The sequence below is a fragment of the Enterococcus alcedinis genome, assembly GCF_014635985.1.
GTDB classification, from domain to species: Bacteria; Bacillota; Bacilli; order Lactobacillales; family Enterococcaceae; genus Enterococcus_I; species Enterococcus_I alcedinis.
Genome location: NZ_BMDT01000012.1, coordinates 1 through 102,792, shown reverse-complemented (window position 1 = coordinate 102,792; position 102,792 = coordinate 1). Strand labels below are relative to the sequence as shown.

Here is a 102,792-nt window from a genome sequence, read left to right as displayed (position 1 = left end):
AAAAACTCCTCTCATAGTAGACTAGAATTTTTGTTTTTTCTAGTGTCTACTATGAGGGGAGCATATCAATAGCGGCATCGGTTTTCTTTTTTGATAAAGCGGTTGCAATTCCGACGCAAAAAATAATAGATAATGAACCAATGGCACCGTTATTCACAATACCAAAAAAGAAATCTCCAATGGTCCGAATCATTTCAGGCATAAAGTTCATTCGCATAATTGCCGCGATTGAAATGACTAAACCGGAGACAGCCATAAACATGACGGGTTGAATAATTGCTCTAGCGAATGTTCGCATAGACTGTTGAATTGCTTCTTTCATAAATAATACTCCCCCTAAAATAAAATAGTTTCTTTTAACATCCATAATATATCGGATAAAAACCGCTTACACAATGACTAGAATAGAGAGAGGATTGATTTTCAATAACTGAAAATATTTTCGTAAAGGACTCTATTTGAGAAAGTGAAAAAACACAAAGTAATAGCGCATTACTTTGTGTTTTATGCGACTGTTTTTTACTGATTTTCTAATTCTTTTTGTATCGCAGTGGCGCCACCTTCAATCACGGTAGCTTTATGACCGTGGCTGTTTAAAAAGGAAGCAGCAGTAGTGGCACTATTGCCTGATCCGCATAAGGTATAAATTTCTTTTTCAGGATCTAATTGTGCGTATGTACTCGCTAAATCATCTAAGGAAATTGTTTTGAGATTTTTCTCAGGTGCAGGTTTTGTTACATTGGCTTGATCACGCACGTCTAATAAAATATAGTCGTTTGTCGTTGCTAGAAAATCTGTTGCAGAAATGGTCTGTGTTTGGACTAGTTGGTCGACTGGAATCTCCGCCAATAATAAATAAGAAAGAGGTGCTGGAAATCCAAGCGCGAGTGCTTGTGCTTCTAAAGTATCTAATTGTTGTGTCTGTGCTTCATCTACAATGAACACCAAGCTGTTTTTCGATGAAATGAGTTTAGAAGCGACTTTTTCGAATTTTGCCAATGGAATATTAACAGCACCTTTTAGAGAACCTGTTTGATAGGCGTGTTGTAGACGAGTGTCGATGATTTGTTGATTTGTAATCGTGTTAAAAGCTATTTTTTGCAAAAGAATCACTCCTTTAGTTATATTAGTCTTAGTATACAATAGATTTTGGAAATGATAAAAAATGAATGCGCTTAATTGTTATTTTACGTTATACTAAAGAAAAAGGAGAGAATCCATCCATGAGAAAAATATTAATTACTGGTGGTACTGTTTTTGTGAGTCGCTCATTAGCGGAATACTTTGTGGGAAAAGGCGATGATGTTTATGTCCTGAATCGAAACAATCATCCGCAACCTGAAGGGGTTACGTTGATTGAAGCCGATCGTTATCAATTAGGAGAGGCGCTAAAAAAGACGGAATTCGATGCTGTGATTGATGTAAATGCCTATACGGCAGAAGAAATCCGATTGTTACTAGACGCGCTACCAGCAATCAACGATTATGTTTTTATTAGTACGAGTGCCGTTTACCCTGAGACGTTGCCACAACCATTTACAGAAACTCAAGTCGTCGGTCCAAATCGTTATTGGACGAGCTATGGAACGAATAAAATTGCCGCTGAACAAGTATTGTTCGAGCGTGTCCCACAAGCGTATATTTTACGTCCAGCTTACATTTATGGACCGTATAACAATGCCTATCGCGAGGCTTTTGTCTTTGATTGTGCCAAAGAAAAACGTCCTTTTTATTTGCCAGGTGATGGGTCGCAAGGATTGCAATTTATCCATATAGAAGATTTGTGTCGTTTAGTTGAAGGGCTGCTTTCGACGAAGCCAGAACAAAAAATTTATAATGTTGGAAATGAAGCAATGATTTCGATTAAAGACTGGGTGACTGCTGGTTACGAGGCCGTTGGAGAAGAGGTTTCGTTTGTTCAAGTCCCAGACACGCAAAATCAAAGTCAGTATTTTAGTTTTCCGAATTATCAATATGAACTGGATGTTGCACAGCAAACAGCCATTATAGGAAAGACCAAAGACATCAAAGAAGGGTTAACAGAGTCGTGGAAATGGTACCGAGAAAATGAAGCAGTAATTAATAAGCGAGACTACCTTGCTTACATTGAGCGTGAGTTAAGTAAAGAAATTAATTAAACGCTAGACTCATAGAAATAAAGGCGCATAGGGAATGAGTCGTCGGTATTTGTGTGCTCCTGAAGCATATTCTTATCGATGAATGTATATTGTCGGGCGACTACTTTTATTTTGAAGAGGGAATTCGGCTGTATAAAGATTGGCACTCTGATAGGTAAAAAACTAAAATAATTCCCCGACAAATACGGACCTTTTCTTATGGAGGAACGTGTTTCTCGGGGGATTTTGTTTTTTTAAGTGGGTTAGAAATTTTTTCGCTCAAGTTAGTGGAGTAGATGATCGAAGTTCCGTTCATTTGAAGCTTAAAAAATCTATAGAGAAAAAGACCACAAGTGATGACTATTTATTTTAATTTAAATGCGAACGACGATACTCACTTGGAGAAAAACCAGTTGTTTTTTTAAAAACAATAGAAAAATATTGGGCAGTATCAAAACCAGTCGCTGTTGCAATGTATTGCATTGACTCCGTTGTACTTACAAGTAATTCTTTCGACTTACTAATCCGTTTGAGAGAAATATATTCAGAAATACCCATGCCATTGGTCTGTTTAAATAGACGTGAAATATAGGCTTCATTGTAATGAACTACCCGTGAAATGGTTGTTAAGTTAAGGGCTTCAGCAAGATGATTACGAATATATTTTTTGATTTTTTTGACTAATTGTTCATTTCGATCAAGAGTGGTTGAATTTAAGATATCAAAAAGACGTCGAGAAAGATTGTCTAGATACTGAAAGATCTCTTTCCAAGAAGAAAAATCCTGCCTATCGTAGAGAGGATAGAGTGCAATCTTGGAAACTATTTTTTCTTGTAATTGGTGCAGCTCGATATATTGTATTAGCATCAGAGTGATTGAGCTGTGTATTTTAACAGCAGTAATGTTATGCATGTTACGAATTTGCATACATTCTAAACCTAAAGCGTTTAAAATATTGAAAAAATCTTGTTCAGATCCTTGGTTAAGGTAAAAAGAAAGTTCCTGTAGTTTTCGATCAAGGGATAATCGATCAATAGGTTCTTCATTCGTCGAAGAATGAAGAGGGTTTTTATTTAGTATCTTTGCAGTAGAGTAAATGATTGGTACAGCCGAAAGAGAGGACTCCACGTATTGTTGCATTAAATGAAAATGATTACAAATTTCATCCCACTGAGAGAATTCGGGATAAAGAACCGTAATGACACATCTTTTGTAATTGGAGAAAAAATAATCACCAAAATCATTTGCAGCAGACTGTAAAAATTCGAAATCAGTAGATGCATCGTTGAAGGGTTGGAAGAAGAGTAAGAAAGTCCCTTTTCCAAAATCCAACATAGAAAATTTAAATTTTCCATCAACAAGTTTCGTTATCATTTGAAGGTATTGTACGATATAAGTAGAATTTGTTGCATTTTTTTCATCGAACGTTTCGTATTTGATTTGTGTGTACATTAAATAGACGGGTTTTTGCAAATTTAGCTGGAAATCAGAACCAACAATACGTAATTCTCGTTCAATTTTATTAATTGACTGTCCAGCCATAATTCCTTGTAGTACATTTTGTTGCAGTAAATGTGAAAGAAGAAACGATTTCTTTTGTGCTTCTGATAAAAGAAGTAGTTGGGTTTGTTCTGCTTTTAATTCGTTTAAAGTATGTAATACTTCATTTAAAATTACTTCATCATCTTCTGTTTTCAGGAGATAGCGTGTACGTTCTAATTTGTTCGATTCATAAATATGATTGAAATTATCATAGGCGGTTAAAAAAATAATACGGCAGTTCGGTAACAATTGGGTTAGTTGCGGGGCAACTTCAAGTCCTGATATACCTGGCATTTTGATATCTAATAACACTAGATCAATAAGGGTGGTTTGGGCAATTTTAAGCGCCTCTGTACCCGAGTAACACTTATGAATTTCCAAATCAGTAATTTCTTGTTCTTCAATAATAGTTGATAAATAATTTACAATGTAATGCTCGTCATCTACAATTAACAAACGCATAAAGAGCCTCCTAGAAAAATTATTTTATTAAGTGAATTGAAATACGTAATCCTCCCATATTTGAACGCGAGAGGTTAAGTGAGTAATTGTAATTGGAAAAGATTGCTAGTCGCCTTTGGATATTTAAAAGCCCCGTCATCTCTATGTTGTCGGAGGTTTTTTTTGTTCGCTTTAACTTATCATTCAAATCTTGCAATAAATCGTCTGTTAAATCATCGCCATTGTCTTCTACAATAATTGTGAGTTTATTTGGTTCCGTACTAGAACAGAAAAAACGTACTTTTATCTGTCCATTTTCCATTTTATTGTCAAGACCATAATCGAAAGCGTTTTCAATCAAAGGTTGAAGGATTAATTTTGGTACATCTAGATACTTGAAGCTACTTGGTAGTTCTTCAAAGGTAATTTGAATACGTCCTGCAAAACGCAATCCTTGGATATAGGAGTATGTTTTAGCATGCTCATATTCTGTTTCTAAGGTTACGTTATCCATGCTGTTTCTGGTTAAATATCGAAAATATGCGCCTAGCGCACTAGTCATTTCTTGAGATTCTTCAGATAAGTCCATTTTTATCATACGCTGTAGCATAAAAAAACTATTGTATAAAAAATGAGGGTTAATTTGTGCCTGTAGTTGTTTGAGTTCTGCTTTTTGTAATAAGATTTGTTGTTGATAGTCTTGTTCAATCAAAAGGTTTAATTTGGATGTCATATTATTAAATGCCTGAAACAAATAAAAGAAATCAGCATTTTTACGATCATTAATAGAAACAGAAAAATTACCCTCTTCAAGTTCTTCAAACGCAGTTGTCAGCTGGTACAATGGTTTATGGATTAATCGATAGGCGCCTATGAAAAAGAGAATGCATGCCACAAAGACGAATAAGAAGAAAATAAGAACAATCGTTGGCCCAGTATTGATATTTTGTAATAGAGAGCTTGTTGGAATTAATCGCATGTACTTGGCTGAAAGGCTAGGTATTTTATAAGAGAATACGTAATAGTTGCTTCCGCCTAATTTGACTTTAAAAAGAGAATCAGTGCTACTCTTTTGAATCAGTTCATCTTTACGAGAAACAACGTCCGCTTCAATTGATTCTGGAAGGTTATCGATTCTAAATGCAGAGTCAGAAAATAAAAAATGACCTTCATTTTTATAAGCGCTATTTTTCTTCAAGTACTTTTTTAACTCGTAAGGAGAGATTGTTACCCCGACGGCATAGTCTTCTGAAACTTCAGGTGCGATGAAAAGATCTAATGATAAACTTTCTGAGATGGGATTCTCGTAATAATAACTCAGTTGTTTTCCTTGTGTCATTTGTTTAAATGTTCGTATAGAATTACTATCTAAATGGTTATAAGTACCAAAAGTATAGCCACGAGTATGAAAAGAAATCGCATGATTAAAAAAATAAATATGAGCAGAATCGATTAATGGTGTGGCGATTTGTAAACCGGTTAATTGCTCCTGGATCAAGTTGACTTGTGTCCGTTTATCGTAAGGTGAAAAATCATTATATGTATGTGAAAAATTTCTAAAGTTGGATTGATTAATTAAATTATACATATTGATATAAATGTTATCGAGCGACGTATTCAGTTGGGAAATATAATTTTCATTATTGGAATCAATTGAAGTAAGTACTTGATTTTTCAATTTTTGATTGCTTAGGTTAATTGAAATGATACCAACAATAGCTAAAGGAATAAAAATACTAATAAATAATAAGATAACTTTTGTTAATAACGAATTTTGTGGTTTCATGGTTTCTCCTAAAAAAATGAACTGTTTGTAGTCATAGTATACTCCATATTTGTGTAAGTCGAATGTATAAAATCTTTAGAAATTTATAAAATAATGAGGAAGCGCTCTCTTTAAGTATTGAAATTATAAAAAAACAAAAAAAAAATATAGATTTTTTGTTTAAAATCGATAAAAATACAGTTATTGAAAAGATTAGGAGGAAGTAAAATGAAGATGAAAAAAGTGTTAACGGTTGTATTAGCCTCAAGTATGGTTCTTCTAGCTACCGGTTGTATGAAAAAGAATGATAGTAAAAAACAAAACAAGAATCGTGAAACAGTAGAAGCAAAAACGGATATTTGGGCACCTTACGATGAAGAGGTCACTATTCGAACGGTAATGAGTGAGAACGCTGCCATTCGTTGGGAGGATGGCGATAACTACGATAACAACCCTTGGTACCGAGAATACAAAGAACGTTTTAACATCCAAGTGAAAAACGATTGGGTAAGTAACGATTATAAAACAAAGTTGAACTTATCGATTGCAGAAGGAAATCTACCTGATGTGTTTACTGTTAATGCCCAGCAATTAAAAGAGTTGCAAGCAGCCGATTTAATTTGGGATTTATCAGAAATTTGGGAAGAAAATGCATCGGATTTATTGAAGAGCTATATGGATAAAAATCAAGGTATTTTTGACACAGCAAAAGTAGATGAAAAATTGTATGCGGTTCCGCAATTGAACTTAGGGGCAGATGTTCCTGTTTTATGGGTTAAAAAAGATTGGAAAGCAGAATCAGGAATAGAAGAAATTAAAACTATTAATGATTTTGAGAAGATGGCCAAAGCAATTAAAGAAAAACATGGTGATTTTGCTATTACTGAGACATCAGATTTAATGGGAATGTTTTCGATGGCACCAGGTTGGGGTGCGTATCCAAAAATTTGGATTGAAAAAGAGGATGGTTCAATTGAATATGGATCTGTTCAACCAGAAATGAAACAGGTACTAGAGACATATGCTAGATGGTATAAAGAAGGATTATTGGATTCTGAATTTACAATTACAGATGGGGATAAGATGTTCCGAAAAGTCTTAAGTGAAGAAGCAGGAATCAGTCCTTTTAGTACTTGGTTTGTTTGGGGTGTAGGACCAGGAAGTATTGAACAATTTGGTGTAGAAGGTACATTTGATGCTTATCCAATGCCGACAGTGACAGGTGAAGATGCAAAAGCAGGAATTAAATTTGCCAACTATGGTTACAATGTTATTAGTAAAAGTTTCCCTAACCCAGAAGCTGCGATTCGCTTAATGAACTACTATGTTTACATGGTGAGTGGTGAAGGGGATGAAAGTCCAGAATTGGTCAAATCATTATTTAATATGAACACTGTCCCATACTCTTTCCGTGTTTTCAATCCAGATGCAGAGTATAACCGTTATAAACGTATTAGTGAGGCTTTGCCGGAAGGTTCGGCAGCAGATACGTCTACATGGGGGCAAGATGCTGAACAGTTTGCTAAAAGTATGATGGTTATTGAAGATAATAACCCTGATGGTGGTGGCGAGTACTTACAATATGGTAAGGAAAAATCATCAATGGAAGTGACAGCTGAAATGATGGACAAAGGCTTGTTATTAGAAGATAAATTGTGGGGACCACCGACAGAAACACTTGGAAAAGTTGGAAGTACGTTGGATGATATTTTAATTGAAGGTTTCACTAAGATTATTGTAGGTGAAAAACCAGTTGATTACTTTGATACGCTTGTTAAAGATTGGGAAAAAGCCAGTGGTGATAAAGTGACGCAAGAAGTCAACGAAATGTATGGAAAATAAATAGTTCGATATGACGGGAAGAAATTCCCGTTATATTTTTAAGGAGGAACAAGTAAGGTGAAAAAAAATATTAGTAAGCAGTGGCAGTTTCATGCAATGTTAGTACCTGGAATTATACTTGTGTTTATATTTAGTTACATCCCGTTGTATGGTCTTGTTATCGCATTTCAAGACTATAATCCAAGTTTAGGTTTCTCCTCGCCGTGGGTTGGATTAGAACATTTCCGATATATCTTTAATCAACCAGCGTTTATTCAAACTATCTGGAATACGTTATATATATCATTTTTTAAATTACTCGGGGGTGTAATTGTTCCAGTAATCGTAGCATTATTATTAAACGAATTAATTTCAGAAAAAATTAAACGCGTTTTTCAAACCCTTGTTTATATTCCAAATTTCTTGTCGTGGGTAATTATGGCGGGTGTTTTAATGGAAATTTTATCAAAAAATGGTGCGGTAAACCAACTTTTAGGAATGATAGGTATGGACCCAGTTAATTTCTTAGGTAGTTCAAAGATCTTTCCGTGGACGATGATTGTGACAGATATTTGGAAGGGATTTGGTTTTGGCACAGTGGTTTATCTAGCAGCCCTTTCTGGCATTGATCCTGGATTGTATGAATCTGCCGTAATGGATGGTGCAAAGCGATGGAAACAAACAGTCTATATTACTTTACCATTGTTAATGCCAACAATTATTTTAATGCTTGTCTTATCATTAGGCGGTGTATTAAGTGCTGGATTTGACCAAATATTCAACTTATATTCACCAGTAGTCTATGAAACAGGGGATATTATTGATACTTATGTTTATCGACTGGGTATCCAACAAGCACAGTACTCCGTAGGTACAGCAGTGGGACTTTTTAAATCAGCTATTTCCTGCATCTTAGTAGGGGTATCGTATATTCTTGCGGATAAAGTTGCTGGATATCGGGTGTTTTAAGAAAGGGAGAAAAAAATGAATTCATATCAAACAAAAGGACGGAAAGTCTTTAATGTATTTAATCTATTATTTTTACTTATTGTTGCTATGACCTGTGTTCTTCCGTTTGTTCATCTCTTAGCAGTTTCTTTTAGTAAAGGAACCGCCGTTGCAGCTGGCCAAGTGGCTTTTATCCCAGTCGGATTTAACTTGTCTTCCTACGAGTTTGCACTGACAGGAGGAAAGTTTTTACGTGCGATGCTTATTTCGTTTGAACGAGTAATTCTAGGCGTAGGAATTAATTTAGTCTTAATGATTATTACAGCCTATCCGTTATCAAAAACAAAAAAACAAGTTGCTGGAAGAAATTATTATATGACCTTTTTCTTAATTACGATGTTAATCGGTGGAGGGTTGATTCCTACGTATTTAGTGGTAACTTCTCTAGGATTAAAGGACACAATATGGGCATTGGTTCTTCCTGGTGCGTTGCCAATTACCAATATGATTGTATTACTGAATTTTATGAGAGGGTTACCAGAAGAAATTGAAGAAGCAGCAGCGATTGATGGTGCGAGCCCAATTCAAATTTTAGTACAAGTTTTATTGCCTATTCTGAAACCGGCATTAGCAACAGTTGGATTGTTTTGTATCGTTGCACAATGGAATGATTGGTTTTCAGGAATGATTTATATGAGTAGTCCAGAAAATTATCCGTTGCAAACGTATTTACAATCATTGCTACAAAACTTTGAGCAAATGATGAGCCAAGGTGCTGGTGGTGACATGAAAGATATTATGGCACAACTAAACGAACGAACGGGTCGTGCAGCGCAATTGTTCTTAGGTGCGATCCCTGTAATGGTTATTTATCCATTCTTACAAAAATATTTTACTAAAGGATTAGTCCTTGGAAGTGTGAAAGGGTAGAAAAATGAGGGAGAAATGGCGCTTACAAAATGATTGGTATTTTATAAGAGAAGATTGTGTTAATCAGATTGAAGAAATGGGACCAAATCAATTCCCCGATAATTGGGAAAAGGTTACTGTACCACATACTTTTCGTCTAGAACCATATGCCCATCGTGGAATCACAACAGCGCAAGGGGTAGCAACATATCTGAAGTACTTCACTTTAGAAAACGAATTAGCTAAAAAAAGTCTGTATTTGACATTTGAAGCTGTGATGGGTGTATCGGATGTTTGGTTAAATGGTGAATTATTATATACGAACTATGGTGGCTATTTGCCATTTGTTGTCAAATTAAATCAAGCAGCATATTTTGATGGCCGAGAAAATAGCTTGGTGGTCCGCGCGGATAATCGAGATGACGGACAAGTACCTCCCGGGAAACCTCAAGCCTTACTTGATTTCACTTATTTTGGGGGCATGTATCGAGACATATGGTTAGAAGCGGTCGATGATATTTTTATTACAGATCCAATTTTTGAACAAATGGAAAATCAAGGGGGAATCATTCTTGAATATCCAATGATAACCAAAGAAAAAGCGATTCTTTTAGTGAGAACTCAAGTGCGCTCAATGAAAAATCAAGCTTCAAATGTTTTTTTTGAATACGATGTCGTGGACAATCAAGGAAAGAGTGTTGTTCGTAAGCAAAAACAAAATTTAGTGGCGGCTGATAGTTTACAAGAAATTGTGGCAGAAATAACGATTATGGACCCTCAGCTATGGAATTTAGAACATCCAAACCTTTATAAAATAAAAGTTTCGCTTTCCGTAGATGGTGAGCGAATCGATTGTAAAGAAACACCATTTGGCATTCGGAAAATTGAGGTCGATCGAACAAAAGGTGTCTTAATTAATGGCGAAGTTCAACTATTTTTGTCTGGAATTAATCGTCATCAAGATTATCCTGTAATTGGAAACGCCGCATCAGCAGCGATGCAAAAAAGAGATGCGATTCTATTTAAAGAAGCAGGATTTCAAGTTGTCCGAGGGGCTCATTACCCTATGTCAGAAGCCTTCTTAGATGCTTGTGATGAACTAGGATTACTAGTATTTGAAGCAACACCTGGTTGGCAATGGTATCCAACAGATACTCCAGAACCGTTCTCTTCGCGGGTGAGAGAAAATATTCAACAAATGGTTCGTCGAGACCGTAATCATCCTTGCATTTTAGCATATGAAACAGTTTTAAATGAAACCTATCATGTTCCTCGTGGTTTTTCTAGAGATTCGGCATTAGTGGCGTTAGCAGAGCAAAAAGACGCAAAAGTATCGGCGGAAAGTTATGGCTATGATGCGAGAGCGGAGGCTAACGGTATTGATACAGATGCTGAATTTGTTTATGGATTTCAAGATCCATTAGAAAAAACAGAAAAAGCAGTGATGTTTCTTAGAGAGTATACAGACCATTATATTGAATACTATGGAGACTTTAATTCTCGCCGAGTAACTAGAGGAAACACGGATGGGTTTTATCCGCATGGTGAAGCACGTAATCTCATAAAAGCAAATCAAATGCTATTTAGAAACTTGCCAGAAGATTATAGTTTAGCACGTTGTTATAAAATAAGAGCAGAAAATCCGGCCTTTACTGGAGCAGCCATTTGGACAGGAATTGATAGTCGTGGGGCAGGTAGTTTGATGTCACCGTGTGGAATTTGGGATGGCTATCGCTTACCGAAAACATCTTATTGGGCATATGCTAGCCAGCAAGATAAAAACCTGATTCTCTATATTGCCAGCGATTGGACAGAAAAAGCACCAATCTTAGATAAAAGTGAAAAGCTGATTTGTATTGGCACAGACGAATTAAGAGAAATTTATATTTATAGTAATGTGGATAAAGTAACCCTAACGGTTGAAAAAAATGGCGAAGTTATTTGGGAAAAAACAGAGACACCTTACCAAAAAGAAGAGGCGAATTACTTGCCGCATCCACCCTTTTACTTTGCAGAAGTTCCTTATGAAAGTGGGAGTATTTTACGTGCTCGAGGAATGGATCAATCAGGAAAAATATTGATTGAAGAAACGAAAGAAACTGCTGGGGAGCCACATCATCTAAATATTTCAGTTGATACACTCGGAGTACCAGTACAGGCTGATGGAAACGACCTTGTCCTAGTACGAGCTGAAATTGTTGATGAAAAGGGTGTTCTTTGCACTAATGCTGAACAAAAGATATTTTTTACCGTTGAAGGTGATGCGACAATTGTAGGGGATGGTGATTTATTAGCCGCAACAAATCCGGCTTGGGCAGAAGCAGGAATAGCTTCAGTTTATGTTCAAGCGGGTTACTCAGTCGGTAAGTTTGAAATAAAGGCATCAGGAAAAGATTTAATTGATGGGAAAGGTGACATAATTTTTTCGCCAATGTTGAATACTTCTTTTAACGGAGTCGTTTCTTCACCTACCGAAAAGGAACAAAAAGGACAGTCGAATTTATGGAGCCATGTAATGACGGGCGATGCACAATATTTTCCTACTACAATTATTGAAGGAGAAGTTTATCCAGAAAGTATTTTACTTACGGATAAGACAAGTTGGAAACTAGAGGGTGAAACATATTTCTATACGGATGCTTACGTTAAAAGTGGGGATGAACAAGCAGAGTTACTCGTGTACTTAGATAATGTTTTAAGGTGGAGAGGTCATGTTGGTAGCTTAAAAATGGTTGTTGAAGGAGCGAAAGAAATTAGTATTGAACTTCAATCAACGATGCCAACAGAGATTCTCCTCTTGTCACCGTACTTATGGCAAGAAATGATCGATGAAGAAGCGACAGAACTGTCTCGTAATATTGCTTTTAATAAACCAACAAGCGCAACTGTGAATTCAGAACAATCCGGAGCTATTTGGACAGGTGGAGCTTGGTTCGGTAAAAATCCGAGAGAGGGTAACCAAGAGTGGCAAGTCGATTTAGAAGAGACTTATCAAATTCGCAATATAAAAATTCTTGTAGGTGGGCAGATGGGGTCTGATTGTACTTTTTATCAGTATGAAATTCATACATCAAAAAATGGTCGCGATTGGACAAAGCAAACTGAAAACCGTCGAACATCATGGTCGAATGGTGTACTGGACTTATTTACCGCACAGGAAGTTCGATATATTAAAGTCAAATTTGTCAGCGTTGACGGCAAGTTACTTGCTGGGATTCAAAAAATTGAAATTTACGAAAATTATGGTGTCGATAGCGTGAACGAATATGCATTATCTGGAATTCTGGTTCAAGAGAATCCTCTTGTTTTCGAACCAAATATTTTAGAGTATCGTTTACCTACGCAAGAAGTTTTAACTATAAAGGCATTAGCTTTTGATCCAGATGCAAAAATTGAAATATCTGGAAACATGTTAAGTCAAACCGAAGAACATAATATCTTGTATGCTCAACCGGTGTCGATTCACCGCGACGATTGTGGTGGCAATTTAGAAATCAATGTTTATGCTGCTTCGGGAACAGGGAAACGAACATATAAAATACAATTTTAATTAAAAGATTGGAGAAATCAATGCAAAATACAATTGAAATCAATGAAGAGATTTATTTAAATGGAGAGAAGTTACAAATCATATCTGGGAGTATTCACTATTATCGTGTAGTTCCGGAGTATTGGAGAGATCGTTTAGAAAAATTAAAAGCAATGGGATGTAACACGGTTGAAACTTATGTCGCATGGAATATCCATGAACCAAATGAAGGGGAATTCCATTTTAAAGAGGACGCTGACTTATGTCGTTTTATTGAAATTGCACAAGAATTAGGGCTATATGTGATTTTACGTCCTTCACCTTATATTTGTGCAGAGTGGGAGTTTGGTGGATTCCCAGCATGGTTACTAACAAAACATGGCATTCGTTTACGTTGCTATAATAAAGTTTACTTAGATTATGTTGCTCGTTACTACGATCAATTAATTCCGCTAGTTGCACCGTATCAAATTTCAAATGGTGGTCCAATTCTAATGTTCCAAATTGAAAACGAATATGGTTCTTACGGGAATGACAAAGAATACTTAAATGCATTAAAAGACTTGATGGTTGAACGAGGCGTGAATGTCCCATTCGTGACTTCAGATGGTCCAGGTAAACAGTACTTGGATGATGGAAAAGTAGAGGGAGCTTGGCAAACAGCGAACTTTGGTTCAAAAGGTGCAGAACGATTTGCTGAGGTGAAAAAAGTAATTGGCGAACAACCATTGATGTGTATGGAATTTTGGGTTGGGTGGTTTGACCATTGGGGCATGAAAGAACATAGTGTTGTTGATTATAAAGAACACGCAAAATCTTTAGAAGAAATGTTAGAACGGGGACACGTAAACTTTTATATGTTCCATGGCGGTACGAATTTTGGTTTTATGAATGGCTCGAACTATGACGATAAAGTAGGTGCAGATGTCACTTCTTATGATTACGATGCGCCGCTCACAGAAGATGGTCAAATTACTAAGAAGTACTTAGAATTCCAAAAAGTGATTTCTAAATTCCGTAAGATTCCTGAAGTCGAGTTTAGTACAGAGATTAAAAGAAAAGCTTATGGCAGCTTAAAATTAGTAGAAAAAGTTGGTTTATTTGAAACCTTGGATACATTGAGTACACCAGTGAGAGATGCAATGCCATTATCTATGGAAGAACTAGGTCAAAACTACGGGTATGTGCTATACCGAAGCACGATTACAAGAGGGAAAAAGATTGAATCTTGCAAAATTCGTGGTGGAATGGACCGTGCTATTTTATTTGCAGATGGTCAACAAGTTGATATCCGAGACGACGATGAAATGCACAAAACAACTGGTTTCGAATTTGAGAACGAAGAAGGAATGTTAGACATCTTGATGGAAAATAGAGGAAGAGTCAACTACGGGCCAGAAATTGAGCTACAGAAAAAAGGGATTACGCATGGTGTTCAAATTAATCGCACTTTCCATATGGGATGGGATATGTATCCATTACCATTAGATGATATCTCTAAAGTTGATTATTCAAGAGGATATCAAGAAGGCAATCCGGCATTTTATAAATTTAATTTACAAGTAGATGAAATTGGTGATACATTTATCGATGTCGAAGGATTTGGTAAAGGTGTTATTTTTGTGAATGGTAAAAATATTGGACGCTTCTGGGAAGTTGGACCTCAGAAACGCTTGTATATTCCCGGACCATTCTTAAATCAAGGGAACAATGAAATTATTGTATTTGAGACAGATGGAAAAGCAGTCGATACGATTTCATTTAAGGACGAGCCTGATTTAGGATAGATGGAGGAATATTTTATGAAACGCACAGTCAATCCGCTGCTAGCTTTAGATGAACTTATACCGGATGTTGAAGCAAGAATTTTTACAGGGAGTGACCACAAAGAAAGGTTGTTTTTATATGGTTCTCGTGATCTATACGACCAAGGGACGTGGTGCTCTCACCAGTATCGAGTCTATTCTGCCCCTTTAACAAATTTAGCAGATTGGACAGATCATGGCGTTTCATTTGCTTCTCGAAAGGGAGAAGGTTATTTTTGGGATGATGAAGAAGCAGATGGTGTTTCTTGGAATGATGCTATTCTTTATGCGCCGGATGTGATTGATAAAGATGGAAAATATTGGTTGGCTAGTTGTTTTAGTGGTGGGGGATTAGGGATGTCAGTCAGTGATGTCCCGGAAGGTCCCTTTTCACCAGCTGAGAGAATTGTTTATGATGATGGCCTAGAGTTAGGAAGCATTGATCCGACACTCTATGTAGAAGACGATAGATTCTACTTGATATGGGGACAACGGCAAACTTTTGGTGGAGAAGGACTTGTAGGAGTTGAATTATCTCAAAATCAAAATGGAATGTATTCGATTGCCAAACGAAGTAGTAAAAAATATTTATTTGGTGATAGAGACAACCCTGATCAAGGATTTGGATTTTATGAAGGGGCTTCGATTCGAAAAATTCAGAATCGTTATTATATTTTATACCCATCGGATAAAGGACAAGGAATTCATATGATGTCTTATGCTACAGCAAATCACCCGTTAGGACCTTATACTTATCAAGGGCATATCTTAGATAATGATGGCTGTGATTTGCAACCAGGGAATAATCATGGTTCTATTTGTGAAGTGAACGGCACATGGTATATTTTTTATCATAGGGGATTTGGTAATAGTAATATGCGTCGTAGGGTCTGTGTTGAAGCACTCCAGATGGATGAGGATGGCAAGATTCAGATAGCAACGATGACAAACCACGGATTTGAAGGTCCTCCTTCTCCCTATGAAAGAATTGAAGCATCTTACGTAACTCATGTAAGAATAAATGGTTATCCTGCGAGTTGTTTTATAGATAAAGTAGAAAGAGGTAAGGACCGAATCTATCCGCTTGTTCAAATTAAAGATGGGAATTGCGTAGAGTATAAAGACTTTCATTTTGGTGAAGCGGTAGGTGAAATGTCGATTCATATGGAACTCAAACCATTAAACGTAGGGAAAATAAAAGTCCGACTGGATGATCCAGAAGGACCAGAAATTGGTCTGCTACAAATTTCTCCTGGAATGGGTCAAGAGTGGATTGTCATGGAAGAAGAGATCTTAGATACTACTGGAATACATACAATTTATTTCGAATTTGAAAGTGAGCAAAATGAAGGTTTTTGTGAAATAGCAGCTTTTTGGTTCTTAAAAAAATAAAAAACTGAGATTCCCTCAATGTTAGAATGAAAAGCTAACGTTAGAGGCAGTCTCAGTTTTTTTATGGTTCAACGACTTCTGTGAGATAACGATCGAAAATTTTGTGTAAAAAAGTTGCCTGAATTCGGGCGATGACTGCAAAAAAGAATAAGAACCAAGCCATGGAAGTCATTTCAATCATTGGTGGAAAAGCCAAAGTAATTAAAATAAAAAATGCAGCCGATCCGAAAAGTGCACATGTCGTAAAAAAATGTTTGAGAGATAATAAAAAGGAATTAATGATAGTATTCTTAATGGTATTATCAAACTTAGCGAGCATTGGAAAAGCATAGAGTGTAATAGTCGTATATAAAAAGAGTGAGAGAAGTGTTGTTATACGAAAAAAAAGATAAAATGAATGATTGACTTCTATGATAAGATTCATAAAAAGTAATAAAAATGCAAGTAATGAAAAGCACCCCAGAATGGAACTTTGTTTAAAATTTGTACGCCATGCTTGAAAGTATTCTTTAACAATATAGGACGAACTACCTGCACTCTTTTTTAAAGAGACGGAATATAAAGCAGTAAGCGAGGGACCAATTGTAATAATTGGAAGTGAAGTTAATAGAAAAAGTAGATTCAAAATCATGATATCAGCTACTTTACCCATAAAATTAAAAAACTTATTATCTAAATTGAATATTTTTTTCATATCAAAACAGCAACCTTTCGTTTTTAATTTTTAGCATATGTAAATTATAACGAAATAAAAATAGGATAGAAAGAAAGCGAAGAAGATGGTAAAAAAACAAACAAAAAATGAAAATATTATAAATAGAAGTATGATAAAAATCAGCTTCTTCTGAAGTTACTCAGAAGAAAACTGACTTTTATCACGCTTACGATTACTTATCTAAATAAAAACCAATTCACTCGACAAATTTTATCTGGTCCATAATAGACTAGATAAATTGTTTGAGTACCAGTGATTGAAGTGTCCATTTCACCATGAATTTCTTGGAAAACTTCTCTATTTTCTGTACAAGGAAGCTTCAACGAGGCTAGGAGAGGACCATCCCAGTGATTTAGCCGAACTTCAAGTTTACCTCCAGTTGCGATTGAAGAAATCCGTGCGATAAAATTAAGAGCTCCATTAGCTAGATCGACTTGATTATATTGAACCCAATCACCGTTGTGAAGATTATCTAAGGATAAGTCAAAGGCGCTTCCCCATTTTGTTAACAGACTCGTTGGATGGGAATCGGCTGTCCACGTTGTTAGGGGATTGTGTAAATGTTGTGCTTTGACGTTTTGTTGTAGTTCATATTTTTGATTATCATAGTGTTCGGCTTCAATTTTGGTTCCGAATGGTTTAAGATTCTCTTTTAATGTACTAGTATTTATCTCGAAAGAATCGATATCAATGAATCCACCTAGCTGTTTGGTGGCGAAATGGAAGACTCCAAATCCCATTCCAACATAATTTCCATAATGCATTTCATAAGTATCGCCTAGTTGTGTGTAGTTTATACCATCAAAACTATATGAAAATTGACTGCGATATTCCATCTTAATAGTCGTCGCGCGAATCCACACTTCTGAAATATCCGATGGAAGAGACGCGGTAGCCATTTCTTTACCGTTGTCATTTATAATAATTTTTTTCTCCTCACCATTTTCAGAAGATTTTATACCAATATAATTATAGTCTTGTTGGTGAACCGCAATCCCTGCGATATCGCCGGGATTCATTTGTTGAATAACTAGTCGGACTGTTGCAGTACTTTGTGGACCGATGACTCGTTGTCGTAGTGTGTTTTGAGCACACGAAAAATCAGTCGTTACCGTAGTTGTATAGAGGCGTAAATATCCAGGGCGTTCCGCTAGGCTCCATTTACTATCGTCAGGAATATGATTCCATTGCCAACATAAGTCGAGTTCTTTTTCTGAAAAATCATCAAAGTACTGAATTGTTTTGGAGGAAGTAGCTGGAAAATTTGTCGTGATTGTAGGTTTTTGAAAGGTTGGAACGGCGAGGCAACCTTTTTTATTTCGAGCACCAATCATAGGCCACTCGAGATTATTTTCGTCCTTTTCCCAAAATACAGGTTGAAGTGTAGGTGTCCGACCCAATTTATGTCTATCTTGAAAAATCACGGACCACCATTCGCTTTCGCCGTTGGTTTGAGGGACGTCTACAATACCACCTTGGTGGATGCCATTTTCTCCAAAATTCATAAAACTAGAATGGATATCGCTTACCGAATATGGGCCATTGACTATGTCTTTTGTTTGAATGCAAATTTCTTTTTTAGTATCTGTTCCTGCCCAGGTAGGTGTGGTTAAAATATAATAGGTATCTTTGATTTTGTATGCATGAGCACCTTCATTATAATAACCTTCTTTATAATCATATAGCGGTTTATCGTAATGATTATTGTCATCAGGAGCAACGAAAGTATCATCGACAATGTATTCGCCAGTGAGCGAGTCAATGAGCTTGAGACGAGATAGGTAAAGTTGTCCTTGACCATGGACAACATAGGCGGTACCATCGTCATCAAAAAGTAAACCAGGGTCATAGAGACGTTGAGAAAGTCGATACAATTTCCAAGGGCCAACTGCATCGTCGGCGATACTTAAAATAGCATATTCTTCAGGAGTTCCATCTTGCATATTAACTAAATAATAAAATTTTTTCAAAATCGGATGGTATCGAAGACTCCCTGCCCAAGCCCCTTTATCATAAATATGCTCATTGAGTAAATCTAAGGAATGCCCTTCATTTGCCAGTAATAAAAGTTGATCATATGGTAAGGCATAGCTATGATATTTCCAATGAATGAGATCTTTTGAACTTAAAATGGGTGCCCCTGGGAATAAGTGCATGCTGGTAGAAATTAAATAATAGGTATCTTCTACGCGAATGACATCTGTGTCTGGATAGTCCGCCCAAAGGATATTATTGGTGTATGTTCCATCATTATTGTCGGCAATCCATACAGATGCCAATGTATCGGAAGAATGATTTTTTACGTGATTCATATTCTTGAATAACACTCCTTTTATTATCAATTTATTGTCTTGTTTTTAAGTATAGAGGATTAAAAATGAAGCGTAAACATAGCGAAAGAAGGAGGTATAGAAAATAGAAAAGAAAGGAAAAATTATAAATCTTAAGACGCAATAGCAAAGTAGCCGCAAAAAAGTAAAAGTGAATTGGGAGAACAAGTCGTTCTCGATTAAATATCAACATCTGCCCATAATGTTGTTAAAAAACGGAAACTAAAGAAAGCGCTTAAATGTTACGATAAATACGTGAAATAAATCAGGGAAAGGAGTAAGATTGAGACGAGAGTCAAATCGTTGAGAGAAGGAGTGCTTTTAAATGAACCAGACAATCTATGAACGTGTCGAAATGGATCACGATTTACCAATGAAAGTCTTGCATTTTTCAAGTGATCAACCTGAATTGTTAAATCAAGTAACAAAATTAGGTAGCGGTAATAACGCGATTTCACATGTCCCCATGCATTGGCATCGAAGCCTTGAAATTAGTTACTTAATCAAAGGTCAATTGACTTTACGGAAAAATAATCAAGATAAAAAATATCAAGATGAGACGTTTTTTGTGATTAATTCTGGGGAAGTACATGAGATGAGAGGTTCTTTAGAAGGACGTTTTGAGTTAATTTGTTTTATTATTTCTTATGATTTTGTGGCACAAATATTGCCGAACATTGATCAAATGTATTTTGATATGGGGAAGACAGAAAAGACGTATTCAGAAATTCGTCGGTTGTTTCGAACGATTTTAGCGTTAGCCAATCAGCCGACGCCATTTTCAAATTTACGAATTCAGTCAGAGTTATTAGAGCTCTTTTATTTACTCAGTACGCAGCATTTGTTGGAGGATGATCACTTCCAATTACCGAGTCATTCTTCCAAAAAGTTGAATCAAGAGATTTTGGATTATGTCCATCAAAATTATACAGAGAAAATGTCATTAGAAGAGATTGCCAATCAGTTTAGCTTTTCAAGAGAGCATTTTTCAAGAATGTTTAAAACGATTTTTGGGCAATCTTTTTTAAACTATTTAAATGAATATCGTTTGTATCAGGCCTTTCCAGAGATTATGTCGGGAGAACAAACGATTGAAATGATTAGTCAAAAACACGGATTTCCAAGCACGAAGGCGTTAATTAAACAATTTAAAAAAATCTATCAAGACACACCGGTTCAGTTTCGTAAAAAGCATGCAATAAAGGAAGCGTGAAAGCGAAGAAGAAATAACTGACTGTTCTTTATGTCCAATATTGCAATTAAAACATAAAGGGGAATGAGTATGACACTCAATCAGTACCGCGTTAAAAAATTGATGACCGACTTTGTTTTATTTAATATTTTTATTAATGGCCTGTTTTATTTGATTAACTTTAGAAATTTCACAGGGAAGTTAACGTTTGATGCGATTTCGAATGATTTATTTATTGGATTAGTGATTCTTGCTGTATTTTGTCCAGCTGCTGGTTTTTTTAATTTACCGAAAGCGCTGACAAAAGATCGCTTTAATCTTAGTCAACGAAAACCAAGTGTCTTGTCTAGTATTTTTCCTAAGAAAAATCTGTATCGTAGTTTGATTCTTAGTGTCTTAACTTTAATTGTTTCAGGTGTTTGTTTTATTCTCATCCCACAGTTACTTGGGATTGGTGCAATCAATCATTTTATTGGTTTTAGTATTAAAGTCGTAACAGCGATTATAATGTCCGCCATTGTCGGATACGTAGTTATTGAGTTAACGATGGATGATTATCAAATGAAAACAAAAAACGAAGGAGTGTCAGAAAATGGTTAATTTAAAAGCAAAACCTTTTAATCTTGAACAAGGAGCAATTGATTGGGTGGTGTCGACATTAGAACAAATGACGGTGGAAGAAAAAATCGGTCAGTTGTTTTGTACGATTGGGATGTCGGATGATCGTGGTGCATTGGATTATTTAACAAAAGACATTCAAGTTGGTGGGATTATGTATCGTCCGACAACTGGGGAAAATTTAATTGAGACCCATGCTTATCTACAAGAACAGTCGAAAATCCCTTTGTTAATTGCAGCCAATTTAGAATCTGGTGGACAAGGAGCTGCGATGGAAGGCACAAATTTTGGCATGCCAATGGGTGTTGCAGCAACGAACAATGCAGAGATGGGCTATCGTTTAGGAAAAGTCAGTTGTGCTCAAGGCGCCGCCGTTGGGATTAACTGGGCGTTTGCACCGATTGTTGATATTGATAGGAATTTCCGAAATCCAATTACGAATTTACGGACATTTGGTCGCAGTGTCGAAACGATTCTTACGATGAGTAAAGGGTATTTGAAGGCTGCAGATGAAGAAAACATGGCTGTGAGTATTAAACATTTTCCTGGAGATGGTGTGGATGAGCGTGATCAGCATTTACTAACGAGTATTAATGATTTACCTGCAGATGAATGGCGTGAAAGTTTTGGTCGAATTTATGGTGAATTAATTGAAGAGGGGGCTAAAACAGTGATGGTTGGACACATCGCCCAACCAAATATGGTAGAAGCAATCAATCCAAAAGCAACGAAAGAAGAGCGTTATACACCTGGAAGTCTGTCACCCGAATTATTGAATGGTGTGTTACGCGATGAGTTGAATTTTAATGGTTTGATTGTAACGGACGCAACGCTGATGGTTGGTTTTACGAGCTTCATGAGTCGTAAAGAGGCCGTTCCTCAAGCGATTGTCAGAGGGTGTGATATGTTTTTATTTAACCGCAGTCTTGCAGAGGATTATCAATACATGTTAGAAGGTTACCAAGAAGGTGTTTTAACCGAAGAACGCCTGAATGAAGCGGTGACACGTATTTTAGCAACCAAAGCATCACTAAACCTTCATGAAAAACAAGCCAAGGGCACATTGGTACCAGACAAATCCGAATTAGCAGCAGCGATGAATCATGCGACGTATATCGAGTGGGCGAAAGAGTGTGCAAATGAAGCGGTAACGCTGGTCAAAGATACGCAAGCACTTTTACCATTGGACCCTATTAAACATAAACGTTTGTATTTAAATGTGATTGAACGCAGTCTATCTAAAGAAAGTTCGTTTGCTAAAATGGTCAAAGAAGCTTTAGAAAAAGAAGGATTCGAAGTTCATTTACGCAATCGCTTAGGAAATATTGATGCCGCGAAATTAATGGCTGGCGACGTCAGTGAAGAAATGATGACATCGCTTGGAGATATGCAAAGTCCGATGCGTGACTTTACTGATCAATATGATGCTGCTTTAATTGTGGCGAATATGGGAACATCAAGTAACGAAGTCGTGGTACGTTTAGCCTTTGATGCGTTAGGTAATGATATTCCGTGGTTTGTTAAAGATATTCCAACGGCTTTTGTCAGCTTTGCCAACCCGTATCATTTATTAGACGTACCGATGATTGAAACAGTAGTCAATAGTTATACCGCATCGCCTTACACAATCGCTGCAACAATGGATCGTTTATTAGGCAGAGCGCCGTTTACGGGTGTCTCACCGGTTGATCCCTATTGTGGACGTGATGAGTTAAAGTAAGTAGCATAAGAAAGAAGGAGGCAATCAAATGAGCCGAAAATATGATCCTGAACTCGTAAAAAAAATTCAAGAAAAACAATACAAAGAAGTGAAACGTGGGGTTGAAATCATTGTCAAACCGATTCCCGATTCCGATATTAAAGGGGCAGTCGATCCCCGTTTGTATAAGGCCCTCAAAAAGATGGGGCTACTTATGAAGTTTATGCCAAAGAATTTAATGAAAATGGATGGTAGTCCGAAGTCTAATGAACGATTGCGTAAAATCTTCAACAGTGTCGATAGTACGCCAATTGTCACTGAAAAAGTTGAAGAGATGCATCAAACGGTAAAAGCAGAAGATGGCTATGAGATTCCGATTACCATTTTTAAAAGTGAAAAAACCTTATCAAATGCACCGATTTTATACTTTATTCACGGCGGTGGTTTCTTTGCTGGCCGTACCGAAGTTGTGTCGGAAGCGCTGAAATTATTTGTAACAACCACTGGAATGATTGCAGTCGGTGTTGATTATCGTTTGGCGCCAGAAAATCCTTATCCGTTAGGACACACAGACTGTTTTACCGTCTTAAAATGGATTGGCGAACAGGCAACGAAACTTGGTGGTGACGGAAAGAATATCTTTGTTGGTGGGGATAGTGCGGGCGGTAATTTAACACTTTACTGTAGCAATCGTGACATTGAAGAAGGAACACAGCTTGTTCGTGGACAAATCTTACTTTATCCGACCGTTAATATGGGAGGTATTAAAGATCAATACACGACATTTACGTTAGCTGATATTGATATGTACGAGAAACACGAAGCGTTAATCAAGCCAGGTATTGAAATGCTTAGTCAAGCGCAAGGCATGCTCGAAAAAATTTTAGGGAACAATGATGTGATGAATAAGTATTTGACCCCGTATGCCGATGTTAGTCCAAAGTCTCCAGTTACGATGATTAGTTCGGGGGAACATGACTATTTAACAATCGAAAGCTTGGCCTATGCGAAAAAGTTAAAAGATTTAGGCGTCGATGTAACCTTTACTTATTATTGTGGGTTGGGACATGCTTATATCGATCATATTGGGAATTATCCACAAGCCGAAGATTGTATCAATGATATTGCTGCTTTTATCAGAAAAAATAAAGTATAGGTGAAGTGAATGAAGAAGACCCAATCGCTTTTAACTGTCCTTTTTGTCTTATTGCTAGGAATGTTTACTTTCCAAGATTTAGCGATTTCTAATGTGTTATTTAACCCAGAAAGTACGTTTGGTTGGTTTTTTGAGTCATTTGGTGAACTTATTTTGGCTTATATGGGTGCTTTTAGCGCCTTTGCCTTACTTAAAATCAATTGGAAAAAAAGTTGGTGGAAAAAAATTGGTTTCGGTTTGCTAGCGGTATATAACGTATTGACCGGAGCCTTTTTAAGTAAAGTGCATTTGGATTTAACGATGATTATTTTTGTTCTTTTACTAGTCATTTATTTTGTTGTTTTTGGTTATTTAGCAACACGAATTCAAGAAAAAGATTATGAAGTTGTTCGGAAAATTGCGATTGTTGGTGTGATTTTATCACTGGCTCCGATTGTGATTGTGACGTTATTAAAAATGCTCTGGGGGCGTGAGCGTTACCGTGCGATGACGGACCCTGCGACACAATTTACGCCATGGTACGCCATTCAAAAATTCACGACAGACAATGAACGCATGTCTTTTCCATCCGGACATGCTGCCAATAGTGCCACAATGGTTTGGATAACCTTGTTACCATTATGGCTAAAAGGGCTTAAAAAATATGAGACCTTGATTGTCTGGTTTACCGGAGCTTGGATTGCTTGCGTGATGCTTAGTCGAGTGATTGTTGGCGCCCATTTTGCTTCGGATGTCTTGATGGGAGCGACGATCACCTTAATGTTATTTTATGTATTGAAAAACAAGTTTTTTGGAAAAGAAATCAACTGAAAAATAAAACCCTCGATTCACGCGATTATTCGCTGGAATCGAGGGTTTTTTTAGGTCGTTTGTCCTTGTAAGACACGGACCGGTAATTTATAAAGAGCTTCTAATTTTTTATCTGGATGGGTGATTCGCTGAAGGAGTAGATCCACGAGTAACTCGGCTAAATCATCAATCGGCTGAACCACAGTTGTTAAGTGTGAAAAGAAATTTTGGATAAAAGTCGTTCCGTCATAACCGATGAGTTTTAATTGTCCTGGAATCGAAATGCCTAATTCTTCGCACGTATTGATGACTAGTAAAGCTGTTAAATCATCGGTACAAAAAAGGGCGTCGAGGGATTCTTCAGTCAAAATGCGTTTGATCTTCATTTTTTTGAGTGCTAGTGAATTTTCAAAAGCTTCAAAGCGAAAAACGTGTTCTTGTAACTGATGTTCTTTCAAACAAGCTTTGTAACCAGAAAGACGCTCATTGGTTGGTGAGTTCGAAGCATTACTACCAGTAATAATCCCAATTTTTTGATTGCCACCGGCTACCAAATGTTCCGTTGCTTGATAACCACCTTCGAAATTATCGCCACCGACAATCGGGATACTATTTGCGAGTGCACGGTCAAAGGAAACAATCGGTAAGACGTAATCTTCGTATTCTTTAATCCCAAGATTATGTGCCCCAGCAATAATCCCATCGACTTTATTGGCTGCTAACATCTTTAAATAATTTCGCTCTTTTTCGCTATTATTAGCGCTGTTGCAAAGAATCGATTTATAACCACGCTCGAAAAATTTGGTTTCTAATTTTTCAACCAATTCACCGAAAAAAGGGTTCGCAACCGTTGGGAAAATGAGTCCAATTAATTGCGTGTTTTTACCTTGCAGGGAACGAGCCAAGGAATTCGGTTGATAATTTAATTCATTCATCGCAACGTGGACTTTATCGATTGTTTTTTGGCTAAGTGAACCATAGTTATTAATGACTCTTGAAACAGTTGTCGGTGATACACCGGCTCTTTTTGCGACATCGGTCAGTTTAATCGTCATGAGTGTAACTCCTTAAAGTTATAGTGCAGACCGTAAATTCCAAATGTTTCCTTCGTAATGGCCACCTTGACCTTCAAGAAAGAGATGGTGCGCATTTTCTGTCGGAAAGACACGTGAGGTTAGCACTTTTTCACCGTTATTTACAAAGATTTCACAGATTGATTGATCCGCAAAGATTTGTAGTTGTAACGACTGATTGGCGGTGAAATCGACGCTTCGTGTTTCGCCAAATGCTTGCGCAAAAGGCTCATCGGTTTGTGAACGATCTAAAATCATTTTACCATGTTTCGTATCAAAGTGGAGCGCTAAGTGGTGTTTGTTTGTTTGGTCGGCAAATAAATACAAGGTTCCTGTAGTTGCTTTTGGCAAATCGATTTCGAGTTCATATGTGTTCTTTTGATTTCCTTTGATACAAGTTAAATCGCTAAGTTCACCGTTAAAAGATTGAACGTTTTGACGTAGATTTTCGTATTCTTTCACTGGTTGTTGGTAAAGTCGGTTGTCTTTTAATGACAACTCACGAATGAGGCTCAAACTATGAGCCCAGCCTTCGCGATCTGTTGGGTATTCAATTTCAGGTAAACCGGCCCAACCAACACTTAAGATTCGACCATCCGGTGCGCAAAAGCCTTGTGTGGCATATAAATCAAACCCTTCATCTAAGTTTTGAATCGGGCTAGGGTTATGAATCGTTAACGTTTCTAAATCAAAGGATTCGCCAACGATGTAAGTATTCGGATAAATGTTTTGATAAGCTAAATCATTCTTATCCATCCCTTGAGGACAGAAAATCAGAACCGGTTTTTCATCAATGAACACAAGTGTCGGGCATTCAACCATGAAACCAAGTGACTGATCAGTAAATTGCAATTCACCAAGCAATTCCCAATCAGTTAAAGTATCGCTTTGATACACAAGGACGCGACCTTCTTCTTGATTAGTTTGAGCACCAATAATTAGTAAATAACGTTCGGCGTAACGAATGACTTGCGGATCACGAAAATGAGTCGTATAGCCAGCAGGCGGTGCCGGGATTAAGGGTTGATTGATTTTTTGAATTTGATTGTTTTTGTCCATCCAAGCGCCCATTTGGTAAGTTAAACGTTCCCAGTTTTCATCACGAACGTTTCCTGTATAAGCGAGTAACAATTGATCCTCAACAGCAATCGCCGTTCCTGAGTAAACGCCGTGACTATCCATGGGATGATCGGGTAAGAGGCCATACCCTTCATCTTGCCAATCAATTAAATTGGTTGACGAAAGGTGGTACCAAGATTTTAGTCCATGAACCGGACCGAAAGGATAGGCTTGGTAAAATAAATGCCAACGTCCGTTAAAAAAGGAAAAACCGTTCGGATCGTTTAAAAGTCCTGTTTTTGGTTGAATGTGATAAGCCATGCGCCATGTCGATTGTTGAACGCTTTGCGTTAGTTTTTCTAAATAATCAATTGACCAAGAATCATACGACTGATAGCGTAAGGCACGTGTCCATTCATTGATTGTCATAAATATGCTCCTTTGTAAGTGTCTTCTTTTGCAGTTAAAGATAACGTAAAATGTCATAAATGTCAAACGTATGACATTTTAAATAAGCGCTTAACGACTGATAAATACTTATGTAAAATTAATTATTAAAAATAAAATGATAAACGTTTGACAATTGAGAAAGAATGCTTATAATAGGAAATGAAAAAGCGATTTCATTTCGTTTAGAGAAAAGGAGAAATAACTATGGAACATAAAAAAGTAGCATTGGCGATTATTCAGGCATTAGGCGAAGATAATTTTGTTGCAATCGCACATTGTGCCACACGTTTGCGTCTCGTATTAAAAGATTCAAGCACAATCGATCAAGCCGCCCTCGACAGTCACGATGACATTAAAGGCACGTTTGAGACCAATGGACAATATCAAATTATCATTGGTCCCGGGGATGTAAATAAAGTTTGTGCCGAAATGGTTCAATTGACTGGGATTGAAGAAGCCACGACCGAAGAACTGAAAAACGTTGCAACCAAAGGGAAGAAACAAAATCCAATTATGGCGTTAGCGAAAGTTCTATCAGATATTTTTGTTCCACTGATTCCAGCGTTAGTCGCCGGTGGTTTATTGATGGCAATTAATAATGTGTTAACTTCTCCAGGTCTATTTGGTCCGTTATCAGTCGTGCAAATGTTTCCTGCAATTACGGACTTTGCTTCGATTATCAATTTACTGGCATCTGCTCCTTTTGCCTTTTTACCAATTTTAGTCGGATTCTCCGCAACGAAGCGTTTTGGGGGGAATGGTTATTTAGGTGCAGCCATGGCAATGACAATGGTTATGCCAGACCTCGTAAATGGTTATGGTGTGGCAAATGCGATTGCAGAAGGAACCATGCCTTATTGGAATATTTTTGGTTTAGAAGTCGCTCAAGCGGGTTACCAAGGTTCGGTGTTACCGGTTCTTGCCGTATCGTATATCTTGGCGAATTTGGAACAGTTTTTCCATCGACACATTCCGAAAGTATTGGATTTCACGTTTACACCAATGTTAGCCATTATTTTGACCGGGTTCTTGACCTTTACCTTGGTTGGACCTGTAATGCGTACTTTTTCAGATGGGTTAACCGATAGTTTAGTCTGGTTGTATCAAACAACGGGTGCCGTTGGTTTAGGCGTATTTGGAACATTTTACTCAACGATTGTGATTACCGGATTGCATCAGAGTTTCCCAGCAATTGAAACAACCTTACTAGCAGAGATTGCAAAAACAGGCGGTTCATTTATTTTCCCAGTCGCAGCGATGGCGAATATTGCACAAGGTGCAGCAACGTTTGCGGTTCTATTGATTACCAAAGATGAAAAACAAAAAAGTTTAGCTTCTTCAGCCGGAATTTCAGCGATGTTAGGGATTACCGAACCAGCCATTTTCGGAGTCAACTTGAAACTTAAATATCCGTTTATTTTTGGAATGGTTGGTGCGGGGATTTCAAGTATCTTTATTGGCTTATTCCACGTGTTAGCTGTTTCGATGGGACCTGCAGGTGTTATTGGATTTATTTCGATTTCAGCTGTTAAAGTACCAAGCTTCCTAATTTGTGCGGCGATTTCTTTTGCGGTTGCTTTTGGCTTAACGCTCGTTTATGGTAAAAAACAAATGACACTTTTATCTAAACCTGAGGTAGAACAAACAGTCGCAACAACAACAGAAGGCGCAGTTGAAGTCGGAACAGAAATCGTTGCATCACCGGTTTCAGGTCAATTCGTTGATTTGAAAACCGTCAATGATCCAGTATTTTCCAGTGAAATGATGGGGAAAGGTGTTGCCATTATCCCAGAAAGTAACGAAGTCTATGCGCCCGTTGATGGTACATTATCGGTTGTTCATGAAACGAAACACGCTTACGGTATCGTCACTGAACAAGGGGCGGAAATCTTAATTCACATCGGGATTGATACGGTTAATTTAGCGGGACAACATTTTACAACGGATAAACAAAGTGGCGATGTTGTTAAAAAAGGCGATTTACTAGGGACATTTGATGTCGCTGCAATCAAAGAATCCGGATATGATTCAACGGTGATGATGATTGTCACGAATACGAATCAATACTCCGAAGTGAATCCTGTGACAGAAGGTTCACTCGCAAATGGTGCAACAGTCATCAAAATGAAAAAATAGCTGAAAAAAGAGTTTTCAATTTTCATAGCTCCTTTATTGTTAATTATTTTCAGGCTTGTTATAATGAAGTGATATGAAAAGCATGTCTGATTTGATATAAAGCAGGCAATTAGAGGAGAAAACAATATGAGAAATATTAAATTAACGATTGAATACGATGGTCGACGTTACTTAGGTTGGCAACGATTAGGTGATTCAGATAAGACCATTCAAGGGAAAATTGAAGGCGTCTTAAAACAAATTACCGAAGAAGACATTGAGATTATCGGTTCAGGACGTACCGATTCTGGTGCCCATGCGCGTGGACAAGTTGCCAACTTCAAAACAGCAAGTACGATGCCATTAGATGAGATGCAGTTGTTATTAAATCGTTATTTACCACGTGATATTATTATTAAAGAGTTAGAAGAAGTCCACGAGCGTTTCCATGCACGCTACAATGCAGAAGGTAAAAAATATAGCTATTACGTTTGGAATGCAGTGATTCCATCAGCGTTTGAAGGGTATCATACTTATTACTATCCACAAGAGTTAGATATGGATAAACTACAGGCGGCTTGCGAGCGTTTAGTTGGGACGCATGATTATATCGGTTTTTCTTCATTGAAAAAATCAAAAAAATCAACCGTTCGTACAGTGAGTGAAATTGTTGTTGAAAGAAAAGGCAGTATCTTACACTTTGCATTTGTGGGTGAGGGCTTCTTATACAATATGGTCCGTATTATGATGGGAACCATTTTAGACGTTGCGGCTGGCAAAATTCCATTAGAAACCATCGATGAAGTCTTTGCGAATAAAGTTCGTGCGAATGCAGGAGCCACTGCACCGGCGTTAGGTTTATTCTTAGATGAAGTTTATTACCCAGCGGAACAAAAGTAATGACCGAGTTTTGGGAAAAGAGTTTTATTCAACATCAAGAAATGTGGGGCATGAACGCTTCACAATCAACGATACTTGCGAGTCAATTCTTTCAAAAACAAGGCTATAAAAGTGTCTTAGTTCCAGGCTGTGGCTACGGTCGCAATGCACAAGTTTTTGTCGAAGCAGGCTTTGATGTGACAGGAATTGAAATTTCACAAACAGCGATTGATTTAGCGAGGAAAGCCGGTTTTACTTGGCCGATTTATCATGGCAGTGTGGCGGAAATGCCGTTTGATTCAAAGCAGTATGAGGGTATTTTCAGTTATGCTTTACTGCATTTGTTGGATTCAAACGTGCGAGCGAAATTTATTGAATCCTGTTATCAGCAACTTGCTCCAGGTGGTACGATGATTTTTACGAGTATCTCAAAAGAGGCACCGATGTACGGTAAAGGAACCAAAATTTCTGAGAATGAATATGAGTCACCAAACGGTATTCGTTTGTTCTTTTATGATGAGGCAATGATTCAAGCGGAATTTAGCGATTATGGTTTGATCGAATCGCACAAAATAGAAGAACGTGATAGTGACAACCCGAATAAAGCAGCGATTTCGTTTTGGTGGATTCGTTGTCAAAAGCCAATCGAATAGGAGAAGTCCAATGGAGAAAAAGTTATTAGACGACATCGAAGTTTATCGGAAATTTGTTTTTTCGGAAAGTGCCATTTGTACGACGTATGAGACACTGATGCGTTTTGTTTCGAGGTTGCGTTCTGATTTACTGAAAAAAACCAATCAATATCGTGTCGGTTATCTTTCTCCAGGTTATATGGATTACACGTATTTTTCCTTTTACGATACGCATTTAAGAAGTAAACAGCTACGATTTGGCATTGTATTAAACCATCATCAATTGCAATTTGAACTTTGGGTGATGGCTCAAAATGCAGAGCAACAACAAATCTATTGGGAAAAATTAAAAGATTTAGAGTGGAATCAGGAAAAGGAAGCCATGCCTCGCTATACGGTTTTAGATACTGTGATCGAAGCGACGCCAGATTTTTCTGATTTAGACCAATTATCAGACACGATTTTAACCAAAGCGCTAGCAGAAGCAAAAAGAATCTATCCATTTTTAGGATAGGTTCTTTTTTTAGTTAAACTAGACAGATAAAAAGCAATATGTGAGAATAAAGAAAAAGGCGTTAGGAGTGGGGAAATGGGATTCATGGAAGCGATGCGAAAAATGGAAGATCAATCTTGTAATCAAAAAACGATCCATGTCTTGAATGGGCAAGCGATGTTACAAACGGTCAAAGAAAACCAGTTGCTTTTAGATGACACGGTGATTGCTTTCAATGAAGCGATGTGCACCCATCAAACAAATTTCCCGATTTTTACAGAAAATTTTAATCATTTACGAGCGAAAGGCCATGACGTGACGCTTGAATCGTATCATTCCGTCGTGCTTCAAGCGTTACAGCCGTTGTTTGATACAACATTTGATCAGATTGTGCTTTGGTTTGGTAAGGATGTTTTTTGCCAGATGAATGTGTTAACGTTATTGGCTTATTTCGAGCAAGCAGGCGTCAAGGCAGCCATTTATTTAGCGACATTTGATGAAATAATGGACGATGGCGTCACGTTGCAACAGATGCGATTAGGAACTTTTCGAGAGTTGTACGGCACCGTTTTAATTGAAAAAAGACAACCCAATCCCACAGGAAATGTCATTTTGGATCAAGCAATTGCGCTTTTCCTGGCTTTAGAACAATTAGATAATCCGATAGCTCTCTGGATTAAACAAAATCAGGAGTTAACAGACAATCAATTAGTCCAAGCATTGATTCAGCAATTTCCTGAATATGGTTACGGCGATGTGCAATACCAAGCATTGATTCAAAACACAAAAAATAACGCTAAGGACAAGTGACTTGTTCCTAGCGCTATTTTTTTTAGTATCTTTCGATTGTTTATTCTTATAAGATAAATGAATAATCGTTCGAATTGTTTTTTTGTGCTACGATAGGAATAAATAGAAACCGCTCTGTATCAACTGTCAACGAAACGTTGCGCGGTATATCTAAGGATTTATTTGAAAGCAACGAGTAGATGTTTTACTTTTAGATTAAGAGAATCTTAAATGGCTGTAGGAGGAATTTAAAGTGGAAATCAATATTGGTGAAAGATTAAAAGAAATACGGATTAAAAACAATCTGACTCAAGAAGGTTTAGGAGAACACTTATTTTTAACGAGGCAAACCATTTCTAAATGGGAAACCGGAAAAAGCGTTCCAGATTTAGAAAATTTGATTTTGTTAAGCAAGTTATATCAAGTAAGTTTAGATCAATTAGTTGGGTTAGAAAGTTTAGATTATTCCTCCGAAAAGATAAAAAAATCAAATCAAAGAAAGGAGAGAAATTTTATGTTAACCAAAGCTGCCAAAATATTCTGCTTAGCGGTTGCTTCCGTATTTTTTATTTTTTATGGGACAGCCGTGCATAAAGAGCATGCGCTACAAAACTCACCTTTGTATGAAGGCTCTATTAAAATATTTAGCGTTGAAAATGTTGAATATGAGATAGAGAATCCAAAAGAAGGTGAAAGAAGTGGGAAAATTGTTTCGATTACATTAAAAAGTGGTCAAAAAATAGATAGACCGAAATATGAAGACATTAAAAAAATGGATATCACGAAAGCTTACAGGTATTTAAATTCAAATTACAGTAGTGCGTCTTTACAAATAAAAGATTTTAATGATTAAAATTCAAGCATTGATTCAAAACACAAAAAATAACGCTAAGAACAAGTGACTTGTTCCTAGCGTTATTTTTTTACCATTCGCGAGCTTCGTAATCAAGGTCTCTAAATAGACGGTCTTTTTCTTTTTTGGATAAATAACGCCATTGACCGACGGGTAAATTCCCTAATTCGATGTTCATAATACGTAGGCGTTGTAGACGGTAAACTTCATAACCGAAGACTTCACACATCCGACGAATTTGACGGTTTAAGCCTTGGGTTAAAATAATTTTAAAATCATATTTTGATAGTTGTTCGATTTGACATGGTAATGTTGTTGTTCCTAAAATACGAACGCCTTCAGACATGCCTTTAATAAACTCAGGCGTAATCGGACGATCAACGGAAACGATGTATTCTTTTTCATGACGGCCTTCAGAACGTAAAATTTCATTCACGATATCACCATCATTGGTCATTAAAATCAAACCTTCTGAATCTTTATCTAACCGACCAACGTTAAAGACACGTGGTGTATGATTGACAAGATCCGCGATGTTTCCTTTGACCCCTTTTTCAGTCGTACTTGTGATACCAACCGGTTTATTGACAGCGATATAGACGTTATTACGGGCAACATACAGCTGATTGCCATCGACACGCACATCATCGCCTGGATTGACTTGACTACCAATTTTGGCTTTCTTACCATTAATCAGGACACGGCCTTCTTCAATTAACTTGTCGGCACCGCGTCGTGAAGCACGGCCAGCTTCACTGATAAATTTATTTAGACGCATTTGGACACTTCCTTTGTTAGAAAATTCTTCACTCTTAACTATACTGAAATTTACCCGTAAAGCAAGAAAGATTCCTGTTTTCTCATCTGCAATGCTATACTTAGCGTAATAAAAATAATGGAGGCACAACATGGATATTACCGTTGAATTAGTCAAGCGATTAATGACAGAACAATTCCCTGAGTGGCAAAAATTAGCGATTCGACCGGTTGAAAAAAGTGGGCACGACAATCGAACCTTTCATTTAGGAACAGACAAAACAGTACGCTTACCTAGTGGAAAAGCCTATGCCTCACAAATTGAAAAAGAATTGCGTTGGCTCCCAGAATTTCAAACACAGATTACGTGCACGATTCAGACACCTTTAGCAAAAGGGGTTCCCAATGATGCCTACCCATATTCTTGGTCTATCAATCAGTGGTTAGCAGGTGAAACGGTAACGAAAGAAAATGTGAAAGACACGTCCAAATTAGCGAAAGATTTAGCCCGATTTTTAACAGAATTACAGGCGATTGATGCAAGTAAAGGACCGGTAGCAGGTGCACACAACTTTTATCGTGGTGGTGATTTAAGTATCTACGCACAAGAAACAAAGGAAAAATTAATCGCTTATCAAGGATTATTTCCAGTTGAAAAATTAAAAATTATTTGGGATCAAGCAACGCAAAGTCAATGGCAAAAAACACCGGTTTGGGTGCATGGCGATGTAGCGGTCGGTAATCTTTTAGTGGCGGAAGAACGATTATCCGCTGTGATTGATTTTGGTGTGTTAGGCGTTGGTGACCCGGCCTGTGATTATGTGATGGCTTGGACTTACTTTGATACAGAGGATGCGCAGACGTTTAAAGAGGCCTTAAATTGCGATGATGCGACGTGGAAACGTGCAAAAGGTTGGGCCTTGTGGAAAGCGTTAATTTCCTATCATCCTGCTCAAGCAACTTCAGAAATGTCTCTTTGGGCAAAACGAACAATAGACGCACTATTAGCAGACCCAAATTAGGGAGGAAAAGCAGATGATTTATGTAGCATTGTTAAGAGGAATTAATGTCGGTGGCAATAATAAGATTAAAATGGCGGAATTAAAAATTGGGTTTGAATCGCTGGGCTTTCAAAATGTCACGACCTATCTTCATTCAGGAAATATTGTTTTTCAAGCAGAGGACGAAACAAAAAAAGGTTTAGCGTTAAAAATAGAAGCCATGATTCAATCGACATTTGATTTAATGATTCCTGTTTTGATTCGAGATAGCGATGATATCGAAGCTGTGATTGCAGCATTACCGTCCGATTGGAAAAACGATACGACGATGAAAAGTGATGTCTTGTTTTTGTGGGAAGAAGTCGAAGAAACTGACTTACTTGAACAATTAAAACCGAATCCGACAATTGATACGGTCTATTTGATTCCAGGAACCATTCTTTGGATGGTTGCGCGCGAAAATGTCAACAAGAGTCGATTGAAGCAACTCGTGAGTCACTCGATTTATAAAAAAACGACCGTTCGAAACGTCAATACGACACGGAAAATCGCGGACTTAATGAAGAATCTTATAGAATAAAGGAAGCGCTTTGATTCTTTGTGGTAAACTAGTCTTATCGATAAAGAAGAAAGTAGGTTATGTTATGTCTCTTGTTGAAGTCAATTTTGTCTCAAAAAAACTCTTTCGCGCGGTGACGTTCACGGCTATTATTCCAACGGAAGCGACCCAACCACTGAAAACCTTGTATTTATTACATGGTGCATTAGGCGATCACTACGATTATTTAACGGGTACACGAATTAAACGTTGGGCACTAGAGAAAAATTTAGCGGTCATCATGCCTTCTGGTGAAAATCAATTTTACGTCGATAAGCCCGAACAAGGTGAATATTACGGCGCTTTTGTTGCCGATGAGCTCGTTGAATTTACGCGTAAAATGTTCCCATTATCGGATAAAAAAGAAGATACGTTTATCGCAGGTTTATCCATGGGCGGATACGGTGCACTTGTTAATGGGTTAAAATACCATGAAACATTTAGCCGGATTGGTGCTTTTTCACCGGCAACGTTCTTAAAACAAGTCTGGTCAAAAGATCCTGAAACAGCAGGAAGTGGGACGTTTAATGCTGGATTTTATGATAACGTCTTTGGTGGGATTGAAACGATTAAAGGCAGTGACAAAGATTATTATTATTTAGTCGAACAGTTAATTAAAAATAAAAAAGTGATTCCTGAAATTTATTTACCGATTGGCACGGAGGATTTTTTAATCGAATCAGTTAGAGAATTCCATCAATTTTTACAAAAGAAAAAAATCGCAATCACTTATATTGAAGATAAAGGCGGGCACGAGTGGGATTTTTGGGATACGTATTTAAAACGTTTCTTAGAATGGCTACCACTTGAAGACGATGTTGCGACGTTACATAGTGGAAACGTCACAGGTGAATAAAAAACTCACTAAAACCTTAATGGCACAACTCCAAAAATTTGGTATAATGAACAACGAAGAATGGAAGGTGCAAGAATGAATAATAATGACCGCTTGAAACGTTTACGTTATGCGCTAGATATTAAAGATACAGATATTGTCAAAATTTTCAAATTTGGTGGCGTTGATATTACTAAAGAAGAATTCCGCGAAATGTTGATTAAAAAAAATGACGAAGAATATGAAGTAGAACTAACGAATGAACAGTTTGAACGCTTCTTAAATGGCTTAATCATTTCGCAACGAGGGGCACGTGAAGGCGATGAACCCGTATTCGAATTACACAACGGCAATGCCAACAATTTATTATTGAAAAAAGTGAAAATCGCCCTCAGCTTAACAAGTGACGATATTATCGAGTACTTAGATTTAGCCGGCGTACGTGTCTCAAAAGGTGAAATCAGCGCGATTTTACGTAAAGAAGGCCACCGTAACTATAAACCATGTGGCGATCGTTATGCCCGTAACTTTTTAAAAGGTTTAATGATTGAACATCGTGGCGAATAATCTTCTCCGCAAGAACCCAAAACTGTAGAAATACAGAGTTGGGTTCTTTTTTAGAGTGAAAAGCCAAAGTGTTCTTTATACGACAATTGTAGTATAATTTTGATATTCAACGAGAAGGAGTGAAGCAAAAATGATTAGAGTCGCAATTATTGGTTATGGAAATTTAGGTCGAGGTGTCGAATTTGCACTAAGACAAAATCCCGATATGGAATTAGTTGGGGTATTTACAAGAAGAGCTCCTGAAGCCGTTGAAACACAAGGTGCTACTGCTTATCACATGAATGATTTGTTAGCAAAAAAAGGTGAGATTGACGTCTGTATTTTGTGCGGTGGTTCCGCAACGGATTTACCTGTTCAAACACCGGAAATTACGCATCATTTCAATACAGTCGATAGTTTCGATACGCATGCGAAAATCCCAGAACATTTTGCAAAAGTCGATCAAATTGCCAAAGAAAACAATCGCGTTTCAGTGATTTCAACGGGTTGGGATCCAGGATTATTTAGCTTAAATCGCTTATATGCACAAAGTATTTTACCGCAAGGAGAGACGTATACCTTCTGGGGTAAAGGCGTTAGCCAAGGCCATTCCGATGCATTGAGACGGATTGACGGCATTGCCGATGCCACACAATATACGATTCCAAACACCGAGGTGATTGAACGCTTAAAAGCGGGAGAAGCACTGACCTTAACGACACGTGACAAGCATTTACGTGAATGTTTTATCGTTTTAGAAGCAGGTGCCGATGAAGCGCGTATTCGCGAAGAAATTGTGACGATGCCGAATTATTTTGCCGATTATGATACAACGGTGTATGTCATCTCACAAGAAGAATTAAATCAAAATCATAAAGCCGCACCACATGGTGGAACGGTTCTTCATACGGGGATTACGAATGAATCAACGAAACAAGTGATTGAATATAATTTACAATTAGAAAGCAATCCAGAATTTACCGCAAGTGTATTAGTCGCGTATGCTCGTGCAGCTGTTCGACTAGCCAATGAAAAACAATTTGGGGCACAGACGGTCTTTGATATTGCACCCAAATACTTATCACCAATTGATGTTGAGACATTAAGAAGAGAATTGCTATAACAGATACAAAATATTTTTTAATAGTCGTATCCAGATAACATAGACTGGGTACGATTATTTTTTTGTATGACGTCATTTTAATAAAAATGTTTGACAATAGATAGATAGTTATCTATATTCATAGATAGAAGATTGTCTATGAGGGGGAAATAGCGATGAATTACGAGGAACTGTCCGTAATGCTTAAAGCACTTGCGAATCCAAAACGGTTAAAAATTATTGATTTATTGTCATGTGGAAGCTTGTGCGCATGCGATCTTTTAGATCATTTTGATTTCACTCAACCGACACTTTCACATCATATGAAGTTATTAGAAAACGTCGGAGTTGTACGAGTGACGAAAGAAGGGATTTGGCACAGATACGAATTAACCGATCGTTTTGTTGAACAATTTTTGGACTCAATGGCGCAATTATTTTCTAAGGATGAAAATTGTATTTGTAGCGTGCCCCTTTGCAATTGTCAAAAGGAAGAAAAAGATGAAAAGTAACCCCGGACCTATGAGATCAGTCACGAACCTTTGTGGTTAGAAGCATATTTTTTATACACCCGAAGTCACACAAATAGCTACAATGAAAAGGCTGTGTAGTCCAAGGAGTACCGACCTTTTTATTAGGAGATAAAATGGTAAGGAGATATTAGAACATGACCTATGCACTAGAAATAACCGATTTAAAAAAAGTATATGCAACAGGTGTCGAAGCACTACGAGGCATCAATTTATCCGTTGAAAAAGGAGACTTTTATGCGTTGTTAGGCCCAAATGGTGCCGGAAAATCGACAACCATCGGAATCATCACGTCACTCATTAATAAAACATCTGGAAAAGTGAAAGTTTTTGACTATAATTTGGATACCGAACTAGAGCGGGCAAAACAACAAATTGGTTTAGTTCCTCAAGAGTTTAACTTTAATCCGTTTGAAACAGTGCAACAAATCGTTGTGAACCAAGCAGGCTATTACGGCGTTTCTCGCAAAGAAGCCATCAAACGCAGTGAAAAGTATTTAAAACAATCCAATTTATGGGACAAACGGAATGTTCGTGCAAGAATGCTTTCAGGTGGTATGAAACGTCGATTAATGATTGCCAGAGCACTAATGCATGAACCGAATCTATTGATTTTAGATGAACCAACTGCTGGAGTCGATATCGAGTTACGACGAGAAATGTGGACGTTTTTAAAAGAATTAAATGAGAACGGAACAACCATTATTTTAACAACCCATTATTTAGAAGAAGCAGAAATGCTATGCCGTAATATCGGCATTATTCAATCTGGTGAATTGATTGAAAATACGAGTATGAAATCTCTTTTAGCTAAATTACAACATGAAACCTTTATTTTTGATTTAGATGCCTATGAGAAACAACCAGAAATCGTAGGTTACAAAAGTTCGTTGGAAGATGAAGGGACACTTGTTGTAGAAGTTGAAAGAAATCAAGGAGTGAATGAGATTTTTAATCAACTAAGTAACCAAGGGATTAAAGTATTATCGATGCGTAATAAATCAAACCGTTTAGAGGAACTGTTTTTAAAAATTACCGAGGAAAAAGGGCCATTGGAGGAAAAAAATGTTTAGTCTTTATCTCACCGCATTAAAAAGTTTAGCCGTTAAAGAAACCAATCGTTATTTACGTATTTGGGTCCAAACGTTAGTACCACCTGTGATTACAACCTCTTTATATTTTGTCATTTTCGGGAAAATGATTGGAGGGCGAATTGGCGATATGGGTGGATTTTCTTATATGGAATTTATTGTACCCGGACTAATAATGATGTCGGCAATCACGAGTTCTTACGCCAATGTATCGTCTTCATTTTTCTCTCAAAAGTTTCAAAAAAATATTGAAGAGTTATTAGTAGCGCCAGTACCCACACATATTATTATTTGGGGATTTGTTATTGGTGGACTTGGTCGAAGCCTGCTTGTAGGCTCACTCGTTACGATGATTTCGTTGTTTTTTGTACCGCTCAATGTCCATTCTTGGTTGATTGTAGTCGTTACCTTATTGATGACCGCTATTTTATTTTCGTTAGCAGGACTAATAAATGGTGTTTTTGCGCAATCGTATGACGATGTATCGATTGTTCCAACGTTTGTTTTACAGCCTTTGACATATTTAGGTGGCGTGTTTTATGCTGTTTCGATGTTGCCACCATTTTGGCAGGCAGTTTCGAAATTTAATCCGATCGTTTATATGATTTCAGGATTCAGGTATGGCTTCTTAGGAACAAGCGATGTTTCAATCACTTTATCGATCATTCTATTGATTTTATTTATTATGACTCTTTATTCTATTTGTTATTACTTGATCGACACAGGTAAAGGGTTAAGATCTTAACTACGAGATATAAAAAAGGGATAGAAAGGCTGTATTGGCAGTCATTCTCTCCCTTTTCGTTTGGATTAAAAAAATAAAAATGAATCTGTGTGTTGACAAGAAAGCGCTAACGTGATATTCTCATCCCATGAAATAGAAACGTTTCCAAAATAAAATAATAAATGACATTATTCTTTTTTTTAGAACGAAATAGAAACGTTTCCAAAATGAATGGAGGGATTAAAGTGGAAGATGCAGCTATCAAAATAGGGCGATCTAAACCGCAGAGGGGAATAAAAAAGAAAGGAAAATTAAAGAAAAAATTGATGCGTGATAAATGGTTGTATGTATTGCTGTTACCAGGCCTTTTACTTACACTTGTTTTTAAATATTTTCCGATGTATGGAGCAATTATCGCTTTTAAAGATTACAATCCGATGCTGGGTATTTTAGAAAGTCCTTGGGTTGGATTGGCTCACTTTAAAGAATTTATCTTTTCACCAAATTTTGGGATGTTGCTTGAAAATACCTTGAAGATTAGTATCTTTGGTTTGTTGTTAGGTTTTTTCCCGCCGATTCTATTGGCCTTGTCTTTAAATCAAATTTTAAATGATAAGATCAAACAAAAACTGCAATTAATTCTTTATGCACCTAATTTTATTTCCGTAGTCGTGATTGTCGGAATGTTATTTTTATTCTTATCAGCTAACGGACCGGTGAATGCCATTGTTCAAAAAATAACTGGTAATCCCTTGATGTTTATGTCGAATCCGGATTATTTCCGTGCGATTTATATCTTATCTGGGATTTGGCAAGGAGTGGGTTGGTCTTCGATTCTTTATACCGCAACACTCGCGAGTGTAAGTACGGACTTATATGAAGCTGCAAATATTGATGGTGCGAATCTATTACAAAAAATTTGGCACATTGATTTACCGGCAATGCGTCCGATTATGGTCATTAGTTTTATTCTAGCTGCAGGAAATATTATGAACGTCGGATATGAAAAAGCCTTTTTAATGCAAACATCTATGAATATCCCGGCTTCTGAAATCATATCGACTTATGTCTATAAAGTGGGGTTACAGTCAGGAAATTACGCCTATTCTGCGGCCGTTGGACTATTTAATATGATTATTAATGTGGTCTTACTATTGATTGTTAATAATATTACCAAGCGTCTAAATGATGGACAAGGATTATAGAGGGGAGAATAAAAAATGAATCAATATACAAGTTTTGATCGTAAAGTTGTTTGGTTAAATTGGGTTTTAGTTGGTTTGTTAGTCATGATTACAGTGGTTCCTCTAGTCTACGTAGTGATTGCGTCTTTTATGGATCCAGCAACCTTGATTAGTCAGGGGATTAGTTTTAATCCAAAAGAATGGACAATTGAAGGGTATAAGCGTGTCTTTGCAGACGATTCGATTGTGAGAGGATTTATCAATTCCTTGTTTTATTCTTTTAGTTTTAGTGTCATAACGGTGTTTGTCACAATGATTACGGCCTATCCGCTATCAAAGCCAGATCTCTACGGGCGAGGGGTATTGATGACCTTTTTTGTGATTACCATGTTTGTCGGTGGAGGGCTTATTCCGACCTACTTATTAGTAAAAAATTTAGGGATGCTAGATACTGTATGGGCAATTATTATTCCTGGAGCCATTAATGTGTGGAATATTATTATGGCTCGAACCTATTTTAGCGGCTTGCCTAGAGAATTAAGTGAAGCAGCAACAATTGATGGTGCAAACGAATTGCAAATTTTATTTAAAGTCATTCTGCCATTATCCAAACCAATTATGTTTGTCCTATTTTTATATGCGTTTGTTGGCCAATGGAATTCTTACTTTGATGCGATGATCTATATCAAAGATGCGGACTTACAACCCTTACAATTGGTTTTAAGAAATATTTTAATTCAAAACCAACCGTCACAAGATATGGTTGGTGCCAATACCGCAATGGCTGAAATGAAGCAAATTGCCGAATTGATTAAATATTCAACGATAGTGATTTCCAGTTTACCATTAATCATTATGTATCCGTTCTTCCAGAAGTATTTTGATAAAGGCGTTTTGGTCGGTTCTGTTAAAGGATAAAAAAATAGATAGGAGCATTTAATATGAAAACGAGAAGTAAACTCTTACCAATTGTACTATGTAGTGTCTTTTTATTAGGAGCATGTGGCAGCAAGGGCGACAAGTCTGCCTCGAGTCCGGATTATGAACTTGAAGGGATTTCTTTTCCGTTGGAGGAAAAAGTCACACTTAAAATGATTTCCCAAAATGGGCCGCTTGCGCCTAAAGATCCGAATGAAAAATTGATTTTCCAACGATTAGAAGAGGAATTAAATGTCCATATTGATTGGACCAACTATAATGCAGATTTTGCAGAAAAGCGCAATTTGGATATTGCTAGTGGCGATTTACCAGACGCTATTTTTAACGCAGCTGCTGGGGATTACGACTTACTAAATTGGGCTGAAAGTGGCGTGATCATTCCTTTAGAAGAGTTAATTGATCAATATATGCCAAACTTACAAAAAGTGTTTGCTGAAAGGCCTGAATATCGCACATTGTCTACTGCACCAGATGGCCACATTTATTCACTTCCTTGGATTGAAGAGCTAGGTGCAGGAAAAGAATCGATTCACACGGTCAATGATATGGCATGGATTAATGTCGATTGGTTAGAGGCTCTGAATCTAGAGATGCCAACAACGACAGAGGAATTAATAACCGTTTTAGAAGCTTTTAAAACGCAAGACCCGAATGGCAATGGTGAAGCAGATGAAATTCCATTTTCATTTATTAATAATGGCGGAAATGAAGATTTAAAATTACTGTTTGGTGCCTTTGGAGAAGGCGATAACGATGATCATTTAGTCGTGGATGATGCAGGTAAGGTACAGTTCACAGCAGATAAGGAAGGATACAAAGAGGCAATTAAATATTTTAATCAGATGTATGATAAAGGGCTCATTGATATCGAAGCATTTGAGCAAGATTGGAACACTTATGTAGCCAAAGGAAAAGAACATCGTTATGGTGTGTACTTCACTTGGGATAAGGCGAATATTTCGGGGATGAATGAATCGTATGATGTCTTACCAGTTTTGGCTGGACCAGATGGACGTAAACACATCACTCGAACAAATGGTATGGGCTTTTCACGTGATCGATTTGTCATTACGAGCGCGAATAAGAACTTAGAACTAACCGCTCGTTGGATTGACAAAATGTATGAACCATTACAGTCGGTTCAAAATAACTGGGGAACATACGGTGATACAGAGCAAGCGAATATCTTTGAATTGAAAGACGGTTCGTTGCAACACTTAGATTTAGCAGGGGAAGCACCAGGAGAGTTACGTCAAAAAACCGAAGCATCTGGGCCGCTAGCAATCTTAGACAGCTACTATGGAACAGTTACGACAATGCCAGATGATGCAAAATGGCGTCTGGATTTGATGCATGAATACTATGTTCCTTACGTTAATAATGAAAATAACTACCCAAGGGTCTTTTTGGAAAAAGAGCAAACTGATCGTCTATCTAAAATTGAAACAGATATGTGGGATTACACCTATAGAAAGCGTGCGGAGTGGATAACGAACGGGAAAATTGATGCAGAATGGGACGAGTATTTAGCAGAACTGGACCGCGTCGGGTTAGAAGAATGGTTAGAAATTAAACAAGCAGGGTATGATACCTTTGTGAAAGGAGTAAAATAATTGTTAGTCAAAGAAGTGACACCATTAGAAAAAGCACAACAATTTATTAAAGAAAATAGAGACAATGTTCATCCGCGTTATCGACCGCATTATCATGCGACAACACCTATTGGTTGGATGAATGATCCGAATGGTTTTGTTTATTATGAGGGCGAATACCATTTGTTTTATCAATATTATCCTTATGACAGTCAATGGGGACCAATGCATTGGGGACATGTGAAATCAAAAGATTTAGTTCATTGGGAAGAACTACCTGTGGCACTGGCACCTGATCAATGGTACGACAAAGACGGCTGTTTTTCAGGGAGCGCGATTGAAAAGGATGGTAAGCTTTATTTAATGTATACCGGACATGTAACTGAAGGTGATCAAGTGATTCAAACACAATGTATCGCTGTCTCAAATGACGGTCTGACTTTTGAAAAGCATGTGAATAATCCCGTTATTGGTGAAAAATTGTTAGGTAGTGAAGGGTTAATTCAAGACTTCCGCGATCCGAAAATCATTCAACATGGAGACTTGTATTACTGCGTTGTTGCCACGAAAACAGCAGATAACCGTGGGAAAATCTTATTATTTTCATCGGAAGATTTATTGGAATGGTCATTTTTCTCGGTTTTATTAGAAGGAACGTCAGAACAAGGAGTCATGTGGGAATGCCCAGATTTCTTTCATTTGGATGGCAAAGATGTTTTAATCATGTCACCGATTCAAATCAAGAAAAAAGACCATGAGTACCATAATATTAGCTCGACAATGGCTTGTATTGGTGAAATGAATTGGGAGACGGGACAGTTGCATGTTGAAAATTTCCATGAGATGGATTTTGGTATGGATTACTATGCTCCTCAAAGCTTAATTGATGATAAAAATCGTCGGATTGTGATTGCTTGGATGCAAATGTGGGACCGTACGCTACCAACACATGATTTGGGTCATAAGTGGGCGGGCTCGATGACTTTGCCGCGTGAGCTAAGGGTCAGAAATAACCGACTCATTCAACGACCGGTGTCAGAGGTTTATAGTCAATTAGAGTATCAATACGGCTCAGAAAATATCCAAGTAACGGAACAACGGGTTGTTTTCCATCATTTGATTAAAGATAATACTTACATGCAAGTGGTGGCAGATTTATCTGAGGCACAACGCTTTACGATCCAATTAGCTAAGCAGGAGTCTGAACACCTGAGTTTAAACTATGAAACGGCCACATCGATGTTTACATTTAGCCGCAAAAACTTTGGCTATGAAATCAAAGGTGGGGAACAGGAAATCATTGATACGAGAAGTTTTCCTATCGAGTTGGTCAATCAGCAATTAATTTTAGAAATCTTTCGTGATACGAATTCGATTGAAGTTTTTGTAAATGATCAGGAAGTATTGAGTGCGACTTTTTACGAGAAGGAAAAAGGCACGGATTTAGTGTTTGTTTCAGAAGGGAAAACGCATATAGGTTCTTTCGAAGTAGCGAAAGTGAAAGCGTAAGTCCTTGGATACTACTAGTATTTTATCGAACCCTCAATTATACTGAACCTATCGATTAATTGAGAGGAGTCGCTAATGAAATGAATGCTACGATGAAAGATGTTGCAAAACGAGCGGGTGTTGGAGTGGGAACCGTTTCTCGTTTTTTAAATAATGGTTCTGTCAAAGACTCAACGCGTCAAAAATTGGAAGCGGCTATTAAAGAATTAAATTATCAGACCAACTATTATGCCAGAGGGCTAAAAACCAACCGGACTTATACGGTAGCGTTAATCATACCGACTGTTTGGAATCCTTATTTTTCAGAGTTTGCTTTTCATGTGGAGACAGCATTGGAACATCGAAAATACAAGATGTATTTGTGTAACTCAGATGGTGCCGTTGAAAAAGAAAAGGAATATTTACAAATGGTGACTCAAAATAAAGTCGATGGGATTATTGGTATTACTTACTCGGATATTGATGACTATATTTCGAGTAACCTACCTTTTGTAAGTATTGATCGTTACTTTACGGAAGATGTGATTTATGTAACGGCGGATAATATTAGCGGAGGACGTTTAGCTGCTCAAAAACTGCAAGAGTTGGGTTGTAAAAAAGTCGGCTATATTGGTGGCTATCAGGAAACACCGAACGAGACAAAGAGTCGGAGAAAATATTTCGAGATTGAATGCAATCAAATTGGATTAGATATCGCTGTATTAGATATGTTAGAACCATTGTCTGAACTAGAAGAGAAAATCGAAGCATTTTTAATTGAAAATCCAGGAATCGATGGTATTTTTACCGTCAATGACTCGATGGCAATCATTGTTTGTGATGTTTTAAAAAAAATGGGGAAATCCGTCCCAGACGAGGTACAAGTCATCGGATTTGATGGTCAAAAAATTTATCATGGCTCTCCTTATCTGGTTTCGACGATTGTACAACCATTGCAGTTAATGGCAGAATCAGCTGTAGAATTACTTTTAAAAGTTATCCAAGGAGAAAAAGTCGAAAATCGAACGGTATTACCTGTACATTTTGGCGAAGGACCGACAACTAAAAAAAGAATCAACTAATATTGCGATTCGTAGCAACTGGCGAGTCATTGACTAAGAGGGACGACCCAATAATGAACTTCAATGTTGACTTCTAAATTAAAGTTGCTATACTAATGGGACTTGAATAAAAAAGTTTTCTAGGGTTCCGTAGTTTCGACTAGCCTGGTCCGAGAGAAAACGCGCACTGCGTACACGGTAGGACAAAAGCCTAGGAGTAATGATCAATCGATCGTTACCTCTAGGTTTTTTTAATTTAGGAGGAGAAGTACATGTGGCAAGCATTACTCGTAACAATTTCAACAAGCGCATTCGATAGTTTAAATCCAATGGCTATCGGGCAACAATTTATTTTGCAAGGATTGGTCAAAAAACCACGAGATATTTGGTATTTTATTTTGACGACTGGGATTGTCAATTTTTTAGGTGGTGTGTTATTTTATTTTAGTTTATCGGATCTTTTTATTCGATTGTGGGAAAGTATTAAGAGCGGGTTAGCGCCTTATCTTTCATCGATCTTATTAGTATTAGGTGTTGCTGTGATCGGTTATTTGATTTGGTTCTTATGGCATAGTCGCTTTCAAAAATTAGAAGAAACCAAAGTAACCGTTAAAGGAAGTTTTTCACCAAAGGCGTTAGTGTTATTAGGTGTAGGTGCGACTATTTCAGAATTAGCAACAGCCTTGCCGTATTTTGCTTTTATTGGTTGGTTGATGAATCAAAGCTTTTCAGCTGTGTTAGTTATTGGTTTAATGGTGATTTATAATATCATTTATATGAGCCCGTTGATGTTAATGTATGTTGTTTATCGGACACAAGAAGCGAAATTTGATCGTTTCTATCACTGGATTCAATTGAAAATGTTCCAATGGAAAAAAGTATTGATCCCTGTTATTTTACTTTGTTTAGGAGTTTATTTATTCTGGCAAAGTTGGAATCAGTTTTAAATAATTACATGGCAAAGTCATTTTATTCGATATAATAGAATAAAGAGGTGGTAATTTAGATGAACATTGAAACGTATTGGCAGCAATTTTTAACAACAATGAACCTGCCAAAAGAAACGAAATATTTTGAAGCATTTTATTTTGGAAGTGACCAACAATCAGCAGAGCACTTGTTGCAGCTTGTCTTGGAAGGAAAGAAACGTGCGACAAGTTCAGCCGAAGAAGAATATTTTTTAACTAATGAGCCAGAACCCAAAGTTGGGGATTATTCAATTGTGACGGACTTTTCAGGGAATCCCAAATGTATCATTCAAACAACCGAAGTCCTTAAACTGAAATTTAATGACATGACCTATGATATTTTCCGACTAGAAGGCGAAGACTTGACGTTAGAAACGTGGCAAGAAAAGCACATTGAATTTTTTAATACCGTTGGGGCAATCGTCGGCTATCAGTACCACCCGGATATGATGCTTGTCTTTGAAAAATTTGAAATGGTATCGAGTGAGCGTTACTGCTAATCATTAGAAAGAGGGAAAGTAACATGAACGAGGGAGATACGAATTCATTTATTATTGGAAAAATGTCTCAAAAAGATGCACTTGAGATTGCAAATAACTGGAAATATCCTACACCGTATGACTTTTATGATATGACAGCCGATAGAGAAGATTACGAAGAAATCATTGACGCGAATCAAAGAGGCGATCATTATTTTACACTAACAAAAAATGGGAATTTAATTGGATTTTTTTGTATTTATCCTTATGAAGAAACCGAAGGCGAGTTTGAATATGGCGTAGGACTTCGACCGGACTTGACGGGTAAAGGATTAGGGACAGAATACAATCGAATCATGTTGGATTACGTAAAGAAAACATTTAAACCGAAAAAAATTTGGTTAGCTGTCGCAGATTTTAATCAAAGAGCGTTAGCCGTTTATGAACGTGTTGGATTTAATTTTGAGTCTCAGAAGAAACAAGCAACGAATGGATCGATTTATTCTTTTACTGTGATGAGTTTGTCTATTAGAAAATAAAATTAAAAATAAATGAGTGTTTATCGTTGACATTCATTTTATTCTCATGATAAGATGACCTCAATCTAAAAAAAGCGAAACGCAAGAGAAGTAATTTGAATGAGATTTTACAGCGAGCTGATGGTGGTGGGAATCAGTAAATCCTTTAGATGAAATGGACTTGCGTGCTGAAAAGCTGAATGGAGTAGGCTTTATCCGGGAACTCCCGTTACAGAGAAAGAGTATTGTTTGATACTTGATAGAGAAAATGAAATTTTTATTCATTATTTTGAGGTGGCACCGTGAATGTTATCGCCCTCAACCACGCTAATTTTTGGCGTGGTTGAGGGCTTTTTTGTTTTTAAAAATGAAATAATCAATCGAACCTAAGAAGAGTAGTTAATCGAATCATGTTTCCAGAGAGTTTACGGATGGTGGGACGTAGACACATTGTGATTAATGAATGGGCTTAGTAGATGAATCTTTGAACGAATAGTAGGAGATTTCCGGGAACTCCCGATATAGAGGAAGGCTGTTACTAGACAGCTGATAGAGAGTATTCAAGCGTTTGTTTGAATCAATTGAGGTGGTACCGCGAATTTTCGCCCTCAAATCATTGTCGGATATGGCAGTGATTTGAGGGCTTTTTTTATTACTTAAAAAGGGAGTGTCAATATGAGAAAAACAAAAACAATCAATGCCGATTGCATTACACCGGTATCGGCTTTTTTACGAATTAGAGGGGAAAATAAATGCTTATTAGAAAGTATTCCACGTGACAAAGAATCGAGCCGTTACTCGGTGATTGCCTATAATCCTGTTTTAGAATTACAGTTTCAATCGGGAATCTTTCATGTTTTGAATCATTTGACGAACGAGAAAAAAAGCTATCCAGTCACCGATCCACTAAAGGAAATTGAGCCATACGTTTTGACTGAAAATCAATTACTAGAAGAACTGCCTTTTCAAGGTGGGGCGATTGGCTATATTGGTTACGACGTGATTGCTTGTTACGAAAATATTGGTGAAATTCCGAGGGATGAGCTAGGCATTCCAGATATCGATTTGTTTGTTTTTGAAAGTTTTGTCATTTTTGATCACCAAAAAGAAGAAATGACGCTTGTCGCTGAAAATACGTATAGTCAACGCGATGAAGCCCAACTGGACAGTCAATTGGCTATGCTTGAAAGGGAGTTACAAACGCCAACGAAAGAAGAGCAAACGACCCTTGTGCCGGAAAAACTAAACTTTACCAGTCATTTTACGCAAGAAGCATTCGAAACGATTGTGAAAAAAGCAAAAGATTTGATTACCCAAGGCGACTTATTTCAAGTGGTTCCTTCCCAACGATTATCGGGGGAATTTAAACAGAACCCTTTTGATTATTATCGGAAATTACGATTATCCAATCCATCGGCGTACTTGTATTATTTAGATTTCAACGAAGAGACCAAAGTGATTGGTTCTTCTCCTGAGAGTTTGCTTCAAGTCAAAGGTGATAAAGTCATGACGAATCCGATTGCCGGCACACGTAAACGTGGAGCGACAAAGGCTGAAGATAATCAGTTAGCCGAAGAGTTATTAGCCGATGAAAAGGAACGGGCAGAGCATTTGATGTTAATTGATCTAGGACGTAACGATATTGGACGGATTGCTGAAGTGGGCAGTGTGACGGTGCCACTTTACATGGTGATTGAAAAATACCGCTACGTGATGCATATTGTGTCACTCGTTGAAGGGAAATTAAAGAAAGGCTTAACGGCAATGGATGCGCTAAAGGCGACATTACCAGCGGGGACGGTTAGTGGGGCTCCGAAAATTCGAGCGATGCAACGTATTTATGAATGGGAGCCGGTGAAACGTGGCGTCTATGCTGGAGCGGTTGGTTATTTTTCGCAAGACAATCAAGCCGATTTTGCCATTGGCATTCGAACGTTGGTATTAAAAAATCAACGTGCTTACGTACAAGCGGGTGCCGGAATTGTTTACGATTCCGATCCGACAGCCGAATATTTTGAGACATTACAAAAAGCCAAAGCGTTATTGGAGGTTGGAGAAAGATGATTTTACTTGTCGATAATTATGATTCATTTACGTATAACTTAGTGCAACAATTTGCCGATTTCCCAATCACTGTTTTACGAAATGACGATCCGAATTTATTAGCCGTTGCCAAAGAAGCAAAGGGAATTGTCTTGTCACCTGGTCCGGGATTGCCACATGAAGCAGGTTTACTAATTCGCGTAATTGAACAAACGTATCGCGAAAAACCAATTCTAGGTATTTGTTTAGGACACCAAGGATTGGGAGAAGTATTTGGTGGAAAAATCATTCGTGCACCGAAAATTGTTCATGGTAAGCAATCCGTTGTAAGTTATGAAAAAGCCGGCTTGTTTCAAATGATTGAAGGGGAGCTTGAGGTGATGCGTTACCATTCGTATATTGTCGAACGGGAAACGTTACCGGAGTGCTTAACGATTATGGCTGAATGTTCGGATGGGATTATGGCTGTACAACATAAGGAGTATCCTGTTTTTGGGTTACAATTTCATCCCGAATCGCTTGGAACACCACAGGGACAACGAATGATCGATGAATTTATTAAAATAGTGGAGGCGAGCTAAATGCAGCAATTATTGGATCAACTGTACAAAGGGCAACATTTATCATTTGAAGAAACGCAACAAATTGCCGAAGCGATTTTTAAGCAAGAATTTTCTGAAGGTCAGTTAGGTGCGCTACTCGTTGCCTTAAAATATAACGGCGTCAGCGTAGCAGAGCTTTCGGCTTTTGCGAAGGTTATGCAAAAAAATGCGCTGCGTTTAAGCAACACACCGAAAAATGCGATGGATAATTGTGGAACAGGAGGCGATCATTCGAATAGTTTCAACGTCTCGACTACCGCTGCATTTGTGCTAGCTGCAGGTGGAATTGTGATGGCGAAGCATGGCAATCGAAGTATCTCCAGTCGTTCAGGCAGCGCCGACACATTAGAGCAACTGGGGTTACGGCTTGAAACGAATGCGAATGAACTATCGGATTGGTTGAATGAGATTGGGATTGCATTTTTATTTGCGCCAGCCATGCATCCAAGCATGCGAGCAGTCATGAAGATTCGTCAAGAACTTGCGACACCAACGATTTTTAATTTATTAGGGCCACTAATTAATCCGGTTCCGTTAGAAACACAGTTAATGGGAACGTATGCCGGTGAAACGATTATGGATACAGCAGCAACGCTAGGTGAATTGGGTCGCAAACGCGCGATTGTTTTACATGGCGCAGGTGGCATGGACGAAGCCAATTTATCTGGTGTGACGAATGGTGCGCTTTTAGAAAATGGAAAAGTGACTGCATTCACTCTTAATCCAGAACATTATGGTTTTCAGACGGTTCCACTACAAGCGATTCTCGGCGGCAATGCCGCTGAAAATGCACAAATATTAAGCAGTGTTCTAACAAATCAAGCATCATCGTACTTAGAAACGGTCGTCTTAAATGCAGGACTTGGTTTTTTTGCTAATGGAAAAGTCACGACACTAGAAGAAGGTTTTGATCTTGCTCGAACGTGTATCGCATCGGGTGCGGCTTATGATAAATTACAAGCCTTGTTACAGGCGCAAAAATAGGAGGAAGTCGATGAACTTTTTAGATAAGATCTTACAAGAAAAGGCACGAGAAATCGAACAAATGCCAGAAGAAACGATTCAAACAAAAACGTTACGCCCATCCTTTTATGAGCAAGTGCAAAAAAATCCAGAGAAGATGCACTTAATTGGCGAAATTAAACGCGCGTCACCGTCTAAAGGAGATATCCAACCGACGATTGATATTTTGGCACAAGCACAGCGTTATCAAGCAGCTGGTGTCAGTGCGATTTCGGTTTTAACCGATACGGTTTTCTTTAAGGGATCAATTGACGATTTACGTGCCGTTAGTCAAGTGGTCGATGTGCCGTTATTATGCAAAGATTTTATTTTATCAAAGAAACAATTAATTCGCGCCAAAAATGCGGGCGCGAGCATCGTTTTATTAATTGTCGCAGCATTATCGGTGGCTCAGTTACAAGAACTTTACGTAGAAGCAACGGCACTCGGCTTAGAAGTTTTAGTCGAAACACACGATGCCGATGAGTTAGCGATTGCGGAACAATTAGGTGCAAAAATTATTGGTGTCAATAATCGTAACTTAAAAACGTTTGATGTCAGCATTGAAACAAGTGTCGCATTAGCCCCAACAAAAAAAGACGTCGTGTACATTAGTGAATCGGGTTTTAAAACGCCCAAAGATGTTGAGCAAGTTGCTCAAAACTATCATGCAGTCCTAGTCGGTGAAACGTTAATGCGTGCGGAGAATCCAGCCGAAGTCGCAAAAGCATTACAGGTACAACGGTTATGACAAAAATAAAAATTTGTGGATTAAAAAATCAAGCAATCGTTGAAACCACGGTCGAAGCAGGTGCCGATTATTTAGGCTTTGTTTTTGCACCGAGTACCCGTCAAGTGACCGCTGAAATGATCCGAGAAATCACAACGACCGTTCCAAAAAACATTCAAAAAGTCGGCGTCTTTGTTTCTCCAACGTTAAAAGAATTGCAACGCACCATTGAAATCGCACAACTTGATTTCGTACAAATACATGGAGACATCCCGACGTATCAAAGAAAAGAACTTGCGGTACCGATGATTCAAGCCTTGAACGGTCAAGCAGTCGATTTATCACAACAAATCATGAAAAGTCGCGCGGAACATTTATTACTCGATGCCCCGATGAAAAACCACCGTTACGCAGGCGGCAATGGGCAAGTCTTTGACTGGTCGAATATTTCAGGCAATCTGCACCAGCAATTACAACAAAAGACCTTTTGGATTGCCGGCGGTTTAACTAATGAGAACGTTGGCGAGGCAATTGCCTATTTTAATCCTTATGGTGTCGACGTTTCGAGTGCGGTTGAAACAGACGGTGTCAAAGATCGTCAAAAAATTCAAGCCTTCATAAAGGCAGTAAAGGAGTCAAAAAATGTATCAACAACCAGATGAAAAAGGCTTTTACGGCCAATATGGGGGACAATTTGTACCAGAAACCTTAATGGAGGCATTAAAAGAACTCAGCTCAGCTTACGAAGCATCAAAAAAAGATGAAGCCTTTCAAGCGGAATTAGCCACTATTTTAAAAGACTATGTCGGACGTGAAACACCCTTATATTTTGCCGAACAATTAACGAATCACTTAGGTGGCGCCAAAATTTATTTAAAGCGTGAAGATTTAAATCATACCGGTGCCCATAAAATTAATAATGCGATCGGACAAGTATTGCTAGCAAAAAAGATGGGAAAAAAGAAAATCATTGCTGAAACAGGAGCCGGTCAACATGGTGTTGCAACCGCAACGGCTGCCGCTTTGTTTGGCATGGAATGTACCGTATTTATGGGCGCACTCGATGTCGAACGCCAAGCACTAAATGTTTTTCGCATGGAACTTTTAGGTGCGAAAGTAGAAAGTGTTGTGGCGGGAAATAACACGCTAAAAGATGCCGTCAACGAAGCGTTGCGTTACTGGGTAGCCAATATTGAAGATACGCATTATATTTTAGGTTCCGCACTTGGCCCACACCCTTATCCAGAAATGGTCCGCGAGTTTCAAAGTGTGATCGGAAAAGAGGCCCGTCAGCAAATGTTAGCGAAAGAAGGCCGTTTACCGGACGTCGCGATGGCCTGTATTGGTGGTGGAAGTAATGCGATTGGTTTGTTTGCCCCTTTTATTAATGACGAAACGGTGGAATTAATTGGTGTGGAAGCCGCTGGATTAGGACTTGAAACCAATGAGCATGCCGCAACTTTAACCAAAGGAGAAGTCGGCGTCTTGCATGGTTCAAAAATGTATTTACTTCAAGATGCGGATGGACAAGTGATTGAACCATACTCGATTTCAGCCGGACTTGATTACCCAGGTGTGGGACCGGAACATTCTTATTTAGCCGATATTAAACGAGCAAAATACGTCGCGGTGACTGACGATGAAGCACTCGAAGCCTTTCATTTACTTTCACGGAAGGAAGGCATTATTCCAGCACTGGAAAGCTCACATGCGCTCGCACATCTAATTAAACTAGCGCCCGAACTCGCACCGGATAAAATCATTGTCGTTTGTTTATCTGGCCGAGGTGACAAAGACGTAATGCAAATTAAAAATCGAATGGAGGCTGAAAAGAATGACTGAAAAAAGCTTAACGACCTACTTACAAGATAAAAAAGCGAAAGGACAGAAGCTTTTTATCCCATACATCGTCGCGGGTGGCAGTGGTTTGGAACGACTCGAAGAAGAAATCCAAATGTTAGCTGACAGTGGAGCGACTGCGATTGAGTTGGGAATTCCCTTTTCAGATCCAGTAGCCGATGGTCCAATCATTCAAAAATCCGCCCAACAAGCTTTCGCTCATCAAGTCACCTTTGCAAAAATTGTCGCAATGTTACAAAAAATCAATGCTCCTGTACCCATAATTTTAATGGGCTATGCCAATTCCTTTTTACGTTTTGGCTTTGAACGTTTGTTAAAAGAATTAGAATCAACCGACGTCAAAGGGCTGATTATTCCGGATATTCCTTATGAACATCAAGAGTTAATTTTACCAGCACTCGATCAAACCGATATTGCGTTAGTCCAACTCGTAACTTTAATGAGTAAAAAAGAACGGATTGAACAACTCGTCAAGGGCGCACAAGGTTTTATTTATGCAGTCACAGTTAATGGTACAACTGGCGTCAACCAAACGTATCGCGAGTCCCTCGACAAACATTTAGCTGATATCACCGAACTGAGCGAAATCCCTGTTTTAGCCGGATTTGGTGTATCAGAACGAGCGCACGTCGAACGATTTAATACCTGTTGCGATGGCGTAATTGTCGGATCGAAAATAGTCGATTCATTAGCGCGAAAAGGTGTCAAAGAAACAGGAAAATTGGTTTTAAACTTAACGGGGAATGCGGGATGATAGGTTTTTAACACAAAAAAAGAAGAGCAGATGCGTCTTCTTTTTTTGCTTGTATTAAGGGGGAATCAGATTGATTAATCCATTAGGGGCATATATGGTTATCTGAATGAGTCTATAAGTAGGAGTAGTTTAGGTTTTCTTACAAAAAAATGTCTTCCTGAAACCGTTCGAGCACAGCGAATGATGGATACAGTAGCAAACTCTGCGAGACAACTTGGAAGCTTCAAAGTTTTGTAAGTGTTAAAGCATCAACAAAAAAGTCATGATTAAATCGTTAGCGTACCGGAGAGAATCCTTGGCGTCAGAGCCGTTTTAAGGATTCGAGTAGAATTATCGTAGCCTTGCTGCTTTAGCAGCATTAGGCTACGTTTGAAAAACGAAAGACTGAGAGACCATAGGATCGAAGCGGTCCAACGGCTCATTAAAGCCGAGGTATTCTTGTAGGGGAGCGGATAGTGTACAGTCATCAAGAGGGTTTTTATCGGACTCGTCATTAATCGCTCAAAAAATAGCCTCTTATGCAAAACGGCATTTTTTAAGCAGACACTCAGAGATAAGTCATCTCCGATAAAAATGAAAGAGCCATTTTTTTCGGAGACTTTTCTTATCTTTCGCGTCTAACCGCTCAAAAAATAGCCTCTTATCTGAAACGGTATGTAATGAGCAATGACTCGGTAATAAGTCAGAATCTTTTTGAAAGTAAAGAACACTTTCAAACGATTCTTTACTTATTACTCGTCATTAATCGCTCATTTCATGACCTCTTATTCATAAATTTTAAAGCCGTATTGTTGGATATGGTTTTTTAGCATGTCTAAATAAAGGCGGGCAGCGGGGCTGAGTTCTCGTTGTTTTTGTTTTAACCAGCCGAGTGTCATCGTGTCTTCATGATCCAGTGGGATGGCGACAATCTTATCGTCGTTCAATTCGCTACTAATAATACCTGAACTAATCGTATAGCCATTTAATCCAACCATTAAGTTAAAAATCGTCGCGCGGTCGCTGACTTTAATGTTCATTTTGCGATCCCACGTACTTAAGATTTCTTCTGAAAAATAAAACGAATTGTTTTCGCCTTGTTCATAGGAGAGGTAAGGATACTCTTCTAAATCTTCTAATTTTAGTTTTTTCTTTTTGGTTAATGGATTGTCACGACTCACAAAGACGTGTGGTTTAGCGTCAAAGAGTGGTGTGAAGACTAAGTTTTTTTCATTAAAAAGTTTGGTCATGACTTGACGGTTAAAGGAATTCAAATATAAAACACCTAACTCACTGCGGAAACTGGCTAAATCAGAAAAGATATTTTCAGTTTCAGTTTCTCGTAAAGTAAAATCATATTCTTTGGAATCGACACTACGAATCAATTCCACAAAAGCATGCACGACGAAAGCGTAATGCTGAGCCGATACCGAAAAAGCCTGTTTACGTGGCTGGGTATGTTTGAATTTTTCTTCTAGTAAGTTGACTTGATCTAAGATTTGGCGACTGTAGGCTAAGAATTCGCGCCCTTCTGGTGTCAAGCTGACACCACGTGCGTTACGGAGTAAAATCTGAATGCCCATTTCACTTTCTAAATCTTTTACCGCATTGGATAAGCTCGGTTGCGTTAAAAATAACTCTTTTGCAGCCTCGTTAATCGAGCCTTTTTCAATGATTTTTTCTAGATAAATTAACTGCTCTAAGCGCATACAATCCCTCCTGTTTTATATAATATAGCAGAAGGTATAGTTTTAAGCTATAACTAGTTGTTGTTTTTATCAATTATCGCGAATCAACAAAGCGTGATAGATTAGTTCTTAACAACTTGAGGGGGAATCACACATGACAACAACAATTATCGGTTTTCCAAGAATCGGAGAACAAAGAGAATTAAAATACGCAACAGAAAAATATTTTAGAAATGAGATTAACGGCGAAGCATTAGCCGATTTTGGTAAGGATTTAAGAAAGAAACATTGGCAATTGATTCAAGAAAAATGGATTAATTTAATTCCGAGTAATGATTTTTCGTTTTATGATGCGACACTCGATACGAGTTTTCTATTAAATGTTGTACCAGCAGCGTTAGAGACAATTGATTTATCTGAACAAGACAAGTACTTTGCTTTAGCTCGTGGGTATCAAGGAGAAAAAGGGGATATCAAAGCCCGTCCAATGAAGAAATGGTTTAATACGAATTACCATTACATTGTGCCGAAAATTGAAGCAACAACAGCGATTAAAGTCGTAGGAACGAAAATTTTTGATGAATATTTAGAAGCGAAAGCTTTAGGGATTGATACGCGTCCGGTTTTATTAGGACCATTTACATTTTTACAATTGAGTGAATTCGAAGCTGGCGTTGACCGTCAAGCAACAACTGAGGCATTGATTGTCGCCTATAAAGAAATTTTAACGCGTTTAGCCGATTTAGGTGCAACGACCATTCAACTTGACGAACCAGGTTTGGTCAAAGATTTGAATCAAGCAGACATTCAAGAATTTGAAGCGATTTATCAAAAACTATTAGCAGATAAACCGTTAGCCGTTTTATTACAAACCTATTTTGGCGATGTCCGTGATGTCTATCAAACGTTAATTGGTTTACCAGTTGATGCGATTGGTTTGGATTTTGTTGAAGGCATTCAAAACCAAGCCCTCGTTCAAAGTGGTTTTCCGTCAGATAAAACATTGTATGCAGGTGTCGTGAATGGTAAAAATATTTGGCGCAACGATTATCAAAAAACAGTGGCGTTAGTCGAATCACTGAATGTATCGGATATCGTATTGAATACTTCTTGTTCGTTATTGCATGTACCATTTACAACAGAAAATGAAAATTTCTCAACAGAAATTAAACAACATTTTGCTTTCGCTAAAGAAAAATTAGACGAATTGCTCGATTTAGATGCTATTTTATCGGGTAAAGGTGCTGAAAAACTTGCACAAAATAAACAGCTTTTTGCAAGTCAACGCTTTGAAAAGAATGAAGAACTCAGTCAAACAATTGCGCAGTTAACACAAGATGATTTTACAAGAAAGCCTGCATTTAGTGAACGAGAAACACTACAAACGGCACGCTTCCAGTTGCCTGTTTTACCGACAACGACAATTGGTTCATTCCCACAAACAAGAGAAGTCAAACAAACCCGTGCGAAATTGAAACGCAACGAAATCACACAAGAAGCGTACGATCAATTTGTCGCAGCGCAAATCAATGACTGGTTAACATGGCAAGAGTCGATTGGCTTAGATATTTTAGTTCATGGAGAGTTTGAACGTAATGACATGGTGGAATACTTTGGTCAAAACTTATCGGGCTATTTATTCAGCCAAAATGGTTGGGTACAGTCATACGGAACGCGTGGTGTGAAACCGCCGATTATTTGGGGCGATGTGGCACGTGAACAAGCGATTACCGTGAAATGGTCGAAATATGCTCAAAGTCAAACGGACAAAATTGTCAAAGGCATGCTGACAGGACCGGTGACGATTTTAAACTGGTCATTCCCACGCGAAGACATTAGCTTAAAAGAATCCACTTATCAAATTGCTTTGGCGATCCAAGAAGAAGTGCTTGATTTAGAAGCAAATGGCATTAAAATTATCCAAATCGATGAAGCTGCACTGAGAGAAAAACTTCCCCTAAGAAAAACCGATTGGCATGATGAATACTTAGATTGGGCAATTCCAGCATTTCGCTTAGTTCACAATAAAGTCCAACCAGAGACGCAAATCCATACACATATGTGTTATAGCGAATTTACGGACATTATTCCAGCGATTGATCAAATGGATGCCGACGTGATTTCATTTGAAGCCTCACGTTCGAATTTAGACATTTTAGATGAATTGCAACGTCAAAACTTCAAGACGCAAGTTGGACCAGGTGTTTACGATATTCATTCACCACGTGTGCCAGCCGTCGACGAAATAAAACAAACGATTCAAACCATTTTAACGAAAGTGCCGCTTGAAAAAGTTTGGATTAATCCAGACTGTGGCTTAAAAACACGCGGAATTCCAGAAACAAGAGAAAGTTTAGCAAATATGACGGAGGCAGTGAAGGCAATACGAGAGGAGTTGTAGGCCATTGTTACAAGGACTATCATTTGAAGTTTTTCCATCGAATACGACGATTGGTATCAATAAATTATTTGAAACACTCCAAACGTTGCAGCAATTAGAGCCAGAATTCATTAGTGTCACTTGTAGTAATGGGACGAATAATGTGGCAGATACAACCGTCAAAGTGGCGCGTTATATTCATCAAGAATTAAACATTTCGACGATTGCCCATTTACCCGCTACTTATTTATCAAAACAAGAAGTTGATGAGGTTTTGTATGAACTTGATCAATTAGGTATTCACCAAGTTTTGGCTTTACGCGGCGATGTATTGCCTCAATTGACACCAAAAGCCGATTTTCAATATGCCAGTGAATTGACGAGTTATATTAAAGAAGTTGCCCCACAATTTCAACTAAGTGGCGCTTGCTATCCAGAAATTCATCCGGAATCAAGCAGTCGCTTAACGGATATCAAACACTTAAAAAAGAAAGTCGAAGCCGGTTGTGACCAACTGATTTCGCAACTATTCTTGGACAATGATTGTTTTTATCAATTTCAAGAAGCGTGTGAATTAGCCGATATTGAAGCACCAGTGATTGCCGGTATTATGCCGATAGTCAATCGGAATCAGGCGTTACGTTTATTGAAAACAACGCAAACGAAACTCCCGCGCAAGTTTCTAGCGATTCTTGAAAAGTATGAACACGATCCAATCGCTTTGCGAGATGCAGGACTCGCTTATGCGGTCGATCAAATTGTTGATCTTGTCACACAAGACGTAGCAGGCATTCATTTGTATACGATGAACGATGCCAAAGTCGCACAACACATTGTCGCCAATACCCAGTCGTTGTTCGCGCGAAAAACAGTGAGTCTCGTACAATAAAAGTAAGAACCCAAAAGACAGAAAAAGTCTCTCGGGTTCTTATTTTTTATTGAAACGGATGAGCGATTTGATCAAGACATAAAGTCCTTTTATAACAACTAAGGTAAAGAGTATTTTTGAAAGGAAAATCATGGTACTTCCTAAAGGGCGGTGGATGGACCCAATTTCCAGTAAGTATTGTTTCTGTTCCTCAGTCATTCCAACCGTACTGACAGGGAACCAATTAACTGATAGCACTAGACCAACGATTAATAGGGAGAAACTAGTGATTAGAAGAAATTTTATATTGAGGTACTTCATTGTTAGGCTCCTTTACGATTTTTTAGTTCATAAAATTTAAAATGGTACTTCAAAAGAACATCAGCACAATCTTGAACTCGAATAAAAGCAAGTGTATCATGAAGTATACCATTAAGATATGAAAATTTGTTAGACTAAAAACAACGGATAGTTAGGAGAATGGCTAAATGAAATACGAATACACCGAAAAAGAAAAAGAGAACGTATTGGCAAATTTTATGCGAAATGACAAGATTATAAATGTTCCAGCGAAGGAAAAGAAGAAGTATATTTTGTTAGATGAATTTATCAAACGATTTGAGCGAGATAAAAAATATACTGAAATAGAAATCAACGAAGCGTTGATGAGTTTCTATCCAGCAGGTGAACATGTGGAGCAAAGACGTTACTTAGTCACTTTTGGCTTTTTTGAGCGAACAAGCGATGGCAGTCAGTATCGGTTAAGTGAAACAACCGTAAAAACAAAATAAAAAAACATCCTCGGGAATTTTCTCCTGAGGATGTTTTTTTTGATTAAGCGGATTTTTTCTTAACAGCACTCATTAGTACTTGATAGAAATAAATTAAGCCAATCGATAAGATGATATGACCAAGACCAGCCATACCACTAACTGCAGGGTGTCCACCTTTGCCATAAACTTGTAAAATACCATGTACAAGCATGACAGTAACAGTTAAACCGAAGCCACTATTGTATAAGATATAGAATTTTTTGAAGTTTTTCTCAGCTGTTAAGTTGAAGGCATTTTCTAAAAGTAAAACGATTAAGAAGAAAAACATTCCTAAAATTAAAATGTGCGTGTGTAAAACACTGAGTTGTGTTGAACCCGTAAAGTCGTTCATTTTTGTAAACTCACGGTAAAACAGTCCTGAAAGGACGCCAATTAAGGCATAAGTCATACTGGCTCTTGCTAATTTGTTCATTGATTCTCATCCTCTTTTCTCTTTTTTGCTATTCCCTGGGTAATCCACTTGATACGATAATCGAAGTCTTGTAAGAAATCCTTTGGTGACCATTCATTCATAATCCAGTTGGTTAACGAATCGTTGACCATCTCCATCATGAAAAATAATAACCGTGTTGCTTCTTCTGGCGAATCAATCTGATAGTGATTTTTTTCTAAGAGCGCCATCCATTTTTCTGCATAAATGGAATCGCGTTTAAAATCAGTTTGTTTCACGGTTGATTGGTAATTAATTCGCGTTAATAAGACCAAACCTTTCCAGTAATCCTCGTTTTTATCTAAGTGGGTGCACCAAGTAAAATAGTTACGAATCCCCTTAAAAAAATTCGACTCGTCCATCATTGCGTACTGGAGAATATCTTGATGAATAATAGCGGAATATTTTTTGACAATATAGTGATGGGCATCTTCTAAATCTTCAAAGTATTTATAAAACGCACCACGTGACATTTGCATTTTTTCAACAATTTCAGAAACGTTAACTTGGCTTAAATGCTTATTAAAGAAAACATCTAACAAAATCGTATCGATTCGTTGTTGGCGTTCAGTCGGTAAATTCAAAAATGTTTCTTTGGGCAAAATGATTCTCCTTTCGCTTTGAGTCTTATCTTTTTTATAGGTATTCGCCGAGTGACACTTTGTCACTTTAACTAATTTATCATAGTAAAAAGTAGAAGTCGATAGATATGCTTAGTATTTTAGTTCATTGTTAGAAAGAAATTATAAAAAGTCAATATAGTGGAATCCATTGTCAATATACAAGAAGATATTTTATTCAAAGAGCTCTAGACTGTGAGTATCAATAAAACGATTACAGGAGGGACTCATGAAATTAGGACTAGGATTATATCGTCACATGTTGACGGATGAAAATTTTCAATTTGCGCAACAAGCAGGTTGTACAGCAATCATCGCTCATTTAGCAAATTATTATGAGGAAATATTACCCGCGACCGATGGTGAGGTCAACTACGGAAAGGTTCGAGAAAAAGATCCGATTTGGGAATTAGAGCATTTAATTGCCTTAAAAGAACAAATGGCACACTATGGCTTAGAGTTTTATGGAATCGAAAATTTTTCACCTGGTGATTGGTACGATGTTTTACTAGATGGTCCAAAAAGAGCCGAGCAAATGGAACGTTTAAAAGAGATTATCCGTAACGTCGGTAAGGCCGGTATTAAAACATTTGGTTATAATTTTAGTATCGCGGGTGTTTGGGGACATAGTAAAAAACCAGTCGCTCGAGGTAACGCAATTAGTTCCACTTTTTCAGCGGATGAGTTACCGATTGATTTAGCGATTCCAACGGGAGAAGTTTGGAATATGACTTATGGCGACCAAGTAACGGGGACGCCTGTCGGTAAAGTCAGTGCAGAAGAAATTTGGGATCGTTTAAAACGTTTTTTAGAAGAAATGCTACCCGTCGCGGAAGCGGCAGGTGTCACGTTAGCGGCACACCCTGATGATCCACCGATGCCAGTCTTGCGACAAACTGGACGATTGGTCTATCAACCGGATCTGTATCAAACATTGATTGATTTAGTCCCTAGTCAAAGTAACATGTTGGAATATTGCTTAGGTAGTATTCAAGAGATGTCAGACGGTGACACGTATGACTCGTTAGAACAATATGCTTCGCAAAAGAAAATCTCTTATGTGCATTTCCGCAATGTAAAAGGAAAAGTTCCAGATTATTATGAAGTTTTTGTTGATGAAGGTGATATTGATATGATCGAATGTATGAGGATTTTGAAAAAACATGATTTTGAAGGGGTCTTAATTCCCGATCATACACCGCAAATGACTTGCGATGCCCCGTGGCATGCAGGTATGGCTTTTGCACTTGGTTATATGCGTGGTTTGATGCAGATGCTTGAAAAAAACAATAGGTGAATAATAATGGATGAAAAAATAAAACAAATGCAACAAGTCATGACGCAAACCAAAATCGATGTCTTGATTTTGCATTATCCAGAAGAATTAGTGATGGCTTTTGATTACTTTCCTTTTTGGGGTCGTTCGTTTGCTTTCGTTTTTAGAAATCAGGCACCGATTTTATTTATTCCTGAAAATGAGCCAGATATAAGCTTAATCCAAGGAAATCTAAACGAGCAAGTTAAGGTTATTAGTGTCGATGATTTTGAGACGTTAGCCACTTATAAAAGGCGACAAAAATTAGAAGTATTGACGATTGGTACGAGTCTGCTACCAAAAAACGCTTCACTTCCAGCCAATGGGGCGGAACAAGGTGGGATGCCTTATGAGTGGTGGCAGCAACTTTTAGATTTACCGAATGTTACGGTACGTGATGAATCGCCCCTGATTCAATCTTTTAGTAAACATAAATCGAAAACGGCGATTGAAAAAATTCGTTCAGCACATAAAATCGCTGAAGTTGGCTTACAAACTTTTTATGAAATGTTGCATTCGAACGTAACAGAGTACGAGGTTGCATTAGCAATTGAAACGCGTATTAAGCAACAAGCAATGGCAAGTGGTTGTCGTTTCGTTCTTTGTTATCCACAAATCCAAGCTGGGAGAAATAGTTTAGAGTCAGGGACCTTTAATCGGACAACGACAAAAATGTTAGAGACATCTGAACTGGTTTTATTAGAATTAGCCGTTTGTATCGATGGCTATTGGCTTGATTTAACACGGACAGGTGTGGTTGGAACAGCAAATCATCAACAACTTTGGCATTATCAACAAGTTGAAAAGGCGCAACTTGCAGCAATTCGTGCAATGAAACCGGGTGTAGCGTTTAGTCACTTACAGGCAATTGCTAAGGAAGCGTTGCAGTCTGAAAATTTAGCAGTATTTTTCACCCACGGTTTAGGCCATAGCGTCGGTTATCAATACCACGATCCAGCTTTGGCGATTAATGAATTCAGTCAGCAAGTTCTGGAACCTGGCATGATTTTGACGATTGAGCCAGGAATTTATGGTGCAGAAATTGAGGGTGGGATTCGAATCGAAGATAATTTACTAGTCACTGAAAGTGGTGTGGAATGGTTATCCAGTAGCATAACCGGATTAACTGGGGAACGTAGAACGCATTTAGAATTTGGAGGGAAATAGGATGTGGAAAAATGAGAATGAACTTTTAACTTTAATCAAAGAAGAATTGTATACGCCGGTTGTCGGTGACATTTTAGATACACTTGGTTATTATCATCAATTTTTACCAGCACAAATTCAAGGGATTGAGGCAAAGATGAAAATCGTGGGTTTTGCGATGCCAGTTTTGATGATTGATGTCTTTGGACCGCCAGAAAAACCTTTTGGACTATTAACAGAAGCACTTGATGATTTAAAGGAAAATGAAATTTATATTGCTACGGGCGGCACGCAACGTTGTGCCTACTGGGGGGAAATGTTGACATGTGCATCAAGGATGCGTGGTGCAGTTGGTGCAGTAGTTAATGGTTATCATCGCGATACACCACAAGTTTTAGAACAAAATTGGCCAGTTTTTTCTTGGGGCAGTTGGGCACAAGATTCTTCAGTACGAACGCAAGTCGTTGATTTTCGATGTAAAATTGAAATCAGTAACATCGTGATCCACCCAGGGGATTTAATTTTTGGTGATGTTGATGGTGTGTTAATTATTCCAAAAGACCGCATTACGGAAGTGATTCATCTTTCGCTTGAAAAAGCACGTGGTGAGAAAAATGTTCGAAAAGCGATTGAACAGGGGATGTCTGCAACGGAAGCTTTTGCCACATTTGGCATTTTATAATTTGATAAGGTAGAGGAGAAAACCATGACTAAAAAGAAAATGTATTTAATCCATCATTCACATACAGATATTGGTTATACGGATTCACAGGAACGCATCGGACGTCATTACGTTGATTTTATGAAACAACTATTGGAGTTCTTTGATCAAATTGATACCGGGAAAAAAGAGTGGGATGGCTATCACTATACGTGCGAAAATTATTGGCAAGTTGAAGAATTTTATCGTAATAGTACAAAAGAAGAACAAAAACGCTTTGAACAACGTGTGAAAGAAGGCAAAATTGAAGTATCGTTGACGTACTTAAATATGAATGAATTAGTCGATGATACGATTCAACGTAAAAAGTTTGCCCAAGCAAAGAAATACGTTGATGATTTAGGTGTGCATGGTGATAGCGCAATGATTGCTGATATAAATGGGGCAACTTGGGGTTACGCAGAAGCAATGTTCGAAAGTGGCATTAACAATTTCTACTCTTGTTTACATACCCATCACGGAATGTTCCCATTATTTAAAAAACAAATCCCATTTTGGTGGGAAACGAAAAAAGGCAATAAATTACTTGTTTGGAATGGTGACCATTATCAAACAGCCAATCCTTTCTTTATTACCCCAAATAGTGATTTTACGAAGCAATTTCCAAACGGCTATGGGCAAGCCGAAGCGGATGCGCAATTTGCTGAAACAGAAAAACAGATTTTTTCTTACTTTGACCATTTAGCAAAAGAAGATTATCCATATGATTTTATTCCAAATATGATTTCAGGTGTGTTAACAGATAATTCAGCACCAAGCCCGAGAATGATGGAAGTGATTCATCGTTGGAACGAAACACATGGTGAGAAAATTGAGCTTGAGTTGACAACATTACAAGGATTCTTTGATAAGCTACGTGGTTCTGGTATTGAATTTCCAACGTATCGTGGCGATTGGCCGGATTGGTGGGCAGATGGTTCAGATTCAACACCGGCTTTTATCAAAATTTATCGTGCAGCTCAGAGAAAATACCATCTAACGAGAAAACTTGACCCGACTGGCGAACTTGGGAAAGAAGAGTGGTTGGAAGGTACGGAACAACAAATGATGATGTTTGCTGAACATTCTTGGGGACATGCGGCTTCAATTAGCCATCCTTGGGATACCGAAGTTAACGAAGCCGATTACAAAAATTCGGCTTATGCTGTCAATGCGCATACGTTAATCACAAAAAACATGATGGAAATATTGAGTCACTATGGTGAAGTGAGTCCAACACTGTATCGTAACAAGCAATTTAAAGTCATTAATCCACATAATGAAACCGTAGCTGATTACGGAAAAGTCAATATCGATCATTGGGAAGAGGTCAATGGTTCATATTATAATTACTATCAACATGGTGGTTTTGTCGAAGTCGTTGATGTTGTGACCGGTGAAGTGATTCCAAGTCAAATGGCACCAACGATTCGTGGTTATTCTGTAGCGTTCCCGTTAACGTTAGCAGCTAAAGAAGAACGAATTGTAGTTTTACGGACGAAAGAAGACGCACTAGTTATCGAAAACAGTAATTTAGCTATTCGCGCAACGGATAATGTACTAGATATTGGCGATTATCCAGGTTATGAAAATCGTGCAAGTGTACATAAAATTATTACGGATTTCTTAGCAATTTACTTTGATGACAATGGAATTTCAAGTATGATTGATCGCAAGACAAATGTTGAGTTAATCCATTCATCAAGTATGTATCGTCCATTTGAAGGTGTATATGAAGTTACCCCGATGACGAAGGACCCCGGGACATCAAGACGCTTACTTGGACGTAACCGTAAAGGGCGAGCAGCGAAACGCTATGTAGCACAATTAACTGATTTACAAATTGTGAATGATGGACCAATTTACACAGTAGCAGAATTAACATACGAACTAGAAGGAACACGCTTATATCAAGTGAGCCTAAAAGTTTATAAAGACAGTCCACGTATGACAGTTGCTGTTAAGATCTTAAAACAATATGAATGGGCACCAGAGAATTTATATATCCCATTACCATTTTCGTATGGCAAAGAGTATACGTTGTTTGCTGAAAAATCAGGGGGTGTCTTTAGACCGACTATTGACCAATTACCAGGAACGAATACCGATTACTACTTATTAAATAATGGTATGACTTTTGTCGGAAAAGAACATGCCTTAGTCGTTACAACAAAAGACGCACCACTTATTTGGTTGGGTGACTTGAAACACCATGAAATTGAATTGTGCCAAGAAACAAGTGCATCGAAAAATCGCGAACTTGTTTACTCATGGCCAATGAACAACTTCTGGGAAACAAATTTCAAAGCCGATATCTCAGGGGCTTATGAATTCGAATACGATATCTTGCTTGTTCACAATAATACCGACGAAGAAGACCTAATCAAACAAGCCGAACGAACTAACCAAGGAATCATTAATATACCAATTTAAGGCTGTTTTAGCATTAAGAAAATCATGAATTTTTTATCTGAATAGGCTACAGGTTATGTTTCCTACGAAAAATTGGCTTACTTAAAGAGTTACGAGACCAAGTCGATTCGCAGTCTCTCGACTTGGAAATTTCAAACTCTTTGCAAGTGCTAAAACACTAACAAAAAGTAATTCATATTTCATGTTTTAGCACAGTCCCATGCAAGTCGACTTTTCGTCAGTCCACTCCACTTGTTTCTAAATGAATGTTCGTTAAAGGCTGTTTAATTAATCTAACGGCTTCTTAAATCGAAAACATTATCGTAGGGAGAGCGCATGGGTAAAAAATCTCAAACGTATGTTTTTTTACAGTTTTTTATGTGCGCCTAACTACGAGAAATAGCGAGGTTAAAAAAACTCGTTCTTTGATTTTTTCAAAGGACGAGTTACCTCTTGATGCTTGCTTCAAATATACAATCAAAATAGTTGATGATCGCTCATTTGCTGTTTTAATTGTTGCGGTGTGATTGCGAAGACTTCTTTAAATACTTGATAAAAGTAACTGACACTTTGAAAACCAGATTCATAAACAATGTCAATTATTTCATAATCTGAGTGCAAAATTAAGTTCGCTGCATAGTTGATTTTTAGATGGTTAATATACTTTGAAGGAGACGTGCCGAGTTCTTTTTGAAACATTCGGCACACATAGCTCTGATTCTTATCTGTCAGGGTTGTCAGCACCGTGACGCCTTGGGTAAAATTTTCTGGTTGATTTAATGCGAGTAAGAGGTCATTAAACCAATAATTTTTATTTTTTGTTTGTTGCTTTTTTTCAGCGAGTAAAAGGTAATGCCGTCCAATGATTTCTGCTAAAAGTAGTTTTAATAAGCTGTTTTTTTGAAACGTATTTTGAAAAGCCAAAACATTTAATTCTTGAATTAAATCGAGAATCGTACGCATAACCGAAGACGAGAGTGTTTGGACTTCAGAAAATAAGGTTTCGATTGTCAGCTTTTTTAAATGGGTGAGCTCGAGATAATGAAAGACTTCGTCGATTAGGCGTTTAGAGAACGCAACATTAAGGTGGGTCGTGTCGGGAAGTTGTTTTTTATCATGAACTTGTCCAGGTTTTATAAAGAAAATTTGATTCTCCGTTAGAACTTCTGTTTGTTGATCAATGAGAATTGTTAATTGGCCACTTAAAATGAGTGAAAACTCATAAAAATCATGGACTTGTGGAAAATTGTGATGGTCAATGAAACGATGAATTTCATAATGAACTTCAGAAGTTGTCTCGAAAATATTTTTTGCAATAACATGTTGAATCGGTTCCAATATCCTCACCCCGTGTTAAACTATAGTTATTGAAAAGTCAGTATAGAGTTATCATAGTGGCGCGGATTTAAATAGTCAATAGGAAGGGAGAAAGAATGAACTTTTGCAATCTTGAAAATAAAACCGCTTTAATTACCGGTGCTACAACCGGCATTGGTTTAGCTATCGCTCAAATTTATAAAAAAGCTGGCGCTAAAGTCATTATTCATGGACGAAAATTAGAAGCGACTAAAAACGTAGCGGATGAAAATGGCTTTTTATTTGTTTGGGGAGATTTAAATCATCAAGTAGAAAAAGAACAGCTAATTAAACAAACAAAAGCAATAACGAATGTTTTAGATATTCTTGTCAACAATGCGGGTGTGGAATACCATGAAATGATTGAAGACTTTCAATTAGCGACTTATCAAAAAACACAAGAAGTTAACGTGGAAACACCCATTTGGTTAATCAATCAACTGTTAGCGGAGCTAAAAAAGAGTTCGGGTGCTTCGATTATCAATGTGACGTCGATTCATGAAAGGATTCCAGTCAGAGGAAATAATTATTATACAATGGCGAAAGCAGCTCTAGCGATGTTTACAAAAACAGCTGCCTTGGAGTTTGGACAAGTGGGCATTCGTGTAAATAATTTAGCTCCTGGAGCGATTCGAACGAAAATGAATGCCGAATTGCTTACTGAGTTGCCTTTTGAAGCTTGGATTCCGTTAGGTCGCGTTGGAACGGTTGAAGAAATTGCTGGCCCGGCTTTATTTTTAGCATCCGACTTATCTAGTTATATGACAGGTACGACTTTAACAATTGATGGTGGCTATTCAGAAAATTTATTACGTTACTAAAATAAAAGGAGTCAACAACACAATGACGAAAAAAATGTACGTTGTATACAAAACCCATTTAGATATTGGTTTTACCGACTTAGCTAAAAATGTAATTGATAATTATGTGAACGATTTCATCCCAAGAGCCGTTCAATTAGGAAAAGAACGATCAGACAAATTTGTCTGGACTACGGGTTCGTGGTTAATTGATTATTATTTGAAATTGTCGACGGTTACAGAAAATCAAAAAGAAGATTTACGTGAAGCTATTCGTCTAGGAACGATTAAATGGCATGGACTATCAACGACGACGCATTGCGAATTAATGGATGAGAAATTATTTAATTATAGTCTAACCTTATCGCAAAACTTGGATAAAACATTTGATAAACAAACGATTGCGGCTAAACTAACCGATATTCCGGGGCACACGATTGCGATTGTGCCGTTAATGGCTAAAGCAGGTTTAAAATATTTGCATATTGGGGTAAATGCGAGTACCTCTTTGCCAGATATTCCAGAAATGTTTGTTTGGCGTGGAAAAGACGGCTCTGAAATCATTGTGCATTACGCTAAAGATTATGGAGCGGCCTTTACTCGTGAAGGTTGGGACGAAATGCTCTACTTTTCTCATAGTCATGACAATCAAGGGCCGCCAGCATCAACACAAGAAATTGATGAAGTCATCAATCAATTAACGTACGACTATCCAGGAGTCGAAATCGTCCCATCAAGTTTAGACGATTTTGCTGCTTATGCTTGGAGTAAGAAAGAAACGTTACCTGTCGTGACTGAAGAAATTGGTGATACTTGGATTTATGGAGTTGGAACAGATCCTAAGAAAGTGGGCGAGCTTCGCCAATTATATCAATTACGCGATCAGTGGTTAGTCAGTGGTGAATTGACAATCGATAGTCCAGAGTATGCGGCTTTTTCAGATCAGTTACTCATGGTTGTTGAACATACGTGGGGTGGTAATGGAAATGTCTTTTTACCAGATTATCGCAATTATTTAATTGAAGATTTCAAAGAAGCGCGAAAAAAAGATAGGATTGAATTTAAATCCACGGGTTATTTAGACTTTGCTGATCGTTTAGCATTAATTGCAACAGATATTCATTCAGAAGAAATGCGTCCAAAACGTTCGTATCGGTTACTGGAAAGTTCTTGGGAAGAACAACGGGAATACATTCATCAAGCAGTACAATGTTTATCAGCAAAAAGACAAGCTGCAGTAGCCGCTGTTTTTGCTGAAAATAGCCAAGCAATTGTACCACTCACACAATCAAAAATGTTACAAGTTGGCTATATTTACCAATTACCTAACGGAGTCGAATTAAGTATTGGAACAAATGGTAGTATCAATTACTTAAAGGTTAAAGAACGAGAGTTGGTTAAAGAAGGCAACGAGTTTGGGGGCTTATCTTATGAACGTTTTGATGAAGGCGATTACCAACAATTTATGAATCAATATTGTCGTTTAAGTCGCTACACCGCAACGTGGGCGTTAGTTGATTACAATAAAGGGGGCATTGAAGCTTATCCTTCAATTTATCATGAAATCATCAAACCAATAGTTGAAGCCGGGACGATTCAGATAACTGGTAACCAAGTTGAGATTACTGTTGATGTGATTTATCGTGATTTTGATGTCAAAAATTGGGGACTGCCACAAAAGAATCGTTTGGTTTATCAGATTGATACGAGTGAAGGGAAGATTCAGGGCACGTATCGTTGGGAAGGCAAACAAGCCAATCGTATGCCAGAAGGTTACTGGTTAGAAACATCCTTAAGAGTCAATAATCCTTACCATTGGAAAATCAATAAAATCAACTATGAGTTGTCACCGTATAGTGTTGTGAACCGAGGGAATCGCAATTTACACAGCTTGTCGTCTGAAGGATTAACTTATCAAGGAGCAGATGCATTGTTACAAATTACAAGTGAAACAGCTCCTCTTGTTTCAATGGGACGTCGTGGTTTACTGAAATTCGATCAAGCTCAAACCTCGTTGAATGAAGGAATATTTGTGAATTTATATAATAATACCTGGGGCACTAACTTCCCTGATTGGTTTGAAGATGATATGACCTTTAAGTTCGGAGCATCGTTTGAGGTCTATTAAAAAAGAACAGGGAAGACAAATAAAAATTCTACCAATATAAGAAAGGGTTTTAATCAATGAAAAAGATGTATGTTGTTTATAAAACACATTTAGATATAGGTTTTACGGATTTAGCGGAGAGAGTGATTGATAATTATGTGGAAGATTTTATTCCACGAGCAATTCAAATAGGTCAAGAACGTCCGGATAAATTCACTTGGACGACAGGTTCGTGGCTGATTGATTACTATTTGAAATTATCTACAGTCAGCGAAGGTAAGAAAAATGAACTACGTAAAGCATTACGAACTGGAACAATTAAGTGGCACGGATTAGCTCATACGACGTGGACAGAGTTAATGGACAAGAAATTATTTGATTATAGTTTGACTCTATCACAAAATTTGGATAAAACATTTGATAAACAGACGATTGCTGCTAAAATGACCGATGTTCCAGGTCATACAATTGCGATTGTACCCTTAATGGCTAAAGCTGGATTGAAATACCTTCATATTGGTGTTAACGCGAGTACCTCAATTCCGGATGTACCAGAAATGTTTGTTTGGCGTGGGAAGGATGGTTCGGAAATTATCGTTCACTATGCAAAGGACTATGGTGATTTATTCGCTCGCGAAGGTTGGGATGAAATGCTTTATTTTGCTCATAGCCATGACAATCAAGGGCCACCGAAAACCGTTGAAGAAGTCGATGCAATATTCAGTAAAATTGCCAAAAATCATCCAGGAGTAGAATTAATCCCTTCAGGTCTAGATGAATTTGCAGCGTATGCATGGAGTAAGAAAGAGACGTTACCAGTTGTTGAAGAAGAGATTGCAGATTCATGGATTCATGGAATTGGGACCGATCCTAAAAAAATAGGACAACTACGTCAATTATATCGTTTACGTGATCAATGGTTAGCTAGCGGTGAATTAATTGAAGATAGTTCAGAATATATAGCTTTTTCTGATCAATTATTAATGATAGTCGAACATACTTGGGGTGGAAATGGTAATGTCTTCTTACCTGATTATCGTAACTATTTACTAGAAGATTTTAAACAAGCTCGCGAAAAAGACGATATTCAGTTTAAAACAACTGGTTATTTAGATTTTGCCGATCGTATGGCGCTTATTAGCACTGATATCGATTCAGAAGAAATGCGTCCGAAACGATCGTATCGCCTCTATGAAGACTCATGGAACGAGCAACGACAATACATTGAAAATGCGCTAGATTGCTTAGCACCTGATAAAAAGAACGAAGCGTTAATAGTCTTTGAGGATAATGAACAACCGATTAAACCGCTTGTGCAAACGGAAGCGTTGAAGGTTGGTTATATTTATCAATTACCGAATGAGGTGGAATTAAGTATCGGCGTGAGTGGTGGCATTCGTTACTTAAAAGTTAAAGACCGAGAGATTGTGACAGCGGGCCGTGAATTTGGTGGCTTATCTTATGAACGTTTTGATGAAGGGAATTATCAACAATACTTGAATCAATATAGCCGTTTAAATCAAAATACCGCAACTTGGGCACTCGTTGATTTTAATAAACGAGGTATTGAAGCGTATCCAGAAATAACCTATGAATTGATCAAACCAATGGTGGAATCTGGGACGATTACTCAAACAGATGAGCGAGTGACAATTGCGATTGATGTCGTTTATCGTCCTTTTGATGTGGAAAATTGGGGCTTACCAGTGAAAAATCGCTTAACGTATGTCATTGATCCGGTCAATGGCACGATTGACGGAACGTATCGTTGGGAAGGAAAACAAGCGAATCGGATGCCAGAGGGTTACTGGTTAGAAACATCACTAAAAGTCAATACGCCTTCTCGTTGGAAAATGCATAAATTGAGTGATGCGATTTCACCGTACGATGTTGTAGTCAAAGGTAATCGTAATCTACATGGGCTTTCGTTTGAAGGACTAACCTATAGTGGAGCGGATGGTCGTGTACAAATTCAAAGCGAAACCGCACCGCTTATTTCAATGGGGCGTCGAGGATTGCTTAAATTTGACCAAGAACAACCGTCGCTAAACGAAGGGATTTTTATTAACTTATATAATAACGTTTGGGGAACCAATTTCCCAGATTGGTTTGAAGATGATATGACTTTTAGATTCTCAGCTAATTTTGAAATTTACTAAATAGATGAAAGAGAGACTGCATTTTTGACAGGCTCTCTTTGTTGTAAAAAATTAGATAAGCCTATACGAAATCAGCAACATCGAGTGTTTAGTTATGATTAAGGATAGAAAATGGAGGAATAGTAAGATGACAGCATCCGATAAATACATTTATTCACTACGTTTAGGAATTGATCCTCATGAGTGGGATCAAGCAAAGATGACAGAACTCAAACGTTTTATTCAAGAGGCGAAGTTGGATGATATTAATTTAATTATTAATAGTGAAGAACTAAATGTTGGCCATTTAACGAAAAAACAAGCGGAACCATGGTTGGCAGTGACCAAACGATTCATGGAAGAGTTAAAGGACGAACCCGTGACGATTTCGATGAATCCTTGGACCAACCTTTTACATAGTGATCGCGGTCGTGTCTTAAGTCGAGAATTTCAATTTCGGACAATGGTCGATTACCAAGGGGTGGAAGCAACAGCAGTAGCTTGCCCGGCAGATCCTCAATTTGTAGCTTATATTGCGGATATTTATGGAATGTATGCAAGTGTTAAGCCAGATCATATTTGGTTAGATGATGATTTTCGTCATTTTAATCATAAACCGTTAACATTTGGCTGTTTTTGTGAAGGACATATGGAAATATTTAATCAAAAATTAGGTGAAGAATGGACTCGTGAAGCCTTTGTGGAACGAGTCTTCCAAGAAGGTGGACCGACGAAGGAGCGACTCGTCTTTTTAGAGCAAGCATCGTGTGAGATGAACCAACTTGCAGCTGCGATTGCACAAGCAGTCGATGCGGTATCACCTGAAACACGAGTAGGCTTAATGTCTTCACAGCCAGAATACCATGCTTTAGAGGGACGAAATTGGCATGAATTATTCGAAAAATTGTCAATCAATCAGCCGGCAACCTCGCGTCCGCATTTGCCAAGTTACAACGAAGTTCCCGGCTTAAAATACATTCGTGAATTTAATCGGAATGTCCGACCGGTGGCAGACCTGTTGCCAAAGGATGCTCGAATGTTACCTGAACTTGAAAATTATATGTATTCGATGTATGCCAAATCAAATAAATTCACTCAACTACAATTAGAAACAACGCTTTTAATTGGGGCGAAAGGAATTTTGTTTAACTTTTATGACATGATGGGAAATGGTATTGTGCAATCGTACAATCATCAAAAAATTCTAGCTGAGAGTAAGTCGTTACTGGATTACAGCGCAAAAAATCCAATCAATCGCCATCATTTAAAAGGCGTCAGAGTTTTATATAGTCCAATGACGGTTCAAACAAGACAAGGTGGGGCAAACGGCACGTTGGAAGAAATGTTGCCACGTGAGTTTGAATGGTTAGCACTGTTGTCGACATTTGGAATCAATGCAACGCTATGGGACGTTGCCAGAAAAGAACCGCTTGTCTCAGAAGTCATAGCAATCAGCGATCAACTATTGAGAAACTTAAGTAATGAGGCAATCATTCACTTATTTGACCACAATCAAGTCTTACTTGATGGAACGAGTGCGGCGATTTTATTTGAGCGTCAGTTGGAATATTTGATTCAGGCAGAAGCTTATCAGTGGTTAGTACCGCAAACAGGTCAACATACATATGAAGAGTGGAATGGATCCGAAGCGATTGAAGGCGTACACCATGCACGAATGACCGTGATGCAACAAATTGGAAATTGGGCGAATATCACGTATGAATCAAAAGTGGAACAGCTAACGAGCTTGTACAATGAGAATCGTGAAATGTTTGGTACTGGGATGGCCCAACAAGTGGGTAAGTTTTTTGTCTTACCGATTAGCTATCACTTGAAATATGCTTGGGACGGACAGTACATTAATTATAAAGAAAAAATTATTAAACGTTTTCTAAAACATACGGCGGTGGCATATGTAATTGATATGCCTGTTGTCCAATTTCAACAAGATGACAATCGTCTTTATTTTACGAATTTCTCGTTAGATGATTATGAAGAAATTCGTGTGCGCTTACCAGGCGAGGAACAATTAGAAGTAATCCCAGTACTATTAATTACAAGGGAGGGGATGTGCGTTGAAAGTCTGATTAATCATGGAACTCACTTTGTATTCCCTTACAAATTAAAGGCTTATGAAACAATTATTTTAGAAAGGGTGATTAACTAATTTTTTGCTAAAAATAGACAGTTTTTAGTTGTCAATTGTCGCGATTTCTGTTTGAATGGATAAAGAGCATTTCTTTCGAGTCACTATAGATGAGGGGTATGTAATATGACAAAGAAAATTGGTTTTGATCCACAGAAGTATATTGAAGAGCAATCGAAATATATTTTAGAACGCGTGAACAATTATGATAAACTGTATTTAGAATTTGGTGGTAAACTAATTGGTGATATGCACGCTAAACGAGTGTTACCCGGTTTTGATGAAGATGCAAAAATTAAATTGCTGCACAAATTAAAAGATCAAACAGAGATTATTATTTGTGTGTATGCAGGTGATATTGAGCGCAATAAAATTCGTGGTGACTACGGTATCACTTATGATATGGATATTTTACGTTTAATCGACGAGTTAAGTGACTACGAATTAGCAGTGAATAGTGTTGTAATTACGCGTTATAACGGGCAACCATCAACGAAGATATTTATGAATAAATTACGTCAACGTGGAATGAAAGTCTATACCCATCGTGAAATCGAAGGCTATCCAGTCAATGTCGATCAAATTGTGAGCGATGAAGGCTTTGGTCAAAATGAATACATTCCAACAACAAAACCGATTGTCGTTGTAACGGGTCCTGGTGCAGGTAGTGGGAAATTAGCGACTTGTTTAAACCAGTTATATCACGAGAGTCGTTATGGTCACACAGGCGGTTATTCGAAATTTGAAACATTCCCTGTTTGGAATATTCCATTAAAACACCCAGTGAATATTGCTTATGAAGCCGCAACGGTTGATTTAAAAGATATTAATATGATTGACTCTTTCCATTATGATTATTATGGAAAAGTCGCGATTAACTACAACCGCGATATTGAAACATTCCCGATTATTAAACGAACAATTGAGCGTATTACTGGAAAAGAAGCGGAATTCCACTCACCAACAGACATGGGTGTGAACCGAATTGGTTTTGGTATTACCGATGATGATGTCGTGCAAGAAGCAGCAAAACAAGAGATTATTCGCCGTTATTTTGAAACGGAAAGCAATTATAAAAAAGGGCTAACAGATATTGATGCCTTAAATCGGATGCAAATCATTATGGAAGAGCTCGATTTGAAACCAGAAGACCGCAATAGTGTATCACCAGCACGTGAGTATTCTGAACGACTAAAAGACTCACCTGACTGGGATAAAGAGTTCACGCCACCTGTTATGGCGCTTGAGTTAACGGATGGCACGATTATTACCGGTCGTGGATCAGAATTAATGGATGCCAGTGCTTCGGCTTTATTAAATGCGATTAAAACCTTAGCGAACATCGGTGATGAAATTTTACTGTTATCACCAAATATTTTAGAACCGATTCAAAAATTAAAAACCAAAGAATTAGAAGGACGTGTGACGTCACTCAATATTTCTGAAATTTTAATTGCCTTATCGATCAGTGCAGTCACCAATCCAACCGCACAATTAGCTTATAGTAAATTAAGTGCCTTAAGAGATGGCCAAGCCCATTCAACGGTGATTTTAAATAAAGACGATGAACAAGTTTTACGTAGTTTAGGTATCTCTTCAACATGTGATCCAAACTTCCCATCGAAAAATCTTTATTATATCTAGTATCATAAAAAAAATCCCTTCACAAAAATAACGTGAGGGGATTTTTTGTCATTTTATAGCATAATACCAATAAAGCACCAACCCAATTTGTAGTAACAGAATCATTGGGATGCCAAGGGTGAATGCGCGATGTTTGGTCTTATGACGAAAAATCTGCATGCCTAGTAGCATTCCTAAAGAACCACCTAACCAAGCGGTAATAAAAAGGTTTTTTTCGGGAATTCGTCGTTCACGTTTTCGCGCACGCGCTTTGTCGTTGGACATTAAGAAAAAAGCAACGATATTCATCGCTAAGAAGTAGAAATAAATCCATGGGTAAATGTTCAAAAGAAGGCCTCTTTTCTATTTAGTATGATACTCTTATAGGTATCAATGATGCTGTAGGAGATGAATAAAGTGACAAATAAAACAGGTATTGTCCTTGTTGGTTTAAATGGTGCTGGAAAATCGACACTTGCAAAATACGCTGCCGAAAAGCTCGCATTTGATCTACTAGAGGTCGAGGATTATTGGTTTGAAAAACAACACGACTATCAGAATCCACGAAAAGCTTCAGAAGCAAGTCAGTTAATGATGGAAGCCATCGCACGAGCACCCAAAGGCTTTATTATTGGTGGGAATGTTTCCAGTCTTTCAAAGGAGCTCGTACCAAGCCTGTCGTTAATTGTCTATGTCGATGTTGCAAAAGAAATCCGCGTGCAAAGGGTTATTCAAAGAGACAAGAAGCGATATGGCTCTCTAGAAAAAGGCACGGATCTTTATCATTCACGACAAGATTTTCTGACGTTCGTTCAATCTCGAACACCAGACACGATTCTTTCATGGATGGAAAGTACAAACATTCCAATGCTTACAATCGATGGAACGAATACATTGGAACAAAATACAAGGATAATACAACAAAGATTGCTATCATTATAGCCTAAAGAGTCAATAATAGAAATTATCGATTCCAATCTTATTGAAAATCATTAACAAAAGTAAAAGTTCTCTCTTTTTTTAGCGAAATTGGTTTCCAAACACTGGAAACTTCGGTATCATCATTAAAGTAAAGAAATTTTTGAGTATGATTGATAAAGGAGAAAAGAATGTCAAATGCAATGAAAGATTGGTTTTTGCGTTTTGTTAAGGGAATGTTTATTGGTTCAGGTTTTATTCTTCCAGGAGTCAGTGGTGGCGCATTAGCAGCGATTTTTGGAATTTATGAACGAATTATCTCATTCTTGGCACATCTAACGCGAAACTTTAAAGAAAATGTTTTGTATTTTATACCTGTAGGATTAGGTGGAGTTTTTGGGATTTATCTGCTATCTTTTGGCGTTAGTTTTTTATTAGGCAATTATGAAACGATTATTTTATGGTTCTTCGTCGGTTGTATTATTGGAACCGCACCAGCGCTTTGGAGAGAAGCAGGGAAAGAAGGTCGTGATACGAAAGATTTAACGATTTTAGTCGTTACTTTTGTGTTAGGTATTTTGTTCTTATTCTTTGGACAAAATTTATTCGGAACGGTCGATCAAAACTTCTTCACTTGGATGATTGCCGGTGGATTGATTGCTCTAGGGATTATTGTTCCTGGACTAAGCCCGTCGAACTTTTTAGTGTACATGGGTATGTATAAAGCGATGTCTGATGGCATTAAATCAATGGACTTTGGTATTTTATTACCGATTGCTATCGGTGGTTTGGTTTGTATTCTTGCGTTATCAAAAGTGATGGACGCGATTTTCCAAAGCCATTTCTCTAAATTATTCCATTTTATTTTAGGAATTGTCTTTGCTTCAACAATTATGATTATTCCAACAGATTATGTCGGATTCGGTTGGATGCAATATGGCTTATGTCTAGTCATGCTTATCGCCGGTGCCTTGTTAGGTAAATGGATGAGTTCACTAGAAGAAAAATATAAATAAGAAATGAAAACATCGAATATGCCAAATACGCATATTCGATGTTTTTTTTTGATTCGCATCGCTCAAAATTGACTTTTTTTGTTGAGATAGCTAGGATGATAAGATAAATAAAAGGAGTGGTTAGATGAATCAGTTAGAATTAATTCAATGCAAAGTAGAAGATTTGGCGAAACTTAAAGCAATCGGAATCGAGACGTATAAAGATACCTTTGAGGTTCAAAATACACCAGAAAATATGAAAGCCTATTTGGATACGGCATATGCAGAAAGTAAATTATTAGAAGAATTACAGACGGCCGATAGTTTTTTTTACTTTCTACAAGCAGGAGCGCAAACGGTTGGTTACCTGAAGCTCAACGTTAACCAGGCACAAACAGAAGAGATTGCTGAAAACAGTTTAGAAATTGAACGGATTTATATCCGTAAAGCGCATTGTAGAAAAGGTTACGGTCGCTATTTACTTCAAGCAGCAGAAGAAAAAGCGCGAGCGCTAGAAAAATCTTCTGTATGGTTAGGTGTTTGGGAATATAATTTAAATGCGCGAGCTTTTTATGAAAAAATGGGCTTTAAAAGAGTCAGTCAGCATGCTTTTTTTATGGGAGATGATGAGCAAATAGATTTTATTTTGTTGAAAAACATTGTCTGAATTCAATAATTTTGTAAAAATCGTCAACGAAATATATACTTTTTTATATATTTCGTTGACGATTCTTATTTTAAGATGTATAATAAATTTGTAAATAACTGTGAAAACTAACACAATCAGTTTGAAATCAGGGATTTATAAGCGAATCAATCTTTTTTTTACAAAAAACGAATATAAATCTTTATATAGCAACGTGGTTGGTTCAATTAGCAAAAGTCATATTTTTTTGTCTTGGTAAGTGAATGATTGAGCAAGTTGTTAAGAAGCAATTTTAAGCAAGGAGTGGTGAAGGGTGACACAAGCAAGAAAACAAGTTCGATTAATGGGAACGATGATTGATTTGCAAATCTATCATCAAAATCCGCAACCAATAATAGACGAAGCGGTTGCTCGTTTAAAAATGTACGAACAACGTTTTAGCGCGAACGATGAATCTTCCGAGTTAATGGCAGTTAATCAGCAGGCAGGCCAGTCACCAGTCGTCGTTCACCCAGAATTATTTGAACTGATTCAAATAGGCAAGAATTATAGCTGTCAACCGAACACGCATTTAAATATTGCGATTGGGCCACTGATTCAAACGTGGCGGATTGGTTTTGACGATGCTCAAGTTCCTAGTGCTGAATCCATTGCGGAGCGTTTGCTTTTGACGGATCCGCATCAAATTCGCTTAGATGCCGCTAAGAGGACTGTCTACTTAGCCAAAAAAGGAATGAAGATTGACCTTGGATGTTTAGCCAAAGGTTACATCGCCGATCGTATCGTCGAATATCTTAAAGATGAGCATGTTACGTCAGCTCTGATTAATTTAGGTGGAAATTTAGTGACGTTTGGACCGAATCCTAAACAAATCGATCAGCAGTGGCGCGTAGGGATTCAAAACCCCGTCAAAGCCCGAAATGAGTCGCTGATTGTCTTAAAAACAACGAATCAATCGGTTGTCACATCAGGGATTTATGAACGAAAACTGAGCGTCAATGGTCAAACATACCATCATATTTTCAATCCTAAAACAGGTTATCCGGTTCAAACAAATGTTGTGAGCTTAACCATTTTATCCTCCAACTCTTGTGACGGTGAGATTTGGACGACTTGTTTATTTGGAAAAACACCGGCTGAAATCTTAGCTACAGTCCGTCAATTACCTGGTATTGAAGTAATCATCATTACAGATGATGGACAAAAACAATATTCAAAAACATTGGAACAAGCAATTGTCTCCTAAAAATAAATAAATGGTCTTTAATGAAAGGAAGAATAACATGAAAAAAATTATTGGAATCGTCGGAACAAACTCTGACCAATCAACAAATCGTAAGTTACTACAATTTATCGCGAAACACTTTGGTGACCAAGCGGAGATTGAAGTACTTGAAATTAAAGAATTGCCAATGTTTGATAAACCAGCGAATATGGAAGTTCCTGAATTAGCAAAAGAAATGGCTAAAAAAATCGAAGAAGCCGATGGTGTGATTATTAGTACACCGGAATATGATCATGCGGTAACAGCATCATTAATGAACGCATTGAGTTGGTTATCTTATGGTATTTACCCTTTTGTTGATAAGCCAGTGATGATTACTGGCGCATCTTACGGCACGTTAGGTTCTTCAAGAGCACAAGCACATTTACGTCAAATCTTAAATGCACCTGAATTAAAAGCACGTATCATGCCAAGTTCAGAATTCTTATTAGGTCATTCGTTACAAGCTTTTGATGAAGAAGGGAACTTGAAAAATGCAGACCAAATCAAACAATTAGATGGCCTATTTGCAGATTTCGTCTTATTTATGGATATTATGAAACAATTAAACCACACACATGCCGAAAATTTAAAAGCAGCACAAAACTTTTCTTGGGAAAATAACGAAAGATAGGGGAAATCAACATGAAATTAATCGGAATCGTAGGATCAAATGCAGAGACATCATATAATCGTTTATTATTGCAATATATTGCTAAAAAATACAAAAATCTTTTCACGTTAGAAGTTTTAGAAATAAAAGATCTTCCATTATTTAACCAAAGTGATGATCAAACAGAGAGTCCAGAAATTCAAGCAATCAATCATAAAATTAAAATGGCAGATGGTGTGATTATTGCGACACCAGAACATAACCATACAATTCCAGCAGCGCTAAAAAGCTTACTAGAGTGGTTATCTTTTAACATTCATCCATTAGAAAATAAACCAGTCATGGTAATCGGGGCTTCTTATTACACGCAAGGTTCTTCACGAGCACAGTTACACTTACGTCAAATTCTTGATGCACCAGGTGTCAATGCAATGGTCATGCCAGGAAATGAATTCTTATTAGGTAATGTGAAAGAAGCTTTTGATGACAACAACAACTTAAAAGAGCAACGTACGATTGAATTTTTAACAGTCTGCCTGAAAAACTTTATGAAATTTGTCAAAATGGCAGAAGTAATGCAAGGACCAAAACCTGTGTTACCAAAAGAAGATTTACACGCAACAGGCACTGTTGAAACAACAGTTGAGGGCATTGATATGGATGCAGATGACTGGTTAGAGCAAGCGTCAGCTAAAACAAAAGCGGCAAAAGGGAGCGACTATGTTGAACTTGATCGTGGTTTATTAACGGTCGATCAATTGAATTATTTCTTATCTTCAATGCCAATGGAATTAACGTATGCCGATCACAATAACCAATTCTTATACTATAATAAAACAATGGAAGCGGCGGATATGTTAGCTGCTCGTACACCAGGTCAAGTCGGAAATTCATTAGCGGATTGTCATCCGGAATCAGCGCTAAAAGGTGCAGAATGGGTCATTCAACAATTACGCTCTGGCGCGACGGATTGTGTTCGTGTCCACGTACCAAAAAATGTACCAGAGCAATACATCGTACATAACTACCAAGCAATGCACGATGCAGATGGTAACTACATGGGGATTAATGAATATATCCAAGATTTAAAACCTGTCATCGAATGGTACTTAGAACAAACGGGTCAAGAACTTGTTGGTGGAAAAAATGTTGACGGCGTTTCAAGTGCCTCTGTGAATGATGACGCAGATGTCGATGGCGTATCAGGAGCATCAGAAAAAGCTTAAAAAGAGTCAATTGAGAGCAGATAGTGAGATAAAGTACTATCTGCTTTTCTAAAAACATGTTATGCTAATGGCTGATAGAAAGGGTGGATGGCAATTGAAGAAACTGTTCTTCTTGTGTGTGGCGGGAATCGCATTTACTTTAGGGACGATTGGAATTTTTGTTCCTTTTTTACCGACAACCGGATTTTATTTGTTAACTAGTTTTTGTTTATTACGTAGCTCTGAAAAACACTATAATCAATTCGTCCAATCAAAATATTACCAAAGTTACGTGGTCGATTTGTTAATCAATAAAAACATTTCAACAAAAGGCATGGTTCGTATGTTCCTCTTAATGGGCGTGGTATTTGCCTTACCAATCGTGATTGTATCGGCAGCATGGTTAAAGTGGATGTTGTTTGGCATTTATTTGGCACACGTGATTGGACTAACATGGTATTTTAAATTTCACCCAAAGAAAAAAGTCGTCGTTAAACGCGTTTTTAGCGACAAAGCTTAATGCAATAATTGTTGTTCGTCAAATAGTGTTGACTAGCTAAAAAATGAATAAGTATAGTAATAAAAAAACGATCGAGAGAGCCTTCTCGGCCGTTTTTTTGACATTTAAATTCGATTGTTGATGGGATGATGATTAATGATTTTCAGCTATAATGAATGAACTATCGTTTTGTTTGATAGCCATAAGAAGCGGACAGCATAAATTCTTAGGATTTTTTAAATTATTCTTAAATAAAAAACTTAGGAGAAAGTAGCCAAGGTTATTTGATAGAGTAGATCTCTTGAAGAAAGATTACTTCAGAAGAAAAAAACGTCCGACCGATTTGGCCGAACGCTTTTTGTAATAAGATTAATCAGTATAGTTATCGAAGTAACCTTGGATGTAAACCATTGGTGTTCCTTTATCGCCACTACCTGAAGTTAAATCAGATAATGAACCAATTAAATCGGTTAATTGGCGAGGTGTTGTTCCTTGTGCTTCCATGTTACCGATTAAGTCTGCTTGTTTGTTTTTAATATGCTCAGAGATCGCTGCTTTAAGTTCTTCACCTTTTAAGTGTGCAAAGTTGTTATCTGCTAAGTATTTTAATTTAATTTCATTTGGTAGACCGTCTAAACCAGAAGTATAAGCTGGAGAAACAACTGGATCGGCTAATTCCCAAATTTGACCAACTGGATCTTTGAAAGCACCATCACCATAAATCATAACTTCAACATTTTTACCTGTTGCAGCTTGTAATTTTTCTTGGATGGCATCAACAATTGGTTGCGCGTTGTTAGGGAATAATTTAATGCTATCTTCGGTTGCTTTGTTTGAGCCTAGTAAACCATAAGCTTCGTTAAAACCGCTACCGTTATGTGATTGTGATAAAACATCATCTAAACCGTAAACGCTTGTTGCGCCATTGTCTTTTAGGATACGTTTTGAACGGAAACGAGAGTGGATATCACACGTTAATACGTCCGTTGAATAATCTAAAATAGTTTTAGCGTTATTTGAGAAGATGACTTCGCAAGTCGCGCCTTCGCCTTCGATTAATGATTTATAAAATTCAATATAATCAACGCCAGTAAATGGATGTGTAATAATTCCGAAATGTTGACGGAAGTCTGCTTCTGATAAAACATCTGTCCAAGGGTTAATCCCTTTGCTATCTAAATCTTCAAGAGCAACTAAGTGATTACCAACTTCATCTGATGGGTAACTTAACATTAAGACAACTTCTTTTGCTCCACGTGCAATACCACGTAATAAGTTTGAGAAGCGGTTACGACTTAAAATCGGGAAAATAAGACCAATTTTTCCGTTAGGGAATTTCGCTTTAATATCGGCTGCAATATCGTCAATAGTGGCATAGTTTCCTTGTGCACGAGCAACGATTGATTCAGTGATTGCAATGATATCTTTATCCGCAATGGCGTAGCCTTCTGCTTTCGCTGCATTTAAGACAGTATCTACAGTAATTTCTACGATATCGTCACCTTCGTTAATGATTGGTCCTCTTAGACCGCGTACAACAGTTCCTACAGCTCTTGTCAAATGAATCTCTCCTCTAAATAGTGATTATTTTTTAGTTGAACTTGATTACTGGTTTACTATACCACAAAGTCATGGTATAAATAAAATTAATGTTAGTAATACCAGGGATAAGGAGTGCTTATATGATAGGGAACTTAGATTTGTATCGAATTTTTAATGTTGTGAGTAAGAATAACAGTTTTTCTCAAGCGGCACAAGAATTGTACATGACGCAATCGGCTGTCAGCCAGGCGATTATGAAATTAGAGCGCGAACTGGATCAACAACTTTTTTATCGAACATCTAAAGGGGTTGTGTTGACGAATGAAGGAAAGTTGTTATATGAGCACATTCACTCCGCAATTGGAATTATTCAAGTAGGTGAAGAAAAGCTGTCAGCACTAAAGACGTTAGAAACCGGTCACTTACGCATTGGTGTAGGGGATACGATTTCTCGTTATTATTTACTGCCTTATTTAGAAGAATTTCATGATAAATACCCGGCAATTAAATTAACGATTTTGAACGGTACGACGACCGAAATTGTGCGCTTTATCCGTTCGGGACAAGTGGATGTCGGTGTTTGTAACTTACCAATTGAAGATGAGCATATTCATGTGATTCCGACATTCAAAGTTCATGATACGTTTGTTGGGGGAGATGCTTTTTATGATTTGAGTCAGCGGACACTTTCAATAGAGGAATTAATGGAGCAGCCGTTAATTTTTTTAGAAAACAAATCGAACGCTCGTCGCTATGTTGAAAATTACTTTACACAAAAAGGTTATCCATTATCACCAGATTTTGAGTTAGGTTCGTCTGATTTGGTTTTAGACTTTGCACGCATCAATTTAGGAATCGCCTGCGTTATTCGAGAATTTTCGCAACATTACCTTGAAAAAAAAGACGTCTTTGAAATTCATTTAGAAGAAACCATACCTAGTCGAACGATTGGTGTCTGCTATTTAAAGAATGTTTCGTTATCACCAGCAGTTAAAACGTTCGTTGATAGCATCGAGGTTAAAAAAAGATAAAAGAAACAAAAAAATAAATTCCTATGCTGTGAAATATGTTACAATAATGAAAGTATTATAAAGGGATGGAGAAAAAATGGATATTCAACGTTTTATAGATGCGCGAAAAGCCCTAGGATTCTCACAAAAAGAGTTGAGTGACGGTATTTGTACGCAAGCAACTTTGAGTCGTTTTGAAAACAATGGTCAAATTCCAACCGTTAAGATTTTGATTCAACTATGTAGCCGTTTAAACATTGGTTTAGGTGAGTTATTTCCAGAAGTGGGCGTTAAAGAATCAGAAATCAATCGTCAATTAGCACAAGCTGAGTTCAATTTTATTTTACGAGAATATGAAAAAGCTGAAGCAATATTGAACCAAATTCAGGTTGATTCCTTGCAAGAAGAACGTCAACATTGGTATTATGACTATTTAAAAGGCTATTTAATCGCCTTACAAAATGGTCCAACATCTGATGCTTTCTTTTATTTTAATCGTATTATTGCCGAGGCACCGACGGATGAAACAGATATTTTAACTCTGTTGGCTTATACTGGTATGGGGCTTTTGTATGAAAACTTAAACGAACGAGAAAAAGCGGAATATTTTTTTAATAAAGCCATTACCGATGTTTACCGCTATCCAATTAAAGAGACACATGATATTTGGCGTTTATTAAATATTCTGTATTATTGTGGTTCTTTTTATGCAAATTGTGGTGATTATGAGACGAGTGACGCGTTACTAACTCATGGTGTTGCGATCTGTTCGGATAATCATGTCACGTACTATTTAGCAAGAATGACATTTCAGTTAGCAAAAAATGCCTTGATTCAAGCCAAAGAACCGCAAGAGATTATTGATTTATACTATGATACAAGGGCTTACGCCAAAATTAATAAAAATATGATTGAATTACAAAAATTAGAAGATTTTAAACAACAGTTATTAATCAACCCTGCATTTGCCGGATTGATTGGTTAAGAATGTACAGGGGGAATTGTAAGTAGTGATGAAGCAAGTAGTGAAGTGGATTTGTTTAGTTGGGATGATTGGGGCAATCTTTATGCCTTCATTAAATGTACACGCGACGGAAGAGCCGACGATGATGGAATTGGTTCAACAAGCTGGATATTCCGTCGATGAAAGCCATCGACCAGAGTCCATCGTCTTAATTGATGGCAACACAGGGAAGTACTTATGGGGAGAAAATCCTGATTTGATCCACAATCCTGCAAGCGTGATGAAGTTAATGACGTTGTACTTAGTCTATGAAGCGATGGCACAAGGACAGTTTACAATGGAGACGAACGTAGTGGGGAATCCGCGTTATCAGCAGATTTCTCAAATCTATGCGTTAAGCAATGCGCCGATTGTGACTGGAGTAGAATACCCAGTCAGTGAATTAATACCGATGTTACTTGTCCCTTCTTCAAATGTTGCAACCTTGATGTTAGCCGAATTAGTGGAACCCAATCCTGTTCTTTTCTTAGAGAAAATGAATGCGAAAGCTGCCGAACTAGGAATGGTCAATACGGTGATTTATAATGCGACTGGAGCAGCCATTTTTGCATTTGATGGTTTATACGTTCCAGAAGGGATTGACGGTAGTTCGTTACAAACAGAAGCGGATAACCAAACAAGCGCGCGTGACCTTTCGATCTTGCTTTATCATTTATTAAAAATGAATCCAGATGTGGTGCAATATACGAGCACGCCTCAAATTACCACGATGCAAGGGACACCATATGAGGAGAGTTTTGATAGCTACAATCATTCGTTGCCTGGGCTTACACATGCATATGAAGGTGTCGATGGCCTAAAAACAGGTTCGAGTCCATCGGGTGGCTTTAATATTGCGATGACTGGCGAACGTGATGGTTTTCGTTTAATTACAATTGTATTGGGTGTGGGTGACTGGACGGATCAACAAGGTGAATATTATCGTCAACCCTTTGCAAATGCTGCTTTTGAATATGGTTTTACACAATTTGAATATCGTGAAATCTTAGCATCTGGCGAACAAGAAGTGAACGATCAAAAAGTACTGCTTGAAACGAGTTTGTACGATACCGTTAAAAAAGAACAAGATCTAACGATTGCCTTGGAAGAAGACAAGGTAGGACTTGCTTCCCCACTAGCAACGGTTTCAGATAAGATTTTACCTAGAACGCAAAACGTTAATATAGTAGCCAAATCGACTCCAAAAGCGATTGTTGAAAAAGTAAGTACGACTTTTGATAAAAATATTTTTAGTTCAAAATTAGGACAAGGCATGGTTATTGCTGTTGGAATTTTGATTGTACTTATAGGGTTACTGTTTATTTCAAATATTCGTAATACCCGTCGTCGTCGGATGGCGCGCCAAAATCGTGGCAGAAGATAAAAATCGAAGAAGTAAGGATGACAAAAAACGTTTTTCGAAAGAACAGACTTTTGTTCCCCATTTATCGATCAAATATGCGTATAAAATCAAGAGCCTGTGACGGATGTCGCAGGTTCTTTTTAGTTTTTTTTACTATTTCTCATGTTTTCCCAATGTCCTTTTATAAAGAATCATGTATAATATTCAAGATTGAAGCACATTTTACTTATAATTATTAACGAAGGGAAGAGAAAGCGTGAAAAAAAATAAGACAACAAATAAAGTAAAAAGAGACTTCACGAAAATGAAAACACCACATATTTATGTGATTATTTTCGGTGTCGTCCTCTTTTCTTGGTTGCTAACTTTCTTAGTTCCAGCTGGAAAATTTAGCACTGAAGAAATCGAATACGATGACGGTAAAGGAGGCGTTAGTACACGAACGGTCTTACGTCAAGATTCATTCCGTTATGCGCATCCTTTAGATACCGAATTTGTTTTTGATCAGTTAGAAGAACTGCAAAATAATCCGGACGAGATGGAAGAGTTAGCGATTCCAGAAGAAGGTTTAGAAGCAGTTTTAGCTAGTGGGGAAGATGAATTAACGCAAGAAAAATTAGATGAAATTTCATTAACCGATGATACACTATATGATTTATACGGAATGAAAATCTATGATACAAGTAAGAAATTACATCGAACAGCCCGTGTTTGGGGGACTGATGATACCGGTGGTTTTGGTTTCTTAAACTTTGTATTCGAAGGATTAACATCAGGGGATAAATATGGTTCTGCTGTCGGAATTGCGGCTTTAATTCTAGTTGTCGGTGGAGCGTTTGGTATTATTATGCGAACGGGTGCAATTGAAGCAGGGATTTTTGCCTTTATTAGCAAGACAAAAGGATTAGAGCGTTTAGCGTTACCATTATTATTCTTCGCCTTTTCTTTTGGTGGAGCAACATTCGGCATGGCAGAAGAAGTCATTCCATTTGCGATGATTATGGTACCATTTGTGATTGCACTAGGCTATGACTCCATTGTCGCCGTGACGGTCACATATGTCGCTTCTCAAATCGGGAACGGAACTTCTTGGATGAGTCCATTTAGTGTCGCTGTTGCACAAGGAATTGCAGGGGTACCGGTACTTTCAGGCGCCACTTTCCGTTTAATTATGTGGTTTGTCGTGACGGCACTGTCTGCTGCCTACTTAATGGTTTATGCAGAAAAAATTCGTAAAAATCCAGAGAAATCATTAAGTTATAAATCAGATAATTATTTCCGTGAACACATCCAAAAAACTAACGATGAAAATAAACCATTTTTATTGGGACATAAACTCGTATTAGTTGAAATGTTAATTATCTTAATGTGGATTGTTTGGGGCGTAACTCAAAAAGGATACTATATTCCAGAAATTGCTTCACAATTCTTTGTAATGGGATTAGTAGCAGGGATTACCGCGGTGATCTTTAATTTAGAAGGAATGAGTATCAATGATGTTGCTTCTTCTTTCCAATCGGGAGCATCGGAATTAGCGGGAACTGCCATTGTTGTCGGAATGGCAAAAGGAATCTTACTTGTATTAGGTGGCTCAGATGCAAACGTAGCATCTGCGTTAAATACGGTGTTACATAGTATTGGGACAGTCTTAGTAGGAGCGCCAGCTTGGTTAGGTGCTTGGGTGATGTATATTTTCCAAAGTTTATTTAACTTAGTCGTAACATCGAACTCAGGACAAGCAGCACTCACAATGCCAATTATGGCTCCATTGGCTGATCTAGTCGGTGTTCCTCGCCAAATAGCTGTATTAGCTTATCAATTAGGTTCAGGCTTTATGGATGCCTTCACACCTGTTTCAGCAAGTTTAATCGGTGTACTTGGTGTCGCTCGAATCGAATGGGTGAAATGGGCAAGATTCCAAATCAAAATGCAAGGCTTCTTATTTGTTTTAGGAACCATCTTCATTATGATTGCTATTGCGATTGGATTGCAATAAAATAAAAGCGGTGCTGAGATGGTCAACGCCATCTCAGTTTTTTTGAGGAATTGACACAACCGACCAGAAATAAGCTAAAAATCAACGAACGATTTTTTCGTAAGCGGTGCTTATTTCTTTTGCTATACCGCTCTATAAAAAAATAATCAAAACGGCATGCTTGAGGCAATGACTCGGTAATAAGCTAAAATCTGTCCAAAAGTAAAACGAACTTTTGTCCGATTCCTTGCTTATTCCTCGTCATAAAACGCCTTAATCATAGCTTCTAATCAAAACGGCATGCTTGAGGCAATGACTCGGTAATAAGCCAGAATCTGTCCAAAAGTAAAACGAACTTTTGTCCGATTCCTTGCGTATTTCTCGTCATAAAACGCCTCAATCATAGCCTCTAATCAAAACGGCATGTTTGAGGCAATGACTCGGTAATAAGCCAGAATCTGTCCAAAAGTAAAACCAACTTTTGTCCGATTCCTTGCTTATTACTCGTCATAAAACGCCTCAATCATAGCCTCTAAATCAAAAAGAAATGAGTGTGATTTTTTATGTTAATTATTCGTCAAGTTGAAGTTTATGCACCGGATTTTTTAGGCACGATGGATGTGCTCATTGTGAATGACAAGATTGTGGCAATGGAAGATGAGTTAACGGGTGGCTTTGAAGAGCTTGCCGTTGAAGAAATTGATGGTCGTGGGCAAATTTTAACGCCAGGATTCATTGATGGGCATTTCCATCTACTAGGTGGGGGTGGCGAAAATGGCTATCATAATCGTACACCTGAAGTGACGTTGAGTCAGTTAACGACAGCAGGTGTAACCACGGTTGTCGGCTGTTTAGGTACGGATGGTGTCGGTCGTGACATGGTTGCTTTATTGAGTAAAGCACATGGGCTAGAAGCGGAAGGGATTACGACTTATGTTTTTGATGGCTCGTATCGTTTACCAATTGAACCTGTAACGGATTCAATCATTAAAGATTTCTTGACGATTGATAAAATTATTGGTGTTGGGGAATTAGCAATTGCGGATCATCGTTCATCGCAACCAACCTTCCATGAGTTTAGCCGAACAGTTGCGGATGCGCGAGTAGGTGGTATGCTGTCTGGCAAAGCGGGTATTGCAAATATCCATTTAGGTGATGGTAAAGACCGTCTAAAATTGATTCATCAAACAATCGAAGAAACCGATATTCCAATCAGTCAATTTTGGCCAACGCATGCCAATCGAACACAAGAAGTTTTTGAAGCTTGTTTAGTTTTTGCTAAGCAAGGCGGCGTGATCGACTTTACTGGTAGTGAGAATCCTGATTTTTGGGAGAAAACCGATGGTGAAGTACGTTTTAGTAAAGCGTTGAAACGCTTCTTAGATGAAGGCATTAGCTTAGATAATTTCACAATGACTTCAGATGGTCAAGGAAGCTTACCTTATTTCGATGAGAATAATCAATTCATCGGTATGGGTGTAGGCAGTTCAAAATCACTGCTTGTTGGAATAAAAGAAGCGGTTTTCAAAGAAAGTATTCCATTAGAAATAGTTTTACGTGCAGTGACAGTCAATCCAGCCAAAGTCCTGAAATTAGAAAATAAAGGAAAGATTGCTGTCGGTAAAGACGCAGATCTTTGTTTATTAGATAAAGAAACGTTAGACATTCGAACTGTTATTGCAAAAGGCCAAATTATGGTAGCTGAAAAAGAAGTAAAAGTTTGGGGAACCTTTGAACAATTGAATAAATAAGTACAAAAGCACGATAACCATATGATTGGGTTGTCGTGTTTTTTGTTATTTTATGAAAATAGAGAATGAATAAATCGTAAAAAAATATACGTAAATACAAACATTAGTTGAATAATTATGTATAAATATGCATTTTATGCTTGATTTTGGATAAAATATACGTATAGTAGAGATTAACAACGAATACAGGAGGAATGAAAAATGGTTATTGGAACAAATGAGATTAAGAAAGTGGTTCTTGCTTACTCTGGCGGTTTGGATACGTCAATTATGATTACGTGGTTGAAAGAAAATTATAATAATTGTGAGGTTATCGCGGTTACTGGGAACGTTGGACAAGATGCAGAGCTTGATGGTTTAGAAGAAAAAGCGTTAAATACCGGTGCATCTAAACTGTATATTGAAGATTTACAAAAAGAATTTGTCGAAGATTATATTTTCCCATCACTAAAAGCGGGCGCGGTTTATGAAAATAGTTATTTACTAGGGACCTCTTTTGCCCGTCCGATTATTGGTAAACGTTTAGTTGAGATTGCCTTAGCTGAAGGCGCGGATGCGATTTGTCATGGTTGTACCGGAAAAGGAAATGACCAAGTTCGTTTTGAATTAGCGGTCAAAGCTTTTGCCCCAACGATGAAGATTATTGCTCCTTGGCGTACATGGGAATTGAAATCGCGTGAAGATGAAATTGAGTACGCAGAGAAACACCAAATTCCCTTAAAGATTACAAGAGAAACGAACTATTCAAAAGATATGAACTTATGGCATTTATCGCATGAAGGATTGGATTTGGAAGATCCAGCCAACGAACCAAAATACGATCAAATTTTAGAATTAAGTGTTTCACCTGAAAAGGCACCGGATCGTCCAACCTACTTAACGTTATCGTTTGAAAAAGGTTTGCCAGTCGCACTTGATGGTAAAAAACTCGATGGCGTGTCATTGATTAAGGCCTTAAACAAGATTGGTGGCGCCAATGGAATTGGTATTATTGATATCGTTGAAAACCGTCTCGTTGGCATGAAATCACGTGGCGTTTATGAGACACCAGGAGGCACGATTTTATATCATGCGCATCAAGCACTCGAAACATTGTGTTTAGATAAAGAGACGCAGCATTTTAAACAAGGCGTATCAAATAAATTTGCGGAACTCGTTTATAATGGACTGTGGTTTACGCCATTGCGTGAATCGTTGAGTGCGTTTGTGGATCAAACACAACAAACCGTAACCGGTGAAGTCAAATTGAAATTATACAAAGGAAATATTACAAACGTTAGCTTAACGTCACCTTATTCGCTTTACAATGAAGAATTTGCTTCATTTGGTGAAGATGTAGTTTACAATCAACAAGATGCAGCCGGCTTTATTAATTTATTTGGTCTACCAATTACCGTTCAAGCGTTATTAAATAAGGTTGGTGAATAACTATGGCAAAAATGTGGGCAGGACGTTTTAAAAAAGAAATCGATGAACGAGTGAATGATTTTAACTCTTCGATTCGCTTTGATCAACGAATGTACAAACATGATATTTTTGGCAGTATTGCCCACGCAATGATGCTGGGGGAACAAGGCATTATTCCAGTAACAGAAGCCCAAAAAATTGTTGCTGGCCTCGAAGACATATTGGAAGCTTTAGAATCTGGCGCATTAGCGATTGATCCATCGGCAGAAGATATCCATATGTTTATTGAAGCAACGTTAACTGAAAAACTAGGCGAAAGCGGTAAACGACTGCATACCGCTCGTAGTCGTAACGATCAAGTGGCACTGGATTTACGTTTTTACTTGAAAGATGAAACGACTGAATTGATTCAATTGACCAAATCACTGATTCATGTTTTTTGTGATTTGGCAGCCAAACATACTGAAACGGTTATGACCGGTTACACGCATTTACAACGTGCTCAACCCGTTACGTTTGCACATCATTTAATGGCCTACGTTCAAATGTTTTTACGTGATATTTCTCGTTTAGAAGAAACGCAAAACAGAATGGATGAGATGCCACTAGGAAGTGGTGCGTTAGCGGGGACAACGTATGACATTCATCGCCAAAGAGTCGCTGAACTTTTAGGGTTTGCAGATATTACCCAAAATAGTTTAGATGGTGTGTCTGACCGTGACTTTGCGATTGAGCTGACGAGTGATTTAGCGATTTTAATGATGCATTTGTCACGCTTTTGTGAGGAAATCATTTTATGGTGTTCATGGGAATTCAAATTTATTGAACTAGATGATGCTTATGCGACCGGTTCGAGTATTATGCCGCAGAAAAAAAATCCAGATATTGCCGAGCTCATCCGTGGGAAAACAGGACGGGTAATTGGCGATTTGGTGACCTTACTGACGATGATGAAAGGTTTACCACTCGCATATAACAAAGACATGCAAGAAGATAAAGAAGCCGTCTTTGATGCGGTTGATACGGCCAAACTTTGCTTAACGACGCTAGCACCAATGGTTGAAACGATGACGGTTCTAAAAGAAAACATGCGTCAAGCGGCAGCGAAAGGGTTTATTAACGCGACCGATTGCGCTGATTACCTTGTTAAAAAAGGCATGGCCTTTCGCGATGCTTATCAAATTACAGGTAAATTAGTTGCTCTTTGTATCGAAAAAAACACAACATTAGAAGCACTTGATTTAGCGAGTTATCAAGCATTGAGTGACTTGTTTAGTGAAGATATCTATCAAGCAATTGATTTAGTTACGTGTGTGAATGAGCGTAAAGTGGCAGGCGGTCCGGCCAAAAGTGCAGTGGAACAACAAATTAAAGTGGCGCTTGAAAAAATTTAAAAGGGGGCCAAAAAGGAAATGAAAACAAAGGTTTATATTGATGGACAAGAAGGTACGACAGGATTGAAAATTGTTGAGCGATTAGAAGAGCGTTCAGATATCACCCTTTTAAAAATCGACTCAGCATTACGAAAAGATCCGCAAGAACGGCAGCGTTTGATGAATCAATCCGATTATACGATTCTTTGTTTACCCGATGTTGCAGCGATTGAAGCAGTCTCGTTAATCGAAAATGAAGCAGTTAAAGTCATTGATGCATCGACCGCTCATCGCACACATGAAGAATGGGCCTATGGCTTCCCTGAATTATCGTCACAACATCGACAAAAGATTCAATCATCTAAACGTGTGGCAGTCCCGGGGTGTTATGCGAGTGGTTTCGCAGCACTCGTTTATCCGTTGGTTACGGCAGGGATTTTACCACAAGATTATCCAATTGTTTGTCATGCAACAAGTGGTTACAGTGGCGGTGGGAAACAAACAATTCAAGCCTATGAAGCAACGCCACGTCCGATTGAATATGAGGCACCTCGTCTGTATGCTTTGGAACAACAACACAAGCATTTAAAAGAAATGCAATTTGTTTCAAACTTAGACTACTCACCGATTTTTAATCCAATCATTGCCGATTACTATCAAGGAATGACTGTAGCGATACCATTACATACGCGGTTGTTAGCGAAGGGAGTCACCGTTGAGACTTTGCAGCAATTCTTTATGGAGCATTATGCAAATCAGTCTTTTATTAAAGTGAGTCCAACGAGTCCATCAGGATTCTTAGGGGCAAATGGCGTGGTTGATTCAAATGAATTGGAAATCTATCTTTCAGGACACGAGGAACAAATCTTACTTGTTGCCCGCTTGGATAACTTAGGCAAAGGCGCTTCGGGAGCAGCCGTTCAATGTTTGAACATTATGATGGGGATTGATGAAACCACCTCACTGAAAGAATAAAGAGTCATAAAGGGGGAAAAAGAAGGTTGTTAACAAAAGATTTTAATTATACAGTGATTCCCAATGGGGTTTGTGCGGCACAAGGGTTTGTCGCTTCCGGTGTTCATTGTGGCTTACGAAAAAATAAAAACCGCCCAGATTTGGCCTTGATTTATAGCGAAACCATGTGCCAAGCGGCGGCTGTTTACACGCAAAATCGTGTCAAAGGGGCACCGATTTATGTGACGCAAAGACATTTAGCCAATCAACAAGCACAAGCAATCATTATTAATAGTGGCAATGCCAATACGTGTAATCCAGATGGCGAAGAAAAAGCGCAAATCATGTGCCAAACCATTGCGGATCAATTAGCGATTGCAGCCAGTGATGTGGTCGTCGCTTCGACAGGGATTATTGGCGAGTCGTTACCGATTGAATTAATCGTCGATGCCGCACCTGCTTTAAAAAATCAGTTAAGCCGCGAGGGCAATGATCAGGCAGCCGCGGCGATCTTAACGACCGATACGTGCCAAAAAGAGTACGCTATCTCACTTGAAATTGCTGGGAAAACAGTGAACATTGGCGGCATTTCAAAAGGAAGTGGCATGATTCATCCAAACATGGCAACGATGCTTTGTTTTGTGACAACGGATGCAGCGATTGAATCAACGTTGTTACAACAAGCCGTGCGTGATGTAACTGATGAAACGTTTAATATGATTTCCGTTGATGGGGATACGTCAACGAATGACATGGTGACCGTTTTAGCATCTAGTTTAGCGGACAATACGTTGATTAGCGATAGTAATTCTGCTGAATACCAATCTTTTGTTCAAGGATTGTATGTCGTATTGATGCAACTCTCACGTAAAATCGCTCAAGATGGTGAAGGGGCGTCGAAGTTACTGGAATGCCAAGTGACGGGTGCGAAAGAAAAAAGTACCGCACGTTTTGTTGCTAAGAGTATTATTACTTCAAGTTTAGTTAAAAGTGCGATGTTTGGACAAGATCCAAACTGGGGACGAATTTTGTGTGCGATTGGCTATAGTGACGGTGACTTTGCTATCGAAAATGTCCAAGTCGATCTGGCTTCAACTAAAGGACGCGAGACGGTTTGCTTAAACGGCTCACGTGCCGATTTTGATGTCAAAAAACTAGAAAGTATTTTAACTGAAGATGAAATTTTCATTTATGTTGATTTAGGCCAAGGAGAAGCGAAAGCGACTGCTTGGGGCTGTGATTTAACATATGATTATGTCAAAATCAATGCCGATTACCATACATAAAAAGGGATGAGGTGAAAGAAATGGTATCCGATGAGTTACGTGCGGAAATATTAATGGACGCATTGCCTTATATTCAAAAATACAATAACAAAATTGTCGTCGTGAAATATGGCGGCAACGCGATGACGAGTGAAACATTAAAAGATGCGGTCATGGCTGACATCGTTTTGCTTTCATTGATTGGGATTAAAGTCGTCCTTGTTCATGGCGGGGGACCTGAAATTAATGAGCACCTCCAAAAAATCGGTAAAGAAAGTCGTTTTGTCGATGGCTTACGTTATACTGATCAAGAAACGATGGATGTTGTCCAAATGGTTTTAGCTGGAAAAGTCAATAAAAATCTGGTGGCTCACCTTGAAAAAAGTGGTGGAAAAGCCATTGGACTCTGTGGGATTGATGGTTCAATGTTGCAAGCAGAAAAGAAAGCCAGCGCCGTTGATTTAGGTTTTGTAGGCACTGTCACGAATGTCGATGCGACACCGATTTTAAATGCACTTGATCAAGGCTACATTCCAGTCGTTTCAACGATTGGGATTGGTACCGATAAACAAACGTATAATATTAACGCAGATACAGCGGCTGCCAAAATTGCCGCAACGCTTCAAGCGGAAAACTTAATTTTAATGTCTGATATTAAAGGCGTATTACGTGACTATACCGATGAAAACACTTTGATTCCGCTCGTTCAAGTGAGTGAAGTACCAAGTCTAGTCAAACAAGGAATTATTAGCGGGGGCATGATTCCTAAAATCGAATGTTGTGTCGAGGCGATTCGTCGTGGCGTTAAGCGTTCGATTATTATTGATGGCCGAACACCGCATTCGATTTTAATTGAATTGCTTTCAAAAGACGGAATTGGAACGATGTTTTCTTAAGAAAGGTGGAAATCAATGTCAACACAAGCCCAAACGAAACAACACGTCATGAATACGTATGCTCGTAAACCCATCACATTAGTTGAAGGCAAAGGAGCGATTGTTTTTGATGATCAAGGAAAAAGATACGTTGATTTTAGCAGTGGGATTGGTGTCAATGCGTTAGGTTATTGTGATCCAGACTGGAGTGCAGCGGTTGCCAAACAAAGTCAGCTGTTACAGCACACCTCGAATTTGTATTACACACAACCAATGGCTCAAGTCGCGCAAATACTTTGTCAAAGAACCAATTACTCGAAAGCCTTCTTTGGAAATTCAGGTGCAGAAGCCAATGAAGGAGCGATTAAGTTAGCCCGTAAATATAGTTTTGATCGCTACGGTAAAGAAGCCAATCGTTATAAGATTTTAACATTGGTCGATTCTTTCCATGGTCGAACGATTACGACCTTAGCTGCTACAGGACAGGACGTGTTTCACCAGTCATTTGATCCATTTACTGAAGGCTTTGATTATGTTGAAGTCAACAATCTTGAAGCTTTGAAAGCAAAAATGGATGCGAGTGTTTGTGCGGTAATGATTGAATTTGTCCAAGGCGAAGGTGGGATTCACTTACTCAATCCAGACTATGTTGAAGCGTTATTTGAACTGTGTGCAACGCAAGATGTGTTAGTCATTGCCGATGAAGTCCAAACAGGGATTGGCCGTACGGGCACGCTTTTAGCGAGCGAACATTATCACGTTCAACCCGATATTACAACACTTGCCAAAGGTTTAGGTGGCGGACTTCCGATTGGCGCGATTTTATGTACGGAAAAATTAGCGAACGTCTTTCAACCAGGGGATCATGCAACAACTTTTGGTGGGAATCCAGTCGTCTGTGCCGGTGCCAAAGTGGTGTTAGAGAAATTAAACGATGCACTACTAGAAGCCGTACAACAAAAAGAAAAAGTGATCCGTCAACAACTGACCAATCTACCTTCAGTTAAAAAAATCGACGGTATTGGTTTAATGCTTGGGATTCAATTAACGGATAAAAAAGCAACCGATGTGATTGATCAATGCTTAGAGCAAGGGTTAATTGTATTGTCAGCCAAAGAAAAAATACGCTTGTTACCACCACTAACAATTACTGATACTGAACTAAATGAAGGACTAGCGATTTTAGCCAAGGTCCTCATGAGTCAACCAAAGGAGTGAGTCGATGAACCATTTATTAAAAATGCTTGATTTATCAAAGGAAGAAATCATTGAGTTGTTAAATTTAGCGGATCAACTAAAATATGAAAAAGCCAATAATATTCCACATCCACATTTAGCTGGGAAAACATTAGCGATGATTTTTGAAAAATCGTCTACTCGAACGCGTGTCTCTTTTGAAGTGGGGATGTACCAATTAGGCGGTCATCCGCTTTTCTTAAGTTCAAATGACTTACAAATGGGACGAGGCGAGCCGATTCAAGATACGGCACGGGTCCTTTCACGCTACTGTGATGGGATTATGATTCGGACATTTGGACACTCAATTGTGGAAGAATTAGCCGAACATAGTAGTGTACCTGTGATTAATGGCTTAACGGATTTTTCGCATCCGTGTCAAATATTTGCCGACTTACTAACGATTCGCGAATACAAAGGTTCTTTTGAAGGCTTAAAAGTTTGTTTCATTGGCGACCCCAATAACATGGCCAATTCATTAATTGTCGGAGCGTTAAAATTAGGGATGCGCTTTTCACTGGCTTCACCTGAAGGTTATACCTTACATCCGGAAATTGCAGCCTTTGTAGCGGATTATCCAGATGCCTTTGAGCAGACGACGGATGTTTTACAAGCGGCAAAAGAAGCGGACGTAGTGATTACCGATGTCTGGGCATCAATGGGAGATGAAGGGGAAGCGGAAGAACGTAAAAAGGCTTTTGCTAACTATCAAATCAACAACCAAGTAATGGAAGTAGCTGATGCTGATGCGATCGTCCTTCATTGCTTACCAGCACACCGTGAAGAAGAAATTACAGCAGAAGTATTTGAAAAATACGCCGATGTGATTTTTGATGAAGCCGAAAACCGACTACATGCTCAAAAAGCGATTCTAGTGAAACTAATGGCGCCGTCAGTTCTAGAAATATAGGTGTAAGAAAAGTTTGTATAAGAAAAAAGGTGCTGTGACATAAATCACAACACCTTTTTTTTATAAAAATATTTGATCGACAAACGGGCGACAAAAGTCTGCTCTTTCGGAAATTCCACTAAATTCGAGCAATCGAAAGCCCCGATTGTTCGAATTTACCTCCAATTTCTCAGAGCAAAGCGACTTTTTGAACACCTTATTTTTTTAGTTTTGTTAAATCAAAGACGAGGACTTCATCAATCGGAATCGTCTTTAATTTATGGCGATAGGGCAAGGCAGAAGATTCGAATAAGACATAGAGTCGATTGTCATGCGCGACGATTTGTTCTAAGTAGGGTGGGAATTCAACGACATCGGTAAAATCTTTTTCAGTATATGCTGTTGGATCTTTTTCAAGATTGTTTTTAGTGAAAAAAAGCTGTGAAGCAGTTTGACCGTAAGATTGAGAAAAAAGAATTTGGTCTTGATAAAACGTCACACCTTGAAGTTTTTCAATGATTTCAGCTTTTTCCTTTTTTGAATCGGCTCCACGTGTTTCAGCCGGATTGTTTTGCTTGGCTTGTTCAGGAAGTCCCTCATCATTTAAAGGGTAGCTAACAAGGGTGCCTTCATTTTCTTTTTTGAAATGCCCAACGACTAAATTGCTTTCGTAATAGGCTAAAAAAGAAGCTTTCGATAAATCGGTTAAAGCAATTTGATGCTGATAAGTAATGGCTTTTTTTGTTTTTTCAAAATGATCTTCTTCAATTTGTTTGATCGAAAGAGCAGAAAGCTGCGCCCCGTCATCTGTGGTTTCAGTCGTCATCCAAAGGTTCTTTCCGACGGGATCATAAGCAAGCCCACCTAAATGTGGCGTATCCGGCAAGACGATGGTTTTTAAGTGTTTTCCTGTCTTTTTGTCGAGCACATAAATCACAGAATGGTATTTTTTCCCTTCACTGTAAGCCGATATAAAACCGTAGTCTTCAGAAAAAGTTAAGCCTTGTGGCACCATATCTTTGCCGATTTGGACTTTTTTTGATTTCGTTTCAATGGTTAGTGTTTCTTCTAAATTCGGTATTTTATAATGGACGTCTTTGATTAACGCCTTGGCTATCTCGGGGTAGTGTTGTTCAATTTGAAGAAAGCTATCCCTATCCTTATCTTGCAGGAAATGTAAGAAAAAGAACAGGCACGTAATAAAAACGAAGAACAAGCCAATGATTAGATGATGCCTCTTTTTAGTATTCATGAAAACGCCTCCTTACTTAATTGAATTCTACCGAAAATGTGCTAATAAAGGAACTAATAACCACTAAAATATGGAACTTGATACTTATCAAGTCTTTTTCTTTAACGTTGACTTAGACTAGAGTCAAATCAAATGAAAGTAGGAACTGATATGACAACGACATTTAAGGTGTATGCAAAAAAAGCTTTTCCAGAATTAGATAAGTTTACGCGAACAATTGAAAAAGTACATGGAGAAAATCATCCAGAGTTACGCGAAGTTCGTCAATTATTTTTAACGATACAAGACAAAACACAGAAGGATGATTTTACGAGAGTAATGCTGACGTCAGATATTGCTCGTTTACAAAGCATTACTGCAAATTACACACCGCCAGCGGATGCTTGTCAGGCGTACCAAAAAACATATGTAATGTTAAAAGCGCTTGATGAAACCTATCAAAAATAAAAATACCGAGATTAGACGTTTAATGAAGTGCTCCCTGTCAAGTAGACAGTGTTAAAAACAAAAACTAATATTTTAGATTACGCATTCTCTTATCGTGAGATTGCGTTTTTTATGCTGTTAATTTTCGGTATTCATTTGGAGAGTAATTGTTTAATGATTCGACGTAACGATAGTTATTGTAGTAACGGATATAGCGAGAAACATCGTTACAGACAGCTTCGTAACTATCTAATTTCTTTATATAAAAACTTTCAG

The 102,792-nt window shown here is 37.9% G+C and carries 90 protein-coding genes, 1 pseudogene, 1 riboswitch and 2 other annotated features; of the genes and pseudogenes, 74 read left to right on the top strand and 17 right to left on the bottom strand.

Translation table 11 applies throughout. The features are described from left to right. Positions 1 to 49 precede the first annotated feature (49 nt). Both IEV09_RS11280 and IEV09_RS11275 read right to left on the bottom strand, forming a co-directional pair. Positions 50 to 322: a hypothetical protein gene (locus IEV09_RS11280; protein WP_229731712.1), complete on the bottom strand. Its 273-nt coding sequence runs from the start codon at positions 320 to 322 to the stop codon at positions 50 to 52. 197 nt (positions 323 to 519) lie between these two features. After that, positions 520 to 1,104 carry a rhodanese-like domain-containing protein gene (locus tag IEV09_RS11275; RefSeq protein ID WP_188368411.1) on the bottom strand — a complete coding sequence of 195 codons (585 nt, stop codon included), beginning with the start codon at positions 1,102 to 1,104 and terminating at the stop codon, positions 520 to 522. A gap of 119 nt (positions 1,105 to 1,223) precedes the next feature. Between IEV09_RS11275 and IEV09_RS11270 the strand changes: the two genes are divergently transcribed. Further along, positions 1,224 to 2,138, top strand: a complete 915-nt coding sequence (locus tag IEV09_RS11270; RefSeq protein WP_188368410.1) for an NAD-dependent epimerase/dehydratase family protein — start codon at positions 1,224 to 1,226, stop codon at positions 2,136 to 2,138. A gap of 348 nt (positions 2,139 to 2,486) precedes the next feature. Here IEV09_RS11270 and IEV09_RS11265 read toward each other — a convergent pair whose 3' ends face one another. Together IEV09_RS11265 and IEV09_RS11260 are read right to left on the bottom strand one after the other, a co-directional pair. Then, positions 2,487 to 4,121, bottom strand: a complete 1,635-nt coding sequence (locus IEV09_RS11265) for a response regulator transcription factor (protein WP_188368409.1) — start codon at positions 4,119 to 4,121, stop codon at positions 2,487 to 2,489. A gap of 19 nt (positions 4,122 to 4,140) precedes the next feature. After that, a complete protein-coding gene (locus IEV09_RS11260) occupies positions 4,141 to 5,886 on the bottom strand; it encodes a sensor histidine kinase (RefSeq protein ID WP_188368408.1) in 1,746 nt (581 codons plus the stop codon). Positions 5,887 to 6,093: 207 nt separating this feature from the next. Here IEV09_RS11260 and IEV09_RS11255 point away from each other — a divergent pair, with 207 nt between their 5' ends. The 7 genes from IEV09_RS11255 to IEV09_RS12780 all read left to right on the top strand — a co-directional run bounded on the left by IEV09_RS11255 (position 6,094) and on the right by IEV09_RS12780 (position 16,601). Then, complete coding sequence (locus tag IEV09_RS11255) at positions 6,094 to 7,707, top strand: extracellular solute-binding protein (protein ID WP_188368407.1); 1,614 nt, start codon at positions 6,094 to 6,096, stop codon at positions 7,705 to 7,707. A 57-nt stretch (positions 7,708 to 7,764) separates the two neighbouring features. Further along, on the top strand, positions 7,765 to 8,655 hold the full coding sequence (locus IEV09_RS11250; protein WP_229731711.1) for an ABC transporter permease: 891 nt from the start codon (positions 7,765 to 7,767) through the stop codon (positions 8,653 to 8,655). Positions 8,656 to 8,670: 15 nt separating this feature from the next. Then, positions 8,671 to 9,564: a carbohydrate ABC transporter permease gene (locus IEV09_RS11245; RefSeq protein ID WP_188368406.1), complete on the top strand. Its 894-nt coding sequence runs from the start codon at positions 8,671 to 8,673 to the stop codon at positions 9,562 to 9,564. A 4-nt stretch (positions 9,565 to 9,568) separates the two neighbouring features. Then, on the top strand, positions 9,569 to 13,093 hold the full coding sequence (locus tag IEV09_RS11240; protein WP_188368405.1) for a glycoside hydrolase family 2 TIM barrel-domain containing protein: 3,525 nt from the start codon (positions 9,569 to 9,571) through the stop codon (positions 13,091 to 13,093). Between the two features lie 20 nt (positions 13,094 to 13,113). Beyond that, positions 13,114 to 14,859, top strand: a complete 1,746-nt coding sequence (locus IEV09_RS11235; protein WP_188368404.1) for a glycoside hydrolase family 35 protein — start codon at positions 13,114 to 13,116, stop codon at positions 14,857 to 14,859. Between the two features lie 15 nt (positions 14,860 to 14,874). After that, positions 14,875 to 16,269: a family 43 glycosylhydrolase gene (locus tag IEV09_RS11230; RefSeq protein ID WP_188368403.1), complete on the top strand. Its 1,395-nt coding sequence runs from the start codon at positions 14,875 to 14,877 to the stop codon at positions 16,267 to 16,269. Positions 16,270 to 16,400: 131 nt separating this feature from the next. Beyond that, positions 16,401 to 16,601, top strand: a complete 201-nt coding sequence (locus tag IEV09_RS12780) for a hypothetical protein (RefSeq protein ID WP_229731710.1) — start codon at positions 16,401 to 16,403, stop codon at positions 16,599 to 16,601. A gap of 95 nt (positions 16,602 to 16,696) precedes the next feature. Here IEV09_RS12780 and IEV09_RS12855 read toward each other — a convergent pair. Together IEV09_RS12855 and IEV09_RS11220 are read right to left on the bottom strand one after the other, a co-directional pair. Beyond that, positions 16,697 to 16,900, bottom strand: a pseudogene (locus IEV09_RS12855) (DUF624 domain-containing protein); the annotation flags it as partial. Between the two features lie 260 nt (positions 16,901 to 17,160). Continuing rightward, the gene (locus tag IEV09_RS11220; RefSeq protein WP_188368401.1) at positions 17,161 to 19,296 is read right to left on the bottom strand and encodes a beta-xylosidase family glycoside hydrolase; all 2,136 of its coding nucleotides are present in this window, start codon (positions 19,294 to 19,296) and stop codon (positions 17,161 to 17,163) included. Positions 19,297 to 19,639: 343 nt separating this feature from the next. Here IEV09_RS11220 and IEV09_RS11215 point away from each other — a divergent pair, with 343 nt between their 5' ends. The 5 genes from IEV09_RS11215 (at position 19,640) to IEV09_RS11195 (ending at position 24,789) form a co-directional block, all read left to right on the top strand. After that, positions 19,640 to 20,527 (top strand): AraC family transcriptional regulator, encoded by an 888-nt coding sequence (locus tag IEV09_RS11215; RefSeq protein ID WP_188368400.1) that lies wholly within the window; start codon positions 19,640 to 19,642, stop codon positions 20,525 to 20,527. A 69-nt stretch (positions 20,528 to 20,596) separates the two neighbouring features. Next, positions 20,597 to 21,106 carry a hypothetical protein gene (locus IEV09_RS11210; protein WP_188368399.1) on the top strand — a complete coding sequence of 170 codons (510 nt, stop codon included), beginning with the start codon at positions 20,597 to 20,599 and terminating at the stop codon, positions 21,104 to 21,106. Next, the gene (locus IEV09_RS11205; RefSeq protein WP_188368398.1) at positions 21,099 to 22,844 is read left to right on the top strand and encodes a glycoside hydrolase family 3 protein; all 1,746 of its coding nucleotides are present in this window, start codon (positions 21,099 to 21,101) and stop codon (positions 22,842 to 22,844) included. The genes IEV09_RS11210 and IEV09_RS11205 overlap by 8 nt, the downstream gene beginning before the upstream one ends. A 28-nt stretch (positions 22,845 to 22,872) precedes the next feature. Next, entirely contained in the window at positions 22,873 to 23,979 is a 1,107-nt protein-coding gene (locus IEV09_RS11200; protein WP_188368397.1) for an alpha/beta hydrolase, read from the top strand. 9 nt (positions 23,980 to 23,988) lie between these two features. Then, the gene (locus IEV09_RS11195; RefSeq protein ID WP_188368396.1) at positions 23,989 to 24,789 is read left to right on the top strand and encodes a phosphatase PAP2 family protein; all 801 of its coding nucleotides are present in this window, start codon (positions 23,989 to 23,991) and stop codon (positions 24,787 to 24,789) included. 50 nt (positions 24,790 to 24,839) lie between these two features. Here IEV09_RS11195 and IEV09_RS11190 read toward each other — a convergent pair whose 3' ends face one another. Both IEV09_RS11190 and IEV09_RS11185 read right to left on the bottom strand, forming a co-directional pair. Then, positions 24,840 to 25,823 (bottom strand): LacI family DNA-binding transcriptional regulator, encoded by a 984-nt coding sequence (locus IEV09_RS11190; RefSeq protein ID WP_188368395.1) that lies wholly within the window; start codon positions 25,821 to 25,823, stop codon positions 24,840 to 24,842. Positions 25,824 to 25,841: 18 nt separating this feature from the next. Further along, on the bottom strand, positions 25,842 to 27,329 hold the full coding sequence (locus IEV09_RS11185; protein WP_188368394.1) for a sucrose-6-phosphate hydrolase: 1,488 nt from the start codon (positions 27,327 to 27,329) through the stop codon (positions 25,842 to 25,844). Positions 27,330 to 27,554: 225 nt separating this feature from the next. On the opposite strand from IEV09_RS11185, the gene IEV09_RS11180 reads away from it, so the two are divergent. From IEV09_RS11180 to IEV09_RS11155, 6 genes are all read left to right on the top strand, one after another. Next, positions 27,555 to 29,486, top strand: coding sequence for a sucrose-specific PTS transporter subunit IIBC (locus IEV09_RS11180; RefSeq protein ID WP_188368393.1), 1,932 nt, complete (start codon positions 27,555 to 27,557; stop codon positions 29,484 to 29,486). A gap of 126 nt (positions 29,487 to 29,612) precedes the next feature. Beyond that, positions 29,613 to 30,365 carry a tRNA pseudouridine(38-40) synthase TruA gene (gene truA / locus IEV09_RS11175; protein WP_188368392.1) on the top strand — a complete coding sequence of 251 codons (753 nt, stop codon included), beginning with the start codon at positions 29,613 to 29,615 and terminating at the stop codon, positions 30,363 to 30,365. Then, positions 30,365 to 30,997 (top strand): class I SAM-dependent methyltransferase, encoded by a 633-nt coding sequence (locus IEV09_RS11170; protein WP_188368391.1) that lies wholly within the window; start codon positions 30,365 to 30,367, stop codon positions 30,995 to 30,997. Before truA ends, IEV09_RS11170 begins: the two co-directional genes overlap by 1 nt. A 10-nt stretch (positions 30,998 to 31,007) precedes the next feature. Continuing rightward, on the top strand, positions 31,008 to 31,490 hold the full coding sequence (locus IEV09_RS11165) for a DUF7000 family protein (protein ID WP_188368390.1): 483 nt from the start codon (positions 31,008 to 31,010) through the stop codon (positions 31,488 to 31,490). Positions 31,491 to 31,565: 75 nt separating this feature from the next. Further along, complete coding sequence (locus IEV09_RS11160) at positions 31,566 to 32,279, top strand: hypothetical protein (RefSeq protein WP_188368389.1); 714 nt, start codon at positions 31,566 to 31,568, stop codon at positions 32,277 to 32,279. A 232-nt stretch (positions 32,280 to 32,511) separates the two neighbouring features. After that, the gene (locus IEV09_RS11155; RefSeq protein ID WP_188368388.1) at positions 32,512 to 33,111 is read left to right on the top strand and encodes a helix-turn-helix transcriptional regulator; all 600 of its coding nucleotides are present in this window, start codon (positions 32,512 to 32,514) and stop codon (positions 33,109 to 33,111) included. A gap of 70 nt (positions 33,112 to 33,181) precedes the next feature. On the opposite strand, the gene rluF is transcribed toward IEV09_RS11155, so the two are convergent. Beyond that, positions 33,182 to 33,889 carry a 23S rRNA pseudouridine(2604) synthase RluF gene (rluF, locus tag IEV09_RS11150; protein ID WP_188368387.1) on the bottom strand — a complete coding sequence of 236 codons (708 nt, stop codon included), beginning with the start codon at positions 33,887 to 33,889 and terminating at the stop codon, positions 33,182 to 33,184. 130 nt (positions 33,890 to 34,019) lie between these two features. Between rluF and IEV09_RS11145 the strand changes: the two genes are divergently transcribed. The 23 genes from IEV09_RS11145 (at position 34,020) to trpA (ending at position 55,514) form a co-directional block, all read left to right on the top strand. Beyond that, entirely contained in the window at positions 34,020 to 34,889 is an 870-nt protein-coding gene (locus IEV09_RS11145; RefSeq protein ID WP_188368386.1) for an aminoglycoside phosphotransferase family protein, read from the top strand. Between the two features lie 13 nt (positions 34,890 to 34,902). Next, entirely contained in the window at positions 34,903 to 35,448 is a 546-nt protein-coding gene (locus IEV09_RS11140; RefSeq protein WP_188368385.1) for a DUF1697 domain-containing protein, read from the top strand. Positions 35,449 to 35,512: 64 nt separating this feature from the next. Continuing rightward, a complete protein-coding gene (locus IEV09_RS11135) occupies positions 35,513 to 36,322 on the top strand; it encodes an alpha/beta hydrolase (protein ID WP_188368384.1) in 810 nt (269 codons plus the stop codon). A gap of 75 nt (positions 36,323 to 36,397) precedes the next feature. Continuing rightward, positions 36,398 to 36,868, top strand: a complete 471-nt coding sequence (locus IEV09_RS11130) for a YehS family protein (protein ID WP_188368383.1) — start codon at positions 36,398 to 36,400, stop codon at positions 36,866 to 36,868. A 130-nt stretch (positions 36,869 to 36,998) separates the two neighbouring features. Then, the gene (locus IEV09_RS11125; protein ID WP_188368382.1) at positions 36,999 to 37,970 is read left to right on the top strand and encodes a diaminopimelate dehydrogenase; all 972 of its coding nucleotides are present in this window, start codon (positions 36,999 to 37,001) and stop codon (positions 37,968 to 37,970) included. Between the two features lie 155 nt (positions 37,971 to 38,125). Further along, the gene (locus IEV09_RS11120; RefSeq protein ID WP_188368381.1) at positions 38,126 to 38,461 is read left to right on the top strand and encodes an ArsR/SmtB family transcription factor; all 336 of its coding nucleotides are present in this window, start codon (positions 38,126 to 38,128) and stop codon (positions 38,459 to 38,461) included. A 155-nt stretch (positions 38,462 to 38,616) separates the two neighbouring features. After that, positions 38,617 to 39,552, top strand: coding sequence for an ABC transporter ATP-binding protein (locus IEV09_RS11115; protein ID WP_188368380.1), 936 nt, complete (start codon positions 38,617 to 38,619; stop codon positions 39,550 to 39,552). After that, positions 39,545 to 40,315: an ABC transporter permease gene (locus IEV09_RS11110; RefSeq protein ID WP_188368379.1), complete on the top strand. Its 771-nt coding sequence runs from the start codon at positions 39,545 to 39,547 to the stop codon at positions 40,313 to 40,315. The genes IEV09_RS11115 and IEV09_RS11110 overlap by 8 nt, the downstream gene beginning before the upstream one ends. A gap of 305 nt (positions 40,316 to 40,620) precedes the next feature. Then, the gene (locus tag IEV09_RS11105) at positions 40,621 to 41,499 is read left to right on the top strand and encodes an ABC transporter permease (RefSeq protein ID WP_229731714.1); all 879 of its coding nucleotides are present in this window, start codon (positions 40,621 to 40,623) and stop codon (positions 41,497 to 41,499) included. A gap of 15 nt (positions 41,500 to 41,514) precedes the next feature. After that, a complete protein-coding gene (locus tag IEV09_RS11100) occupies positions 41,515 to 42,396 on the top strand; it encodes a carbohydrate ABC transporter permease (RefSeq protein WP_188368377.1) in 882 nt (293 codons plus the stop codon). Positions 42,397 to 42,419: 23 nt separating this feature from the next. After that, complete coding sequence (locus IEV09_RS11095) at positions 42,420 to 44,030, top strand: ABC transporter substrate-binding protein (protein WP_188368376.1); 1,611 nt, start codon at positions 42,420 to 42,422, stop codon at positions 44,028 to 44,030. Further along, the gene (locus tag IEV09_RS11090; protein ID WP_188368375.1) at positions 44,031 to 45,518 is read left to right on the top strand and encodes a glycoside hydrolase family 32 protein; all 1,488 of its coding nucleotides are present in this window, start codon (positions 44,031 to 44,033) and stop codon (positions 45,516 to 45,518) included. An 80-nt stretch (positions 45,519 to 45,598) separates the two neighbouring features. Beyond that, positions 45,599 to 46,579: a LacI family DNA-binding transcriptional regulator gene (locus IEV09_RS11085; protein WP_188368374.1), complete on the top strand. Its 981-nt coding sequence runs from the start codon at positions 45,599 to 45,601 to the stop codon at positions 46,577 to 46,579. Positions 46,580 to 46,687: 108 nt separating this feature from the next. After that, a riboswitch (guanidine-I (ykkC/yxkD leader) is annotated at positions 46,688 to 46,778 on the top strand. Positions 46,779 to 46,830: 52 nt separating this feature from the next. After that, complete coding sequence (locus tag IEV09_RS11080) at positions 46,831 to 47,505, top strand: GAP family protein (RefSeq protein ID WP_188368373.1); 675 nt, start codon at positions 46,831 to 46,833, stop codon at positions 47,503 to 47,505. Positions 47,506 to 47,564: 59 nt separating this feature from the next. Then, on the top strand, positions 47,565 to 48,026 hold the full coding sequence (locus IEV09_RS11075; RefSeq protein WP_188368372.1) for an ASCH domain-containing protein: 462 nt from the start codon (positions 47,565 to 47,567) through the stop codon (positions 48,024 to 48,026). 23 nt (positions 48,027 to 48,049) lie between these two features. Beyond that, positions 48,050 to 48,544 carry a GNAT family N-acetyltransferase gene (locus tag IEV09_RS11070; RefSeq protein ID WP_188368371.1) on the top strand — a complete coding sequence of 165 codons (495 nt, stop codon included), beginning with the start codon at positions 48,050 to 48,052 and terminating at the stop codon, positions 48,542 to 48,544. A gap of 68 nt (positions 48,545 to 48,612) precedes the next feature. After that, positions 48,613 to 48,846, top strand: a binding site (T-box leader). A gap of 47 nt (positions 48,847 to 48,893) precedes the next feature. Further along, positions 48,894 to 49,136: a binding site (T-box leader), on the top strand. A gap of 62 nt (positions 49,137 to 49,198) precedes the next feature. Next, positions 49,199 to 50,587: an anthranilate synthase component I gene (gene trpE, locus IEV09_RS11065; RefSeq protein ID WP_188368370.1), complete on the top strand. Its 1,389-nt coding sequence runs from the start codon at positions 49,199 to 49,201 to the stop codon at positions 50,585 to 50,587. Next, positions 50,584 to 51,147, top strand: a complete 564-nt coding sequence (locus IEV09_RS11060; RefSeq protein ID WP_188368369.1) for an anthranilate synthase component II — start codon at positions 50,584 to 50,586, stop codon at positions 51,145 to 51,147. The genes trpE and IEV09_RS11060 overlap by 4 nt, the downstream gene beginning before the upstream one ends. Beyond that, a complete protein-coding gene (gene trpD / locus IEV09_RS11055) occupies positions 51,148 to 52,152 on the top strand; it encodes an anthranilate phosphoribosyltransferase (protein ID WP_188368368.1) in 1,005 nt (334 codons plus the stop codon). It begins immediately after the preceding gene. Positions 52,153 to 52,162: 10 nt separating this feature from the next. Further along, positions 52,163 to 52,921: an indole-3-glycerol phosphate synthase TrpC gene (trpC, locus tag IEV09_RS11050; RefSeq protein WP_188368367.1), complete on the top strand. Its 759-nt coding sequence runs from the start codon at positions 52,163 to 52,165 to the stop codon at positions 52,919 to 52,921. Continuing rightward, on the top strand, positions 52,918 to 53,562 hold the full coding sequence (locus tag IEV09_RS11045; protein ID WP_188368366.1) for a phosphoribosylanthranilate isomerase: 645 nt from the start codon (positions 52,918 to 52,920) through the stop codon (positions 53,560 to 53,562). The genes trpC and IEV09_RS11045 overlap by 4 nt, the downstream gene beginning before the upstream one ends. Further along, positions 53,543 to 54,742 (top strand): tryptophan synthase subunit beta, encoded by a 1,200-nt coding sequence (trpB, locus tag IEV09_RS11040; protein WP_188368365.1) that lies wholly within the window; start codon positions 53,543 to 53,545, stop codon positions 54,740 to 54,742. Before IEV09_RS11045 ends, trpB begins: the two co-directional genes overlap by 20 nt. Then, on the top strand, positions 54,735 to 55,514 hold the full coding sequence (gene trpA / locus IEV09_RS11035) for a tryptophan synthase subunit alpha (RefSeq protein ID WP_188368364.1): 780 nt from the start codon (positions 54,735 to 54,737) through the stop codon (positions 55,512 to 55,514). Before trpB ends, trpA begins: the two co-directional genes overlap by 8 nt. A 764-nt stretch (positions 55,515 to 56,278) precedes the next feature. On the opposite strand, the gene IEV09_RS11030 is transcribed toward trpA, so the two are convergent. Beyond that, positions 56,279 to 57,202, bottom strand: coding sequence for a LysR family transcriptional regulator (locus IEV09_RS11030; protein WP_188368363.1), 924 nt, complete (start codon positions 57,200 to 57,202; stop codon positions 56,279 to 56,281). Between the two features lie 133 nt (positions 57,203 to 57,335). Here IEV09_RS11030 and metE point away from each other — a divergent pair, with 133 nt between their 5' ends. The 3 genes from metE to IEV09_RS11015 all read left to right on the top strand — a co-directional run bounded on the left by metE (position 57,336) and on the right by IEV09_RS11015 (position 61,220). Further along, the gene (metE, locus tag IEV09_RS11025; protein WP_188368362.1) at positions 57,336 to 59,582 is read left to right on the top strand and encodes a 5-methyltetrahydropteroyltriglutamate--homocysteine S-methyltransferase; all 2,247 of its coding nucleotides are present in this window, start codon (positions 57,336 to 57,338) and stop codon (positions 59,580 to 59,582) included. A 4-nt stretch (positions 59,583 to 59,586) separates the two neighbouring features. Next, the gene (gene metF / locus IEV09_RS11020; protein ID WP_188368361.1) at positions 59,587 to 60,450 is read left to right on the top strand and encodes a methylenetetrahydrofolate reductase [NAD(P)H]; all 864 of its coding nucleotides are present in this window, start codon (positions 59,587 to 59,589) and stop codon (positions 60,448 to 60,450) included. A gap of 467 nt (positions 60,451 to 60,917) precedes the next feature. After that, on the top strand, positions 60,918 to 61,220 hold the full coding sequence (locus IEV09_RS11015) for a DUF2087 domain-containing protein (protein WP_188368360.1): 303 nt from the start codon (positions 60,918 to 60,920) through the stop codon (positions 61,218 to 61,220). Between the two features lie 43 nt (positions 61,221 to 61,263). Here IEV09_RS11015 and IEV09_RS11010 read toward each other — a convergent pair whose 3' ends face one another. Together IEV09_RS11010 and IEV09_RS11005 are read right to left on the bottom strand one after the other, a co-directional pair. Beyond that, complete coding sequence (locus IEV09_RS11010) at positions 61,264 to 61,674, bottom strand: DUF2871 domain-containing protein (protein WP_188368359.1); 411 nt, start codon at positions 61,672 to 61,674, stop codon at positions 61,264 to 61,266. Then, positions 61,671 to 62,294: a TetR/AcrR family transcriptional regulator gene (locus IEV09_RS11005; protein ID WP_188368358.1), complete on the bottom strand. Its 624-nt coding sequence runs from the start codon at positions 62,292 to 62,294 to the stop codon at positions 61,671 to 61,673. The genes IEV09_RS11010 and IEV09_RS11005 overlap by 4 nt, the downstream gene beginning before the upstream one ends. Positions 62,295 to 62,541: 247 nt before the next feature. On the opposite strand from IEV09_RS11005, the gene IEV09_RS11000 reads away from it, so the two are divergent. The 4 genes from IEV09_RS11000 to IEV09_RS10985 are packed head-to-tail and all read left to right on the top strand — an operon-like array spanning position 62,542 to position 67,906. Continuing rightward, positions 62,542 to 63,609 (top strand): mannonate dehydratase, encoded by a 1,068-nt coding sequence (locus IEV09_RS11000; protein WP_188368357.1) that lies wholly within the window; start codon positions 62,542 to 62,544, stop codon positions 63,607 to 63,609. Positions 63,610 to 63,615: 6 nt separating this feature from the next. After that, complete coding sequence (locus tag IEV09_RS10995) at positions 63,616 to 64,794, top strand: M24 family metallopeptidase (RefSeq protein ID WP_188368356.1); 1,179 nt, start codon at positions 63,616 to 63,618, stop codon at positions 64,792 to 64,794. 1 nt (position 64,795) lies between these two features. Continuing rightward, positions 64,796 to 65,455, top strand: a complete 660-nt coding sequence (locus IEV09_RS10990; protein ID WP_188368355.1) for an RraA family protein — start codon at positions 64,796 to 64,798, stop codon at positions 65,453 to 65,455. Between the two features lie 24 nt (positions 65,456 to 65,479). Next, entirely contained in the window at positions 65,480 to 67,906 is a 2,427-nt protein-coding gene (locus IEV09_RS10985) for a glycoside hydrolase family 38 N-terminal domain-containing protein (RefSeq protein WP_188368354.1), read from the top strand. 456 nt (positions 67,907 to 68,362) lie between these two features. Here IEV09_RS10985 and IEV09_RS10980 read toward each other — a convergent pair whose 3' ends face one another. Further along, entirely contained in the window at positions 68,363 to 69,223 is an 861-nt protein-coding gene (locus IEV09_RS10980; protein WP_188368353.1) for a helix-turn-helix domain-containing protein, read from the bottom strand. A gap of 95 nt (positions 69,224 to 69,318) precedes the next feature. On the opposite strand from IEV09_RS10980, the gene IEV09_RS10975 reads away from it, so the two are divergent. From IEV09_RS10975 to IEV09_RS10955, 5 genes are all read left to right on the top strand, one after another. Continuing rightward, complete coding sequence (locus IEV09_RS10975) at positions 69,319 to 70,062, top strand: SDR family NAD(P)-dependent oxidoreductase (protein ID WP_188368352.1); 744 nt, start codon at positions 69,319 to 69,321, stop codon at positions 70,060 to 70,062. A 22-nt stretch (positions 70,063 to 70,084) separates the two neighbouring features. Continuing rightward, the gene (locus tag IEV09_RS10970; RefSeq protein ID WP_188368351.1) at positions 70,085 to 72,169 is read left to right on the top strand and encodes a DUF5054 domain-containing protein; all 2,085 of its coding nucleotides are present in this window, start codon (positions 70,085 to 70,087) and stop codon (positions 72,167 to 72,169) included. Positions 72,170 to 72,225: 56 nt separating this feature from the next. Beyond that, on the top strand, positions 72,226 to 74,307 hold the full coding sequence (locus tag IEV09_RS10965) for a DUF5054 domain-containing protein (protein ID WP_188368350.1): 2,082 nt from the start codon (positions 72,226 to 72,228) through the stop codon (positions 74,305 to 74,307). 127 nt (positions 74,308 to 74,434) lie between these two features. After that, entirely contained in the window at positions 74,435 to 76,453 is a 2,019-nt protein-coding gene (locus IEV09_RS10960) for a hypothetical protein (protein WP_188368349.1), read from the top strand. Positions 76,454 to 76,558: 105 nt separating this feature from the next. Continuing rightward, entirely contained in the window at positions 76,559 to 78,076 is a 1,518-nt protein-coding gene (locus tag IEV09_RS10955) for a DUF1846 domain-containing protein (protein ID WP_188368348.1), read from the top strand. A 48-nt stretch (positions 78,077 to 78,124) separates the two neighbouring features. On the opposite strand, the gene IEV09_RS10950 is transcribed toward IEV09_RS10955, so the two are convergent. After that, complete coding sequence (locus IEV09_RS10950) at positions 78,125 to 78,403, bottom strand: DUF1294 domain-containing protein (RefSeq protein ID WP_209651435.1); 279 nt, start codon at positions 78,401 to 78,403, stop codon at positions 78,125 to 78,127. Positions 78,404 to 78,472: 69 nt separating this feature from the next. Between IEV09_RS10950 and IEV09_RS10945 the strand changes: the two genes are divergently transcribed. From IEV09_RS10945 to IEV09_RS10915, 7 genes are all read left to right on the top strand, one after another. Next, positions 78,473 to 78,997, top strand: a complete 525-nt coding sequence (locus IEV09_RS10945; protein ID WP_188368347.1) for an AAA family ATPase — start codon at positions 78,473 to 78,475, stop codon at positions 78,995 to 78,997. A 167-nt stretch (positions 78,998 to 79,164) separates the two neighbouring features. Next, on the top strand, positions 79,165 to 79,989 hold the full coding sequence (locus tag IEV09_RS10940; RefSeq protein ID WP_188368346.1) for a DUF368 domain-containing protein: 825 nt from the start codon (positions 79,165 to 79,167) through the stop codon (positions 79,987 to 79,989). Positions 79,990 to 80,113: 124 nt separating this feature from the next. After that, complete coding sequence (locus IEV09_RS10935; protein WP_188368345.1) at positions 80,114 to 80,635, top strand: GNAT family N-acetyltransferase; 522 nt, start codon at positions 80,114 to 80,116, stop codon at positions 80,633 to 80,635. Between the two features lie 322 nt (positions 80,636 to 80,957). Further along, positions 80,958 to 81,860, top strand: coding sequence for an FAD:protein FMN transferase (locus IEV09_RS10930; RefSeq protein WP_229731713.1), 903 nt, complete (start codon positions 80,958 to 80,960; stop codon positions 81,858 to 81,860). A gap of 37 nt (positions 81,861 to 81,897) precedes the next feature. Further along, positions 81,898 to 82,512 carry an NADPH-dependent FMN reductase gene (locus IEV09_RS10925; protein ID WP_188368344.1) on the top strand — a complete coding sequence of 205 codons (615 nt, stop codon included), beginning with the start codon at positions 81,898 to 81,900 and terminating at the stop codon, positions 82,510 to 82,512. 11 nt (positions 82,513 to 82,523) lie between these two features. Then, positions 82,524 to 83,717, top strand: coding sequence for an NAD(P)H-dependent oxidoreductase (locus tag IEV09_RS10920; protein ID WP_188368343.1), 1,194 nt, complete (start codon positions 82,524 to 82,526; stop codon positions 83,715 to 83,717). Between the two features lie 94 nt (positions 83,718 to 83,811). Next, positions 83,812 to 84,216 (top strand): YbaN family protein, encoded by a 405-nt coding sequence (locus IEV09_RS10915; protein ID WP_188368342.1) that lies wholly within the window; start codon positions 83,812 to 83,814, stop codon positions 84,214 to 84,216. Between the two features lie 348 nt (positions 84,217 to 84,564). Here IEV09_RS10915 and IEV09_RS10910 read toward each other — a convergent pair whose 3' ends face one another. Further along, positions 84,565 to 85,755 (bottom strand): coenzyme F420-0:L-glutamate ligase, encoded by a 1,191-nt coding sequence (locus IEV09_RS10910; RefSeq protein WP_188368341.1) that lies wholly within the window; start codon positions 85,753 to 85,755, stop codon positions 84,565 to 84,567. 122 nt (positions 85,756 to 85,877) lie between these two features. Here IEV09_RS10910 and IEV09_RS10905 point away from each other — a divergent pair, with 122 nt between their 5' ends. The 12 genes from IEV09_RS10905 to argF all read left to right on the top strand — a co-directional run bounded on the left by IEV09_RS10905 (position 85,878) and on the right by argF (position 100,859). After that, a complete protein-coding gene (locus IEV09_RS10905; RefSeq protein ID WP_188368340.1) occupies positions 85,878 to 86,768 on the top strand; it encodes a LysR family transcriptional regulator in 891 nt (296 codons plus the stop codon). Between the two features lie 76 nt (positions 86,769 to 86,844). Next, entirely contained in the window at positions 86,845 to 87,732 is an 888-nt protein-coding gene (locus IEV09_RS10900) for a helix-turn-helix domain-containing protein (protein ID WP_188368339.1), read from the top strand. Between the two features lie 28 nt (positions 87,733 to 87,760). Then, complete coding sequence (locus tag IEV09_RS10895) at positions 87,761 to 89,134, top strand: DUF1958 domain-containing protein (RefSeq protein ID WP_188368338.1); 1,374 nt, start codon at positions 87,761 to 87,763, stop codon at positions 89,132 to 89,134. A 283-nt stretch (positions 89,135 to 89,417) separates the two neighbouring features. Then, the gene (gene yfcC, locus IEV09_RS10890) at positions 89,418 to 91,109 is read left to right on the top strand and encodes a putative basic amino acid antiporter YfcC (protein WP_245329688.1); all 1,692 of its coding nucleotides are present in this window, start codon (positions 89,418 to 89,420) and stop codon (positions 91,107 to 91,109) included. Between the two features lie 542 nt (positions 91,110 to 91,651). Beyond that, positions 91,652 to 92,839, top strand: coding sequence for a beta-aspartyl-peptidase (gene iadA / locus IEV09_RS10885; protein ID WP_188368336.1), 1,188 nt, complete (start codon positions 91,652 to 91,654; stop codon positions 92,837 to 92,839). A 201-nt stretch (positions 92,840 to 93,040) separates the two neighbouring features. Further along, positions 93,041 to 94,267 carry an argininosuccinate synthase gene (locus IEV09_RS10880; protein WP_188368335.1) on the top strand — a complete coding sequence of 409 codons (1,227 nt, stop codon included), beginning with the start codon at positions 93,041 to 93,043 and terminating at the stop codon, positions 94,265 to 94,267. Positions 94,268 to 94,269: 2 nt separating this feature from the next. After that, positions 94,270 to 95,640 (top strand): argininosuccinate lyase, encoded by a 1,371-nt coding sequence (argH, locus tag IEV09_RS10875; RefSeq protein ID WP_188368334.1) that lies wholly within the window; start codon positions 94,270 to 94,272, stop codon positions 95,638 to 95,640. A gap of 18 nt (positions 95,641 to 95,658) precedes the next feature. After that, a complete protein-coding gene (gene argC / locus IEV09_RS10870; protein WP_188368333.1) occupies positions 95,659 to 96,594 on the top strand; it encodes an N-acetyl-gamma-glutamyl-phosphate reductase in 936 nt (311 codons plus the stop codon). 26 nt (positions 96,595 to 96,620) lie between these two features. Then, the gene (gene argJ, locus IEV09_RS10865; RefSeq protein WP_188368332.1) at positions 96,621 to 97,859 is read left to right on the top strand and encodes a bifunctional glutamate N-acetyltransferase/amino-acid acetyltransferase ArgJ; all 1,239 of its coding nucleotides are present in this window, start codon (positions 96,621 to 96,623) and stop codon (positions 97,857 to 97,859) included. Between the two features lie 20 nt (positions 97,860 to 97,879). Then, the gene (gene argB, locus IEV09_RS10860) at positions 97,880 to 98,734 is read left to right on the top strand and encodes an acetylglutamate kinase (protein ID WP_188368412.1); all 855 of its coding nucleotides are present in this window, start codon (positions 97,880 to 97,882) and stop codon (positions 98,732 to 98,734) included. 15 nt (positions 98,735 to 98,749) lie between these two features. Next, a complete protein-coding gene (locus tag IEV09_RS10855; protein WP_188368331.1) occupies positions 98,750 to 99,931 on the top strand; it encodes an aspartate aminotransferase family protein in 1,182 nt (393 codons plus the stop codon). Positions 99,932 to 99,935: 4 nt separating this feature from the next. Then, positions 99,936 to 100,859: an ornithine carbamoyltransferase gene (gene argF, locus IEV09_RS10850; RefSeq protein ID WP_188368330.1), complete on the top strand. Its 924-nt coding sequence runs from the start codon at positions 99,936 to 99,938 to the stop codon at positions 100,857 to 100,859. 196 nt (positions 100,860 to 101,055) lie between these two features. On the opposite strand, the gene IEV09_RS10845 is transcribed toward argF, so the two are convergent. Further along, complete coding sequence (locus IEV09_RS10845; protein ID WP_188368329.1) at positions 101,056 to 102,090, bottom strand: YncE family protein; 1,035 nt, start codon at positions 102,088 to 102,090, stop codon at positions 101,056 to 101,058. Positions 102,091 to 102,222: 132 nt separating this feature from the next. Here IEV09_RS10845 and IEV09_RS10840 point away from each other — a divergent pair, with 132 nt between their 5' ends. Continuing rightward, positions 102,223 to 102,537 (top strand): iron-sulfur cluster repair di-iron protein, ric, encoded by a 315-nt coding sequence (locus IEV09_RS10840; protein WP_188368328.1) that lies wholly within the window; start codon positions 102,223 to 102,225, stop codon positions 102,535 to 102,537. A 109-nt stretch (positions 102,538 to 102,646) separates the two neighbouring features. Here the strand turns inward: IEV09_RS10840 and IEV09_RS12850 are convergent, their stop codons facing one another. Beyond that, on the bottom strand, positions 102,647 to 102,778 hold the full coding sequence (locus IEV09_RS12850) for an IS3 family transposase (RefSeq protein ID WP_373281489.1): 132 nt from the start codon (positions 102,776 to 102,778) through the stop codon (positions 102,647 to 102,649). Between the last annotated feature and the right edge of the window lie 14 nt (positions 102,779 to 102,792).

Coding starts and splice junctions, on each gene's coding strand:
- IEV09_RS11280 (WP_229731712.1), bottom strand. CDS start 322: ATGAAAGAAGCAATTCAACAGTCTATGCGAACATTCGCTAGAGCAATT.
- IEV09_RS11270 (WP_188368410.1), top strand. CDS start 1,224: ATGAGAAAAATATTAATTACTGGTGGTACTGTTTTTGTGAGTCGCTCA.
- IEV09_RS11265 (WP_188368409.1), bottom strand. CDS start 4,121: ATGCGTTTGTTAATTGTAGATGACGAGCATTACATTGTAAATTATTTA.
- IEV09_RS11260 (WP_188368408.1), bottom strand. CDS start 5,886: ATGAAACCACAAAATTCGTTATTAACAAAAGTTATCTTATTATTTATT.
- IEV09_RS11255 (WP_188368407.1), top strand. CDS start 6,094: ATGAAGATGAAAAAAGTGTTAACGGTTGTATTAGCCTCAAGTATGGTT.
- IEV09_RS11245 (WP_188368406.1), top strand. CDS start 8,671: ATGAATTCATATCAAACAAAAGGACGGAAAGTCTTTAATGTATTTAAT.
- IEV09_RS11240 (WP_188368405.1), top strand. CDS start 9,569: ATGAGGGAGAAATGGCGCTTACAAAATGATTGGTATTTTATAAGAGAA.
- IEV09_RS11235 (WP_188368404.1), top strand. CDS start 13,114: ATGCAAAATACAATTGAAATCAATGAAGAGATTTATTTAAATGGAGAG.
- IEV09_RS11230 (WP_188368403.1), top strand. CDS start 14,875: ATGAAACGCACAGTCAATCCGCTGCTAGCTTTAGATGAACTTATACCG.
- IEV09_RS12780 (WP_229731710.1), top strand. CDS start 16,401: ATGACTGCAAAAAAGAATAAGAACCAAGCCATGGAAGTCATTTCAATC.
- IEV09_RS11220 (WP_188368401.1), bottom strand. CDS start 19,296: ATGAATCACGTAAAAAATCATTCTTCCGATACATTGGCATCTGTATGG.
- IEV09_RS11215 (WP_188368400.1), top strand. CDS start 19,640: ATGAACCAGACAATCTATGAACGTGTCGAAATGGATCACGATTTACCA.
- IEV09_RS11210 (WP_188368399.1), top strand. CDS start 20,597: ATGACACTCAATCAGTACCGCGTTAAAAAATTGATGACCGACTTTGTT.
- IEV09_RS11205 (WP_188368398.1), top strand. CDS start 21,099: ATGGTTAATTTAAAAGCAAAACCTTTTAATCTTGAACAAGGAGCAATT.
- IEV09_RS11200 (WP_188368397.1), top strand. CDS start 22,873: ATGAGCCGAAAATATGATCCTGAACTCGTAAAAAAAATTCAAGAAAAA.
- IEV09_RS11195 (WP_188368396.1), top strand. CDS start 23,989: ATGAAGAAGACCCAATCGCTTTTAACTGTCCTTTTTGTCTTATTGCTA.
- IEV09_RS11190 (WP_188368395.1), bottom strand. CDS start 25,823: ATGACGATTAAACTGACCGATGTCGCAAAAAGAGCCGGTGTATCACCG.
- IEV09_RS11185 (WP_188368394.1), bottom strand. CDS start 27,329: ATGACAATCAATGAATGGACACGTGCCTTACGCTATCAGTCGTATGAT.
- IEV09_RS11180 (WP_188368393.1), top strand. CDS start 27,555: ATGGAACATAAAAAAGTAGCATTGGCGATTATTCAGGCATTAGGCGAA.
- truA (WP_188368392.1), top strand. CDS start 29,613: ATGAGAAATATTAAATTAACGATTGAATACGATGGTCGACGTTACTTA.
- IEV09_RS11170 (WP_188368391.1), top strand. CDS start 30,365: ATGACCGAGTTTTGGGAAAAGAGTTTTATTCAACATCAAGAAATGTGG.
- IEV09_RS11165 (WP_188368390.1), top strand. CDS start 31,008: ATGGAGAAAAAGTTATTAGACGACATCGAAGTTTATCGGAAATTTGTT.
- IEV09_RS11160 (WP_188368389.1), top strand. CDS start 31,566: ATGGGATTCATGGAAGCGATGCGAAAAATGGAAGATCAATCTTGTAAT.
- rluF (WP_188368387.1), bottom strand. CDS start 33,889: ATGCGTCTAAATAAATTTATCAGTGAAGCTGGCCGTGCTTCACGACGC.
- IEV09_RS11145 (WP_188368386.1), top strand. CDS start 34,020: ATGGATATTACCGTTGAATTAGTCAAGCGATTAATGACAGAACAATTC.
- IEV09_RS11140 (WP_188368385.1), top strand. CDS start 34,903: ATGATTTATGTAGCATTGTTAAGAGGAATTAATGTCGGTGGCAATAAT.
- IEV09_RS11135 (WP_188368384.1), top strand. CDS start 35,513: ATGTCTCTTGTTGAAGTCAATTTTGTCTCAAAAAAACTCTTTCGCGCG.
- IEV09_RS11130 (WP_188368383.1), top strand. CDS start 36,398: ATGAATAATAATGACCGCTTGAAACGTTTACGTTATGCGCTAGATATT.
- IEV09_RS11125 (WP_188368382.1), top strand. CDS start 36,999: ATGATTAGAGTCGCAATTATTGGTTATGGAAATTTAGGTCGAGGTGTC.
- IEV09_RS11120 (WP_188368381.1), top strand. CDS start 38,126: ATGAATTACGAGGAACTGTCCGTAATGCTTAAAGCACTTGCGAATCCA.
- IEV09_RS11115 (WP_188368380.1), top strand. CDS start 38,617: ATGACCTATGCACTAGAAATAACCGATTTAAAAAAAGTATATGCAACA.
- IEV09_RS11110 (WP_188368379.1), top strand. CDS start 39,545: ATGTTTAGTCTTTATCTCACCGCATTAAAAAGTTTAGCCGTTAAAGAA.
- IEV09_RS11105 (WP_229731714.1), top strand. CDS start 40,621: ATGCGTGATAAATGGTTGTATGTATTGCTGTTACCAGGCCTTTTACTT.
- IEV09_RS11100 (WP_188368377.1), top strand. CDS start 41,515: ATGAATCAATATACAAGTTTTGATCGTAAAGTTGTTTGGTTAAATTGG.
- IEV09_RS11095 (WP_188368376.1), top strand. CDS start 42,420: ATGAAAACGAGAAGTAAACTCTTACCAATTGTACTATGTAGTGTCTTT.
- IEV09_RS11085 (WP_188368374.1), top strand. CDS start 45,599: ATGAATGCTACGATGAAAGATGTTGCAAAACGAGCGGGTGTTGGAGTG.
- IEV09_RS11080 (WP_188368373.1), top strand. CDS start 46,831: ATGTGGCAAGCATTACTCGTAACAATTTCAACAAGCGCATTCGATAGT.
- IEV09_RS11075 (WP_188368372.1), top strand. CDS start 47,565: ATGAACATTGAAACGTATTGGCAGCAATTTTTAACAACAATGAACCTG.
- IEV09_RS11070 (WP_188368371.1), top strand. CDS start 48,050: ATGAACGAGGGAGATACGAATTCATTTATTATTGGAAAAATGTCTCAA.
- trpE (WP_188368370.1), top strand. CDS start 49,199: ATGAGAAAAACAAAAACAATCAATGCCGATTGCATTACACCGGTATCG.
- IEV09_RS11060 (WP_188368369.1), top strand. CDS start 50,584: ATGATTTTACTTGTCGATAATTATGATTCATTTACGTATAACTTAGTG.
- trpD (WP_188368368.1), top strand. CDS start 51,148: ATGCAGCAATTATTGGATCAACTGTACAAAGGGCAACATTTATCATTT.
- trpC (WP_188368367.1), top strand. CDS start 52,163: ATGAACTTTTTAGATAAGATCTTACAAGAAAAGGCACGAGAAATCGAA.
- IEV09_RS11045 (WP_188368366.1), top strand. CDS start 52,918: ATGACAAAAATAAAAATTTGTGGATTAAAAAATCAAGCAATCGTTGAA.
- trpB (WP_188368365.1), top strand. CDS start 53,543: ATGTATCAACAACCAGATGAAAAAGGCTTTTACGGCCAATATGGGGGA.
- trpA (WP_188368364.1), top strand. CDS start 54,735: ATGACTGAAAAAAGCTTAACGACCTACTTACAAGATAAAAAAGCGAAA.
- IEV09_RS11030 (WP_188368363.1), bottom strand. CDS start 57,202: ATGCGCTTAGAGCAGTTAATTTATCTAGAAAAAATCATTGAAAAAGGC.
- metE (WP_188368362.1), top strand. CDS start 57,336: ATGACAACAACAATTATCGGTTTTCCAAGAATCGGAGAACAAAGAGAA.
- IEV09_RS11015 (WP_188368360.1), top strand. CDS start 60,918: ATGAAATACGAATACACCGAAAAAGAAAAAGAGAACGTATTGGCAAAT.
- IEV09_RS11010 (WP_188368359.1), bottom strand. CDS start 61,674: ATGAACAAATTAGCAAGAGCCAGTATGACTTATGCCTTAATTGGCGTC.
- IEV09_RS11000 (WP_188368357.1), top strand. CDS start 62,542: ATGAAATTAGGACTAGGATTATATCGTCACATGTTGACGGATGAAAAT.
- IEV09_RS10995 (WP_188368356.1), top strand. CDS start 63,616: ATGGATGAAAAAATAAAACAAATGCAACAAGTCATGACGCAAACCAAA.
- IEV09_RS10990 (WP_188368355.1), top strand. CDS start 64,796: ATGTGGAAAAATGAGAATGAACTTTTAACTTTAATCAAAGAAGAATTG.
- IEV09_RS10985 (WP_188368354.1), top strand. CDS start 65,480: ATGACTAAAAAGAAAATGTATTTAATCCATCATTCACATACAGATATT.
- IEV09_RS10975 (WP_188368352.1), top strand. CDS start 69,319: ATGAACTTTTGCAATCTTGAAAATAAAACCGCTTTAATTACCGGTGCT.
- IEV09_RS10970 (WP_188368351.1), top strand. CDS start 70,085: ATGACGAAAAAAATGTACGTTGTATACAAAACCCATTTAGATATTGGT.
- IEV09_RS10965 (WP_188368350.1), top strand. CDS start 72,226: ATGAAAAAGATGTATGTTGTTTATAAAACACATTTAGATATAGGTTTT.
- IEV09_RS10960 (WP_188368349.1), top strand. CDS start 74,435: ATGACAGCATCCGATAAATACATTTATTCACTACGTTTAGGAATTGAT.
- IEV09_RS10955 (WP_188368348.1), top strand. CDS start 76,559: ATGACAAAGAAAATTGGTTTTGATCCACAGAAGTATATTGAAGAGCAA.
- IEV09_RS10940 (WP_188368346.1), top strand. CDS start 79,165: ATGTCAAATGCAATGAAAGATTGGTTTTTGCGTTTTGTTAAGGGAATG.
- IEV09_RS10935 (WP_188368345.1), top strand. CDS start 80,114: ATGAATCAGTTAGAATTAATTCAATGCAAAGTAGAAGATTTGGCGAAA.
- IEV09_RS10930 (WP_229731713.1), top strand. CDS start 80,958: ATGGGAACGATGATTGATTTGCAAATCTATCATCAAAATCCGCAACCA.
- IEV09_RS10925 (WP_188368344.1), top strand. CDS start 81,898: ATGAAAAAAATTATTGGAATCGTCGGAACAAACTCTGACCAATCAACA.
- IEV09_RS10920 (WP_188368343.1), top strand. CDS start 82,524: ATGAAATTAATCGGAATCGTAGGATCAAATGCAGAGACATCATATAAT.
- IEV09_RS10905 (WP_188368340.1), top strand. CDS start 85,878: ATGATAGGGAACTTAGATTTGTATCGAATTTTTAATGTTGTGAGTAAG.
- IEV09_RS10900 (WP_188368339.1), top strand. CDS start 86,845: ATGGATATTCAACGTTTTATAGATGCGCGAAAAGCCCTAGGATTCTCA.
- IEV09_RS10895 (WP_188368338.1), top strand. CDS start 87,761: ATGAAGCAAGTAGTGAAGTGGATTTGTTTAGTTGGGATGATTGGGGCA.
- yfcC (WP_245329688.1), top strand. CDS start 89,418: ATGAAAACACCACATATTTATGTGATTATTTTCGGTGTCGTCCTCTTT.
- iadA (WP_188368336.1), top strand. CDS start 91,652: ATGTTAATTATTCGTCAAGTTGAAGTTTATGCACCGGATTTTTTAGGC.
- IEV09_RS10880 (WP_188368335.1), top strand. CDS start 93,041: ATGGTTATTGGAACAAATGAGATTAAGAAAGTGGTTCTTGCTTACTCT.
- argH (WP_188368334.1), top strand. CDS start 94,270: ATGGCAAAAATGTGGGCAGGACGTTTTAAAAAAGAAATCGATGAACGA.
- argC (WP_188368333.1), top strand. CDS start 95,659: ATGAAAACAAAGGTTTATATTGATGGACAAGAAGGTACGACAGGATTG.
- argB (WP_188368412.1), top strand. CDS start 97,880: ATGGTATCCGATGAGTTACGTGCGGAAATATTAATGGACGCATTGCCT.
- IEV09_RS10855 (WP_188368331.1), top strand. CDS start 98,750: ATGTCAACACAAGCCCAAACGAAACAACACGTCATGAATACGTATGCT.
- argF (WP_188368330.1), top strand. CDS start 99,936: ATGAACCATTTATTAAAAATGCTTGATTTATCAAAGGAAGAAATCATT.
- IEV09_RS10845 (WP_188368329.1), bottom strand. CDS start 102,090: ATGAATACTAAAAAGAGGCATCATCTAATCATTGGCTTGTTCTTCGTT.
- IEV09_RS10840 (WP_188368328.1), top strand. CDS start 102,223: ATGAAAGTAGGAACTGATATGACAACGACATTTAAGGTGTATGCAAAA.